The sequence below is a fragment of the Ruegeria sp. YKSD163 genome, assembly GCF_059612905.1.
The window spans coordinates 1-112921 of sequence record NZ_JBXWRM010000006.1; the positions used below are offsets into that span (position 1 = coordinate 1).

The window sequence follows — 112921 nt, forward strand, 5'->3', positions numbered from 1 at the left end:
GGCGACCATCTGACCGGTTCTGCCGACCGGAACCAGCTTTCGGGTCTCGATGGGGACGACTTCCTGTTCGGATACGGCAATATCGACTATCTCAAGGGGGGCGCCGGCAATGACACCATCGATGGTGGTGGGTCTTCGGACTATGCGCTGTTCGATGGCGATCTGGCCGACTACACCCTGACACGGACCGCCGATAACCGCGTGACGGTTGTTGGCCCGGATGGCAACGACAGCCTGATCGACGTGGAATACTTCCGGTTCGACGATCAGGATGTGCGGATCTGGGACCTGCCTTTGGTCTGAGGCTAGGGACCGCATATCAAGACTCGGGCAGGCATGCGCCTGCCCGAGCGCCCCGCAGAAATCGCTACTAGAACTTCCCTCGCGATTTACCGCGATATGTGTTCCTGCCAACCTTGCCCGCAGTCGAGCGGCCACGAGCGCTACAACCGGACGGTCCGGCACGAATGGTTGGACCTCTACATCTTTGAAACCATCGAGGAGGTGCAGCAGATCGCCACCGAATGGCTATGGACCTACAACAACGAACGCCCCAACATGGGCATCGGCGGGGTTACACCCGCCATGAAGCTGAAAATGGCCGCGTGAGTTCTACGGTCGCGCCCCGTTAAAACGGGGAGGATTATCCCTCAATCTACTTAACAAACACCTCGGAAGGTAGAAAATAGTTGATCGTCAATGCTCGATAGGGTGAACAACTGGCACGAAGTTGCAAGCGTATTCAAGTACTCAAGCTAGCCGTTACAAGCACACCCCGGCCCCTTGCCACAGGTATAGGATTTCGAGATGCAACTGTCGCCGCAAGCCTTGCCCTTACCCCGCATTCCCCAAGTAACCTGCAGATTGCACGAACGTCCGCTCCATCTAAAATCCATCTAAAAACAGGCCCGGGTCATGCTTCTTTGAGGGCGAGGCATCAGCGCTAGGTCTCTATTCCACCATTGCCGCGAAATCTTCGGGGGTAATAATTCGCAGTTCTTGTCCGCTCGCTATTTTCTTTTCGGCGTCCTGCAGCTTTTTTGATTTGTCCTGTCCTGCTGCGAATTTAGAAGGGTCGGCGTCACCGCTAACAAGAATTGTTACATTCTTTCCGACAGTTGATTTGTTTTCGAAACCAACAGAAGCAGCAAGCGCGATTGCTTCTGAACGGACAATGTTCATCGTTCCGGTAAAGCAAATGGCTTGCCCGAAGAACTCGCCGTCAGGGTTGATCTCAGGTTTTTCTAAACTTCGTTGATGGTAGGCTCTGCGCCGCATTGCGGCAGCATCCATCGAGATTTTTTCGAAAAGCTCGTCTTGGCTAATGGAGAGGCGTTCTGCGGCCTTCATCAGGACTTGCGCCGCTGCTTTTGCGTCTGCAAGCGCATTGTGATGCTCGAACTCGATTCCTAGAACTTTGGTTATTTTTCCTAGGCTGTAGCCCTTTTGGCGATATTCATCCCAAGCGAGTTTCACTGCACGGGCGCTGTCATGGAATTTGAGGGATGACCAGTCAATGCCGTGCGCTTCGGCTGCTTTCCGAGTAGCTGTTCGGTCAAAAGGCATATGGCAGACTACCCGACTCGCGTCCTCGCCTAGCCATTCTCGCAACATCGTCAACGCTTCCCCCGTTAGAGGGGAGTGTTTCACGTCTTGCGCGCTAATGCCGTGGATATAGGTATTCCAGAAATCACCTTGAGGATTTGCCAAGGTGTAAAATTCGTCCGTAGGAAGGCCGTTGCGATAGCGTATCGCTCCCACAGAGCAGATTGATGCATAGTCAGGGTTGGCGGTTTCAACATCTATTACGGCAAAATCCATCATGTCTGTATGCGTCCGGTGTGACTACGGTTGATTATTTTTGTTGGAAGTTCCATGGCATCATGTCTTCGATGCGTTTTGAGTTGTGGTCTTGCATGCGCTCAAAGACCCAAGTGAGCCATGCATTAGGATTGACGCCATTCATGCGGGCGGTCTCGATCAGAGTATAGGCCACGGCCGCGATGAAATCCACAAGGCGCGCAAGCTAAGGGGGGGGTCAAATCTCTGGGGCCTTCAAGGCGGCAACCCGCGCGATAGGCGCATGCGAAATATCATCCGCGAAAAAGGGGGTGGGGGGGTGAAGCGACCTTGGTGCAAAATACAAGCTACCCCGCTTCTGGAACCAGATGTCGCACAGAGTAGCATCCAAGCGAAAACTATTTGGCGGGCCTTTTGGCGGGTATAGTTCGCCAATCTTAAATTTAACCAATAATTTCAATGCTATATGGCGGACAGTGAGGGATTCGAACCCTCGAGACGGTTCCCCGCCTACACACTTTCCAGGCGTGCGCCTTCGACCACTCGGCCAACTGTCCGTGACGGCGTATTTCGACCATCGGGCCGAGATTTGCAAGGGGCTTTTTCCCTTTGTCGCTAACCGTCCAGATGCAGATAGACGCGGCGGTTTTGGCGGCCCTTCTTTTCGATCTTGCCCAGCCGGATCGTCCCGATCTCCCCGGTGCGGGCCACGTGGGTCCCGCCACAAGGTTGCAGATCGACCTGATCGTCCGCCTGCCCAATCCGCACCAGCCGCACCCGACCGCTGCCGCGCGGCGGCGAGACCGACATGGTCTTGACCAGCGCCGGGTTGGCATCGAGTTCTTCATCGGTGATCCAGTCCTCGGTCACCGGCAAGTTGCGGTCGATCAGCGCCTGCAACGCCTGTTCCAGCGCTTCCTTGTCCTCGGGCGCATCGGGCATGTTGAAGTCAAGCCGCCCTTTACCGGCCGCAATCGCGCCGCCTGAAACCTCAAGTGGGATGACCACCGACAGGAGGTGAAGCGCGGTATGGACTCGCATGTGGGCGTGGCGGCGGTCCCAGTCGAGATGCTGCGACACCTCGGTTCCCACGGCGGGCGGCATCGCACCCTCGGCCGGGATCAGCGCGATGGCGCCGTCGCCCGCTTTGATCGCCGTTTCGACCGCCATCTCACCCCCGCCCCAGCGGATCCACCCGCTGTCACCGGGTTGGCCGCCGCCGGTGGCATAGAACAACGAACGGTTAAGGATCACACCGCCCTCTTCGGTCAGGCCCGTTACCCGCGCCGGGGCCTCGCGCCGATAGGCGTCCTGCATGAACAGCGGTTCAGTAGTCATCTCCGGTGCCTCCATCCATGTCGGTCTCGGTCAGCATGGCAGGCGGGGTCTCGGTCGTCGGCTCGACCGCAGCCTGTTTTGCCGCAGCTTTCCCGGTCAGCGCCTCGGGATTGCGCAGCCAGATGTCACGCTGGGCAAAGGGTATCTCGATCCCCTCTTCCACGAATCGTCGGTTGATCTCGTGGTTCATGTCGGACTTGACCGACAATGCCCAGTTCACGTCGCGCAATATCGCCCGGATCTCGAAATCGAGCGAATCCGCGCCAAAGCGCTGGAACACCACGCTGGGGGCAGGATTGGCCAGCACCATCGGATGCGCCTCGGCGATCTCGCGCAGGACCGCTTCGACCTTCTGGGTGTCGGTCCCATATGCCACGCCCACCGGTACGATCACGCGGCCCACCGTATTGCCACGGGTATAGTTGGTCACGCTGCCACTGATCAGGTCCGAGTTGGGGATGATCACATCGGTGCGGTCAAAGGTTTCGATCCGGGTCGAGCGGACCGAAATGTCGCGCACATAGCCCATTTTCCCGTTCACATCGATCCAGTCACCCTTGGAGATCGGCCGTTCGATCAGCAGGATGATACCGGAGACGAAATTCGACACGATGGTCTGAAGACCAAAACCGATCCCGACCGACAGCGCACCGGCGACAATCGCCAGAGAGGAGAGATCGAAGCCCGCCGTGGTGATCGCCAAAAGCGCGGCCAGAAAGATGCCCAGATACCCGGTCCCGGCCACGATGGCGTTCTGGCCACCCGGATCAAGCCGCGTCTTTGGCAGCAACGAATTTCGCAAACCCCCCTGCAACAGCCGGGTGACGGTGTAACCGATGGCAAAGACCAGCGCGAAGGTCAGGAAATTCGACGGAGAAATGACCACTCCGCCGATATCGAACCCCATCATGATGCGCGACCAGATCTCGGTCAGCTCTGCCTCGCGCGCACCCCAATAAAGCGCCAGAAGCGGCAGCGCCAGGATTGCCAGCAGGAAACCGAGGATCACGGAGAAGAGCGAATCCCCCGCCTCGTCGCCCTTGCGGGTCAGCCAACCATAGACATTGGTCAGAAAGCGCTGGACGATCACCAGCACCGCAATCAGCGCCAGTGTCTTGACGGCCGGATAGACCAGCGCCTCGGCGGCACTGTTGTAGCCGAACATCGCCAGTACCGGCGAGGCGATGCCCAGCAGGTAGAGAGCACGCCGCAAGAACTCGACTATTCGGCTGAACCCCGAACCGCCGCGCGCGGCCTCGGTGCTGTCCACCGTGCCTTCATTGACCGGACGCTGCGCACGCACCCGCTGTAGTCGGAGCAGCAGAAGCGCGGTCATGACGATCACCGGAAAACCGGCCACCGCGCGCGTCGCCTCAGGGATATTCTCAAGCCGCTCGAACAGCACGATCAGGTCGTGCAGCACCAGCATCACGGCCAGAAGGTCGACACACAACCGCGTCACCCGCACCTGCGACTGGCTCAGATAACGAAAACCGGTATTGGCGTTGAACAGATAGACCTGTCGCCCAATCCAGTTGAAATACAAAATCGCGGCCGCCCAATAAGGCACCTGGTCAAGCATCAGTGCTCCGCGCAGGCCGGTAATGTCCATCATCTCAAGCGCCTGGACCAGGAACATGACACCGACCCAGGGGATCAGGATCCTGAGCAGCGACACCACGAAAGACCAGACACCGGTTCCGACGCCTCCCAGCGAGCGCAGGAAGTCGCCCGCCTGCTCCGACCATCTACGGCCTCGCGCAAGGAGAACCAGCCCCACGACACTCAAGAGCAGAATGCCCGGGCCGTTGCTTTTAAGCCGTTCGCGCACCACGTCCGAGCGCATGTTGAACGCGACCTCATTGGCCAGCGCCGTCATCGCCTGATTTAAGTCCTTCCACGCATCCGGCCAATATTCGGGATTGAGCGGTGACGGCCCGCGTTTGAGCAATTCCTTGGTGTCGCGCGCCCGCACGATGCGGTCGATCTCGTTGATCAGGCCATTTGCGCGGCTATAAGCCTCTTCCGAGATGATGCGCGGCACGGTCAGCTTGGCGAGTTGATCGTTCAGATGCGCGCGCAGCCGGGCGATGTCCTCGGCCTCGCTCTCGCCGTCAGAGGGCTTGGGCCCCAGCGCTGCGATCTGTGCCTCCAACGTCTTGATCCGGTCCGAATTCTCGCCCCGAACCCGGTTGAAGGTATCCCGGTAAGATCTTACCTCGGCTCGCAATTGCTCGAATGCGGCCTGCGAGGCACGGTTGAGTTTGATAACCTCCTCCGCGCGCTCGGCGGTGCGTACCCATCGGTCGTAATAGGCACGACCCTCGTCGGTCAACTGGGCCGAGAGCGCGGTCGCCGTCATCAGCAGCAACGCGGTGAGCAAAGACCGCAACACCTGGCCCATCTTCATGTCAGACGTCCTCGAACACGCCCGGGATCGAACTGGGCGCTCGGGTCATCCAGTCGGGCACGGGCAGGTTCTTCTCGCGCAGGAAATCCGGGTTGAACAGCTTGGACTGGTAACGGGTTCCATAGTCGCACAGCATGGTGACGATGGTATGACCCGGCCCCATCTCGCGCGCCATGCGCACCGCGCCAGCGATGTTGATCGCGGTCGACCCGCCCATCACCAGCCCCTCCTGCCGCAGCAGGTCAAAGATATAAGGCAGCGCCTCGGCATCAGGCACCTGATAGGCAAAATCGGGTTTGAACCCTTCGAGGTTCCGGGTGATCCGCACTTGGCCGATCCCCTCGGCGATCGAGCCGCCCTCCATCGCCAGTTCACCGGTGGTGTAATAGCTATAGAGCCCCGCCCCCATCGGGTCGGCCAGCGCGATCTTGACCCCCTTGGGTTGCAACGCCTCGGCCACGCCCGCCAGCGTACCGCCCGAGCCCACCGCCGCGACAAAGCCGTCAACCTTGCCGTCGGTCTGCTCCCAGATCTCGGGGCCGGTGGTTTCCACATGGGCCTGCCGGTTGGCGATATTGTCGAACTGGTTGGCCCAGATGGCGCCATTGGGTTCGGTTTTGGCCAGCTCGCGCGCCAGACGCTCGGAATAGCGCACGAAATTGTTGGGATTGCGATAGGGCGCGGCAGGCACCTGCACCAGCTCGGCCCCTGCGAGGCGGAGCATGTCCTTCTTTTCCTCGGACTGGGTCTCGGGGATCACGATGACGGTCTTGAACCCCATGGACGCGCCGACCAGCGCCAAGCCGATACCGGTGTTTCCGGCGGTGCCTTCGACAATCGTGCCGCCCGGCTGAAGCTCGCCACGCGCGATGGCGTCGCGGATGATGTAGAGCGCGGCGCGATCCTTGACCGACTGGCCCGGGTTCATGAACTCGGCCTTGCCGTAGATCTCGCACCCGGTCTCTTCGCTGACCCGGCGCAGCCGGATCAGCGGGGTATGTCCAACGGCCTCGGCCAGATCGCGTGCAATACGCATGTCGCCCTCACAAACTTGTCCTGTTGCGCCCGATGTAGCCCTGCGCGCCCCCGACCTCAAGCGAGGAACGGCGCGCGGGCGCGATCAGCCACGCAGACGGTCGCGATGCCGCGCCAGCCAATTGGCCACTGCCACCAGGCCCAGATCCTTGATTTGCTGGGTGTCGATCAGTTCCATCAGCGCATCAAAGGTCAGGATATGCGTGCGGATATCCTCGCCCTCACTCTCCAGCCCGCCACTGTCGGTTACCTCGGAAATATCGGCCAGGGCGACGAAGAGATGGGCGAATTGTGTCGACGACCCGCACGAGGAATAGGCCCTGCCCGCCGGTTCCAGACGATGCGCCGTCAGATGCGCTTCTTCCAGCAACTCGCGTTCCGCCGCCTGTTCCGGGGTTTCGCCCGGATCGATCATGCCGGCGACCGCCTCCAGCATCCACGGGGCGGGATCGCCGATCATGTAGACCGGCACGCGAAACTGTTCGACCAGCAGCACCCGGTCGCGCCGTGGATCATAGGGCAACACGATGGCCACCTGCCCGGTGACCAGCGCGCCACGGTTCAACAACTCGCTCATCGTGCCGTCATTGCGGCGAAAGCGCAGATCCAGCTCGTCCAGGCCAAAATAGTTCACATAAGCCCGTTCATGGCGCTCGACCACGACGTCGCGTGCAAGATCGCGGTCGGGATCGGCCGGCCGCGCCGCCGCCGCCAGCCGCGCCGCCGCGCGCAGCCGGATCGCCGGAAAACTGCGCGCAATCTGCTCCGGGGTCAGGCGGCCATGGAAATCCATCACCTCGGCCGCCGCATGCAGGCTGAGCGGCCCCCATTGCGCGACCCACTCTTCCAGCTGCCATGGCGCATCAGGCGTCCAGAGCCCCTCTTTCGGAAAGAAGACCTGCGCGGCGGCATGGGACCCGTCCGCCAGGGTGACGTCGACATGGCGCAGATCGTAGTCGAAGCCACCCTCGTAGAAATTCAGCCGGTCCAGTTGCAGCGGCGTCAGGCCCCGCACCAGCAGGCCTTCGGCCCGTACACCGGGCGCGGCCTCGATCATCGGAAAGGACTCATCGCGGACGCCGAACACCGCGTGATCGGCCAGGCTGGCCGGCATGATATCCGGCAGCGGATCGGCCTCTCCCAGAACGAGCTTCAGCAGCGGCGCGTGGCGCAGCGTGCCATAAAAGAACAAATCACTCACGGGATGTATCTATCCTTCGATGAAAATGAAGTCAGCGCCACCGTTTCCAGGCAATATCGGTGGCCAGGCCGGACAGGACCGCCCCAATCAACAGAGTTATCAAAATATGCGGCACCAGCAGGGCGGTTCCGAATTCGACCCCCTCTTCGAAAATTGCCAGTACCGCGTCGAACGGGCCGTCATAGCGATTGCGCATGGCCAACCGGAACATCTCGTAAGCGCCGTGTACGAACAGCCCCCAGAACAGCAACGCCCCCACCCCGGTAAGCCCGTTGTTGATGCCACCGACGAAACCGCGCCCCGCCCGCGGCCCCATCACGATCCAGCCGCAAAGCACGCCCAACCCGGAATTCACCCAGTTGAAATAGCCGAAATCGGTTCCCTCGGGCAGTTGCGGCTTGACCTGTTCGGACACGACAAATGCCAGCAGGGCCAGGCAAAGGGCGGCGACAAGGCGGGCGGCTGTAGGCATGGCGGATCGGTCTCAGCTTTGGTTCGGACGTGCCACCGTCATCTGTGTCACATCGCAGGTGCCGGTGTCAAAGGCCGCTCCACAGGACGTGAGGTAGAAATTCCACATCCGCCGGAACCGGTCGTCAAAGCCGAGTTCCGCCACCTGATCCCATTTGTCGTTGAAGGTCTCGTACCAGCGTCTAAGCGTCAGGTCATAACTTTTGCCGAACTCCTTGGAATGCACGAAATCCAACCCCGCCCGCGCCACCTGCTCGCGCAGAATACGCGGTGCTGGCAGCATGCCGCCGGGAAAGATGTATTTCTGGATGAAATCTACCCCGTTGCGATAGATCTCCCAGCGCCGATCCGCGACGGTGATGATCTGCAACGTCGCCCGCTTGCCCGGTTTCAGACGCGCGCGCAGCGTGTCGAAATAGACCGGCCAGTATTTCTCGCCCACCGCCTCGAACATCTCGATCGAGGCAATGCCGTCATAACTGCCACGCTCGTCGCGGTAATCCTGCAACTTGAACTCGACTTGCTCGGAAAGCCCCGCCTTTTCAATCCGCTCCCGCGCAAACTTGATCTGCTCCTGACTGATCGTCAGCCCGGTTACCCGCATCCCGCGCTCGCGCGCGGCATATTCGGCGAAGCCGCCCCAGCCACAGCCGATTTCAAGGATGTGATCACCCGGTAGTGCGCCCATCTCGTCAATCAGGCTGGCATATTTTGCCTCCTGCGCCTTTTCCAGACTCTCTTGCCCCGTCTCGAACAGGGCGCTGGAATAGGTCATCGTCTCGTCCAACCAGAGCCCGTAGAACTCATTACCCAGGTCGTAATGGTACGAAATGTTTTTCTTGGCCTGTTTGCGGTGGTTGCGTTGTAGCCAGAATCGCAGCCGTTCATAGGCACGGGCCAGGAACTGGCCGGTAAACCCGTCATAGACGGTCTCGTTGCCCTGATGTACCAGATCCATGAAGGCGCGTAGGTCCGGCGTGCTCCATTCCTGCTCGAGGTAGGCGTCGGAAAAGCCCAGTTCACCCTCGCGGATCAGGCGGGCAAACACATCGGTATCGTGGATATCGACACGGGCCACCGGGCCGGGTTCGGCCCCCTCGGACCGGAACACCCGCCCATCCGGCAAGGCAATGTCGAGCCGACCGGCCTCCATCCTGGCAAGCATCTGCATTACCTGAGGAAAATATCTGGGCAGGCCCTCCTGCCCCTCTGTTGACGTCAGGATCATCCGCCCCTCCCCGTTGCGGTTCGATCGACAGGTTAGGACGCGATGCCGACTCAGGCAAGTTTTCCGTCGGTGTCCCGCTGAAAGGCGCCGGAATAGGCCTCAAGTGCCCGTTTTCGCCCCAGATCTAGGGGCACCACCGGCGCCGGATAGGCCGCATCGGGCCGCAGGCCCCAATGGCGGGGCACTGCGTCGAAATAGGCAAGCGCCGTCTCGGAAGGCTCCCTCTCACCCTCGGCAATCCAGCGTCGGCGATAGCGGCCATCGGCATCGAACTTCTGTGCCTGTGTCTCCGGATTGAAGATGCGGAAATAGGGTGCGGCATCCGGCCCGCAGCCCGCCACCCATTGCCAGCCCATTGCATTGGCCGCCGGATCCCAGTCGGTCAGGCAATCGGCAAACCAGTCCATCCCCAGTTTCCAGTGTATCATCAGATGCTTGGTCAGGTAACTTGCGGCGATCATCCGAGCGCGGTTGTGCATACGCCCGGTCACATACATCTCGCGCATGGCGGCATCGACCAGCGATATGCCGGTACGCCCGCGCGTCCAGGCGACAAAGCCGGGATCGGTTCGCTCGGCACTCCACGGAAACGCCTCCCAGCCCGGACGCCAGTTGTCGCTGAGCAGGTGTGGCGTGTGATACATCAGGTGATAGGCAAAATCGCGCCAGACCAGTTGCTTCATCCAGGTCTCGGCACCAGCGGCGCCCTGCCGTGCTGCCTCGGTCGCGCGATGCCAGAGGGTGCGCGGCCCGATCTCTCCCAGGCTGAGCGCATCCGACAGGGTCGAGGTGCCCTCGCCAGCGGGAAGGTCGCGACATTTGGCATAGCCGCCGATCCCTGTTTCGACGAACCGGTCCAGACGCTCCAGCGCCGCCGCCTCTCCGGGCGCCTGATGGGGGGCAACAACTGCCGCGCCCCGGCGCATCGGCGCATCCAGCCGCCAGTCGGACAGCGCATCGGATCCCGGCCATGTCGAAGGCGCACGAAGGCGCGCGGGCGCGGGATCGGGCACGGCAACCTCGCGCTGGCTGACCGCCCGCCAGAAGGGCGTATAAACCTTGTAGAAACCACCTGCCCCGGTCTCGACCGTCCAGGGTTCGAACAGCAGCGCGCCGCGAAACGAGCGTGCCTCGATCCCCGCCTGTTTCATCGCAGCCTTGACCGCGCTGTCACGGGTGATGGCCTGGGGGGTATAGTCGCGGGTCCACCAGACAGACCCAGCGCCGGTCTCGGCAATCAGCGCCTGCAAGACCTCCAGCGCCGGGCCACGCCGCAGGATCAGCCGGCTGCCGATCTCGCCCAGCGTGGCGCCAAACCGCGCCAGCCCAAGGCCCAGCCGGAACGCGGGCGCCGCTCCCAGTTCCGACACCGTCTGGTCATGGATGAACACCGCTATCACGGGGCGCCCGCTGGCTGCGGCGGCGGTCAGGCCGGGATGATCGGCAAGGCGCAGATCGCGCCGCAGCCAGTACAGGATCGGTCGGGTTTCGGTCACGCAATTCTCCGTCTCATCAAAGGTTTTACGAGACGAAAGCGATCCCGGATCACAACACCCGGTCGAGCGCCTCGATCAGCTGCGCGATCTCGTTCTTGCTGGTGTAATGGGTGAAGCTGAGCCGCAGAACGCCCTGCGTCGGATCGACCCCCATCGCCCCCAATGGGCGCACCGCATAGAAATCGCCACCCCCTGCCATGATGCCGTATTGCGCCAGTTCCGCCGCCACCGGCTCCGCCGGGCGGTTCAGCGCCAGCGCCACCGTCGGTGCGCGTCCCTCGGCCCGGTCCGGGCCAAGCAGGCGCACCGAGTTGCGCGCCGACACCGCATCGAGCAGCGGTTGCAGCAACTCCACCTCATGCGTGCGCATCAGGTCGTGCACCGCCGCCCCGCGCGCCGCAGCATCGGTATCGGCAACCCCGTGATGGGTAGCCAATTGGTCAACATAATCGGCCATGCCCGCACAGGCCGCCACCTGCGCGTGATCGGGTCCTGCCGGGGTAAACCGTTTGTACAGAACTTCGGCGTTGAAATAATGCCCCTGATTGGGCAGCAACTCGCCAAGCGGGCGGCGGATCACCATCAGCCCCTGATGCGGACCATAGGTCTTATAGGCAGAGAACAGGTAGATGTCAGGACCCAGCTCGCCGACATTGGGAAAGCCGTGGGGTGCATATGACACCCCGTCGACACAGACAAAGGCACCAGCGGCATGAGCAATCGCGGTGATCTCGGTCACCGGGTTGATCTCGCCAACCACGTTGGAACAATGCGGAAAACAGACCAACCGCACCGTCTCGTCCAGCAGGTCCTCCAGATCCTCGGGGTTGAGATGCCCGGTTTCCGGGTCGATCTGCCATTCACGCACATCGACCCCCGCCTCGGCCAGCCGTCGCCAGGGACCGGAATTGGCCTCGTGATCCTGATTGGTGACGATGATCGCCTCGCCCGGCTGCATCCATTGGCGGAACGCCTGGGCCAGAACATAAGTGTTCTGCGTGGTCGAGGGGCCAAAGCTCAACTCGTCGGTCTCGACCCCCAGGATCGCAGCCATGCGCGCCCGCGCCTCGTCCATCTCGGCGCCTCCCAGCCGACTTGCGGCATAGGGCGCATAGGGCTGCACCTTGCGCTGGGTATAGAACCGGGTCAGCCGGTCGATCACCGGCTGACAGGTATAGGACCCGCCCGCATTTTCGAAAAACGCCTGACCGTTCAGCGACGGCTCGGCAAATGCGGGAAACTGCTTGCGGACAAAATCGATATCCAGCGCCATCTTGACCCTCTTTTCTGCTGGCAAATGGATGCCTTCTGACTGGGGCGGGGTCAAGTCACTCCGCTGATGACAGGATATGTCTACATGCCGGGCGATACAGCCCTCATCGCAAGCAATGAGGTAAGACGATGAGCTACAAACCCGCGCATTTCCTGGTCTGGGGCGAACTGCCCGTGACCGACATGGAGCGCAGCCTGGCGTTCTATCAGACCGTCACCGGTGCAGAACTGAGCATCGACACCAGCGGCCCGAACCCGATGGCGGTGTTCAAACCCGCCAATACCGAAACCGGCGTGGCCCTGCATCTTTATCCCGGCAAACCCGCGGGCGACGGGCGCGGCCCGACCCTGCACCTTGCGGCCAAGGGTGCGCTGGAACAGACCATGGCCCGCGTGACCGAAGCCGGTGGCGAGGTACTCTCGCCCGCCATCCCGCTCCCGGCCGGACGGTTCTTTTACGCCAAGGACCTCGACGGCAATTCGGTGGGCTTCTTCGAAACCGCCGCTGCCTGACAAGGAGAGGCCCCCGGAATTTCCCCCGGGGGTCTCTTACCATTCACACCGGATCAGGCGTTGACGTCGACGACCACGCGGCCCTGGACCTGACCCTTGAGGATATCGGCCCCCAGCTGCGGCAAATCCGACAGGGTGGCGGGCCGGATCATCGCCTCAAGCTTGTCCATCGGCAGATCGCGGGCGATCCGCTCCCAAGCCCGAACCCGATTGTCATAGGGCTGCATGACCGAGTCGATACCCAACAGGTTGACCCCGCGCAGCAGGAAGGGGATCACGGTAGCAGGCAGGCCCGCGCCCCCGGCCAGACCGACAGAGGCGACCGAGGCGCCGTATTTCATCTGGCCCAGCACCCGCGCCAGCATGGCGCCGCCCACCGCATCGACACAGCCCGTCCAGGTCTCGGATTCCAGCGGGCGTTTCACGGTCTCGTTGATCTCTTCACGCGCCACGATCTGGGTGGCACCCAGCGATTTCAGGTAATCGGCGGTCTCGGGCCGCCCGGTGACCCCGGCCACCTCATAGCCCAGATGAGCCAGGATCGCAGTCGCGACAGAGCCGACACCGCCCGCGGCGCCGGTCACCAGAACCGGCCCATGGCCCGGTGTCAGGCCGTGATCCTCCAGCGCCATCACCGCCAGCATGGCGGTGAAGCCAGCAGTGCCCACCGCCATCGCGCGACGGGTATCCAGCCCCTCGGGCAGCGGCACCAGCCAGTCGGCGCGCACATTGGCCTTCTGGCTGTAACCGCCCCAATGCGCCTCGCCAACGCGCCAGCCGGTCAGCACCACCTTGTCGCCGGGCTTGTAGCGCTCATCGGACGAGGCCTCGACCGTGCCGGCAAAATCAATCCCCGGCACATGCGGATATTTGCGCACCAGCCCGCCGCCCGGCCCGATGCACAGACCGTCCTTGTAGTTGACCGTGGAGTATTCGACCGCCACCGTTACCTCGCCTTCGGGCAAATCCGCCAGCGACAATTGCTTGACTGCGGCCTGCGTCTTGCCGCTCTCTTCGTCCTTGTCGACCACCAAAGCATTGAACATCTGATCACTTCCTTCCCAGAGGTGTTTTCCTCTTGCCAAAAAAATCCCGGGGGAGCCGCGGCCTGCCGCGGCGGGGGCAGCGCCCCCCTTCTAACGCCAGAACCCCTCGCGCACCGTAACCGGTCGCATGCCGTCGGGTGTCTCCACCTCCATCGTGCTGCCGGGCGCCCAGTGGCTGCGATCCACCATGCCGATCGCGACATTCACGCCGAATTCAGGGGAATGGATCGCAGACCCCACCTGCCCCATCCGGCGACCGTCGGCCAGCAGCGGCCAGGCATCCTGACAGGGCGGGATATCGCCACCGATCACCAGCGCCCGGATCTGACGCGCCGGTCCGTTCTTGGCTTGTTCGGCCAGAGCCGCCTTGCCGATATAGTCCTCGGGAGAGTTGCAGAACTTGCCCAAACCGCATTCATAAGGCGTGTTCTCACGGGTCATGTCGTTGCCATAGCTCAAAAGCCCGCTTTCGACACGTTCGATGTTGTTGGGGCAACCCGCCCGCACGTTCAGGTCCTCGCCCGCTGCAAACAGCGCGTTCCAGAGCGGCATGCCCAGTTCCGACCCCTCGACATAGATTTCAAAGCCGCCCTGTTTCGACCAGCCAGAGCGCGCCACCACCAGCTCGACCCCCTGAAAGGCCAGCCGCTTGTAGCGGAAAAAGCGGATATCGCGCACCGTATCGCCAAAGACCCGCGCCATCAGATCGTCCGCCTTGGGGCCCTGGACAGCCAGCGGCGACACATCGGGCTCCTCGATCTCGACATCAAAGCCCCGGGCGATGGCAATCCCCAGCGCAAATTGCAGCAGATCTCCGTCAGCCAGCGACAGCCAATAATGATCGGCGGCCAGTTTCACCGCCACCGGGTCGTTGAGCATGCCACCGCGATGATCGACCGTCGGCACGTAGTAGCACTGATCATCGGCCATCCGGTCCATGTCGCGCGGGCTGATCAGCTTCATCAGCCGCAGCGCGTCGGGTCCCTTGATGCTGACCTGCCGTTCGCAGGCCACATCCCAAACCTGCACATGCTGCTTCAGATGCGCGCAGTCCGCTTGCAGACTCTCGAAAACCGTGGGCAGCAGCATGTGATTGTAGACCGTGTAGCCTTTGACACCGGCGGCCTCGACACCGTCGGAGAAAGGAGTGCGCCGGACCCGGCGGGACGGGAAAATGCTTGCCATGCTCAGACCTCCAGATGAGCGTTCATGGATGTGGGCCAAACAAGTGCGCATACGGTGACACGGCGGTGATCCGCCGGCTTGCCCGCGCCGCGATACCCGGTCCCGGCTCTTGCCCTCGGCCGACTCACGTCCTAGGGTCTAAATGTCAGACTTTTAAATGTCAGACAAATGATTTCTCGCCGGTCGCGTGCCGGCTCCGATAACGTGCAGGGCCTTGAATATGCGGATCGACCCCAACAGCGCCACCGATCTTCCGGTTCAGATCGCGCAGGCAATCAAGGATGCAATCGTGTCGGGTGCACTGATCGTGGACGAGCGCCTGCCATCCGAGGCGGAACTGTCCGAACAGTTTCAGGTGTCGCGCCCCACGGTGCGCGAGGCCCTGAAGCGGCTGGCGGCACAATCGCTGATTCGCACCCAGCGCGGTGCATTTGGCGGCGCCTTCGTGAACCGGCTGAGTTTCGAGGATGCACAGGCGCAGCAGATCACCACCTCGACCCTGCTGCTGTCGATGAACGCAGTCAGTTTTGACACTGCCTGCGAGGCGCGGTTCGCGTTGGAACGCGCCTGCGCACCTCTGGCCGCGGAACGACGTAGCGCAGCACATCTGGCCACGATGCGAGACGAGATCCGGCGTCAAGGGGCGCCCGACCTCAGCGACGAGGCGTTCTGCGCATCGGACGTGGCCTTTCACCGGGCGCTGGTCGATGCGGCTGCCAATCCGGTGCTGTCCTATCATCTGGCGGGCGCGGTCGAGGCGATGCAGCCGCTCATGAACATGATCACCTTTACCGCGCGCTCGCGCAGCACCATCGTGTCGCTGCATGAACGGATCGCCGAGGCGATCGAAACAGGGAATGCGGCGCAGGCTGACACCGCGCTGGCAGAGCTGATGCACTATACGATGTCGCTCAAGGATGATGTCATGGCGGCCCGCGCGGCGGCGCGGTCTTAACCGCGCATTTACCCTTGCCGGGCAAATTCGGGGCATGTTCGCCTCAACCAACCCATTCTCCCCCGAAATCTGGCTCCGGGATGTCTTTGACTGCAAGGCCGTCACCCATGGTCAGGTGATCCGCCGCAAGACCCGCGATATCGAACGATATGTCGGAATGCAGCGTTTCCTGGACGAGGTCCGCCAGCGCGGTTTTGAGGCGGTGCAGAATCGCGAACAGGTCATCGTCTTCTGCAACAGCGCCCCGATCCGCCGCCTGGTCTGAGCCGTTTTCCGCCCCGGAAAACGGGCTGGCATCCTCGCAGGATGTCGGTTGCCGTTGCAACCGCTGCTGGAGCGACTATATTCAAGCCGTTCCCTCGGGAACTATGGACATAAACGCGCTCGTAATAAGCGGATCGGACCCGGGGGCGGTACCCGGCGGCTCCACCAGATACCCTCGTTGGGGGACCTTGGGGCCGAAACAGGATCGACGGACGTCTAAAGGGGTTAGCTTTGTCTCGGCGGGGTACCACCGTTATCGGTCCGTAAAGCATAATTGCCAACGACAATCGTGCTCCGGTCGCTCTGGCTGCGTAAGCAGTCCGAAACACCGAAATCTAAGCCCTTGCGCCTAGCAGCGTAAGGCGGGGTTCGCAGGTACCTGGCAACAGAAACCTGCACTTTCCCTAAATAAGTCTGTTTTTGATCGGCGTTTCATCGACGTCATTCAGCATTCGTTCACCAATCGGGCGCATTGTGAGGACAGCGACGATGGAGGCTCAGATGAACAAGTCCGAGTTGTTGAAGGAATGGTATGCCCGGGTTTGGGAGCAAGGCGATGTCGATGCGATTGATGATTTCTTTGCCGGCGACACGATGGCCGAGGGACTGATCCCCGAGATGCAGGTGGGCGCCGACGATTTCCGCGAATTCGTTTCGGCCTTTCGCTATCACCTGGGCGATATCCGGGTGGACATCCCCAAGACGATCGAAAACGGCGACTGGCTGTCGGCGATCCTGCATGTGCATACCTCGCGCGCCGACAATGGCGCCCCGATCGAGGTCACGGGTCAGGTGATGGCCCGGTACAAGGGCGGCAAGATCGTCGAGGCCTATAACCAGTTCGACCTGATCTCGCTGTTCGAGCAGCTGGGGCAAATGCCCGCAGACACCCTGCCCATCTGCATGACGGGCCAGCGGCTGGAATGGGCGTGACCGCGCCGCGGCATTGACGCCCTGCCCCCCGACGCGATAGCGAGATGCCGCAGCGCTGCAAATTCCCGATCCGGGTTGCTCAGCACTCTGCACTTGGCGGGATGGCGAGGGGGGCGCTGGCATGACGGCAACTGACGCGCAAGGCGGGGAGGCCGCGACAACCGGGGGGCACCCGCCGCCGTCGCTTGCCCAGTTGACCCGTGTCTTTGGCCGCATCGGCCTGCTCTCCTTTGGCGGGCCGGCGGCGCAGATCGCTCTGATGCATCGCGAACTGGTCGGGGCCCGCGCCTGGCTGGACGAGCAGACCTTTCTGCGCGCATTATCGCTTTGCATGCTGCTGCCCGGCCCCGAAGCCATGCAACTGGCCACCTATGCCGGCTGGCGCCTGCGCGGGGTGACGGGCGGCCTGCTGGCGGGAGCGTTGTTTGTGCTGCCCGGCGCGCTGGTGATCGCCGCGCTGGTGGCAGTCTATGTGCAGGTCGGCACCGTGCCTGTGGTGCAGGCCGGGTTTCTGGGCGTCAAGGCGGCGGTAATCGTCATCGTCATCGAGGCCTTGCGCAAACTGGCGGCACGGGCGCTGACCTCACCGGCAGCCTGGCTTCTCGCAGGGCTCGCCTTCTCGGCGATCTTCGCCTTGTCGCTGCCGTTTCCACTGATTGTCGCCGCGGCGGCGCTCTGGGGATTTCTTAGCACCAAGCCGGGCGTCGCCGGCAAATCCGCCCTGCCACCTCCACCCTTTCGCATCGCCGCAACGTTGCTGGCGCTCTGGCTTGTCCCGCTTGTACTGTTGGACGTCTCGGGTCCGCCCTTGCTGGCCGATATCGGCTGGTTCATGGCCCGGCTCGCCGTGGTCACCTTTGGCGGCGCCTATGCCGTACTGGCCTACATGACACAGACGGTGGTCGACCAATATCACTGGATCACCACGGCCCAGATGATCGACGCGCTTGGGCTGGCCGAAACCACCCCTGGCCCGCTGATCCTGGTCACCCAGTTCGTCGCGATGCTGAGCGCCCATCTGGCCGGCGGTCCGGCGCTGGCGGTCGCCGCGGGCCTGGTTGCACTCTGGGCGACCTTTGTTCCTTGTTTTCTCTGGATTTTCACCGCCGCGCCCTATCTTGACCATATCGCCGGACGTCCCCGCCCAGCGGCTGCGCTGGCCGCGATAACTGCGGCTGTAGTTGGCGTTATCCTGAACCTGTCGCTCTGGTTCGCCATGCATGTGCTGTTCTCCGAGATCTCGGTGCTGCGCGCAGGGCCGGTCGCACTGCCCCTGCCGGACTGGAACAGCCTGGATCCGCTGGCCCTGGCATTGGTCGCGCTGGCAGCGGTCTGGATGATCCCGCTGCGCCGGGGCATGGGCGAGACGGTACTGCTGCTGGCCCTGGCCGGCGCCGGCAGCCATTTCCTCTGACGCGCCCTAACTGCGAAATGCGGCCCGGGATCTCTTTTGTTTCCAGCCGAATCCCCTATGCTGGGCTTCAAGACGGAATGGGGACACTACATGTCGAGAGACATCGACTACGGCAACCTGATGCACACCGCGATGCGCGGCCTGATCAAGACGGTTCTGGCGGATGTGGCACAGCACGGCCTGCCGGGCGCGCATCACTTCTTCATCACATTCGATACCCGGTACGAGGGAGTGCAACTGGCAGACTGGCTGGCCGATCGCTATCCGGGCGAAATGACCATCGTGATGCAGCATTGGTACGAGAATCTCGACGTCGGCGAGGACGGGTTCGCCATCACGCTCAATTTCGGCGACTCGCCGGAACCCCTCTACATCCCCTATGACGCGATCCGCACCTTTGTCGATCCGTCGGTGGAATTCGGCCTGCGTTTCGAAAGCCCGGATTTCGACGAGGATGACGAGGACGATATCGAGGTCGAGGAAGAGCCCGAAGCCCCGAAATCGGATGCCGAGGTGGTGTCGCTGGACAGTTTCCGCAAACCCTGATCCGTGATCGCATCCAAAACGCCCGCCATCCTTGCAAGAATGCGGCAGGCGTTGCGAAACCGGGCTATTGTTTCTGCAAGAATGTCTCGACCGACTTGGCTGGCCGACCGTTCTTGACGCGCGAGAAATTCAGGATCAGCCCGCCCTCGGCAAGGGTCCGGTCGAATTGCTGCATCTCGTATCCGCCGTCATCGGCCACGAACAGCGAGAACACCGTCAGCGTATCGCCCGCAATGCGGCCCCAAACATAGGGCTCTCCCTTCATCGGGTCGAGTTGCACGGTATGGCCGAACACGTTGCGTCGCATCGCGGCGGCATAGACGCCGTCACGCGTGCTGGGCAGAAAATCGACTGAATAGTCGCTTTCCTTTATACGTCCGTCCGGCTTCTGGATGGTGGTTGACCAACTGACGGTGAACCCGTCCTTGGTTTCCTCGATCATCACGTCCATATCGCGCATTTCGGTCGTACCATCGGTGCGCTGAAGCTCGGCACTGCCTTGATAGGTGCCGACAAAGCGGGCCGCCTCTCCGGCAAAGGCATCGGGAACCAGAAGAAGCGAGATCAGCAATGCCAGCGCCAGAACCGGACGTGTCAGGGCGGAAAGAGAGATGGCAGGCATCGGGCGCTCCTTTGTACTGGGGTTTCACGAACATATTACAGGCCGCGCGCGGCGGAACAATGAACGAGTTCACCTCCCCCTCCGATTTGATCGCTGCCGCGCTATACCTTGCCTGCGTCAGACCCTATCTTTGACGGAACAAGGCCACCAGATGGAGATGCAGATGACCGCGACCCGCACCGAGACAGACAGTTTTGGCCCGCTGGAGGTTCCCGCAGACAGGTATTGGGGCGCGCAGACCCAACGCTCGATCCAGAATTTCCCCATCGGGTGGGAGCGTCAGCCCGTTGCCGTCATCCGCGCGCTGGGCGTGGTGAAACAGGCCTGCGCCCGGCGCAACAAGGAAACCGGCGCGCTGGCCCCGGACCTGACCGATGCGATCATCGCCGCCGCGGGCGAAGTTATCGCAGGTCAGTTGGACGACCATTTCCCGCTGGTGGTGTGGCAAACCGGGTCCGGAACGCAATCGAACATGAACGCCAACGAGGTGATCGCCAACCGCGCCATCGAACTGCTGGGCGGGACGCTGGGCAGCAAGGACCCGGTACACCCGAACGACCATGTGAACATGGGGCAATCCTCGAACGACACCTTTCCCACCGCGATGCATGTGGCGGTGGCAATGACCGCTCGCGACGTGCTGTTGCCGGGGCTGCGCGCCCTGCTGGCCGGGCTCGAACAGAAGGCCGAGGAATTCCACGACATCATCAAGATCGGCCGCACCCATACGCAGGACGCGACGCCGCTGACCCTGGGACAGGAGTTTTCGGGCTATGCCCAGCAGATCCGCATGGGGCTGGCCCGGATCGAGGCCGCCTTGCCCGGCATTCATGAGCTGGCCCAGGGCGGCACAGCCGTGGGCACCGGCCTGAATACAAGCGCGGGCTGGGCCGAGGCGGTGGCCGCCAATATGGCCGAGATCACCGGCCTGCCGCTGGTCACCGCGCCCAACAAGTTCGAGGCGCTTGCCGCCCATGACGCCATGGTCTTCCTGTCCGGCGCGCTCGCGACGGTGGCGGGCAGTTGTTACAAGATCGCCAACGATATCCGTTTTCTGGGTTCCGGCCCCCGGTCGGGGCTGGGAGAGTTGATCCTGCCCGAAAACGAACCCGGCAGCTCGATCATGCCGGGCAAGGTCAACCCGACCCAGGCCGAGGCACTGACCCAGGTCGCCGCCCATGTGATGGGCAACGATGCGGCGATCAAGTTCGCAGGCTCGCAGGGGCATTTCGAGCTGAATGTCTATAATCCAATGATGGCCTATAACCTGTTGCAATCCATGCAACTTCTGGGTGATGCGGCAGACAGTTTCACACAGCGGATGCTGCTGGGCATCCGCGCCAACACCGCACGGATCGACCAGTTGATGCGCGAAAGCCTGATGCTGGTCACCGCGCTGGCGCCGACCATAGGCTATGACAACGCCACCACGGTCGCCAAGACCGCGCACAAGAACGGCACCACCCTCCGTGAAGAGGCGGTGCGGCTGGGCTTTGTGGATGGAGAGACCTTTGACCGGGTGGTGCGCCCCGAACAGATGATCGGGCCGCGCGACTGATGGGCAAACCGGTCAACCTCAACCAGTTCCGCAAACAGAAGGCGCGCGCCGAGAAAAAGGCGCGTGCCGATGAAAACGCGGTGAAATTCGGCCGCAGCAAGGCCGACAAACAGCTGGAGCGCGCCCGCGCCGACAAGGCCCGGCGCGATCATGACGGCCACGAGGTCGAGGAATGAGCGGCCGCCCCGTCAAACGTTCGCTGACGCTGCGGGGGCACCGAACCTCGGTCTCGCTCGAGGATGCGTTCTGGCGGGCCTTTCGCGAGATCGCTCGTGAAAAAGACATACCGATCAATGTTCTGGCGGGCGATATCGATGCCGCGCGCGACCCCGAGACCGGCCTGGCCTCGGCCATCCGGGTCTATGTGCTGAACTGGTATCAAAGCAGGCGCTGAACGTGGGTTGACAGCATTAGGACGCTTGACCTAAAACTTCTAGGACATGCATCCTAGAGGTTGGATATGGCACAGGCTCAGACCCGTGAACAGATCGTCACTGCCGCCGATGACCTGTTCTACCGGCAGGGATTCGCGCAGACCTCATTCGCCGATATCGCAGCGGCGGTGGGTATCTCGCGCGGCAATTTCTATTATCATTTCAAGACCAAGGACGAGATCCTGGCCGAGGTGATCCGGCTGCGACTGGCCCGCACCGCGCAGATGCTGGAGAATTGGCAGGGCACCGGCGACAGCCCCCGCGCCCGCATCGCCAGTTTCATCGACCTGATGATCATGAACCGCGCCAAGATCACCCGTTACGGCTGTCCCGTCGGCTCGCTCTGTACCGAACTCAGCAAGCTGGATCACGCCGCGCAGGGGCAGGCCAACGGGCTGTTCACCCTGTTTCGCGACTGGTTGCAGCGTCAATTCACCGAGGCCGGACAGGGCACCGACGCATCCGCACTGGCGATGCATCTGCTGGCCCGCAGCCAGGGCGCGGCCACGCTGGCGCAAAGCTTTCACGACGAAGGGTTTCTGGGCACCGAAGTGGCCGACATGCACCGCTGGCTCGATGACACTCTCTCCAAGACAACTTGAGGAAATCGCCAAATGTTCCTGATATTGCTGAAATTCTCGAACAACAAAGCCCGCGCGCCCGAGTTCATGGCAGGCCATGTGGACTGGCTGAAACAGGGGTTTGAGGCAGGCGTCTTTGATGTTGCGGGCAGCCTTCAGCCGCAACTGGGCGGTGGCATCCTGGCCCGCGCCGCCACCCGCGCCGAGGTCGAGGCCCGCGTCGCCACCGATCCGTTTGTGGCCGAGGATGTGGTGACTGCCGAGATCCTCGAACTCACGCCATCGCGCACCAGCGCCGATTTCGCCTTTCTGCAGCCCGCGGTCGCGGCATGAGCACCACGATCCCCGGCCCCGACGGGCAGCCGCGCTGTCGCTGGTGCAATGCGGCGCCGGAATTCGTCGACTATCATGACCGCGAATGGGGTTATCCGGTGGATGACGACCGGCGCCTGTTCGAAAAGCTCTGCCTTGAAAGCTTTCAATCCGGCCTAAGCTGGCGCACCATCCTCGCCAAGCGCGAGAATTTCCGCGCCGCGTTCGACGGGTTCGACTGGACCCGCATCGCCATCTATGACGACACGGATATCTCCCGGCTGCTGGGCGATGCCGGCATCATCCGCCATCGCGGCAAGATCGAAGCGGTGATCAACAATGCCCGCCGGATGGGCGATCTGCTGGACGAACATGGCAGTCTGGCGGCCTATGTCTGGTCGTATGAACCCAGGCCCGAAGAGATGCCCGAGCCGCAGACGGCCAGCATCATCCCCGCCTCGACCGCGATGTCGAAGGATCTGAAGAAACGCGGCTGGAAATTCGTCGGCCCCACCACGGTGTTTGCCTTCATGCAGGCGATGGGGCTGGTTAATGATCACGCGCACGGCTGCGTCATGCGCGACAAGGCGGCGAGCCTGCGGGCAGACTTCACGCTCCCCGAATGAAAACGGGCCGCGATATCGCGGCCCGGTTCCCGTATTTTGCGGCTCTTACAGCGAGGCGCGATAGATCTTGTCGATATTGCCGCCCAGGGCCGTGTTGAACTCGGCATCCGACTGCTGTTTCGACAGGCCTTCGGTCAGCGCGCGCGAAAACGAGGCGATCATCTTGCCGTTCCGGCTGAGCAGGTCGCAGGCCTGATCGGTGGAATAGCCGCCCGACAGCGCCACCACCCGCACCACGCGGGGATGATCGGCCAGAGCGTCATACAGGTTGGCGGTGCTGGGAATGGTCAGTTTCAGCATCACGTCCTGCCCTTCGGCAAGTGTATCGAGGTTCTTCAGGATTTCCTCCTTCAGCATCTCCTCGGCCTGCGCCTTGGTGGTCGAGTGGATGTTCACCTCGGGCTCGACAATCGGCACCATGCCGGCGGCGATCACTTCGCGCGCCACGTCGAATTGCTGTGCCACCACGGCGGCGATGCCTTCGGCATTGGCCTCGTGGATGACCGAGCGTTCCTTGGTGCCGAAGACGCCTTCGGCCTTGGCCAGGGTCGCGGCCAGGCCCGGAATCGGCTTCATCATCTGCACGCCGTTGGCCTCGTCCTCGAGCCCCTTGTCGATCTTGAGGAAGGGCACCACACCTTTGACGTTCCACAGGTAATCGGCAACGCCACGGCCCTCGATGCTCTCGCCCAGGGTGCGTTCGAACAGGATCGCGCCGATCACCTTCTTGCTGGTGAAATCGTCGGCCAGGATGATCCGGGCGCGCATGCGCTGGATCTCGGCGAACATCTCTTCCTCGGAGCCGTATTGCGCCGCGTCCACACCATAAAGCGCCAGCGCCTTGGGGGTCGAGCCACCGCTCTGATCCAGGGCCGCAATGAAGCCCGCGCCATTTGCCATCTGTTCGCGCATTTGTGCCTTGGACATAAGTCTTTCCCGTCTAATGATTCCGTTTGGCACCGCATACAGTATGGCAAACGCGGATGGTAGGATGTTAGCGCTCAACCACCCGCAGCCAGATACCATCCGCCGCCCGCACGGTCAGATGCGCCACCGGAACCGGCTCGCGCCCCGCGATCCGCTCGAACCGGAACCGCCGCAGCAGCATCGACAGGATCAGCGGCCCCTCGACCATGGCGAACCCGGCCCCGGTGCAAACGCGCGACCCGGCCGAAAACGGCATATAGGCCGTGCGCTGGCAGGTCTTGCCATTCTCGGTCTGCCAGCGGGCCGGGTCGAAGTCGTCGGGTCGATCCCACAGGCGTTCGTGCCGGTGCAGGTGCCAGGGGCTGAGTACGATCTGCGCGCCCTTGGGCACATCGCGGTCGCGGAACCGCTCGGGGCAGGTCGTCTCGCGCACCATCATCGGCACAGGCGGATACAGGCGCAGCGCCTCGCGGAACACATCGCGGCTGAGGCGCAGTTTCGACATCACGCTGAAATCTGCGCCGCTGTCCAGCGTCCGCGCCTCCTCGGCCAGTTTCTCCTGCCAGTCGGGATAAAGCGCCATCAGATACAGCGTCCAGGCAAGCGCCGAGGCGCTGGTTTCGTGCCCGGCAAGGAAAAAGATCGCCACCTGATCGACCATCTCGTCAGTGTCGAACCGGTCGCCGGTCTGCGGGTCGGTGGTGGTCATGATCTTGGTGGCCAGATCGTCGGGCGCGGTGCCGGCGCGGATTTCGTCCATCCGGGTATCTGTCAGCTGCCGGATCAGCCCCCGGATCACCGCCGCGTTCCGTCGGGTCTCGCGCGAATGGAACCGGGGCACCCAGCGCGGCACCGGCACAAATGCCGCAAGGTTCAACAGCGGCTGCGCCCGCTGATAGGCCCGGAACCGGGTGAACACCTGCGCCGCCACCTCGTGCTCGATCGGGATCGAGAACAGGGTGCGGAAGATCACGTCCGCCGCCGCGTGGCTGGTGACCTCTTCGATCTCGGTCTCCTGCCCGGCCTGTGCCGCCAGCCGGTTCACCGCCGCCTCGGACGCCGCCCACATGGCGGGAAAGGTATCGCGCAGGCGCCCGCCCTCGAATGCCGGGTCGATGATGCGCCGCTGGCGTTTCCAGGTCTCGCCATTGGTCAGAAAGACGGAATTGCCCAACAGCGGCCGCAACCCCTCGCTGATGCGGTTGGATTTGGGAAAATCATCAGGCCGTCCCTTCAGCACCGTGTCCACCAGATCGGGTTGGTTCACCAGGTAAGACCGGAAGAAGGGCGTGCGGAACTCGGCCATCCAGGCGCGGTACAGCCGCGCGGGCTGCGCCGACAGCAGGTCCTGGCGGAATAGTTTCAGATACCGCCAGAGCGAGACCTTGTCCGGGCGCGCGGGGGGTTTGGGCGGGATCATGACGCGCCTATGTCGGTATATTTGCTCACCGCCCGCTCGATCCGCGATTTCGACGGCGCCCGGTCGCGATAGCGCGCGGCCAGCGTCTGCGGCCCGGCAGTGATGCGGAAATAGTCGTAATCTCCCACCTGATCGAAGGCGCAGAGATACTGGAAATGCAGCCGAAAGAAACGCCAGCGCAGCTCGGCCCAGCGGGCCGGACTCAGCGTCTGGGTAAAGGCGGCTGACAGCACCAGCGGCCAGCGCTTGCCCGTCGCCGGGGCAACCCCGCTGACCGCCACAGGATCGCACAGCGCGAATGCACAGCCATCGCCGGGGGCCGAGACATCGACCCAGGCCAACTCGTTGCGGGTGCAGAGGTAATGCAGATCGGCGCGCAGCCGCTGCGCCTCGGGCAGGAAGGACACCATCGGCACCACCTGCCCCAGGGTCAGAAACCCCAGCGCCGGACCATCGGCGGGCACCCTGCCCGCCCGGATCAGATCGGCGAGCACAGACACACCCACATGCGCGCCCGAGGAATGGCCCACCACCAACACCTCGTCCACATTCCTGGCCAGTGCTCCGGCGATACGGTCGGTGAAATCACCGATCCGCACCTCCAGCTCGGGCGGGTTGGCGCCGCGCCAGCGCGCCGAATAGGCATAGTCATGCATCAGGTAATAGGCAAAGAACGTGCCATCCTTGGATCGAAACCAGCGCAGCAGATAGACCCCCGCCGACAGCCCCAGCACAAGACCGATCAACGCGACCCATGGCAGGCCGGTCAGCCCGCCCAGCCGCCAACCCAGCCAGACCAGCAAGAGCGCGGCGAACAGCTGTGCCAGCAGCATCCCCACCGGGTAAAGCGCGGCGATCACCGGCCCTTTCCTCAGCCGCATCAGCCGCCACAGCACGCCCGAGGCGATATAGGTCCAGGCGGTGCGTGCCAGCTGCGCATAGGTGGCCGGGATCGTGTTCGACATGCTGCCGCGCACGATATCGGACCAGACCAGCACCTCCACATCCGCCTCGACCGCCACGCCCGCCTGTTCGGAGCTGACATGCCAGCCATAAGGGCCCTTGGTGGTCTTGGGCTTGAGCGTGACGGAATATCCCGAGATCCGCGCCTGCTCGGCGCTTTCCTTGCGATAAAGCTCGCGGTAGCGGCGGGGATGAATCGGGTCGTAACCGGGGATATAGAACACCCGGCGTTGGCGCACCTGACCTGCGGATGGAACACTGCTCATGGCTCGACCTCTTTGGGCCAAGCCTAGCCGATCACTGGGGCAAGATTAAGCCCACGCGGTGACAATCCTGCTGCTTCTTTCTGGTTGAAAATACTCTCGGGGGGCGGCGGGCCAAGGGCCCGGCGGCGGGGGGCAGACAGCCCCCCGGCCCCGCTCAGCCCAGCACCGCCAGCGCCGGAAAGGTTTCCAGCAGCCACCAGCTGAACTGAGTGAAGAGGCCCGTGACCAGCATGATGCCGACAAACAGCAACAGCCCGCCCATCAATTTTTCGATCAGCCCCATATGCGGCTTGATCCGGTTCATCACCGCCATCGAGCGGCTGAGGAACATGGCCGCCAACAGGAAGGGCACCCCCAGCCCCGCCGCATAGACCCCCAGCAACAGCGTGCCGCGCGCCACCGAGGCCTCGGACGCCGCCAGCGACAGGATCGCACCCAGCTGCGGCCCGATACAGGGCGTCCAGCCAAAGGCAAAGGCCAGCCCCAGCACATAGGCGCCAAACACCGAGCCACCGGCATCGCCGGTCTGCACCCGCGCCTCGCGATCCAGCAGCGGAATGCGAAAGACACTCAGGAAATGCAGGCCGAACACGATGACCACCACGCCCGAGACCTTGGCGAAGAGTTCCTGATTGGACAGCACAAAGGCGCCAAAGGCCGACGCCGTGAACCCCAACAGCAGAAAGACGGTCGACAGACCCAGCACAAAGAACAGTGCCGCCAGCGTCGCCTTGCGCCGCGCGGCGGCCTGATCCTGGATCTCGCCCAGGCTCACCCCGCTCATATAGGCCAGATAGGGCGGCACGATGGGCAGCACACAGGGGCTGAGAAAGCTGACGATCCCGCCAAGGAGCGCCACGAACATGGCGGGCAAAAGCCCCGCGTCGATGATCTCTATTCCAAACATGACCTGCACATAGGTGATCGCGGGGGCCACGTCACGGGGCCATGCGGTCACATCCTCGTGGCCGTGTTGTAGCAATGTCGCGCCGGGCGCTGGACAGGCGCGCGGCCCGGGCGTATCTGCGTGGCATGACCGACGATTTCGAGACCCTCGACGCGTTGGGGCTGCTTTGCCCCCTGCCCGTGCTCAAGGCCCGCAAGCGGCTGAAATCCATGGCGCCCGGCGCGGTGCTGCGGCTCTTGGCCGACGATCCGGCTGCGGTGGTGGACGTACCGCATTTCTGCGCCGAAGCCGGTCATGTGCTGATCGGTCAGGAGGACGCCGTCGATCACCAGATTTACCTGATCCGCCGCGCGGAATGAAAAAGGCGGGTCCCTGAGGGGCCCGCCTTTTCCGTTACTGTCCTAGCGACCACCAGCCGCGCCGCTTGGGCTTGGCTGGACTGTCGGGTTCCGGCTCAGCCTCGGCCACCGCCAGTTCAGGCGTGGGTTGTTCCTCTGCCTGCGCTAGTTCTGGCGCGAGCTCCGCGTCCGGCTCCGCCTGCGTCGCAGGCGCTTCCTCGGCGGGCTGAGCGATTTCCTCGGCAGTCACCTCGGCCTGACCTGCATTGGCCTCGACGGGCATCACCGGCTCTGCCTCTCCCTCGGGCTTGGCCGCCTCGGCGGGTGCTTCGACCTCGACCGGAGTGTCGACCTGTGCCGCTTCGACCGGAGCTGTCTCTGCCTCGGCACGAGTGTCGGTCATAGCAGTAGCGGCATCCGCCGCGACCGGGACGGCCTCGGCGCCGGGTTCTGCCACAGCCTCGGTTGCGACGGGCTCGGCAGGGGTTTCGGCCTTCTTGCTGCGGCTGCGCGGTTTGCGCGGCTTCGGCGTCTTCTTGACCGGTGCCGACTCAGCCTCAGCCTCGGACTCAGCCTCAGTTGCGGCAGAAACCTCATCGCTCACCACCTCGTCGGTGGCTGCTTCAGCAGCCGCTTCGGCCTTGACCGGTTTCTTGCGCGTGCGGGTCCGCTTGCGCGTGGTCTTGGCCGGAGCCGCCTCCTCGTCGCTTTCGGTCTCGGTTGCAGGTTCTGCCTCGGCAGGCGCCTCGGCCCCGCTCACGTCGTCTCCGTCATCCGAGGCGGAATCGTCACCCGCGTCATCATTGCCGTCGGTGTCGTTGGCGCCATCCTCGCCGCCATTGCCACCGCTCTTGCGCCGCCGCCGCCGCCGCCGCTTGCGCTTGGGCTTGCCGTCGCCATCGTTCTCGGCCGGTTTCTCGGTGCGTGGCTCGTCTACCTCGTCCTCGTCCTCGGCGGCCTCGTCGGCGTCGACCTGATCCATCAGCCGCGAGTCGACCGAGACCACGGGCGCCTGGGCCTGCGGCACCGCGCGGGTTGCGGTCTTGAACTTCTCAAGGCTGAAATCGGGGCTGACCAGGTGCGCGTCGCCCTCGATCCGCACGCTCAGACCATAGCGCGCCTCGATCTGCGCGATATGCTCGCGTTTCTGGTTCATCAGATAGTTGGCAATGCCCACCGGGCAGCGCACCAGCACCTCGCGCGAGCGGCGGCGAGTGCCTTCCTCCTCGATCTGGCGCAGGATGCTCAGCGCCATGTTGTCGTCGGAACGGATCAGGCCAGTGCCGTGGCACGAGGGACACGGCTGCGTGGTGGCCTCGATCATGCCGGGGCGCAGACGCTGGCGGCTCATCTCGAGCAGGCCAAAGCCCGAGATCCGGCCCACCTGGATGCGGGCACGGTCGGATTTCAGCTTGTCCTTCAGGCGCTTCTCGACGGCGGCGTTATTCTTGCGCTCATCCATGTCGATGAAGTCGATCACGATCAGACCGGCCAGGTCGCGCAGGCGCAGCTGGCGGGCCACCTCTTCGGCGGCCTCGAGGTTGGTCTTGAGCGCGGTTTCCTCGATCGAGCCTTCCTTGGTGGCGCGGCCAGAGTTGACGTCGATCGCCACCAGCGCCTCGGTCACGCCGATCACGATATAGCCGCCGGATTTCAGCTGCACCGTCGGGTTGAACATCGAGTTCAGGTAGCTTTCCACCTGGAAACGCGCGAACAGCGGCAACTGGTCCTCATACCGCTGCACGTTCTTGGCGTGGCTGGGCATGATCATCTTCATGAAGTCCTTGGCGATGCGGTAGCCGCCTTCGCCCTCGACCAGAACCTCGTCGATGTCGCGATTGTAAAGGTCGCGGATCGAGCGTTTGATCAGGTCGCCTTCTTCATAGATCTTGGCTGGCGCGATGGATTTCAGCGTCAACTCGCGGATCTGCTCCCACATGCGCTGGAGGTATTCATAGTCGCGCTTGATCTCGGCCTTGGTGCGCTTGGCACCGGCGGTGCGCACGATCAGGCCCGCGCCCTGGGGCACGTCCATTTCGGCGGCGATCTCTTTCAGCTTCTTGCGGTCGACGGCGTTGGTGATCTTGCGGCTGATGCCACCGCCACGCGCGGTGTTCGGCATCAGGACGCAATAGCGGCCCGCAAGGCTCAGATAGGTGGTAAGCGCCGCGCCCTTGTTGCCGCGCTCTTCCTTGACGACCTGCACCAGCATGACCTGGCGCACCTTGACCACTTCCTGGATCTTGTACTTGCGCGCGCGCGGCTTGCGGACCGGGCGCAGATCCTCGGCATCGTCCTCTTCGGCGATGGATTCGATGCTGTCATCCTTTGAGGCGGCATCAGCCTTGCCGCGACGGGGGCGCGGCGTATCCTCGCCATCATCCGCGTCCTCATCCTCGTCATCGGCGTCGTCGGCGCGATCCTCGGCACTGTCCTGCGTGGTGTCACCGTCGGCCTTGGCCGTAGCGGTGTAATCGGTCGTATCAGCAGCCTCGTCCTCGGCCTGTTCCGTGGCCTCATCGGCCCCGTCCTCGGGTTCTTCTACCGGGGTGTCGGCCACACGCTCCATCGGCGAGCTGCCCTCGGGAACGTCCAGCACATCACGATCCTCGTCATCGTCGAGGTCGATGGTCTCCATGCCGCTGATCTCGGTCTCGGTCACGTCCATGGTTTGGACCGGGTCCGAGGAACGCAGGCTTTCGGCCTTGCTGCGCGAGCGGCTGCGGCTGCGCTTGGGCTTCGGGCGCGACTTGCCGCCCTCTTCATCCTCGTCTCGCGCCTTCTGCGCCTCGGCATAAGCGCGCTCCTCCTCCATCAACGCCTGCCGGTCGGCGACGGGGATCTGGTAGTAATCGGGATGGATTTCCGAAAAGGCGAGGAACCCGTGCCGGTTTCCGCCATAGTCGACAAAAGCCGCCTGGAGCGAGGGTTCGACCCGCGTGACCTTTGCCAGATAGATATTGCCAGCTAGCTGGCGTTTGTTTTCGGACTCAAAATCGAATTCCTCGACCTTGTTGCCGTCGACCACCACGACGCGGGTTTCCTCCGCGTGGGTGGCATCAATGAGCATCTTCTTTGCCATGTTTCCTTGGTGCACCGCGCAATGCGCAACCTCCCAGGCGGTAGAACCGTCCTAAGGGGGGTACGATTTGGCGGGTGTCTTGTCAGGGCGATTGGAGACGCCGCGCGGCAGAGATCGGCGTTTTGCCCCTCTGCTCGTCCACTCGAAAGTTGCGCGCGCGTCATCGCGGTTCTTCTCCGACAGGTCGGGCGTTTCCCGGGCCTGCCCATTTATTCCTGTCACCCGGCAAGCGGGCGAAGGCATTGTATTGCCCCGGTCAGGGGCCAATCGGTCTGCTTTGTCTCCGGGATCTGTGCCAGCGGGGGCAGAGCAGCGAAACTCTATTGGGTGCGGGAGCAAGGAACCCTTGGGGCCGCCCCGTTCTGTCACAATAAAAGCAGTGCTGTGGAAAAGACAATGGGCAAAGTGCATGTTCACGAGGGTCAAGGGGCCCATAGGCCCCCGAACACGGCCAAAAGCCGCCCGGAAGGCGACGCCGCCGACGCCTTCCGGTCGCTGTAGGTGGCCCAGGATCGGCCAGCCATACCTCGGCGGCGCTGGCCGCGCCCGTGAGAGCCGTCGCCGCCGGGTTGGATCAGAGGTAATCCGAGCGCTGAAGCCCGTACTTCGCCATCTTCTCGTTCAGGGTCCGGCGCGGCAGGCACAGCTCGTCCATCACCGCCGCAATCGAGCCCTTGTGCCGCCGCATGGTGTTGTCGATCAGCATCCGCTCGAACGCCTCGACATATTCCTTGAGCGGCTTGCCCTCGGTGGTCATCACCGGCTGCATGTCCTCGTGATCGGACATCAGGAGCGAAGCGATAGTGCCCGAGCCGCGCCGCGCCTGCAGCACCGCGCGTTCGGCGATGTTGATCAGCTGACGCACGTTACCCGGCCAGGGCGCCTGCAACAGCTGCGCGGCCTCCTGCGCGCTGACCTGCGGCGCGTCACAGCCGTATTCCTCGGCGAACTGCTCGCTGAGCCGGGTGAACAGCGTCAGGATATCCTCGCCCCGCTGGCGCAGCGGCGGCATGGTCAGGCGCAGCGCGGCCAGGCGATAGAACAGGTCCGGGCGCAGCACGTCCTCGCTGGTCTTGCCCGCCTCTTGCAGGTTCGAGATGGCCACGATCCGGGTTTCGGCCGGCGTGCCCTGCTGGTTCATCACCGACAACAGCTTGGCCTGAAGCGCATCGCTGAGCGACTCGATATCTTCCAGCACCAGCGTGCCACCGCGCGCCTCCTCGATGGCGGGCAATTGCGCATCCTCGGGGATCATCGGGCCAAAGAGCCGCTTTGACAGCGCCTCTTCCTCCAGCGCCGAACACGAGACCAGCACGAATTTCTTGCCCGCGCGGCTGCCCACCGCATGCAGCGCATGCGCCACCAGGGTCTTGCCGGTGCCGGTCTCACCGTCGATAAGCACATGGCCGTCGGCCTGACCCAGGTCCAGAATGTCCTCGCGCAGCCGCTCCATCACCGGGCTGGTGCCGATTAGCTTTTTCATGATCTGGCTGCCATCGCTCAGCTCGCGCCTGAGCGCCCGGTTGTCCAGCGTCAGCCGGCGCGCATTGCTGGCGCGCTTGGCCAGGTCGGACATCCGGTCGGGGTTGAACGGCTTTTCCAGAAAGTCGAAGGCGCCGACCCGCATCGCCTCGACCGCCATTGGCACGTCGCCATGGCCAGTGATCATGATCACCGGCAGCGAGCTGTCCGCCCCCATCAGCTTTTTCAGAAACTGCATGCCGTCCATGCCCGGCATCTTGATATCCGAGATGACGATGCCGGGATAATCCGATCCCAGAACCTTCAGCGCCTCCTCGGCGCTGGCAAAGGTTTCGGTGTCATAGCCCGACAGGGCCAGCCACTGGCTGATCGACTGGCGCATGTCCTGTTCGTCGTCGACAATCGCAATCTTCATCGCCTGTGCCATAGGGTTTTCCCTCTTCATTCCGCGGCTTCCAGACCGTCTTCGAGGATCGGCAATTGCATCTCGAAAACGGCACCGCCATGTTGCCCGTTCCGCGCCGTCAGGCGCCCGCCAAGGTCGTTGACGATCCCCGAGGAGATTGCAAGGCCCAGGCCCACCCCGTCGCCGGGCTGTTTGGTGGTGTAGAACGGCTCAAAGATATTCTCGAAATCACGGATCCCGTGACCATTGTCGCGCACCGTCAGGGTGGCGGTCTCGCCCGCGGCCAGGATGATCTCGACCTCGGGGTCGCGCACCGATTTGGTGGCGTCGAGCGCATTGCGCAAGAGGTTGACCATGACCTGTTCGATCCGCATCCGGTCGCCCATCACGAATACCGGTCGATCCGGCAGGATCTGGGTGATCTGCACCTGCCGCTGGCGCAGCTGCGGTTCCATCATCGCCAGCGAGGCCGCCAGCGCATCGCCCATGTTTATTGGCGAAAGCGCCTCTTGCCCCTTGCGGGCATAGGATTTCAGCTGCCGCGTGATCGCCCCCATCCGCTCGATCAGGTCGTCGATGCGGCCAAAGCTCGACAGCGCCTCTTCGGGGCGGTTGCGGCGCAGCAGCAGGCGGGCGCCGGCCAGATAGGTCTTCATCGCCGCCAGCGGCTGGTTCAACTCGTGGCTGACCGCGGCCGACATCTCGCCCAGGGCGGCCAGTTTCGAGCTTTGCGCCAGCGTCTGTTCGGCCACTTCGAGGGTCTTTTGCACCCGCTCACGTTCGGCGATTTCCCGCTGTAGCCGGGCATTGAGCGCGCGAAGCTCCGCCGACTCGCGCTGGAACAGCGCCATGCGGAACGCGGTGCGCCGGCTCAACGCATAGAAGCTGAGCGCCAGAAGAATCGCGAATCCCATGATCTCCAGCGCCAGTACCCCGTTCACCCGCTCGCGGATCGAGGCATATGTGGTGAACGAGGTCATCTGCCAGCCCCGGAACGGGATGCGGCTGTCCATCCGCATCACCGCCTCGCCGCGCAGATAGGCGTCAGCGGGCAGCGCGGTCCAGTCGGCGGTCACCCGGATCGCCCGTTCGATGGCGTTCTCTGGCGTCTGCTGGCTCAGCGCCTGGGCCGGGGCCAGACCGCGCCAGCGCGGCTCGGTGGCCAGGATGATGGTGCCCGCGGAATTGGTGACGAACACCGCGTCCGAAATCCCCGACCATGCGCGTTCGAACTTTTGCAGATCGACCTCGACCACGATCACGCCCAGCACGCCGGAACTGTCCTCCAGCCTGCGGGAATAGGTAAAGCTGTAGCCGCCCGCCTCTCGCTGGATGGTCGAGAACACGGTGGAATTGGATCGCACCGGATCAACGAAATAGGCCGCCGAGCGGTGCTGTTCGCCCAACCGGTTGCGGTCGGTCGCGGCGACGGTGCGCCCGTCGCGGTCGAGCAGCATCAGCGAGGCGGCGCCGATTTCCTCGACAAAGGAGATCAGCCGCTGGGTCGATTGCGAGAAATCGCTCGATTGCAGCGCCGCGATCAGCGTCGGGTCGCGCGCCAGCAGCTGTGGCACGATCGCGTTGCGTCTGAGTTCGCTGAGCAGGTTGCCGGAATAAAGCGCCAGCCGCAGCTCGGCCCGGTTGCGGGTGCTTTCGGTAAAGCGGTCGGTCAGCAGCCTGTTGGTGACCCAGACCGTCGCGGTCGCGCTCAGCAGCAGCAGCACCAGCGCCGCCCGCACCCGCCAGCTGAGCTGGCCGGTGCGGATCCAGTTCTGTCCCTTGGGGTCTTTGCGCGCGGTACTCATGGGATCAGGCTACGCGCGCGGGGCGCGTTGCTCAAGTCACGCCGGGGTCAGCGCCCCCGCCAATGCGCGGAAGAGCGCCACCCCGTCGGTGCCACCATGGCCCGCATCGGCGGCCCGTTCGGGATGCGGCATCATCCCCAGCACCCGGCGGTTGGCGCTGAGAATGCCGGCGATATCGTCGCGCGCGCCATTGGGGTTGTCGGTATAGGTGAAGGCGATCCGGTCCTCGGCCCTGAGCGCGGCCAGCGTCTCGTCATCGGCATAATAGTTGCCGTCGTGATGGGCGATCGGGATACCGATCACGTCGCCTGCATTGTAGCCCTCGGTAAAGACGCTGTTCGAGGTCTCGACCTTCAGCTCAACGGTCTTGCAGATGTATTTCAGACCGGCATTGCGCAGCAGGGCGCCGGGCAGGATGCCGGTTTCGGTCAGCACCTGGAACCCGTTGCACACGCCCAGGGCATAGCCGCCACGCTCGGTATGCTCGACCACCGCCTTGCAGATCGGCGATTGCGCGGCAATGGCACCACAGCGCAGATAGTCGCCATAGCTGAAGCCGCCGGGAATGCCGACAATGTCGATCCCCTGCGGCAGGCTGGCATCCTTGTGCCAGACCATCGAGACATCGAAACCGGCCTGTTCAAAGGCCACGGCCAGGTCCCGGTCGCAATTCGATCCGGGAAAGACGACAACGGCTGCGCGCATGGGCGAGACCTCCTAGCTAGCAAAATCGGTGATCACCGCCACGCCCGGCGGGGCGGGACGGTCAAAGGCGGCAAGCTCGGCGCTTGCCTGGGACAGGGTGATGGTGCGGGTCACCAAGGGCGACAGGTCCACATGGCCGCCGTCGATGAGAGAGAGAAGCGAGGGATAGCGCCAGGCGGGCATGCCGCGGGTGCCTTGCAGGGTCAGTTGCCCGGAATAGAGCACATCCATCGGCAGGGTCATGGCCGTATGCTCGCCGGCCGGCATGCCGATCATCACCAGCCGGCCCAGCTTGCGCAGGGCCCGCATGGCGCCGGTCATGGTGGCGGCGATCCCCAGCGCCTCGATGGCGACATGGGCGCCGCCGCCGGTCAGCTCGCGCACTGCCTCGGCCGCGTCGGTTTCGGCGGCGTTGACCACCGCGTCGGCCCCAAGGCTTTTGGCATGGGTCAGTTTGTCTTCGACCACATCGACCACGACGACGCGTGCGCCAAGCGCGCGGCCCAGAAGCAGCGCCGACAATCCGACGCCGCCGCCGCCAAACACCGCCAGCCATTCGCCCGGACGCAGCTCGGCGCGGCCCACCAGCGCCTGCCAGGCGGTGGTGACCCGGCAGCCAAGGCCGGCGGCCACATGCGGTGGCAGGCTCTCGGGCAAGGCGGTCAGGTTGGTATCGGCAAAGGGCACCGCGATCAGCTCGGCAAAGGCGCCATCGCGGGTAAAGCCCGGCACCTGCTGGTTGGCGCAGATGGTCTGATGTCCGGCCGCGCAATCGCCGCAGCGCCCGCAGGCCAGGATAAAGGGCGCGATCACCCGGTCGCCCGGCCGCCAGCGGCTGACACCGGTCCCCAGCGCCACCACCTCGCCGCAGAATTCGTGGCCCGGCACCATGGGCAGAACCACATCCGGGTCGGCCCCGGTCCAGGCATGCCAGTCAGACCGGCACACCCCGCAGGCCAGCACGCGCAGCACCACCTCTCCCGGTCCCGGTGTCGGGTCCGGCAGGGTCGCCAGCGTCAGGGGCTGGCGCCAGGCGGTCAGCTGCGCGGCGCGCATGGCTCAGACCAGCTCGATCTCGTAGCGTTCGATGACCGTGTTGGCGAGCAGCTTTTCGCACATCTCGGCCACGTCGGCCTCGGTGGCGCCTTCGACCAGATCGAGGTCGATCACCTTGCCCTGGCGGACACCGGTCACCTTGTCAAAGCCCATGGCGCCAAGCGCGTGGCGCACCGCCTCACCCTGCGGATCGAGTACCCCGTTCTTGAGCATCACATGCACGCGTGCCTTCATCTTTCCTTGTCCTTCATCCTGCTCCTGCCGGACCGCGCAGCGCCACCCCTCACAGGGCCGGTCGCGCGCCCGCATAGCTGTTTCGATCTGTTGCGCGCGGCGGTCGCCATCCGCCGACGCAATGTCCCGATTTCCTGCGCCGTCCCGACCTCAGTTGATCAGCGTCGGTTTCGTCACCTGGCTTTTCGGGATCACGCCCAGGCGGCGGGCCACCTCGGAATAGGCATCGGTCAGGCTGCCCAGGTCGCGGCGGAACACGTCCTTGTCCAGCTTCTGCCCGGTGGCGATATCCCACAGACGACAGCTGTCGGGGCTGATCTCGTCGGCGATGATCAGGCGCGGATAGTCGTTCTCGTAGACCCGGCCGATCTCGATCTTGAAGTCGATCAGCTTGATGCCGACGCCATACATCAGCCCCGAGAGGTAATCGTTCACCCGCAGCGCCAGGCTCAGGATATCGTCCATGTCCTGCTGGCTGGCCCAGCCGAAGGCGGCGATATGCTCCTCGGTCACCAGCGGGTCGCCCAGCTCGTCATTCTTGAGGCAATATTCCACGATCGGGCGCGGCAGTTGCGTGCCCTCTTCGATGCCCAGCCGTTTCGACATGGTGCCGGCGGCAAAGTTGCGCACGATCACTTCCAGCGGCACGATCTCGCAGGCGCGCACCAGTTGTTCGCGCATGTTGAGACGGCGGATGAAATGGGTCGGCACGCCGATCTGGGCCAGACCGGTCATGAAATATTCGCTCAGGCGGTTGTTCAGAACGCCCTTGCCTTCGATCACGTCCTTTTTCTGGGCGTTGAAGGCGGTGGCGTCATCCTTGAAGTACTGCACGATGGTGCCCGGTTCCGGGCCTTCGTACAGGATCTTGGCCTTGCCTTCGTAAATCTTGGTGCGACGCGCCATCTGCGACCTTTCCGACTGGGGCGGGGAAATGAGTCCCCCGTCATGGCGCTCTCATACGGCAAGCGCCGCAGTGTCGCAAGGTTACCGCTGCCTCTTGCGGTCTGCCCCCGCGAACGGCATATCAGAAGCAGAGCACAATTCACTGAGGGGACGCAACCCATGACCACCTTCGACGATCGCGAACACGCGTTTGAAGCCAAGTTCGCCCATGACGAGGAAATGCAGTTCAAGGCTCAGGCCCGCTGCAACAAGATGCTGGGCCTGTGGGCTGCTGGCCTGATGGGCAAGACCGGCGACGAGGCCGCCGCCTATGCCAAGACCGTCGTGATCGCCGATTTCGAAGAGGCCGGCCACGAGGACGTGGTGCGCAAGGTCACCGCCGATCTGGACGGGCTGGCCGATGCCGATACGGTGCGCGCCAAGATGGCAGAACTGCTGCCCGAGGCCAAGGCGCAGATCATGGGCGAAGCGGGCTGAACCGCGCAATTTCTGATGCGGTTTCAATCGCATGGAGAACCCGCAAGCACCTGCTTGCGGGTTTACTTTTGGGAAAGGGATGCGCGGCTAGTCTTTGGCCAATTGCCAAAGGACCCCGCATGCATCGACCCGTCCCTTCGTTCCCCCGCCTGACCGGTCTGCTGCTGCGTCTTGGCGGCACGATTGCGCTCACCCTTTGGCTGTTGTGGATGCTGGTCGAGCGTCTGGCGGCGATGGAGCCGGGCGCGGTGACCGAGGCCCTGTCCGGCCTGCCCGTCTGGCGGCTGGCGGTGGCGTTGCTGGCGACGGTGGTCAGTTTCTGGTCGGTGGGCCGCTATGACGGCGTGGCGCACCGGCATTTCCGGACCGGTCTGGCGCAGCGGCAGGCCCGGCTCTGCGGTATGGCCGCCATCGGCTTTTCTCAGTTCTGTGGCTGCGGCGTGCTGAGCGGCGCATTCGCCCGCTGGCGCTTGATCGGCGATTTGACCCCGGCGCTGGCGTTGCGCCTGACCGCCTTCGTCGCGGTCACCTTTCTGCTGGCGCTGGCCTTATGGGCCTCGGTCCTGTGCCTGACCGCCTTCGTCGCGGTCACCTTTCTGCTGGCGCTGGCCTTATGGGCCTCGGTCCTGTGCCTGATCGCGCCACCACTGCCGGGGTTGCGGCAAACGGGGCTGGCGGGGATGGCGCTGCTGCTGCCGATCGGGGTGGTCCTGTTCCTGCTGCCACGGCTGCGGCTGGGGCGCATCACGTTGGGCCTGCCCAGCCTGCGGGCGCTGGGGGCGATCCTGGGCTGGGCGGCGCTGGACCTGGCGGCGGCAGCGCTGGTGCTGGCGGTGCTGCTGCCTGGCCTGTCCTGGGTCGATCTGCCCTTGCTGCTCACGGCCTATGTGCTGGCACTGGCGGCGGGGCTTCTATCCGGGGCACCGGGCGGGCTGGGGGCGTTCGAACTGACGCTGCTGTCACTGCTGATCACGCAACCCGAGGCCGAGCTGATGGCGGCGGTGCTGGCCTATCGGCTGATCTATGTGGCCCTGCCGGCGCTGGTGGCGGTGCCGCTGCTGCTGTCGCCGCCCGACCTGCGGCTGAGGCGGCAGAGCCGTCTGTCAAGGTTGGGGCATTACCACCCGCCCGCACGCCCCCGCGCCGAAACCGCCGTAGTGACGCAATCGCACGGCTATGTGCTGAGCGGCGGGTTTGCCGACATGGCCGTGGTCGAGACCGATCAGAGCCTGATCATGCTGTTCGATCCGGTCTGTGGCGGCCGTCACCCCGATCTGTCCCTGCTGTCGTACCGGGCGGCGCAGCGCAATCTCTGCGCACTGGTCTACAAGTGCTCGGCCCGGGTCGCAGTCTCGGCCCGGCGCGCAGGCTGGCGCGTGCGACATGTCTCGAACGAAGCGACGCTGGTGCCCGCCACGTTTACCACCGAGGGCGCGGGGCGGCGCCAGATCCGGCGCAAGCTGCGCCATGCGGTGCGCGCGGGCTTGCGGACCTGCCGGGCCAGTGCCCTCCCGCTGGCCCAGATGGCCGAGGTCGACAGACTGTGGCAAAGCGTGAACGGACGGGCATGGGGGCTTACCATGGGCCGCTTTGCGCCCAGTTACCTCGCCCGACAGGCGGTATTCCTGGCCTGGCGCGGCCCACGGCTCGAAGGGTTCGTCAGCTTTCACCGCAGCCGGGACGAATGGTGCCTTGACTTGATGCGGGTTCGCCCGGACGCACCCGAGGGCACCATGCATGCGCTGGTGGTCGAGGCACTGACCGTTGCCGCTGCGGCACGGGTGCCCCGGCTGTCACTGGCAGCGGTGCCATGCGGGCTATTGGGTCGCGGCTTTGAAGGTCTGCGCCGGTTCAAGGACAGTTTCGCCCCCCGCTGGCAACCGCTTTACATGGCCGCACCCGGCTGGACCGTGATGGCGGTGGCCGCGCTCGACCTGACCCGCCACGTACAGGCGCCACCACCGCTGGCCCGGCACCATCCACAGTCGGCTCATGATCATGATGAAGAGTTTGAATTTGCCTCTCTCACGGGAACGTGACACATCTGCCCATCAAGGCGGGCCCTGCGGGCGCCGCGCAATCGGGGAGTCGCAAGACCATGACCAACGCATTTGCAGACATGCTGGCCAGCCATGACGTGCTGCTGGCCGATGGCGCCACCGGCACCAACCTGTTCGCCATGGGCCTGCAATCGGGCGACGCGCCCGAGCTGTGGAACACCGATGAGCCCGACAAGATCCGCGCGCTGTATCAGGGCTCGGTCGATGCGGGCAGCGATCTGTTCCTGACCAACACTTTTGGCGGCACCGCCGCGCGGCTGAAACTGCACGACGCCCAAGGCCGCGTGCGCGAGCTGAACCGGATCGGCGCCGAGCTGGGCCGCGAGGTCGCGGACCGCGCCGGGCGCAAGGTGATCGTGGCCGGATCGGTCGGACCCACCGGCGAGATCATGGAACCGGTGGGCGCTCTCAGCCATGCCGCCGCGGTCGAGATGTTCCACGAACAGGCAGAGGGCCTGAAAGAGGGCGGCGTCGACGTGCTGTGGCTGGAAACGATCAGCGCCCCCGAGGAGTTTCGCGCCGCCGCCGAGGCCTTTGCGCTGGCTGGCATGCCCTGGTGCGGCACCATGAGTTTCGACACTGCCGGGCGCACGATGATGGGCGTCACCTCGGCCGATATGGCGCAACTGGTCGAAACCCTGCCCAACCCGCCGCTGGCCTTTGGCGCCAATTGCGGCACAGGCGCCTCGGACATCCTGCGCACGGTGCTGGGCTTTGTTGCCCAGGGCACCGAACGCCCGATCATCTCCAAGGGCAATGCCGGCATTCCGAAATATGTCGATGGTCACATCCATTACGACGGCACGCCCGAGCTGATGGGCGTCTATGCCACCATGGCCCGAGATGCCGGCGCCAAGATCATCGGCGGCTGCTGCGGCACCATGCCCGCGCACCTGACCGCGATGCGGGCGGCGCTGGACACTACCCCGCGTGGCGACCGTCCGACGCTGGAGGAGATCGTGGACAAGATCGGCCCCTTCACCTCGGCCTCGGACGGCACCGGTGACGATGCGGGCCCCGAGCGCCGCGCGCGCAGTGGCCGCCGCCGCCGCGCCTGAGCCTGGCGCTTAGTCTGCGGGCGCGTTCAGCAGCGCCCGCAGCCGCGCCACCGGCACGCCCAGGTTCGAGCCGCCGAAATCCGGCAGGATCGCGGTATTGACCGCCACCACCTGACCGCGCAGGTTCAGCACCGGCCCGCCGCTGCCGCCATGGGTGGTTTCGGCATCATAGGTCACCAGTGCAGGGGTCACCTGCCCAACGATGCCCCGGCTGGCCAGCGGCCAGATCAGCCCCTCGCCCGCAAGCCGCGCCGCCACCTCCCAGAACCCGGTGACACCGGCACCGCGCAACTCCTCGACGAAACCGGTGCCCGAGCGCGCCAGCATCGACATCAGCCCGGTCGGATAGCCCATCACCAGCACCTCGAGCCCCGGCGGCGGCGCAGCCTCGGCCAGCGGCAGGCCCGGCGGCAAATCGACCGGCGCGACGGGTGCCACAAGCGCCAGATCGGCACTGTCGCTCAGGCCCCGCACCTCCAGGTCGACCGGATCGGGCCGGGCCGGAAAATAGGCGATGAAGCGGGTAAAGACCGGCTCCATCGCGTCCCCGCCAAAGCCCATGGCGGCGGATTTTTCCCATGGGACGGCAACATGACGGTTGGTGGCGATAAGCCCGGTATCCGCCAGCACGAAACCGGTGCCGGTATACTGTACCTCGGCCACCGGCCCGGTGCCGTCGAGCGAGAGCATCGGCTGCCCGTTCGGCAGCATCAGCCGGTTGCCTGCCGCATCCAGCACGTGGCGCAACATCCGGCCACTGTCGCGGTGACGCAACCCATAGCCGCCCTGGATGAAGGCCACCGACCCCGCAGCGGTCGAAATCACGCGGGTCCCGGCGCCTGAGCGCTCCTCGAGCGTGTCGAGCCGCTCGGCATTCAGTTGCAGGCGGATGCCGATCTCGTCCTGGAGCGCGTCCAGATCGCCGGGCCGGATCGCCTCGCGCCGCGCCTCTGCCAGGGCCGAGGCCAGCGCCTCGACCTGAAAACGGCCGCTTTCATATTGAGCGCGTAGGGCGCGGTCGGCGCGAATCTGCCAGACCGCCAGAGCCGCCAGCGCCACGAGGCCAAGCAAGACCAGCCCACGAAACAGCAAGGCCCCGTTGCCCAGGAGCCGGGCCAGGAACATCCCCGCCGCGCGCGGCAGGCGGGCCAGCATCGGGCGGCGGCTGGTGCGCAGATAGCTGAGCGCGTCCCCCAACATCTCGGCCAGGGTGGGATGCGGGCGGCGACGTTCGTCATAGATACGCAGACGCGACAGCGGCCCCTGCTCGCCGAACTCGATCACATCGCCATGGGACAGGACAGCGGCCTCGACCGGCTGACGATTGACCCAGACCCGCGCGCCCGGCGCGGTGATAAGATGATAGACCCCCTCTTGACGTCGCACCCGCGCAATCAACTCTCCGGGGATACCGACGTCTCCCGGTGCCAGCACCCGCAGCCACCCATCGCGGTCAATCAGCAGCTCGACCCGATCCGAAGTGATCCAGGAATAGAGTCCCCGGTTTCGCCCGGTCAGATGTTCCAGGACGGCCGCATCGGGGCTATGGCTGGGCACGCTCATGTCGCCATGATGCCCAGCCTACATGGTCGGTTGTCAATCCGGCCTTCGTTCACCGACCTTCAAACTTGGCGGCGCGCTTTTCCATGAAGGCAACGACGCCTTCCTGAAAATCGCGGCTGCGGCCGCATTCGCCCTGCAAATGCGCCTCGGTCGCCAGCTGGTCGGACAGCGCGGTGCCATAAGTGCCCCGGATCGCTTTCTTGATATTGGCGAATGCAGCGGTGGGGCCATTGGCCAGATAGGCAGCGCGCTTGCGCCAATGGGCGTCGAAGTCGGCATCCGGCACAGCCTCCCAGATCATGCCCCAAGCCTCGGCCTGGCGGGCGTCGATCTTGTCGGCGAACAGTGCCGCACCCATCGCCTTGGCCAGCCCCATCTGGCGCGGCAGGAACCAGGTACCGCCGGCATCGGGCATCAGGCCGATGCGGGCAAAGGCCTGCAGGAAATAGGCGCTTTCGGTTGCGATCACCACATCGGCACAGAGCGCCAGATTGGCCCCTGCCCCCGCCGCGGGCCCGTTCACCGCAGCGATGGTCGGTACCGGGCAATCATAAATCGCCTCGAGCATGGGGTTGTATTCGTCGCGCAGGGTGCGTTCGAGGTCGATCTTGCCGGAACTGCCCGCATCACCCAGATCCTGACCGGTGCAAAACGCACGGCCAGCCCCCGTCAGCACGATGGCGCGCGCTTCGCGCCCGGCGGCCTTCATCGCATGGGTGATCTCGGCCCGCATCCGGCTGGTCAGCGCGTTCATCTTGTCAGGGCGGTTCAGGGTCAGAACCGCCAGACCATCGGCGATGTCCAGAGAGATGGTGTCGTATTGCATGCGTAGAGACCCCCGGTTGGATGCTGATGCGCCGCAAACTGGCGCAAGTTGACGTGTTGGGAAAGCGAAACCGCGCGTCACTCTTCCAGAATACGGCGCAGGCGCTCCTGCTCTTCGGGGTTGAGAGCCGTTTCGGTCGCGGGTGCCGCCATGGCCCGCCCGCGCACAAAACCCCAGCCCATGCCCGCCGCCGCCAGCAGCATCAGGGGACCGGCCAGCCAAAGCAGCCAGTTGGCCCCCGTGGTTGTGGGTTTCAGCAGCACGTATTCGCCGTAGCGGTCTACGATATAGGCCACCGCCTGTTCGTCGGTATCCCCCGCCACCAGCCGTTCGCGCAACAACAGACGCAGGTCGCGGGCCAGCTCGGCATTGGATTCGTCGATGCTCTCGTTGCGACAGACAAGGCAGCGCAGCCCCTCACTCAGGTCCCGCGCGCGGGATTCGAGCGCGGGATCGTCCAGCACCTCGTCAGGCTGCACCGCCCAGAGCGGCGCCGCGATCAGCGACAGGATCAAAATCAGGCGTTTCATTCCGCGGGCACCCCGCTGGCCGGTGCCTTGTGCGCACCCGCCGCCACCCGGAAGCGCCGATCGCTGAGGCTGAGCGCACCGCCAAGTGCCATCAGGATGCAGCCGCCCCAGATCCAGTTGGCAAAGGGCTTGATATAGGTCCGTATGGTCCAGCCGCCGTCATCCTGCTGGTCGCCGATCACAACATAGACATCGCGCAGAATACGATAGTCGATCGCCGCCTCGGTGGTGGGCATGCGCGCGACCGGATAGTCGCGCTTTTCGGGGTGCAGCGTGTCGATTGCGCGGCCCGCCTTTTCCAGCCGGACACTGCCCATGGTCGATATATAGTTGGGCCCCTGCACCCGCTCGACCCCGTCGAGCGTCAGGGTGAACCCGCCCACCTCGAAAGGTTCGCCGAGACGGGCGACGCGAATATCCTCGACCTCCCAGGCCATCAGCCCGGCAATGGCGAACATGGTGACACCCAGACCGGAATGGGCCACCGCCTTGCCCCAGTCAGCGCGCGGCAGACGGAACAGCCGCGCCACACTGCCACGGCGCCCGGTGCGCGACCACAGATCGACAATGGCGCCGAAGGTGATCCACGCCCCCAGGAACAGGCCCACCGGCCCCAGCGCGCTGCGCCCGGTCTGCAGCACCCAGACCAGGATCGCCAGCGCCAGCGCCAGCACAAAGGCATAGCGCAGGCTGTGCGCCGCCCGGCCCAGCTTGCCGCGTTTCCACGGCAGCATGGCGCCCAACGGCAACACCACACCCAACGCCACCATGAACGGGGTAAAGGCCGCGTTGAAGAACGGCGCCCCGACCGAGAGTTTGCGGTCAAAGAACATCTCGGCCAGGATCGGCCAGAGCGTGCCGAAGAACACCACAAAGGCCGACACCGCCAACAGGATATTGTTGAGTACCAGCGCGCTTTCCCGGCTCACCATTGAAAAGACGCCCTTGGCCTCCATCGCCTGCGCGCGCGCGGCAAAGAGCGTCAGCGCGCCACCGGTAAAGAGGCCCAGAATGATCAGGATGAACACCCCCCGCTCGGGGTCGTTGGCAAAGGCATGCACACTGGTCAGCAAGCCCGAGCGCACGATGAAGGTGCCGATGAGCGAGAAGCCGAAGGCAAGGATCGCCAGCAGGATGGTCCAGCTTTTCAACGCCTCGCGCTTTTCCACCACGATGGCCGAATGCAGCAAGGCAGCGGCCAGCAGCCAGGGCATGAAGCTGGCGTTTTCAACCGGGTCCCAGAACCAGAAGCCGCCCCAGCCCAGCTCGTAATAGGCCCACCACGATCCCAGCGCGATCCCGATGGTCAGGAAAATCCAGGCCGCCAGCGTCCAGGGCCGCACCCAGCGGCCCCAGGCGGCATCGACGCGCCCCTCGATCAGAGCAGCCACGGCAAAGGAAAACGCCATGCTCAGGCCCACATAGCCGAGATAGAGGAACGGCGGATGGAACGCGAGGCCCGGATCCTGCAACAGCGGGTTCAGGTCCTGCCCGTCAAAGGGTGGCACCGCCAGCCGCAGGAACGGGTTCGAGGTAAAAAGGATAAAGGCAAAGAACGCCACCGCAATCGCCGATTGCACCGCCAGCACGCGGGCCTTGAGCGTCGGCGGCAGACCGCCGCCAAACCAGGCCGCCATGGCGCCGAACAGGGTGACGATCAGCACCCAGAGCAGCATGGAGCCCTCGTGATTGCCCCATGTGCCGCTGATCTTGTACAGCATCGGCTTGGCCGAATGGCTGTTCAACACCACCAGCCGCAGCGAGAAATCCGAGGTCACAAAGGCCCAGACCAGCGCGGCAAAGGCAAAGGCGGTCAGCAGGAACTGCGCCCCCGCCGCCGGTTCGGCCAGCGCCATCCAGCCGGGCCAGCGTTTATGGGCTCCGATCATGGGAACGACCATCTGCACGATGGCGACCATGAAGGCGAGGATGAGGGCGAAGTGACCGAGTTCCGTAATCATGACCCGAGATATAGACCCCGGCCCCGGCACCGCCAATCCCTTTCGCCGGGATCGGCGGCGCATAGTGTCGCGCCGTCAGGCCCGTTTCAGGCGGCGCCACTCCTCCAGCGCAAGGTTTGCTTCGGGTGTGGACGCCGCCAGCGCCGTTTTCACATCGGTGCCGGTGTCGGCCACGCCGGGGCTGTCATGGCGCAGGGCGCGCAGGGTTTGGATATTCTCGACCGCCTGCGGTACGCGGGCCATCGTGGCGGCCAGATCGCGCTGGAAATCCTGTGTCTTGGCTTGATGCCGGGCGCCGAAGTAGAACGACACGATGACGCCCAGCAGCCACCAGAGCGGTTCGGGCACCAACGCCAAGCCCTGCATTCGTTCGCCGAACCAGATCGGATCGGCCATCGCCGCGATGAACAGGCCCAGCGTCCCCAGTGCCAGCGCGGGGCGCGGCAATCGGTTGAGCCCGTCCATGAACCGGTCGAACCCGCCGCGCCGGCGCTGCGCGAATTCGGCCGCGAACTGGTCCAGCGCGCCCATCTGTACCTGGGTCGCGCGCGCCGCCCCTGCCTCGGCATTCTCGCGAAACACCTCGACCGTTTCGCGCACCGCGCTGCGACCACCGCCAAACAGCATCCCCAACAGATCGCCGATCAGTCCCATCCCGAAACCCTCCGCTGAAACTCTGCATCGCTCAGGCGGTACTCAGGCGCCATGAATTCCTCGGCCCGCTTGATCCAGCCGCCCTTGTCGCCCGCGCGGGTGCGGGCGTATTTGCGGCTGGCCGGGCGCCGGTCGGCGAGGCGAAAGTAATAGTTGCGCCGCGCCACCCCATAGGCATCGCGCAGCGCATCGGGGCGCGGCACCGCCGCATCCTGCGCCGCGCGCAGGGTCTGCGGCCCGATTGCGCCGTCCACCGCCACCTCATAACCCATGTCACGCAGCAGCCGTTGCAGAATCTTGACCGCATTGCCGCCCGCGTTGACATACATGTCGAACAGCGAGGCTTGCACCGCCTCGGGCATCTCGCCGATCCTCGGGCGGGCAAAATAGTGGGTCAGGAATAACTCGACCGCCTGCTCCCGGCTCAGCGCCCGCACATCGGCCACATCCACCACGCCGTCACCGGTCACATCCAGCCCCAGCCGCCGCATCGTGTGGATGGTCACCCCGAAATTGGTCGCCCCGCCCGGATCGTCGGGATCGTTCACGAATCCGCCCTCTCGTGCCACGATCTCCTGGGCGATCTGCCTTACCGTCTGCATTGGTCTCGACCTCCATCAGAACCGCCCTGATGAGGCCGAAAAAGAGTTAATCCCGCGAAACAGCAAAGGGCGCCGCTTGCGCAACGCCCCTGTCTTCATTTCGCCTGAAATACTCCCGCCGGAGGCGCCTCGTCAGCTGTCTGGCGCCTGATAGACGCCCTGCTCCTTGAGCGCGTCCATGACCTCTTTCGGCATATAGGTCTCGTCATGTTTGGCAAGGATTTCCGAGGCTTCAAAGACGCCATTCACGTAACGCCCGGTTCCGATCATGCCCTGGTTCTCGGCAAAGAGATCGGGCAGCACACCGGTAAAGACAACCGGCACGCTGGCGCCGCCATCGGTCACCGAAAAGCGCACAGTCTCGCCCTGTCCCCGCACGAGGGTGCCATCCTCGACCAGCCCGCCGATGCGAAAGGTCTCGCTGGGCTGCGGCGGTTCGGCGATGATGTCGCTCGGCGCCCGGAAGAAGTTAATGCCGTCGCGCATGGCATAGCCGATCAACCCCGTCGCCAGAACCAGAGCGACAGTCGCCAGTATGATCACCTGGATACGTCGTTGTTTCTTCAGCGATTTCATCTCGTCCTCACGGGAATAGCGGGGCCATGGTCAGCCCGGTGGTCTCTGTTTCACCTAACATCAGGTTGGCGTTCTGCAAGGCCTGGCCACTGCTACCTTTTGTCAGGTTATCCAGCGCCGCGATCACGATAGCCCGGCCCGCGATGCGGTCGCCCGTCACCCCGATATGGCAATGGTTCGAGCCGCGTACATGATGGGTCGAGGGTGTCTCGCCAAAGGGCAGCACATGCAGGAACGGTTCGTCCGCATAGGCAGCCGCCAGCGTCTGATGCACGGTTTGCGCATCGCCGCGCACATAGGCGGTGGCCAGGATGCCCCGGTTGGCGGGGATCAGATGCGGGGTAAACTGCACCTGCACCGGACGCCCCGCCAGCGCCGAGAATTCCTGATCGAACTCACCCAGATGCCGGTGGGTGCCACCCACCGCATAGGCGTTATAGCCCTCACTCAACTCGGCATGCAGCAGGTTCTCTTTCAGGCTGCGCCCCGCGCCGGACACCGCGCATTTCAGGTCGAGGATGATCTCGTCCAGGTCAATGACACCGGCGGCGATCAGCGGCCGCAGCACATATTGACCGGTGGCCGCGTTGCAGCCTGTTCCCGCCACCAGCCGCGCGGTGCGGATCTGCTCGCGGTAGAACTCGGTCAGGCCATAAACCGCCTCGGCCTGCTGTTCCAGCGCAACGTGTTCGTTGCCATACCATTTGCGATAGGCCTCGGGGTCGCGCAGCCGGAAATCGGCGCTCAGATCGACGATCTTGAGCGTTGAAGGCAGCGCGCGGATCACCTCCTGGCTGGTCTTATGCGGCAGCGCGCAGAAACAAAGGTCGATCCCGGCAAAGTCGATCTCGTCGATCTTGCACAGCACCGGCAGGTCCAGATGGCGCAGATGCGGGAACACCTCAGCCATGCTCTGCCCGGCCTTGCGCTCGCCCGACAGGGCGACGATCTCCATGTTCGGATGTTCGGCGATCAGCCGGATCAGTTCGGCCCCGGTGTAACCGCTGGCGCCCAGAATTGCGATCTTGTGGGTCATGTCAGACCTCTTCTCAACTGTGGTTTCGTCGCATCGCGACTGCCCCGCATGGGGCATAAGACGGTGAGGCAGCGCGCGCCTTGACCGAAGTCAGGCGGCGGCAAAGGTGATCTGTCGTCGCAGGAACTGGGTCGCGCGATTGCTGACCGTTGCAGGTTTACCGGTGGTCAGATACCCCGCCGCGCCGCTGCCGCGCATGTTCGGATGACGCTCCAGGTAATCGGCCAGGCTGTCGGCCACCAGATTGCCCTGGCTGAACACCCGCACATCGGGGCCCAGTGCGTCCTGAAAGATCGGCTCCATCAGCGGATAATGGGTACAGCCCAGGATCGCCGCCTGTGGATAAGGCATTTTGCGTTTCAGCGCGTCCACATGGCTGCGCACCAGCGCCTCTGCCAGGATCAGGTCGCCCTCTTCGATGGCATCGACCACCCCGCCACAGGCCTGCGCCTCGACATCCACACCGATGGCACGAAAGGCCAGTTCGCGTTGGAACGCGCGGCTGGCCACGGTGGCGGGCGTGGCGAACAGGGCGACGTTCTTGACCTCGACCTCGCGCGGGGGGCTGTTGTCGCCCCATTGCCGCTCGGTCAGCGCCTCGATCAGCGGCACGAACACGCCCAGCACCCGCTTGCCCGGCGGCACGCCCTCTTCCTGCATCCGGCGCAGCGCGGCGGCGCTGGCGGTGTTGCAGGCCAGGATCACAAGGTCACAGCCCCGGTTCCACAGATCATGTACCGCCGCGCGGGTCAGTTGAAAGATATCCTCGGGCGTGCGCACCCCATAAGGCGCATGCGCGCTGTCGGCATAGTAGAGGAACTCTACATCCGGCAACCGTTTCTGCGCCGCTTCCAGCACGGTCAGACCACCCAGGCCCGAATCGAATATCCCTACTGCCATCTGTTCCTTCAGGCGCGATGCCGTTCCTCGAATTCATAGCCGTAGTCATAGGACTTGAGCGGCGTCGGAGACAGCTCATACGTCGCCTTGCGCAGAAAATCCATCATCTTGCGCGTGTCGCGGGCCAAAGGGTCCAGAATGTCGCGCCCGATGGGCTGGCCCACCACCACCCGCACGGGCGTATCCACCCGTTTGCGGAATTCCTTGATCAACAGGCCCATGCGCAGGGTTGCATGAAGGTGGCTCGCGATCTGGAACAGGCGGCTGGTATGGCCGTCGAAGAACACCGGAACGACCACCGCGTTGGATTTCGCCACCATCCGCGCGGTAAAGCCGCGCCAGCCCGGATCCATCGGATGCGAGAACGGATGCAGCCCGGTCGAGACGGTGCCGCCTGGAAAAATGCCGATCGCACCACCCTGCCCCAGATAGTTCAACGCCTGTCGGCGGGTGTCGATGTTCAATTGCATGGCCTCGCGGGTGTCGTCGAACGATATCGGCAGGATGATCCGGTTGATATCCTCGGCCTTGCGGAACACGCGGTTTGCAATGATGCGGAAATCTCCCCGTGACTGAGACAGTATATGCCCCATCATCAGCCCGTCGAGGATACCATAAGGGTGATTGGCGATCAGGATCAGCGGGCCATCTTGCGGAATATTCGCCAGCGCGCCGCCCACCACATCCAGTGTCAGGCCATAGCGCTCGGCCATCACCGCCCAGAAGTCACGGCCCCGGGCCACCTCGCGTTCGTATCCCTGCGCCCGTCGGATCAGGCCCAGGCGGCCGGTGGTGTTCTCCATCAGGCGGATCACCGCCCGTCCTCCCCTGGTGGCGGCGGAATGGGCATAGCTGATATCGCGGGCGATATGGCGCTGTGCGGTCATGAATAGCTCCGAAAAAAAACTGCCCCTGAAATAGGGGCAGTCCTGGATTTTGCATAGAGCTTGTAACAGCGAAATGACGCGTTATTCTGCCGCTTTTGCCAGTTCCGGCCCGCCATCACGGATCACCGACAAGAGTTCCTCGCGCCGCTTGGCGGCCTTGGCCTCGTTTGCCAGTTTCACCGGGCCAAAGCCGCGGATGTCCAGCGGCAACCGTGCCAGCGCCACGATGGCATCGCGGGTACGTGTGTCGAGTTTCGGCAGCACCTCGCGCATGTCCTTTTCATATTGCCGGATCAGCGCCCGCTCCATCTTGCGCTCGGCGGTATAGCCGAACAGGTCGAGTGGCGTGCCGCGCAGCCCCTTCATCCGCGCCAAAAGCTTGAACAACCCCAGCCATCGCTCGGAAAACTCGCGCTTTTTCGGGCGCCCATCCGCATCCTTGCCGCCCAGGATCGGCGGTGCCAGATGCAGGGTCAGCTTCAGATCACCATCAAACTCGGCCGCGGCCTTGTCGCGGCTGTCGAGCAGCAGGCGCGCCACCTCGTATTCATCCTTGTAGGACAAGAGCTTGTGATAGCCCTCGGCCACCGCCGCGCGCAGATCACCGTCCTCGATCCCGTCGACCAGCTTGCGATAGCGCTTGGCCAGACGCGCGCCCTGATAGGCGGTCAGGTGTTCGGCGCGATAGGCGATCTTGTCCTCGGGCGATTTCGGCAGTTCGACCACGCCGGGCCGGATCAGATGCGCGGCCTCGTCCGGGTGCAGCACTGCCCAGCGGCCGATGTCGAACGCGCGCTTGTTGCGTTCGACCGCGGCGCCGTTCAGTTCGATCGCCTGCATGATGGCCTCGTGGCTGACCGGCAGCAGCCCGCGCTGCCAGGCGGCGCCGAACACCATCATGTTGGAATAGATCGAATCGCCCATCACCGCGCGCGCCAGCTCTGATGCATCGAACAGGTCGAGCCGCTCTTTCAGCCGCGCCTCCAGCGCCAGGCTCAGCCGGTCGGCGGGGATGGTGAATTCGGTGTTGCGGGTGAAATCACCGGTGATGATTTCGTGGCTGTTAACCACCGCGCCGGTGGTGCCGGTGCGGGTCAGGCCCAGTGTCTTGGCACCGGCACTGACCACAAGGTCACCACCGATCAGCGCATGCGCCTCGCCGGTGGCGACGCGGATGGCGCTGATATCCTCGGGTCGGTTGGCAATGCGGCAGTGGATATGTACGGCGCCGCCCTTTTGCGCCAGTCCCGCCATTTCCATCATGCCCGCGCCCTTGCCGTCGATCTGGGCGGCCTGCGCCAGTACCGCACCGATAGTCACCACGCCAGTGCCGCCAACGCCGGTGATCACCACGTTATGGGTGCCGGTGATGGCGGGCAGGTTCGGCATCGGCAGATGCGGCAGGTCGATCTCGGCGGTGGCCTCCTTGCGGATCTTGGCCCCCTGCACCGTCACGAAGGACGGGCAGAACCCTTTGACGCAAGAGAAATCCTTGTTGCACGAGGATTGGTCGATCGCGCGTTTGCGGCCCAGTTCGGTTTCCTTGGGCACGATCGAGACACAGTTCGACTGAACTCCGCAATCGCCGCAGCCCTCGCAGATATCAGTGTTGATGAACACCCGCTTGTCCGGGTCAGGGAAGGTGCCGCGCTTGCGGCGGCGGCGTTTCTCGGCGGCGCAGGTCTGGATATAGACGATGGCACTGACGCCCTCGATCTCGCGGAACCGCTTTTGCACCTGCATCAGTTCGGCGCGCTCGTGGAACGGCACGCCCGAGGGGAACTGCGACCGGTCCACGTCTTCCTTGTCGTCATAGACAACGGCAAGTTCCTTGACGCCCATCGCTTTCAGCTCGGCCACGATGCGGGGCGCGGTCAAATCGCCTTCGTTCTCCTGTCCGCCGGTCATTGCGACCGCGTCGTTGAACAGGATCTTGTAGGTGATGTTGGTGCCAGCCGCCAAGGCAGCGCGGATCGCCTGCACGCCGGAATGGTTATAGGTGCCATCGCCCAGGTTCTGGAACACGTGGTTGGTCTTGGAAAACGGCGCCTCGCCGATCCAGTTCGCCCCTTCACCGCCCATATGGGTGAACCCCTGGGTGTTCCGGTCCATCCACTGCACCATGTAGTGACAGCCGATCCCGGCATAGGCGCGGCTGCCATCGGGCACCTTTGTCGAGCTGTTATGCGGGCAACCCGAGCAGAAATACGGCAGGCGCGACGCGATTTCCTGCGCGTTGTCGTTGCGCCGCGCATCGGCCAGCGCGTTCAGTCCGGCACGGATCCCATCGGTCTCGCGCCCCTCTTCGATAAAGATCGCGCCCAGCTTCTCGGCGATCAGGATCGGGTCCAGCGCACCACGGGTCGGGAACAGTTCCTCGCGGTGCATCGCCCCGGCGCCGCCCTTGTACCAGCCATAGACGCGGCGGCCCTGACGGTCGTCAAAGATGGCTTCCTTGACCTGCACCTCGATCAGCTTGCGCTTTTCCTCGACGATCACAACCAGATCGAGAACTTCGGCCCAGTCGTGGAAGCTCTGCATGTCCAGCGGAAAGGTCTGGCCGATCTTGTAGGTGGTGATGCCCAGCCGCTCCGCCTCATTCTCGTCGATGTTCAAGAGCGACATCGCATGCACCAGGTCGAGCCAGTTCTTGCCCGCCGCCGCGATGCCGATCTTGGCGCCCGGCTTGCCCCAGACCCTCTTGTCCATCCGGTTGGCGCGGCTGAACGCCTCGGCGGCAAAGCGTTTATAGTCGATGATCCGCCCCTCTTGCAGGTGCGGCGTGTCACCCAGTCGAATGTTCAGCCCGCCTTCGGGCATGTCGAACGCGGGGGTCACCAGTTGCACCCGATCAGGTCGACCATCCACGACCGAGGTCACCTCGATCGTGTCCTTCATGGTCTTGAGACCCACCCACAGGCCCGAGAACCGGCTGAGCGCATAGCCGTAGATGCCGTAATCGAGGATCTCCTGCACACCCGCGGGGCTGACCACCGGCATATAGGCATCGACCAGCGCCCATTCCGACTGGTGCAGCACGGTCGAGCTTTCGCCGGTGTGGTCGTCACCCATCGCCATCAGAACGCCGCCATGTTTGGCGGTACCGGCCATGTTGGCGTGGCGCATCACGTCGCCCGAACGGTCCACTCCCGGACCCTTCCCGTACCAAAGGCCAAAGACACCGTCATATTTGCCGTCACCGCGCAGCCCCGCCTGCTGGCTGCCCCACAACGCGGTAGCCGCCAAATCCTCGTTCAGGCCGAACTGAAAGGTGACATCGGCCGCGTTCAGCTGCTTTTGCGCCCGGCTCATCTGCAGATCGACCGCGCCCAGCGGCGAACCACGATAGCCGGTGACCAGACCCGCCGTGTTCAATCCGGCGGCAGTATCACGCGCCTTCTGCATCAACATCAGGCGAACCAGGGCCTGGGTGCCGTTCAGCAGCACCGGGCTCTTCTCCAGATCGAACTTGTCGTTTAGCGTGAGTTTGGGTTGGCTCATCAGACGTCTCCCCTGCGCCGGATCGGCTTGTCAGTGATGCCCGAATATAGGTCATAATTGCTGACCTGCATAGGTGGTTTTTTCGCCTTCACGCGCAGTTATACACCGTTCCTTGTGGAAATTGTCATGTGTTTCATATAGGTCGTCGGGCGCATAAAGAAAGTTGCGGATATGGACTGGGACAAGCTTCGGATATTTCACGCGGTTGCCGATGCGGGCAGCCTGACCCATGCGGGCGACCGTCTGAACCTGTCGCAATCGGCGGTCAGCCGTCAGATCCGGGCGCTTGAGGAATCGTTGAACGCGACGCTCTTTCACCGCCATGCGCGCGGCCTGATTCTCACCGAACAGGGCGAGCTGCTGTTTGACGCCACGAAATCCATGGCCAAGCGTCTGGATGCCGCCGCCGCCCGCATCCGCGACAGCGAGGAAGAAGTGTTCGGCGAATTGCGCGTCACCACCACCTTTGGCTTTGGCACCTTGTGGCTGGCGCCGCGCCTGACCGCGCTCTATCAGAAATACCCCGATCTCAAGGTCGATCTGATGCTCGAGGAACGAGTGCTGGACCTGCCCATGCGCGAGGCCGACGTGGCCATCCGCATGAAAGAGCCCAGCCAGGCCGATCTGATCCGCAAACGGCTGATGACCGTCGAGATGAAGCTTTATGCCACGCGCGCCTATCTCGACTCTGCGGGCACCCCGCAGGATATCAGCGACATCAGCGAACATCGGCTGATCTGCCAGAACACCAACGCCGCCCAGGTTGGTGCCAGCGTGGTGCTGGCCCAGCATCTGCTGGCCTACAACCCCTCGTCGCTGCTGACGGTGAACAACTATTTCGGCGTGCTTCAGGGCGTACTGCACAATCTGGGCATCGGCGTCCTGCCCGACTATGTGACACAGGATTTCCCCGACCTCATCCATGTCCTGCCCGATATCAAATCAGCCCAGGTACCGGTTTATCTGGCCTATCCCGAGGAACTGCGTCACTCCCAACGGGTGGCGGCGTTCCGCGATTTTGTGCAGGAAGAGATCATCGCCCATCGCAAACAGCTGAAGGAGCTGGGGATTCTCTGATTTTGGCGAGCCATGCAACAATTGCATAGCGGAAATGCTGCACCTGCGACATCAAAGTTCTTGAAGAAACGCCCCATGCCTCCTAAATCAGCACTCGAAGGCGATGATGCTTAGACGCTCGTCACTTTCATACCTCCCTGTTGGACTATGGCCGAGCTTAGTGCTCGGCCTTTTTTTGTCTTTCGCCCGGAATAGCTCTCCGTTCCGATGATGCTCTCTCTATTCGGATGATACTGTTTGTAATCACGCCAACGCAGGGTAGAAACGAAACATACAAAGAATACACGAGGGCAATTAATGAAACCGCTATTCAAGGTGCTGGCCCTGCTGGCCGCCCTGTTCTGTATATCCGTCCCGTTGGCGGCCCAGGTTCCGGTGCCCTCGGGCAGCGCGGCGGCAACCACGCCCACAGTTCCCGACGACTTGACCCCCGACCAGGTCGACGATCTGGTCGCGCGCCTGTCCGACGATCAGGTCCGCGCCCTGCTGCTGGAACGGCTGGATGCCGTAGCGCAGGCCAGCCAGGAAAAGCCCGAACCGCGCAAGGGGCCCATCGCCCAGGTCGGTGATGCGGCCAAGGCGCTGGTCGCCTCGTGGCTGGATGCCCTGCGCAAGGTGCCGCTGCTGGTGACGAAACAGGGTGAGGCGCTGTCGAATTTCGCAAACTCGCTGGGCAGCGCCGGCATCGCCACCCTGTTCGGTTACACCCTGTTGGCCCTTGCAATCGGCTTCGCCGCCGAAAAGCTGGCGGTCTATGTAACCCGCTCGTGGATCAAGGCTGACCCCGCTGCTGCTTCAGACGACCTGCGCGGCGCGGTCAGCTATCTGTTCCGCCGGTTCTGCCGCGAGGTTCTGGGGCTGGTCGTGTTCTACTACACCCTGGTCTTTGTCGGACGCCGCCTGCTGGAGCCCGAACAAATTGCCTATGCGGCTCCCTTCGTGCTCTACCTGATCTGGCTGCCGCGTCTGGGGGCCGCGATCTCGCGCTTTATCCTGGCACCGAACCGGCCCGATCTGCGGCTTGTCAATGCAAATGACTACTGGGCGCGCTATCTGCATCGCAACCAGATCGGCCTGTTCCTGCTGATCGGATTTACACTTTTCATCGTCACCTTCAATAATCTGAACGGCGTTGCGATGGGCGATATGAGGCTTGGGTTCTGGCTGAACAGCTCGATCCACATCTATATCGCGCTGATCGCCTGGACTGCGCGCAGCGGCCTGATCGAAATGATGCGCGGTAATGATCCCGACCGCACCGAGTTCGACGAGAAGGTCGCCAACTACTACCCCTATTTCGCCATCGCCGTCTCGGCCGTTGTCTGGCTGATCGTCGAATATTTCGTGGCGATCCGCGACATGGCGGTCCTGGCCAATGTGGGCGCGGGCGCTCATTACGTGACCATGTTCTGGCTGCTGATGGCCCCGGCCATTGACACCCTGATCCGGGGGCTGGTGCGGCATCTGCAACCGCCGATCATTGGCACCGGCGCCATCGCCGAACAGGCCTATCGCGCCACCAAGCGCAGCTATATCCGCATTGGCCGGGTTCTGGCCGGGGTCTTTGTCGTTCTGATGATCGCCAATGCCTGGCAGATCGACCTGCGCAACGTGGCGGGTGCCGGTTCTGATGTTGGGGGTGCGGTCATCCAGTTCCTGATCATCGTTGCCGTAGGCTACATTCTGGACGAGCTCATCTCGCTCTGGATCAACCGTCGCCTGGCAAAGGAACAGACCGCGATAGACCAAAGCCCCGACGAGGAAGCGGGCGAAGGCGGTGGCGCCGGAGGCTCGCGCCTGGTGACTGTCCTGCCCTTGCTGCGCGTCACGGCACAGGTCGCCATCGCGGTGATCTTTGGCCTCTTGGCGCTGGGGGCGCTCGGGCTGGACATCACGCCGCTGCTGGCCGGTGCCGGGATCCTCGGCCTGGCCATCGGTTTCGGTGCCCAGAAGCTGGTCGCCGATATCGTGGGCGGGGTGTTCTTCCTGATCGACGACGCGTTCCGCGTGGGCGAGTATGTCGACGTGGGCGGCACCACCGGTACGGTCGAAAAGATCTCGATCCGTTCCATGCAGCTGCGTCACCATCGCGGCCCGGTGCACACGATCCCCTATGGTGAAATCGCCAAGCTGACCAATTTCAGCCGCGACTGGGTGATCATGAAGCTGAAGTTCACCGTGCCCTTCGACACCGATCCCAACAAGGTCAAGAAGATCTTCAAGAAGATCGGCGCCGAGATGATGGCCGACCCGACCCATGCCGAAGGCTTCCTGCAACCGTTCAAATCGCAGGGCGTGTTCGATTTCGACGATGTCGGCATGATCATCCGGGGCAAGTTCATGGCCAAGCCCGGCAAGCAGTTCACCCTGCGCAAGGAGATCTTCAACAAGGTCAAGGCCGAGTTCAAGGCCAACGGCATCGACTTTGCCCGCCGCGAGGTGCGCGTGGCCATTCCCGGCCTTGACGACGCCGAACATATGACGCCCGAGCAGAAATCGGCGGTTGCCGCCGCTGCTAGCCAGGCCGTCAACGAACAGACCCAGGGTGAATAGGCCCATGAAAAGGCCCGGCGACAGGCGCGGCATTGTGGGGCTTTGGCACCCGCTTTGCGCGCTTGCCGCCGGGCTGTTGCTGTGTCTCTGGTCGGCGCCGCAAGCGGCCGCGCAGGCCGGCAAGTCCACGCTGGAAACCGAGGTCGGCCGTTTCACCTCGGTCGAGGACAAAGAGCTGCCCGGATTTCGTCGGGGCTCCTTTGTGGTCGCGCCGATCCCCTTTTCCAACCCTACGATTGGTTCGGGGTTGGTATTGGGGGCCGGCTATCTCTTTACTCTCGACCCTGACTCGAAACCCTCGATGATCGGCATCGGGGCGCTGAGATCGGACAATGGCAGCGAAGGCGTGGGGCTTGCCGGCAATTTTGCCTTTGACGGCAATCGCTGGCAGATTGAAAGCCTCTATGCCCGCGCCAATCTGAACTATGACCTTTATACAGGGATCGGCCAGCTACCGATCCGCCAGAAAGGAGAGCTGGCACGGGTGAGCCTGTCCTATGGCTTTACCCGGCAGTTCTCGGCGGGCCTGTCGCTGCGCTATCTGGATACCACGATCGACCTGGCCCGCCCCGGCACGCCACCGCTGCCGCCGCCGTTCAACCGGTTCACCTCGATGCGCATAATCAGTCCCGGCCTCGTCGCCAGCCTCGATACGCGCGACGACACCATCTATCCGACCCAAGGCGCGCTGATCGACTTCGAAGCCACGCGCGGGCTCACGCTCGAGGGCGTGACGGGCGATTATTCCCGCGCCTATCTCAACCTCGCGGTCTATCACAAGCCCTGGAAAGGGGCGGTGCTTGCCGCCGCCGCCTCGGTCTGCGGGGCCAGCTCTGACACGCCTTTTTTCGATCTCTGCTCGCTGGGCGGCACGGACGGGTTCCGGGGCTATTCGGTTACTGAGTTTCTTGACCAGCGCTCTGCCTCGCTCCAGGTCGAGTTGCGCCAGCGCTTGGGAAACAGGCTGGGCGTCGTGGCCTTTGGCGGGGTCGGCACCACGGGGCGCCGCTTTGCGGATTTTTCACTCGGCACCGTGCGCTCGGCCTGGGGGCTCGGGGCGCGCTATCGCCTGTCGCGCAAGTTCCCGCTGGATTTCTCGGTCGATCTCAGCAGCAACCAGACGGGCGAGGACTTGCTCTATATCTACGTCGGTCAAAGGTTCTGAACGCTGCGCCCTCTTGCCCCTTCCCCCCGCCGCGACCTTGCCCTAAAAGGCGCGCAACATCGGCCAGCTTGGGGACACCACAAATGCAAGAGCCCACAATCACTCCGGACCTGATCGCCGCGCACGGGCTGAAGCCCGAGGAATACGACATGATCCTCGAGATCATCGGGCGCGAACCGACCTTTACCGAGCTTGGCATCTTCTCGGCCATGTGGAACGAGCATTGTTCCTACAAATCCTCCAAGAAATGGCTGCGCACCCTGCCCACCAGCGGTCCGCAGGTGATCTGTGGCCCGGGCGAGAATGCGGGCGTGGTCGATATCGGCGACGGTCAGGCAGTGGTTTTCAAGATGGAGAGCCACAACCACCCGTCCTATATCGAACCCTATCAGGGCGCGGCCACCGGCGTGGGCGGCATCTTGCGCGATGTGTTTACAATGGGCGCGCGCCCCATCGCCTCGATGAACGCGCTATCCTTTGGCGAGCCTTCCCATCCCAAGACCCGGCAGCTGGTCAATGGCGTGGTCGAAGGCATCGGCGGCTATGGCAACTGTTTCGGGGTTCCTTGTGTGGGCGGCGAGGTGCGCTTTCACCCCGCCTATAACGGCAACTGCCTTGTGAACGCCTTTGCCGCCGGTCTGGCCGACAGCGACAAGATCTTCTACTCCGCTGCCTCGGGTGTCGGCATGCCGGTGGTCTATCTGGGTGCCAAGACCGGGCGCGACGGTGTAGGCGGCGCCACCATGGCCAGCGCCGAGTTCGACGACACGATCGAGGAAAAGCGCCCCACCGTGCAGGTGGGCGACCCGTTCACCGAGAAACGCCTGATGGAGGCGACGCTGGAGCTGATGCAGACCGGCGCCGTGATCTCGATCCAAGACATGGGCGCCGCGGGCCTGACCTGCTCGGCCGTGGAAATGGGCGACAAAGGCGGTCTGGGCGTGCGTCTGGACCTGGAAAACGTGCCCCAGCGCGAAGAGAACATGACCGCCTACGAGATGATGCTGTCGGAATCCCAGGAACGGATGCTGATGGTATTGAAGCCCGAGCTTGAGGCCGAGGCGCGCGCCGTATTCGAGAAATGGGATCTGGATTTCGCCATCGTGGGTGAAACCATCGCCGAAGACCGCTTTCTCATCATGCATCATGGCGAGGTGAAGGCCGATCTGGTGCTGTCGAAACTGTCGTCGACCGCCCCCGAATACGACCGCCCCTGGGTGCCGACCCCGGCGGCCGAGCCGCTGGCCGAGGTGCTCCAGATCGACCCGGTCGACGGGTTGCGCGCGCTGCTGGCCTCGCCCAATTATGGCGGCAAGCAGTGGGTCTATGAACAATATGACACCATGGTCATGGCCGACAGCGCCCGCACGCCGGGTCTGGGCGCCGGGATCGTGCGCGTGCACGGCACCGACAAGGCACTTGCCTTTACCAGCGATGTGACGCCCCGCTATGTGCGCGCCAACCCCGAGGAAGGCGGCAAGCAGGCGGTGGCCGAAGCCTATCGCAACCTGACCGCCGTTGGCGCCCGACCGCTGGCCACCACCGACAACCTGAATTTCGGCAACCCCGAAAAGCCTGAGATCATGGGCCAGTTCGTCGGTGCCATCAAGGGGATCGGCGCCGCCTGTGCCGCGCTGGACATGCCGATCGTCTCGGGCAACGTCTCGCTTTATAACGAGACCGACGGCGCCGCGATCCTGCCCACCCCCACCATCGGCGCCGTGGGCCTCTTGGCCTCGACCGACGAGATCATCGGCAAGGAAGTCCGCGAGGGCCATGTGGCGCTGGTCGTGGGCGAAACCGCGGGACACCTGGGACAATCGGCGCTGCTGGCAGAGGTGTTCAACCGCGAGGACGGCGACGCGCCCCACGTGGATCTGGAGGCCGAACGCCGCAACGGAGAGTTCATCCGTGCCAACCGTGCATTGATCAAGGCCTGCACCGATCTGGGCGATGGCGGGCTTGCGCTGGCGGCGTTTGAACTTGCCGAAGCCGCCGGTGTCGGCCTGCATCTGGACGACGCCCCGACCGAGATCCTGTTCGGCGAGGATCAGGCCCGCTATCTGGTCGCCTGCAATTTTGATCAGGCCGAGGCGCTGATGTCGGCAGCGGCGCAGGCGGGCGTGACGGTCACTTCGGTCGGCCGCTTCACCGGCGACACCGTGCGCATCGGCGGATCCGAGGCACCGCTGGCGGATTTGGCCGCCACGTTTCGGTCGAGCTTTGCCGCCGCCGTGGCCTGAGCCGGGCGGACAGACCCAAGCGCGCCCAAGGGTGCGCTTTCATCGCAGTGTCTTCGGGGTGACTTGCGCGCCCCGGTCCGGCGCTCTACATCTGGTCCAAGACATCTGGAGTATATCGCATGGCCATGGAAGCCCATGAAATCGAGGCGCTGATCCGCGCCAGTTTTCCCAAGGCAAGGATCACCATCACCGACCTCGCTGGCGACGGCAATCACTGGGCCGCCGAAGTGGTGGACGAGAGCTTTCGCGGCCAGAGCCGGATACAGCAGCAGCGCGCCGTCAACGCGGCAGTGAAGCCCGAAATCGACAGCGGCAAACTGCACGCGCTGGCCCTGACCACCAAGGCGCCCGAATAGGCCTTCGGGCGCCGGAATCAGACAGTTCTGCCACACCATGTGGCACAGAAGGAAACGCATCAATGACCGACGCAAAGACCCGTATCGACGAAACCGTCAAAGCCAACGATGTGGTGCTCTACATGAAGGGCACCAAGGAAATGCCGCAATGCGGGTTTTCCAGCCGCGTGGCCGGCGTGCTCAACTACATGGGCGTTGCCTATCAGGATGTGAACGTGCTGGCCGATGACGAGATCCGTCAGGGCATCAAGGACTATTCGGACTGGCCAACCATCCCGCAGCTTTATGTCAAGGGCGAATTCGTAGGTGGCTGCGACATCATCACCGAAATGACCCTGTCAGGCGAGTTGGATACGCTGTTCGAAGAGAACGGTGTCGCTTATGACAAGGACGCCGCCGACAAGATCCGCGCCGCCAACGCCTGAGCGCCCTTCCGGCAGGCGGTGACAAAGTCTTGAAAAGACTTTGTGAACAGGATTTCTGGGGAAATCCTGTTTGAAAAGCGCCCTTTGGGGCGCTTTTTCCAAGATATCCCAGATATCTTATCCCGGCCTCAGCCTGCCGTCTTTTCCTCTACCCGGTCAGCCAGCGCCTCGGCGCGGGCGGCCAGTTCGGCCAGCGTATCGGTGACCGAGGGTGGGATCACTGCCACTTCGACCCGCTCAGGTTCTGGAGCGGGGGCTGCTTTCAGCGCTTCCAATTCGGCCTCACACTCGGCCAGTCGGGCCTCGACCACCCCGATCTTGTCCTCTACTGCGGCGGTCTTGTCGGCCAGCATCAGCCCAGCCATCAACAGCATCCGTGCCTCGGGCATCCGCCCGATCTGATCGGACAAAACCTGCGCCTCGTCATCCAGCATCTTGGCCGCCGAATGCAGAAAACTCTCCTCGCCCTCCTGGCAGGAAACCTCGAAGGCGCGGCCGCCGATATGAATGGTCACTTCGGGCATTACTCGTCCTCTCCTTCCGCCAGATTAGCCGATGACAGCAATGGCCCCAGCTTGCTCAGCACCGCTTGCACCTCGGCCGCGTCAGTTGCCCTCTGGGCCCGCAGCGCCTCCAGTTCGGCCAGCATCGCCGCGTTGATCAGATGCGGCTCGCCCACCCCGGCCTCGTTGGCGGCGCGCAGGTCAGACAGCGCCTTTCGCAACTGATCGTTGGCCTTGCGCAGCCTTTGCAGATCGCCATCCAGTCGCGACATCGCCGCACCATGGCTGACGCGTTCCGCCCGCAGCATCTCCAGTTCGGCACTCAGCTCCGAAACCCGCTCGGTCTGGCCCAGCTCGGCCTTCAGCGCCGCGCTCTCGGCGCGCAGTTCCTCGATCTCTTGCTTCAGCGGCGCCACGTCTTCGGCCGCGTCCATTTCGGCCTTGAGCGCGTCGATCTCGGCGCGCAACAACGTGCTCTGATCGTCCGCCTCCAGCGCCGCCTCGGCCGCCATCAGCTTGGCGGTGGCCTCCGCCAGATCCGCCTTCAACCTGTCCAGCTCGTCGTCATCAGCGACGGCAGTCGCTTCCGCGGCCTCGGATTTCAATGCCTCGATCTCGGCGGCATGTTTGGCCTTGATCGATTTCAGCCGTTCCTGCAACTGCGCATTGGCCAGCCGTTCGTCTTCCAATGCGGCAACCAGATCGTTGTCGGTCTCGGCCGGTTCGGACGGGGGCGCTGCCTCCTGCGGCATCGCCAAGGCCTCGACCCCGGCTCCGATCCGCTCCATCGCGGCCGAAATGCGACTGTGCAGTTCCTCGATCTGGCTCATGCCCTCACCTTTGTGATGCGCGTGTTGTTTACGGCTTCTCTCTGCCCGGTCCCGACCGGCCCCTATGGGACCGACCGAATCGGATACCGGGATGAATAGCAGTAGTCTAACCAAATGACGGGGAAAATACCCCCCATCATTGCTTTCAACGACTTGTCGGCGGCTTCTGATGTAGATGCCCCCACGAAAACCCTGTTTGGCTTGAACTTTGAGGGGTGAGTGGTATTGAGCGCGCAATCCGCCCGAAACCCAAAGGATAAAGCCTCGTGGACCTGACTGCGCTGCGCACTGCGAACCCCGACCACTGGACCAAGGCCACCGCCATCCGCGCCCTGACGCTGGATGCCATCGCGGCGGCGAATTCCGGCCATTCCGGCATGCCGATGGGCATGGCCGATGTCGCCACCGTGCTGTTCGAAAAATACCTGAAATTCGACGCCGCGAACCCAACCTGGCCCGACCGAGACCGGTTCATCCTGTCGGCGGGACATGGCTCGATGCTGCTCTATTCGTTGCTCTATCTCACCGGCAACCCCGAGATCACGCTGGACGAGATCAGGAACTTCCGCCAGATGGGCGCCAAGACCGCCGGCCACCCGGAAAACTTCCTTGCCAAGGGAATCGAGACCACCACCGGCCCGCTGGGCCAGGGCATCTCGAACGCCGTGGGCTTTGCCATCGCCGAGGAAATCCAGCGCGCGCAATACGGCAAGAAGGTCGTCGACCATTACACCTATGTGATCGCCGGTGACGGCTGCCTGATGGAAGGCGTCAGCCAGGAGGCGATCGGCCTTGCTGGCCGGCTGGAGCTGAGCAAGCTCGTCGTGCTGTGGGACAACAACAACATCACCATCGACGGCACCGTCGATATCGCTGACCGCACCGACCAGGTCCGTCGCTTTGCCGCCTCGGGCTGGCATGTGATCGAGATCGACGGCCATGACCCGGCCGCCATCGACACCGCCCTGACCCAGGCCAAGGGTTCGAAAAAGCCCACGATGATCGCCTGCAAGACCCATATCGCCCTGGGCCATGCGGCACAGGACACCTCCAAGGGCCATGGCGCGCTCACCGATCAGGGCCAGCTTCTGGCCGCGAAAGAGGCCTATGGCTGGGCACATGGACCCTTCGAGGTGCCTTCGGACGTGAAATCCGCCTGGGAGGCCATCGGCAGCCGGGGTGCCGCTGAGCGCGCCGCCTGGGAGGCCCGCTTTGCCGAGCTGAGCGAGCGCAAGCAGGCCGAATTCACCCGCGCCTATGCGTTCGAGGCGCCCAAGAAGTTGGCCGGTGCCATCCGCGCGCTGAAAAAGCAGGTCTCGGAAGAGCAACCCAAATGGGCGACCCGTAAAAGCTCGGAAGAGGTGCTGAAGGTCGTCAACCCGATCATGACCGAAACCGTCGGCGGCTCGGCCGACCTGACCGGTTCGAACAACACCAAGACTGCCGATCTGGGTATCTTCCTGCCGGAAAACCGCAAGGGCCGCTATATCCACTGGGGTATCCGCGAACATGGCATGGCGGCGGCGATGAACGGCATGGCGCTGCATGGCGGTATCCGCCCCTATGGCGGCACCTTCATGTGCTTCACCGACTATGCCCGCCCGGCGATGCGCCTGGCCGCGCTGATGAAGATCCCGTCGGTCTTCGTGATGACCCATGACTCGATCGGCCTGGGCGAGGATGGTCCGACCCACCAACCGGTGGAACATCTGGCGATCAGCCGCGCCACGCCCAACACCTATGTGTTCCGCCCCGCCGACACGGTGGAAACCGCCGAGGCCTGGGAACTGGCGCTGACCTTCCAGCAGAGCCCATCGGTGCTGTCGCTGACGCGCCAGAACCTGCCCACCCTGCGCACCGAGCACAAGGTCAAGAACCTCAGCGCGCAGGGCGCCTATGTGCTGGCCGACGCGAGCACGGGCAAACGTCAGGTGATCCTGATCGCCACCGGCTCCGAGGTCGAGATCGCCATGCAGGCCCGTGCGGCGCTGGAGGCCGAAGGGATCGGCACCCGCGTGGTGTCGATGCCCTGCATGGAACTGTTTGCCGAACAGGACGAAGCCTATCGCAAGCGCGTCCTGCCCGCGGGCCCCGTGCGCGTGGGCATCGAGGCCGCGGTTCGTGCCGGTGGCTGGGACCGCTGGTTGCTGGGCGAACGCGGGCGCGAGGCAAAGGCGGGTTTTGTCGGCATGACCGGCTTTGGCGCCTCGGCCCCCGCCGAAGAACTCTACGAGAAGTTCGGCATCACTGCTGCTGCAACTGTCGCGAAGGTCAAGGACCTGCTGGGCTGAGAGTGATCCGGAACTGAGACAGGGGCGCGGGTGACCGCGCCCCTTTTCCGTAGCGCAACGCCGCCGGAATTTCACAGAAATTCCGGCCCGGAAAACACCTGTTTTCCGTCCCGTTTTCTTTGCAAGAAAACGGCGCCGCTCAGATCGGCAGGCTGAGCGTCACCTTGGTCCGATCCATCGCCACCGAGGTACGAAAGCGCCGCACATTGGAGTCCTCGAAGAACAGGCGGTGGGTCAGTGCCTCGAAATCCTGCATGTCGCGGGCGGTGCAGATCAGGATGAAATCCGCCTCGCCGGTGACATAGTAACATTGCTGCACCTGCGGCTCGGCCTTGGCCCGCTTGCGAAACAGATCGAGCTGCTGGAGCGATTCCCGCTCCAGTTCGACCATCACCACAAAGGTCATCTTCCAATCGAACCCCGCCGGATCGAGAACGGCGATTTCCTTCTCGATCAAGCCTGCCTCACGCAGCCGTTTCAACCGACGCTGAACCGAAGGCACCGACAGCGCGCAGCGATGCGCCAGCTCTTCCAACCCCAGCCGGCAATCCTCTTGCAGGCTGCGCAGAATGGTCAGGTCGGCGGCGTCCAGGGGATGAGACATGGCAGTCCGGCTTTCTGATCGAATTGCGGCATTGGCCTTCCGGCTACCATGAAACCCGCCGAGATCCCATCATCGTATCGCGTCATAACATCGTGGTCATGCGATAGCCCGAATGGAACAGCAGCCGGGCATAGGTCACCGGCCGCTCGCCCAGCCAGGTCACGCGCTCCACCGTGAAATGGGCGTCGGTCTCGTTGCCACCCAGAAACTCGGCCGTTTCGCGGTTGCCCCGGCAGGCCGAGAAACTGAGCCGGATATCGGTGAACGGCACCTCGCTGACCAGCCATTCATTGGGTCCGGTCTGCGAGAAATCCTTGTGCCCCGCCTGTGGCACCGTACTCAGGTTGATCCAACGCTGTTCCAGCTGAAAGGGCCGCTCGTCGGCGTAATGCATGCAGACCAGATGCAAGACCCGGTCCTGCGCGGAAAGCCCCAGCTGAGCGCAGAGCCAGTTCGGCGCGGCCTCTTCGGAGCGGCTGACCAGCGCATAGCGATAGGTGGCACCTGTGCTCTCGATCTCTTCGCGCACCACCGGGATCGCGAAACGCGCCTGCCGGACCGGAGCCAGCTTGACCCGCGTGCCTGCCTTGCGCTTGCGCTCGACGATCCCCTCTTCGGCCAGTTCGCGCATGGCCCGGTTGACGGTTGCACGCGCGCAGCCATATTCCTCGGCCAGCGCCACCTCGCCCGGGAGCATCGCGCCCGGCGGCCAGGTATTGTCGCGGATCGCCGCCAGGACGCGGGCCTTGATCTGCTGATAGCTGACCCGCGTCTCCTCACCCATCTCCCCGCCCTTATATATCTGCGCAATTAGGAATTAACGTATACAAATCGGCGCGCGTGCTGAACAGCGCAAAAAGGGTGAGAAAGCACGCTGGCGCCCCGCATTATGACTGGACATAAAAATCTATTACTCATACATGTGAGGGGGCAACATCAGCCAGGTTTCCCCCATGACACTTGCCCTGTTTCACAACTGCACCCTTGCCACCATGGAGAACGGGATCACCCCATATGGGCTGATCCACGATGCTGCGCTGGTGGTCGAGGCCGGAAACACCCTGTGGGTCGGGCCGCGTGCCGACCTGCCCGCGCGGTTCGCCACCCTGCCCGGCCACGATTTGGGCGGGCGCCTGGTGACACCCGCGTTGATCGACTGTCACACACATATCGTACATGGCGGCAACCGGGCCTCGGAATTCGAGATGCGGTTGCAAGGTGCCACCTATGAAGAGGTCGCGCGCGCGGGCGGCGGCATCGTCTCGACCGTGACAGCCACGCGGAATGCCAGCGAGGCGGAACTGGTCGCCAGCGCCCTGCCCCGTGTCGATGCGATGATCGCCGAGGGCGTGTCGGTGATCGAGGTGAAATCCGGTTATGGGCTGGACACCGAAACCGAGCTGCGCATGCTGCGCGCAGCCCGCGCCATTGGCCAGCACCGTGACGTGACCATCCGCACCAGTTTTCTCGGCGCCCATGCGGTGCCGGCGGAATATGCCGGACGCGCGGATGCCTATATCGACACCGTGGCAATCCCCGCGCTGCGCGCCGCCCATGCCGAGGGGCTGGTGGATGCGGTCGACGGGTTCTGCGAGGGCATCGCCTTTCAGCCCAAACAGATCGCCCGCGTCTTTGACGTCGCGCGCGCGCTGGACCTGCCGGTAAAGCTGCATGCCGAACAGCTGTCAAATCTGGGGGGCGCAAAACTCGCCGCCTCTTACGGCGCGCTCTCGGCCGATCACATCGAATATCTTGACGAGGACGGCGTCGCCGCCATGGCCCGGGCCGGGATGACGGCGGTGATCCTGCCGGGCGCGTTCTATACCCTGAACGAGACCCGGAAGCCGCCCATTGCGCTGTTGCGCAAACATGGCGTGCCGATGGCAGTCTCGACCGATGCCAATCCCGGTTCCTCGCCGATGACCTCGCTGCTCTTGGCGATGAACATGGCCTGCACCTTGTTCCGCCTGACACCCGAAGAGGCGCTGGCCGGCACCACCCGCAATGCCGCACGCGCCCTGGGAATGACCGACCGGGGCACACTGGCCCCGGGTCAGCGCGCCGATCTGGCGGTCTGGGACGTGTCGCACCCGGCGGAACTCGCCTATCGCATCGGATTCAACCCGCTTTACCAACGCATCATCGGAGGCACCCTGTGACCGCCCTGACCCTCACCCCCGGCTCTGCCACGCTAGAGCAACTGGCGCGAATCTATTTCGACGAAAGCGCGGTGCGGCTTGACCCGGCCTGCCGCGCGGCGGTCGAGGCGGCGTCGGCGCGCATTCAGGCGGCGGCGGCTGGCGATGTGCCGGTCTATGGCGTCAACACGGGCTTTGGCAAACTGGCCAGCCTCAAGGTCGCGCCGCAGGACACCGCCACCCTGCAACGCAACCTGATCCTGTCCCATTGCTGCGGCGTCGGCGCCCCGATCCCGCGCCGCATGGCCCGGCTGATGATGGTGTTGAAACTGCTGTCGCTGGGGCGCGGCGCCTCGGGCGTGCGCTGGGAGCTGATCACGCTGCTCGAAGAGATGCTGGCGCACGATGTCACCCCGGTGATCCCGGTGCAGGGCTCGGTCGGGGCATCAGGGGATCTGGCGCCGCTGGCCCATATGACGGCGGTGATCATCGGCGCAGGCGAGGCCGAGTATCAGGGCCAGCGCCTGCCTGGCGCCGAGGCGCTGGCGCGCGCCGGCCTGACCCCGATTGCGCTGGGCCCCAAGGAGGGGCTGGCCTTTATCAACGGTACCCAGTTCTCGACCGCCTTTGCGCTGGCGGGCCTGTTCGGTGCCTGGCGGGCGGCGACTTCCTCGCTGGTGACGGCGGCACTGTCGACCGATGCGATCATGGGGTCGACCGCGCCCCTGCAACCCGAGATCCACGCCTTGCGCGGCCATCGCGGCCAGATCGACGCCGCCGCGCGGATGCGGGCGCTGCTGGACGGGTCAGAGATCCGCGAAAGCCATCGCGAAGGCGACACGCGGGTACAGGACCCCTATTGCATCCGCTGCCAACCTCAGGTGACCGGTGCTGCCATGGACGTGCTGCGTCAGGCCGCACAGACGCTGGAGATCGAGGCCAATGCCGCCACGGACAACCCGCTTGTGCTGGCCGAGGCGGACATGATCGTCTCGGGCGGCAATTTCCACGCCGAACCTGTGGGCTTTGCCGCCGATCTGATCGCGCTGGCGGTGTCCGAGATCGGCGCCATCGCGCAACGCCGGGTGGCGCTGATGGTGGATCCGACGCTGAGTTTCGATCTGCCGCCCTTCCTGACCCCGAAACCGGGGCTGAACTCGGGCCTGATGATCGCCGAGGTCACTACCGCCGCGCTGATGAGCGAGAACAAGCATCTGGCCAATCCCTGCGTCACCGACAGCACCCCCACCAGCGCCAATCAGGAGGATCACGTATCCATGGCCGCGCATGGGGCGGTGCGGCTGGGCAGGATGGTCGAGAACCTGCATTACATTCTGGGCGTCGAGCTGCTTTGCGCCGCGCAGGGGATCGAGTTTCGCGCGCCCTTGCAGACCAGCACCGCGCTGCAAGCGGCAGTGACGCGGCTGCGCGCCGACGTGCCCCGGCTGGCGGAGGACCGTTACATGGCGCCCGATATCGAAACGGCGGCGCGGCTGGTCGGCGCCGGTGCGCTGCTCGATGTGGTGGGGATCGACATGGGCGGGCTGCGGCCATGACGCCGGTCGAGGTGATCCGGGGCGATGGCCCGGTGGTGCTGGGCATGCCGCATGGCGGTACCTTTGTGCCCGATGCGATCCACGCCCGGCTGAACCCGCGCGGCCAGGGGTTGAGCGATACCGACTGGCATATCGACCGGCTCTATGCCGATCTGCTGCCCGGCGCGACCATCGTTAAATCCAGCGTGCATCGCTATGTGATCGACGCCAATCGCGACCCTGCAGGCGTCTCGCTCTATCCGGGGCAGAACACCACCACGCTCTGCCCCACCACCGATTTTGACGGCCATGATATCTGGCTGCCGGGGCAAGCCCCCGATGCCGACGAGATCGCAGAACGCCGCGCCACCTATCACGCCCCCTATCACGCCGCACTGGCCGAGGCGTTGGAGCGCGCCCGCGACCGGCACGGGGTGGCGGTGCTCTATGATTGCCACTCGATCCGGTCCGACATTCCGTTCCTCTTCCCGGGCACCCTGCCGGTATTCAATATCGGCACCAACAACGGCATCACCTGCGCCCCCGAGATCGAGGCTGCGACCTATGACACCTGCCGCGTAGCGGACCCGGATCAGACCGTTCTGAATGGCCGCTTCAAGGGCGGCTGGACCACCCGCCATTATGGGCGGCCCGAAGTCGGCCAGCATGCCATCCAGATGGAGACCGCGCAGCGCGCCTATATGGACGAGGCCGCGCCCTGGACCTATCGACCCAAGCGCGCCGACCGCCTGCGCCCCGTGCTGGCCGAAATCCTGACCCAACTCGAAACACTGGCGCTGTCCGGGCGCCTGAACAGCCCATAGGAGCCTGATCATGCTTGACCGCAAGAACACCCGCGACGTCTATCCGCCCACCGGGCCTGAGCGGACCGCAAAGAGCTGGCAGACCGAGGCCGCGATGCGGATGCTGATGAACAACCTGCACCCGGATGTGGCCGAGAACCCGCATGAGCTGGTGGTTTATGGCGGCATCGGCCGCGCCGCCCGCACGTGGAGCGATTTCGACACTATCGTTGCCACGCTGAAAGACCTCGAATCCGACGAGACGCTAGTGGTGCAGTCGGGCAAGCCGGTCGCGGTGGTGCGCACCCATGCCGACGCGCCCCGCGTGCTGATCGCCAACTCCAACCTGGTGCCGCATTGGGCCAACTGGGATCATTTCAACGCGCTCGATAAGAAGGGCCTGATGATGTACGGCCAGATGACCGCCGGGTCCTGGATCTATATCGGCACGCAGGGCATCGTTCAGGGCACGTACGAGACCTTTGCCGAGGCCGGGCGCCAGCATTACGGCGGCGACCTGACCGGGAAGTGGATCCTGACCGGGGGTCTGGGGGGCATGGGCGGCGCCCAGCCGCTGGCCGCCGTCTTTGCAGGCGCGTGCTGTCTGGCGGTCGAATGCAACCCCGACAGCATCGACTTCCGCCTGCGCACCAGGTACCTGGATGAAAAGGCCGAAACGCTGGACGAGGCGCTGGCCATGATCGACCGCTGGACCAAGGCGGGCGAGGCGAAATCGGTGGGCCTGCTGGGCAATGCCGCTGAGATTTTCCCCGAGATCTACGCCCGCATGCAGGCGGGCGGCCTGCGCCCCGATATCGTCACCGACCAGACCAGCGCCCATGACCCGATCAACGGCTATCTGCCGCTGGGCTGGACCATGGCCCAGTGGAAGGACAAGCGCGAGAGCGACCCCAAGGCGGTGGAAAAGGCCGCCCGCGCCTCGATGAAACAGCACGTGGCCGCGATGGTCGATTTCTGGAACGCAGGCGTGCCGACGCTGGATTACGGCAACAACATCCGCCAGGTGGCACAGGATGAGGGGCTGGAAAACGCCTTTGCCTTTCCCGGTTTTGTGCCCGCCTATATCCGCCCCTTGTTCTGCAAGGGCATCGGCCCGTTCCGCTGGTGCGCCCTGTCGGGCGACCCCGAGGATATCCTGAAGACCGACGCCAAGATGAAAGAGTTGTTTCCCGACAATACCCATCTGCACAACTGGCTGGACATGGCGCAGGAACGCATCGCCTTTCAGGGCCTGCCCGCGCGCATTTGCTGGATCGGCCTTGGCGACCGGCACAGGGCTGGCCTTGCCTTTAACGAGATGGTGGCCAGCGGCGAGTTGAAGGCCCCGGTGGTGATCGGGCGCGATCACCTCGACAGTGGCTCGGTCGCCTCGCCCAACCGCGAGACCGAGGCGATGCGCGACGGCTCGGACGCGGTCAGCGACTGGCCGCTGCTGAACGCGCTGGTCAACACCGCCTCAGGCGCCACATGGGTCAGCCTGCATCACGGCGGCGGCGTCGGCATGGGCTTTTCCCAACATGCGGGCATGGTGGTTGTCGCCGATGGCACCCCCGAGGCAGCCCGCCGGCTGGAACGGGTGCTGTGGAACGATCCGGCCAGCGGCGTCTGGCGCCATGCCGATGCGGGCTATGAGACCGCGCTCGACTGCGCCCGCCAACACGGGCTGCGCCTGCCGGGTATCCTGGGCAACTAGGGCGCGCACGGATGACTGTTTTCGCCAACCGCCTGCTTGGCCCCAAGGGCTGGCTGTCGAATGCCCGCGTCACCCTTGACGGGCTGCATATCGCCTCGGTGGAACCGGACAGCGCGCCGCTGCCGGGCGATGTGCGGGTCGACACGCTGTTGCCCGCGCTAGGCAACCTTCACAGCCACAGCTTTCAGCGGGCAATGGCGGGAATGACCGAGTATCGCAGCCGGGGGCGCGAAAGCTTCTGGACCTGGCGCGAGCTGATGTACCGCTTTCTCGACCGGCTCACGCCCGAGCATGTGGCCGCGATTGCCGCCCAGACCTTTGTCGAGATGCAAAAGGCGGGTTATGCGGCGGTGGGCGAGTTCCACTACCTGCACCACCGCCCCGGCGGCGGGCCCTATGACGACAGGGCCGAAATGTCGGCCCGGATCGTGCAGGCGGCGGCGGAAACCGGCATTGGGCTGACCTTGCTCCCGGTCCTCTATACCCATGGCGGCGCCGATGGGCGGGCGCTGGCGGGCGGGCAATTGCGCTTTGGCAACGACCTTGACGCCTATTGCACCCTGGTCGATGGCGCCCGCGCCCATGCAGGCACCCTGCCCGCCGACGCCCGTGTCGGCATTGCGCCGCATTCGCTGCGCGCGGTGTCCGCCGCCGATCTGGCCGAGGTCGCGGTACGCCACCCGGACGGGCCGGTGCATATCCACATCGCCGAACAGACCCGCGAGGTCGAAGAGATCGAGGCCGCCTATGGCGCCCGCCCGGTCGACTGGCTGCTGAACAATGCGGCGGTCGGGCCGCGCTGGTGCCTGATCCACGCCACCCATATGAGCGATGCCGAAACCCGCGCCATGGCGTCCACCGGCGCCGTTGCGGGCCTGTGCCCGATCACCGAGGCCAATCTGGGCGACGGCATCTTCAACGGGGTGCCCTATCTCGAGGCGGGCGGCGCATTTGGTGTAGGATCGGATTCCAACGTGTTGATATCCTTGACCGAAGAATTGCGGCTGCTGGAATATTCCCAGCGCCTGCGTGACCGCGAGCGCAATGTGCTGGCCGGTGCTGAGGGATCGACCGGCGCAGCGCTTTTTCTGGGGGCCTTGCGCGGCGGCGCCCGTGCGCTGGATCGCCGGGCCGGAGAGATCGCCCCCGGCGCACTGGCCGATCTGGTCGCCGTCGACAGCGACGCGCCCGCGCTTTGCGGGCTGGAACCGGAGCAATTGCTGGACGGTCTGATCTTTGCCGCCGGTGACCGGGTGGTGACCGACCTTTGGTCGGCGGGGCGCCATCAGGTGCGCGCGGGCCGGCATGTGGCAGAGGACGCAATCGCCCGCCGCTATGGCGCGGTCCTGCGTGACCTGCTCTCGCGGATCTGAAAACGCAAAATCCAGATCACCATCGGCCAAGACGCGCAAAAAATTTAGCAGCATCCTGCGAAGCACGATGTAACACACGCACAGATTCCGCCTATCCTGCGTCAGAACCCCAACCGGAGTCGACAGGATGGATTTCGCCGCGCGGCTGACGCACCTCAGGCACGACCTGCACCGCCACCCCGAGCTTGGCCTGGCCGAGACCCGGACCAAGTCAGTGGTAGCGGCACATCTGCGCGATCTCGGGATCGAGGTGCACGAGGGCGCCGGCGTGGTCGGCGTGCTGCGTGCGGGCAGCGGCAATCGCGCCATCGGGCTGCGCGCCGACATGGACGCGCTGCCGATCACCGAAACCGCCAGCCATGACCATGTCTCGACCATCCCCGGCGTGATGCATGCCTGCGGCCATGACGGGCATATGACCATGTTGCTGGGCGCCGCCGAGGAGCTGGCGCGCGCCGCCGATTTCGACGGCACCGTGGTGTTCCTGTTCCAGCCCGCCGAAGAGCACGGGCTGGGCGCGCGCGCCATGATCGACGAGGGCGTGCTGGAGCGTTTCCCTATCGACGAGGTCTATGCCATCCACAACCTGCCCGGCGCCCCCCTTGGCCATGTCTCGACCCGGCCCGGCCTGATCTGCAACAGCGAGACGCTGTTCCAGATCGACATCACCGGACAGGGCGGCCATGCCTCGATGCCGCAGGCCGGGGTCGATGCGATCACCGTGGGGGCCGAAATGGTGACCGCGCTGCAAACCGTAGTCGCGCGCAAGCTGGCACCGGCATCGGGCGCCGTGATCTCGGTGACCGAGTTCCTGACCGATGGCCAGCGCAACGTGCTGCCGGGTCATGCCACGCTCAAGGGCGATTTTCGCGCCCGCGCGCCCCAGGACCGCGCCGATATCCAGCGTTTCATGGAGCAGATCGCGCGCGGCGTAACGGCGGCGCATGGGGTTCGCGTCGCGGTCGACTTCGACACCCAGTTCGTCGAGACGATCAACGCGCCAGAACCGGCACAGGCGGTTTGCCGCGCCGCCCGCGCGGCTGGGCTGGAGGCCGAGGGCAACCGCGAACCGATGAGTTTCTCCGAGGATTTCGCCCATTTCAACGCCGCTGTGCCCGGCTGTTTCCTGCTGATGGGCAACGGGACCGAGGGTGCCCATGCCCAGCCTCTGCATGCCTCGGATTACGATTTCAACGACGCGCTGCTGCCGATCGGCGCCGCCTTCTGGGCGGCACTGGTGCGGGACCGGCTGCCGCAAAGAAAGGACTGAAAATGAAAGACCTTCTGCCCGCCGCCCATCTGGGCCACGTCTCGTGTTCTCCCACCGGGGGGGATGCCGCCCACCGGGTGCTGTCGCCACAGGATTTCGACGCCGCCGAGGGTGAGATTACCCAATGGGACGGTTACGCCCCTACTCCGCTGGTGGCGCTGTCGGCGCTGGCCCAGGCGATCGGCGTCGATGAGATCCGCTACAAGCACGAAGGCCCGCGGTTCGGCCTGGGCAGTTTCAAGGCGCTTGGCGGTGCCTATGCAGCCCTGGGCGTGCTGCAACGCGAGATCGCCCGCCGCACCGGCGCTCAGGTCGAATTGGCCGATATCCGCGCGGGCAAGCATCGCGACGCGGTGGCCGGGATCACGCTGGTCTCGGCGACCGATGGCAACCACGGCCGCTCGCTGGCCTGGGGCTGTCAGCGATTTGGCGCACCCTGCCGCATCTATATCCATGCCGAGGTCAGCGAAGGCCGCGCGCAAGCGATGCGCGATCTGGGCGCCGAGGTGATCCGCATCGACGGCGATTACGACGCCTCGGTCCGCATGGCCAAGGACGAGGCCGAGGCGCATGGCTGGTTCGTGGTCTCCGACACCTCGTGGCCGGGTTATACCGATCCGCCGCGCGACGTGATGGCGGGCTATGGCGTGATGGTGCGCGAGATCTGCCGCGAGATGGACCGGGCGCCGACCCATGTCTTTCTTCAGGGCGGTGTCGGCGGGCTGGCCGCCGGGGTGACCGCCGCGCTGGTGCAGCATTGGGGCGATGCGGCGCCGCGTGTCGTTGTTGTCGAACCCGACCGCGCCGCCTGTCTCTATGAAAGCGCGTGCGCCGGGGCGGTCACCGCGGTCGAAATCGCCGAAGAGACCATCATGGCGGGCCTGTCCTGCGGCGAACCCTCGCCGCTGGCGTGGGAGATCCTGGCAGAGGAGGCCCGTGATTACCTGACCATCCCCGATACGCTGGTGGCGCCTACCGTTCGGCTGCTGGCGCATCCGCTGGGCGGCGACCCGGTCGTCGAAGCCGGCGAAAGCGCGGTGGCCGGGCTGGCCGCGCTCATCGCTGCCCGCAGCGATGCGGCGCTGAGCGACAGTCTGGGGCTGGATGACAGCGCCCGGGTGCTGCTGATCGGCTCCGAAGGGATCACCGACCCCGAGATCTATGCCCGGATCATGGCGGGCGAGGATATGGTCTGACCCCTGTCCAAGGGGCACTCAGTGCCCCTTGGCATCCAATCCCTTGCCGGTGAGCATCCGCCAGAGCGGCGCGATCAGGCGGGTGGCCAGCGGGATCAGCACAAACCCCAGCGCCAGACCCAAGACCCCGTCCAACGCCGCCTTGGTGATCCATTCCACCGCGCCGGTCCAGCTTTCAGGCACCGCATGTCCGGCAGCATAGGCCAGGTCGTGGATATGGTGGCCGAGCCAGCCAAAGCCCAGCTCCTCCATCCCGTGGATGACGATCGAACCGCCCACCCACAGCATCGCCGCCGTGCCCACCACGGTCAGCAGATGCATGAAGCCCGGCATCCCGCGCACCAGCCCCCGACCAAAGGCGCGGGTGGGGCCAAGCCGCCCGTTTTCAGCCAGATATAGCCCGACATCATCCGCCTTGACGATCAGCGCAACCGAACCATAGACCGCCACGGTGATGCCGATCCCGGCCACCGCAAGCGTCGCCGCCTCCATCCAGAAACCGCTTTCGGGAATGGCGGCCAGGATGATCGTCATGATCTCGGCCGAGAGGATGAAATCGGTCTTGATGGCCCCGGCGGCCTTTTCCTCCTCCAGATGCAGGGGGTCGCCCGGCTCGTCCTCCTTGAACACATGACTGGTGTCATGCGGCACAAGCGCGTGATAGACCTTCTCCGCGCCTTCGAAACACAGATAGGCCCCGCCCAGCATCAACAGCGGCGCGATCAGCCAGGGGGCGAAATTCGCCAACAGCAGCGCGGCAGGCAACAGGATCAGCAGCTTGTTGCGGATCGAGCCACGCGCGATCTTCCAGATGATCGGCAATTCGCGCGCGGGGGCAAAGCCGTGTACGTATTTCGGCGTCACCGCCGCATCGTCGATCACCGCGCCCGCCGCCTTGGCGCCCGCCTTGGCCGCCTGCGCCGCCACATCGTCGACCGAGGCCGCCGCGACCTTGGCAATTCCCGCCACATCATCGAGAAGGGCCAGCAATCCGCTCATGCCCGCTTCCTTTCATCCTGCCCGCGTTCTGGTCAACCTACCCTAACAGCCGCGTGGCGCAAGCGTTAGCGCAACCGGGGCAAGTTTGCGCTAACACCTTCAAAATAAATCGGTTTTGCCCTTTCTGAGCGCGACAGTGCCGTCTATATGGCGGGACAAATTCACGTCTGCCGGAGTTTCACAATGACGATCAAGGTTGGTATCAACGGTTTTGGCCGCATCGGTCGTTGCACCCTGTCCCATATCGCAGCCTCGGGCCGCGACGATATCGAGGTGATCAAGGTCAACGCCACCGGCCCGCTGGAGACCGCCGCCCATCTGATCAAATATGACAGCGTGCATGGCCGTTTCCCGGGCGAGGTCAGCATCGGCGAAGGCACCATGAACCTGGGCCGGGGCGACATGCAGATGTTCTCGACCTATGACCTGAACGAGCTGGACTGGTCGGGCTGCGACGTGGTGCTGGAATGCACCGGCAAGTTCAACGATGGCGAAAAGGCCAAGGTGCATCTGGAGCGCGGCGCCAAGAAGGTACTGCTGTCCGCCCCAGGCAAGAACGTGGACAAGACCATCGTGTTCGGCGTCAATGACGACCAGCTGACCGCCGACGACACCATGATCTCGAACGGGTCCTGCACCACCAACTGCCTGGCGCCGCTGGCCAAGGTGCTGGACGAGGCCTTCGGCATCGAGCACGGCATCATGACCACGATCCACGCCTATACCGGCGACCAGCCGACGCTGGACCGCCGCCACAAGGACCTCTATCGCGCCCGTGCCGCCGCCATGTCGATGATCCCCACCTCGACCGGAGCTGCAAAGGCGCTGGGTGAGGTGCTGCCGAACCTCAAGGGCCGGCTGGACGGATCGGCGATCCGGGTGCCGACGCCGAATGTCTCGGCTGTCGACCTGACCTTCCGTGCGGGGCGCGACGTGACCGCCGACGAGGTGAACGCCGCTGTTGAGGCCGCAGCCAGCGGCCCGATGAAAGGCGTGTTGGGTTACGAGCCCGCGCCGCTGGTCTCGACCGATTTCAACCACACGCCCGAAAGCTCGATCTTTGCCCCCGACCAGACCCGCGTGGTGGAAAACCGCATGGTGCGCGTGCTGGCCTGGTATGACAACGAATGGGGCTTCTCGGTGCGTATGGCCGATGTGGCAGTGGCGATGGGCCGTCTGGGCTGATTTCCGCTGACCCTCTTGAGACAAGGCGCCCGCTCAGGTTATCTGGGCGGGCGTTTCTGTCGGAGCCGGGACATCATGACAAATCAGATCTCCATTTGGCTGGGTGTCATCCTGCTGGGCACGGTCATGCTGGATTTTGCGATGTTCGGCACCGAGCATATGCTGTTTCTGGGCAAGAAACTGTTCGAGTTGCTCGAATGGCTGGCCTTCTGGCGATAGGGCGCTCGCCGGACCGCCATGCGATCCGGATACCCGTTTGGCCCGGTTGCGGCCATTTCGTATCAAGTCATCAGGAAAAAACCGCAGCAGGCGGAACGCTTACGCCCTTCCCAACCGCTCCTTGAGGGCATCGTTGACCCTAGGTGGCACGAATTTCGACACGTCGCCCCCCAGCCGCGCGATTTCCTTCACCAGTTTCGAGGCAATCGCTTGACGGCGGGCATCGGCCATCAGGAACACGGTCTCGACACTGTCGTCCAGCGCGCGGTTCATGCCGACCATCTGGAACTCATATTCGAAATCGGCCACCGCGCGCAGGCCGCGCACGATGATCTGGGCGCCCACGTCGCGTGCACAGTCGATCAACAGATTCTCGAACGGATGTGCGACGATCTCGGTGCCGGTCTCGGCGCTGAGCGCGGCACATTCCGCCTCGATCATCGCGACCCGTTCTTCAAGCGTGAACAGCGGCCCCTTGTCGCGATTGATCGCCACACCGATCACCAGCTTGTCCACCAGCGCAGCGGCGCGACGGATGATATCGACGTGACCCAGAGTGATCGGGTCAAAGGTTCCGGGATACAAACCCACTCGCATCGGGGCCTCCTGCGCAATAATCTTGCTGCGCAAGCAAACATATCTCTGCCGCAGGTGCAAGCATTCCAACCTGCGGCAAAGCGCTGTTTGCGATTAGTGGCCCATGATCATGCCTTCGAGGGCGTTCTTCTCCATCGCCAGTTCAGCCAGTTGCGCCTTGACCACGTCGCCAAGAGTGACCAGGCCGACCAGCTTGCCCTCTTCGACCACGGGCATGTGGCGGAAGCGGCGCTCGGTCATCTGGGTCAGCACATCCTGTACCTTGGAATCACGGCCACATGTCACCAGATCCTTGGTCATGTAGGCGCTGACCGTTTCGCTCAAACAACCGCTGCCACTGGCGGCCAGTTCGCGCACGATATCACGCTCGGAGAGGATCCCCAGCGCCGTTTCGCCATCGTCCGAGACGACCACGGTGCCGATACGCTTCTCTGCCAGAATCGCGGCGGCCTCTGCCACGGTGGCCGCGGCGCTGACGGTCACGACCCCGTCACTGGCCTTGGACTTGAGAATGGCCTGAACGAGCATATGCAACACCTCCGAAATATCTCTTCATATTCAAAAGCGTTGCGCCATTGCGCCGCCCTGTCAAGATGTGGCGTCAGCCTCAAGCCGTGCTACCTCGTCGCGGATCCCACGCGTCAGCGCCTCGGCAAAGCGGTTTAGCCGCTCGCTGCGCTGGTCGCCCTGATGCCGGACCAGATAGAAAGAGCGCGTCAGACTGACCTGATCGGTCAGGATGCGCCGCAGATTGCCATGGAACGGCAGGGTGAAATCATGCGCCACGCAGATGCCCGACCCGTGCCCCGCCTGGCGCAGTTGCACCGAAACCGAATTCGAGGCCAGTGCCACCCGCTCGATCCCGATATCGTTGAGGTAATCCAGTTCGCGATCAAAGATCATGTCGGGGATATAGCCGATCATCCGGTGACCGCGCAGGTCGGCCAGCGTCTCGATGGGGGGATGCGTGCGCAGGTAGCGACGCGAGGCCACCATATGCAGCCGGTAATCGGTGATCCTCTGCACCAGCAGATGCCCCGCCGTGGGCGCGCTGACGGTGACGGCCATGTCCGCTTCGCGCCGCGACAGGTTGATGACACGCGGCAGGGCGAGGATCTGGATATCCAGTTCCGGATTCTCGTCGCTGATCTGGGCGCAGACCTGCGGCAAAAGGTAGTTGGCGCTGCCATCGGGCGCACCGATGCGGATCTGACCGGTCAGCCCCTCGGTGGTGCCGGCCAGCGCCTCCGAGGCGCTGCGCATCGCCGCCTCGGCCTGTTCGCCATGCGACAGCAGCCGCTCACCCGCCGCGGTCAGCGTGTAACCCTGCGGCGATTTGGCAAACAGCGGTGTATCATAGGCGGCTTCCAGCCGGGCGATGCGGCGCCCGACGGTGGCCGGATCAAGCTTCAGCTGGCGTCCCGCGCCCGACAGGCTCTCCTCGCGCGCAACCGCCAGAAACACCTTCATATCGTCCCAATGTGGATCCATCCCGCCCTCGTCGTTGCATTCTTGCAAAACGCTTTTGAAATCTTGCCTCTTTTCTCGGGATTTTCGCAAGCCTAAAGTGCCGCCAACCAACCCGGAGGAGATCCCATGCAGGAACTGACCCACTATATCAACGGCGAACATGTCAAAGGCACCTCGGGCCGCTTTGCCGATGTCTTCAACCCCGCCACCGGCGAAGTGCAAGCCAAGTGCCCGCTCGCCTCGACCGAGGAAATGGCCCGCGCGGTTGAAATCGCCGCTGCCGCCCAGCCCGCCTGGGCCGCCGTCAACCCGCAGCGCCGGGCGCGGGTGATGATGAAATTCGTCGACCTTCTGAACCGCGACATGGACAAGCTGGCCGAGGCGCTGAGCCGCGAGCACGGCAAGACCCTGCCCGACGCCGCAGGCGACGTGCAGCGCGGGCTGGAAGTGGTGGAATACTGCATCGGTGCCCCCCACATGCTGAAGGGCGAGTTCACCGACAGCGCCGGCCCCGGCATCGATATGTATTCCATGCGCCAGCCGCTGGGCGTCACCGCTGGTATCACTCCGTTCAACTTCCCCGCCATGATCCCGATGTGGATGTTCGCGCCCGCCATCGCCTGCGGCAACGCCTTCATCCTGAAACCGTCCGAGCGTGACCCGTCGGTGCCGCTGATGCTGGCCGAACTGATGGAAGAGGCCGGACTGCCCAAGGGCATCCTTCAGGTCGTCAACGGCGACAAGGAAGCGGTGGACGCGATCCTGTACAACCCTGTGATCCAGTCGGTGGGCTTTGTCGGCTCGACCCCGATCGCCGAATACATCTATGGCACCGGCTGCGCCCAGGGCAAGCGCGTGCAATGCTTCGGCGGCGCCAAGAACCACATGATCATCATGCCCGACGCCGATATGGACCAGGCCGCCGACGCGCTGGTGGGCGCCGGTTACGGCGCCGCGGGCGAACGCTGCATGGCCATTTCGGTTGCCGTGCCGGTGGGCGATGAGACCGCCGACCGCCTGATCGAGAAACTGGTGCCCCGCATCGAAAAACTGAAAGTCGGCCCCTATACCGCCGGTAAGGATGTCGACTACGGCCCCGTTGTCACCGCCGCCGCCAAGGAGAACATCCTGCGCCTGGTGAACTCGGGCGTGGAACAGGGCGCCAAGCTGGTGGTCGATGGCCGCGATTTCAGCCTGCAGGGCTACGAGGACGGCTTCTTTGTCGGCCCGCATCTCTTTGACCATGTCACCCCCGACATGGACATCTACAAGAAAGAGATCTTTGGCCCGGTCCTCAGCACCGTGCGCGCCAAGAGCTATGAAGAGGCGCTTGGCCTTGCCATGGACCACGAATACGGCAACGGCACAGCGATCTTTACCCGCGACGGCGACGCCGCGCGCGATTTCGCCAACCGGATCAATATCGGCATGGTCGGCGTCAACGTGCCGATCCCGGTGCCGCTGGCCTATCACACCTTCGGCGGCTGGAAGAAATCCGCCTTTGGCGACCTGAACCAGCACGGCCCCGACGCGTTCAAGTTCTATACCCGGACCAAGACCGTCACCGCCCGCTGGCCCTCGGGCATCAAGGAAGGCGGCGAATTCTCCATCCCCGTGATGGAATAAGCCCGGACAAGGAACGCCCCGGCCCCTGCGGACCGGGGCGTTTCCACCTCTGGACGGTCGCGTTCGGCGCGTCACGGCCCCGCTCAGGCGGCCTCGGCCAACCTTCCAGCGCAGGACCCCCTTCCTGTCGCTCTCGACTTATGACAAACGCGTGAGCAGCCGCGTTTCGACACAATCGGATACAGGTTTCCCCCTTTTCCATTGCACCGATTGCAGCAATATATCCTATGGCTAATCAGGCAGGAAAACCGGAGTTTCACATGTCCACCACCCGCATGACCCGCCGTGCAACCCTTCTCGGTGCCGCGGCAGCCCTTGCCGCGCCCGCACTCGCCCGCGCGCAGTCGACCGACGCTTTCCCGACAACCGAGACCGCAATTCGCGATCAGGTGCCCGTCCGGCGCAACATCTCCTCTTTCGCGCAGCAGAACTGGCAGGACCATTTCGAAAAACTCGGCGTCGGCTGCCTGCTGGCCGATATCACCAGCCGGGCAGTACATTACTGGGGCGCCGATGGCAGTTACAAGCTCTATCCATCCTCGGTCCCGATGACCGAGGAGCTGACCCGCCGCGGCTATACCGAGGTGGTGCGCAAGACGGTCAATCCCAGTTGGACGCCCACCGCATCGATGCGCGAGCGTGACCCGACCCTGCCGATCCGGATCGAGGGCGGCGAGGTCGGCAACCCGCTGGGCACCCGCGCCATGTATCTGACCTGGCCCGCCTATCTGGTGCATGGCACCCATGATACCCGCAAGATCGGACGGCAAAGCTCCTCGGGCTGCATCGGCCTCTACAACCAGCATGTCGAGGAACTTTACGAGTTGGTCCAGGTCGGCACCCAGGTCCGCCTGCTCTGACCCTTTCCTCTTGCCGCAAATATCCCGGGGTCCGGGGCAGCGCCCCGGGGCCTGCGCGGCCCGAGCGCAATACAAAAGCGTGCGCGCACCGCGCGCGCCTTTTGCTAACAGCCGGGCGCCAAATCCTAGAGCTTGCGGATCCACAGCGACTGCGCCCGGCCCTGGGCCAGAAACGGCAGCGCCTCGACCGCATCGGGACGCGCCCGTTGTAGATAGTAGCCGGGCCAGAGCAACTCGTAGCCGCCTGACTGCAACAGCGCATGCAACACATATTGCTCGCCCCAGGACGGGCAGTCGTAAAAGAAGCGCTTGGGATATTCATAGGGCAGGAACACATCGTGCACATGAATGACCACGCCCGGCGCCAGCGCCGGGATGATGCGACAGAACAGATGTGCCACATCATTGCTCATCCGTACCTGATGGCTTGAATCGATGAACAGCACATCGTCGGCCTCGAGCCCGGCGAATAGCGCCGGGTCCACCTCTTCCAGACGGGCCTGTTCGAAGTGGTCGACCACGCCCGCGATTTCGGCGCGCGGCCAGGGGTCGATCGCGGTGATCTCGGTCTCCAGCCCGCCATCCAGCACCGCCTGCCGCGTGATCCGGGTCGAGTTGCCGCAGCCCACCTCGATCACCCGGCGCGGCTGATAGCGGCGGATCATCAGGTACAGCGCTTCGGCATCGGGGGTGTCGTAATAGCCGTTGCCGCTGCGATATCCGGTCTGGTTGCGCGTCGGGTCGTGCAGGGCCGCCAGCGCGTCGGCATGCTGCGCGTAATCCTCGATCAGCGGTGCCAGATCGAAGGTCCGCATCCCGGGGCTCAGCGCATAGGCCGCCGTCTCCAGCCCGCCGCGCGCCTCGAAATCGGCCAGCCGGACCTGTTCCGCCTGCGCCTCGCGCGCATCGCTCAGCGCCACGCCCCAGCGTGACAACCATGCATTTGTCCGTGGAAATCTGCGTTTCTTCATCCCGTTGCCCCGCTCTGTCAGCCTGTCCCGGCCCGTTCCTTACCCGTCCCGGCGCGTCAGGCCAACGCCATTCCTGCTTGGCAAAGCCACCTGTTGCCTGTTCACTGGTCTGAAACCGGCAGTGGAGGGGTCATGCAAAAAGAATTCACACTCGGCATCGAAGAGGAATATCTGCTGGTCGACCGCGACAGCCTGCATCTGGCCGAGGCGCCCGAGGCGCTGATGGAAGCCTGTCAGGCCGATTGCGAAGGCCAGGTCAGCCCGGAATTCCTGCAATGCCAGATCGAGGTCGGCACCCGCCCCCATGCCACCATTGCCGCCGCGCGCGACGATCTGAAACGTCTGCGCGCCTGCGTCTCAAAACGGGCGGCCGAGCATAACCTGACCCCGATCGCGGTCTCCTGCCACCCGTTCGCCAGTTGGAAGGACCAGCACCACACTCGCAAGGAACGCTACGACGCGCTGCAACATGCGTTGGGCGGGGTGGCGCGGCGGATGCTGATCTGTGGCATGCATGTGCATATCGGGGTCGAGGACAAATCACTACGCGCCGATCTGATGCCACAGCTCAGCTATTTCCTGCCGCATCTGCTGGCGCTGTCGGCCTCGTCCCCCTTCTGGAACGGAGAGGATACCGGTCTGTCCTCTTACCGGCTGACCATCTTCGACAACCTGCCGCGCACGGGCCTGCCGCCCACATTTGCAAGTTGGGCGGAGTATGAACGCACCACGGGCATTCTGGTCGAACTGGGGGTAATCGAGGACACTACCAAGATCTGGTGGGACCTGCGCCCCTCACACCGGTTCCCGACGCTGGAGACGCGGATCATGGATGTTCAGCCCCGGCTGGAACATGCGCTGTCGCTGGCGGCGATGAACCAGGCGCTGATGCGGATGCTGTGCCGGTTGAAGGCGCGCAACCTGCGCTGGCGCCATTACGACCGGTTTCTGGTGGGCGAGAACCGCTGGCGCGCGCAGCGCTATGGCGTGGGCGAAGGGCTGATCGATTTCGGCGACCGCTCGCTCAAGCCGATGACGGTGCTGATGGACGAGCTGATGGGCATGCTGTCGGAAGATGCCGAGGCTCTCGGCACCCTGCCCGAGATCGCCCGGCTGCGCCAGATCGCCGAACATGGCAATTCGGCCACCCGACAACGCCGGGTCCATGCCGAGGCGCTGGCCCGGGGCGAGGATGCGGGGCGTGCCGTTGTGCGCCACCTGATCGAGGAGTTCCACGCGGATTTATAGTCGGAGGGGCGCTGCCCCTCTTGGCTTGCGGCCAATTCACCCCGGAGTATTTAAGGCAAAGTGAAAGTGCTTAGGGCGGCGCGCTTTGCATTTCTGCATAGGGTATTTGCGGCATTGACGCTTGATCGGATACCGGCGCGGCGGTAAGAAATAAACAACTGTTCAATTCTGCTGTCCTGCCGATGGAGGAAACGTCATGGATTTTGCACTGACCGAGGAACAGACCGCGATCTTCGACATGGCCCACGCATTCGGCCAGGACAATATCGCGCCTTATGCCCGGCAATGGGAGGCCGAGGGCACCATTCCCAAGGACCTGTGGCCGCAGGTGGGCGAGCTGGGTTTTGGCGGGCTTTACGTCTCCGAGGAGGCCGGCGGCGCCGGGTTGAGCCGGCTGGATGCCACCCTGGTGTTCGAGGCGCTGAGCATGGCCTGCCCTTCGGTCGCGGCCTTTCTGTCGATCCACAACATGTGCGCCAAGATGCTGGACAATTTCGCCAGCGACGAGTTGAAGGCGCGGGTGATGCCCGATGTTCTGTCGCTCAACACGGTGCTGAGCTATTGCCTGACCGAACCGGGGTCCGGCTCGGACGCGGCGGCGCTGAAGACGCGGGCGGAGAAGACCAACGAGGGCTATGTGCTCAACGGCACCAAGGCCTTCATCTCGGGCGGCGGCTATTCAGATGCTTATGTCTGCATGGTACGCACCGGCGAGGACGGGCCCAAGGGCATCTCGACCGTCTATGTCGAGGATGGCACGCCCGGCCTGAGCTTTGGCGCGCTGGAGCAGAAGATGGGGTGGAAGAGCCAGCCCACCGCCCAGGTGCAGTTCGATGATTGCAAGGTGCCCGCGGGCAACCTGGTCGGCGTCGAGGGCGACGGGTTCAAATACGCGATGATGGGGCTGGATGGCGGGCGGCTCAATATCGCCTCGTGCAGCCTGGGCGCGGCGCAGACGGCGTTGAACATGACGCTGCAATACATGGGCGAGCGCAAGGCCTTTGGCAAATCCATCGACCAGTTCCAGGCGCTGCAATTCCGGCTGGCGGATATGGAGATCGAATTGCAGGCCGCGCGCACCTTCCTGCGCCAGGCGGCGTGGAAGCTGGACAACAAGGCGCCCGATGCCACCAAGTTCTGCGCCATGGCCAAGAAATTCGTCACCGAGACCGGTTCCAAAGTGGTGGATCAGTGCCTGCAACTACATGGCGGTTACGGCTATCTTGCCGATTACGGCATCGAGAAGCTGGTGCGTGACCTGCGGGTGCACCAGATCCTGGAAGGCACCAACGAGATCATGCGGGTGATTGTCGCCCGCCACATGCTGGCCAACCGCTGAGGATCAGATGGCAGATATCGACATCCGGGTCACGGGACGCGCCGGGCGGATCACCCTGACCCGCCCGCAGGCGCTGAACGCGATGAGCTATGACATGTGCATGGCGATCGACGCGGCGCTCAGGAACTGGCGCGAGGACGATGATGTCGCGCTGGTGATCATCGACGCCGAGGGCGACAAGGCGTTCTGCGCCGGGGGTGACATTGCCGAGCTGTATGACACCGGCACCAAGGGCGATTACGGCTATGGTCGCACCTTCTGGCGCGACGAGTATCGCATGAATGCGATGATTTTCGAGTATCCAAAGCCGGTGGTGAGCTTCATGCAGGGCTTCACCATGGGTGGTGGAGTCGGCATCGGCTGTCACGGCTCGCACCGGGTGGTGGGCGAAAGCAGCAAGATCGCGATGCCCGAATGCGGCATCGGGCTGGTTCCGGATGTGGGCGGCACGCTGATGCTGGCGCTGGCGCCGGGGCGGCTGGGCGAATACCTGGGCACCACCGCCGGGCGGATGGGGCCGGATGACGCGATCCATGCCGGGTTTGCCGATCTTTTCATTCCGATGGGTGACTGGGGGGGGCTGATCGAGATGCTCGAGGCCTCGGGCGATCCGGCTGTGCTGGCCTCGCATACGCAGACACCGCCCCCGGGCGAGTTGCGCGCCATGCAGGCGGAGATCGACCGCCATTTCGGCGGCGAGACGTTGGGGGATATCCTGACCTCGCTCAAAGGCGATGGCGGAGAATTTTCGTCGAAAATTCTCGCCGGCCTCGAGCGGAATTCGCCGCTGTCCATGGCCTGCACGGTGGAGATGCTGCACCGGCTTCGCGGCGCGACGCTGAGCATCCGCAAGGCGCTGGAGCTGGAATACCGCTTCACCTATCGTGCGATGGACAAGGGCGATTTCCTGGAAGGGATCCGCGCTCAGATCATCGACAAGGATCGCAATCCGCGCTGGCAATATGCCGATCTGACGGTGCCCGCGGTGGCGGTTTCGGCCATGTTGCAGCCGCTGGGCGCCGAGGCGCTGACATTCGAGGAGGAATAGGCATGAAAATCGGTTTCATCGGTCTGGGCAATATGGGGGCGCCGATGGCGGCCAATCTGGCCAAGGCCGGTCACGAAGTGACCGGCTTTGACATGGCGCCGGTCGAGGTGGCGGGCGTGACCCGCGCGGCCAGCGCGGCCGAGGCCGCGCGCGGTGCCGATGTGGTGGTAACCATGCTGCCCAACGGCCAGATCCTGCGCGCGGTCGCGGCCGAAGTGATCCCGGCGATGACGGCTGGCGCGGCGCTGGTCGATTGTTCGACCGTCGATGTGGACAGCGCCCGCGCGGTGGCGGCTGATGCCGAGGCGGCTGGGCTCCTGGCGGTCGACGCGCCGGTCTCGGGCGGGATCGGTGGTGCGGCGGCGGGCACGCTGACCTTCATGGCGGGCGGCTCGGAGGCGGCCTTTGAAAAGGCCAAGCCTCTGTTTGACATCATGGGGCAGAAGGCCGTTCATTGCGGCGATGCAGGCGCCGGACAGGCCGCCAAGATCTGCAACAACATGATCCTGGGCGTGACCATGATCGCCACTTGCGAGGCCTTTGCGCTGGCCGACAAGCTGGGGCTGGACCGGCAGAAAATGTTCGACGTGGTTTCGACCTCGTCGGGCTATAGCTGGACGATGAACGCCTATTGCCCGGCACCGGGAGTGGGGCCGCAATCGCCCGCCGACAACGATTACAAGCCCGGTTTCGCCGCCGAACTGATGCTCAAGGATCTGCGGCTGAGCCAGCAGGCCGCCGGCAGCGCCGATGCGGATACGCCGATGGGTCAGCTGGCCGAGGCGCTATACGCCCGGTTCGTCGAGGAAGAGGATGGCAAGGGCATGGATTTCAGCGCCATGCTGCCCCGGTTCGAGAAACGCACACGGGGATAAGGGGCGCCGCCCCTCTTGGCCTGCGGCCAATTCACCCCGGGAGTATTTCTCACCAGAAAGAAGCCAGACCCCTCGGCACCCCTGCCGGCGGGTTTTCGCGTATCGATTTGCACAAAACCCGTTTTGACCTCATCTATTTCCCAGATCCGGCCAGTCGCCGGACGCAATCGGAAGGTAAACGCATGAAACGGATACTCCCGGGATTGCTTGTCCTGAGCCTGGCCCTGTCAGCCGCACCGGTGCTGGCCGGAAATGGCAATGGGAATGGCAAGGGCGCCCAGAAGGGCGAGAACAAGGTCAAGGTGACCCGCTCGGCCAACCCGGCCAACGCGGTGCACTGTCCGCCGGGCCTGGCGAAGAAGGCGGTGCCCTGTGTGCCGCCCGGACAGTTGAAGGCGCGCTATGGCATCGGCGACCGTATCGACGGGGATTATGTCTGGATCGACAACCCGTATCGCTATGGTCTGAAGCAGAATGGCTATTACGTTCGGGCGGGCGACTATGTGTATCAGGTCGATCGCGACACCCACAAGGTGCTGAACCTGATCGGTGCTGTGGCCGACATCCTGAACTGAGCGTCACGAGCGCACATAGTTCCGGCCCGTATCCGGGTCGGGACGATAATCCCAGGCGGTGCCGTTGCGCTGCATGGCGGCGTTGACCACCTGTTTGAGCGGCAGCCGCTCCCAGACCTCGCGCGCGATCCGCTCCAGATCGAAACTGCCGCCGGTGATCACCCGGTCAAGCCGCGCCTCGGTTTCGGCAAGGTCCGGCTCTCCGGCCCGGTTGTGCCATTCGCCCGGGTCCTCGGCCAGATTGTAGAGCTGCCGCGCCGAACCATGGCAATAATGATATTTCCAGTCGCCCAGCCGCACCATGAAACTGGGCCGCATGATGCCCTCGCCATGGTACTCCGAAACTATGGGTACGGTATCCAGCCCCTGCCCCCGCACCGCGCCCAGCAGGGATCGTCCCTCGAGCGGCGCGACCGGTGTCTGACCGGCCAACTCGATCAGCGTGGCGGGCAGGTCCAGCAGCGACACCGGCGTGTCGATCCGGCTGGGTGCCGCGCCGGGCAGGTCGATGATCAGCGGGATGCGTGCCGACCATTCATAGAGGCTGCGTTTCTGGATCAGCCCCTTTTCGCCCAGCATCTCGCCATGATCCGAAGTGACGATGATCACCGTCTCGTCGCGCTGGCCGGTCTCGTCCAGCACCTCGAGCAACGCACCGATCTTGTCGTCGACATAATGAGCCAGCGCCGCAAAGCCGCGCCGCATGGCGATCAGGTTCCGGGGGTCGCGAATCTCGTGGCCGCGCTGATGCAGGCCGTGCCAGCGCCGCAGCGCGTGATCGAAATCGGAATACCGCGCGTCCATGTCACCCGGATAGTCCGGCAGCGGGATGTCGGCGTCCTTGTACATCTCCCAATAGGGGCGCGGCACCACATAGGGCGGATGCGGGTTGGTAAAGGAGACGGTCAGCATCCAGGGCCTGTCCGGGGCGTGGCGCAGGTATTCCAGCGCCCGGAACTGGGTCTCCTCGTCAATTTGCAGCTCTTTCGACCAGCCGGGTCCGATATTCTCAGCCAGGTATTGCGGCGTGAAATCAAAGGCCTGGAAAGAGGCGTCCCCTTCGGGCGGCAGCGGATAGGACCACAGGAACCCCGAAGGGTAGATATCGGGGTTCAGGCGCCGCTGGAATCCGTGCAACTGGTCGGCGCCGATGAAATGCATCTTGCCCGACAGCACCGTTTCATAGCCCGCATTGGTCAGGTAATGGGCAAAGGTGGGAAGGAAACTGTGATAGGGATCGCCGTTGTCGTAGCAACCGGTGGTCGAGGTATACAGCCCAGTCATGAAACAGGATCGGGCCGGCACACAGATCGGGCTGGGCGTATAGGCATTGGTGAACTGCACCGCGCGGTCGGCCAGTCGGCTCAGATGCCGGGTGCGGGCACCGGTGCCACCGCAGGCCTCGAGCATGAAGGGCGTCATCTGATCGGCCATAACCAGCAGGATGTTGGGCCGTTTCCGCGTTGCCATCAGGCGTCCTTTCAACTCGGGAAGGGTCGCAAGCATCATGGACCGCCAAATGTGGCGGTGTCAGCAAGGAAGTTGACTTCCCACCCCCGTACTTACCAGGGGTTTTTCGGCCCCCGATCCTTGGACAGGCTATCCTGCCGGTCGCTCACCAGCGCCTCGATTGCATCGGCCAGATGGATGCGGTCGATATTGTAGTCACCGCGCGCCACCCGGATCCGGTGCGCGCGGATCAGCACATCGGCATGGGTGCAACCCACCGGCGGGTCGAACCGATAGCTGGCCAGTTCGATCAACAGACCCAGCGGATCCTTGAAATAGATCGAATCCATAAACCCCCGGTCGCGCGGGCCGGAATGCTCGATGCCGCGCTCGTCCAGACGTTCAACCGCCTGCCAGAACGTGGCCTGTGACACGTTGAAGGCGATGTGATGCACGCAGCCCGGATCGGTAGGCGTGCGGTCGGGCGTTCCCTTGCGCGTCTCGTTGGTGAAGACGGTGATCAGGCGCCCGTCGCCGGGGTCGAAATAGACATGGCCCTCGTCCGGATTGTCGAGATTGGGTTGGTCGAACACGAAGGGCATGCCCAGTACCCCCTCCCAGAAGTCGATGGTGCTCTGCCGGTCGGCGCCGGTCAGGGTGATGTGATGTACGCCCTGGGTCTGCAACTTGCGCATTGTCGTCCTCCTCTGATCCCCGGTCAAAGCATAGCGCAATGGCTCGGTGTCTCAATCTCCGGGCGTTGCATTCCCCCAGAGCACCTGTACCGCGTGCCGGGTGGCGTCATCGGCGGGAAAGAACATCTCGATCCTGAGTTCGGACATGGCGATGTCGCCAGTGGCGCCGAACTGGGTGATCGTGGTGAAGAAGGAAAGCGCCGCCGCCCCCAGCCTGTAACGCGCCGGGATCACGGCGGGCATCGGAGCATCGACGGCGCCCGGCTGTTGCGCGACCCGTTCCGCCAACCGGGCCACCGCCTGTTCCAGCACCGGGTCCTGCCCAAAATGCGCAAGCTCGGTGCGCAGGCGCGTCAGGCTCAGCCGTTCGATCTCGGCCCGGTTCTCCAGCGCTGCCGCCAGCGCGGGATTGTCCAGAAGCGCGTCGATCAGACTGTCCCCCGCCCCCAGCCCGGTGGCGGCAAACATCGCCTGGGCAGGGTGGTTCATCGCCTTGAGGCACCAGTGCCGGTCTACCGCCATCGCTGGATAGGGCGCGTGGCGGGACAGCATCCAGTCCACCGCCTGCGTCAGCGGCGCCATTTCGGGCGCATCACCTGCCCGGTTGTGATAGGCAGGCGCCAGCCCCGCCGATGTGAGCCAGCGGTTGCGGGCGCTGCCGGGCACCTCCAGCTCGTCACAGAGCCGCAGCACCATGCCCCGGCTGGGTCGGGCACGCCCGGTTTCCAGAAACGAGATGTGGCGGGGCGAGACCCCGGCGGAGAGGCCCAGATCCATCTGGCTCATCCGGCGCAACTGGCGCCATTCCCGTAGTACAACTCCGAATGTATCCGTCATCCCTGCCCTCCGCTTGTCCCAGCATAGGGGATCGGGTGCGGATTTCACTTACCCCTCAGGTAATTGTTTTGCCGCGATGTGTGGTGGCAGGCTGACCCCAGCATCAGAAATGGAGAGTTGAGATGACCCATGATCGCGCCACCCGCCTGTTGTCGCTCGCCGCTGTTGTCAGCGCGCTGTTCGGGCTGGCGATGTTCGCCACCATCGCGCTGGACCAGCGCGCGCCCTTCGAAATGTTCCTGGACCTTGCCATATTGCCGCTGGACGGGGCAGACCGGCTGGACAGCGCCGCCGTGCGGTTGATGACCTCGATCAGCGGCGGTTTGCTGGTCGGGCTGGGCGTGATGATCTGGCAGGTGGTGCGCGACGTCTATGCCCGCGACGCCGAGACTGGCGGGCGGATCATCCTGCGCGGGGTGCTGGCCTGGTTCGTGATCGACAGCGCCGGATCGGTGCTGGCCGGGGCCGCGTTCAACGTGGTGATGAACAGCGGGTTTCTGGCCCTGTTCCTGGTGCCGCTGCTGCTGGCACGGCAGGCGCGGGCGCATCCTGCCTGAGCGCACCCGGGGTAGCGGCGGTTATTCCGCCGCCACTCTTTCGGGGTTGAGCATCGGTTTCAGGTAGCGCCCGGTGTGGCTGCGCTCGCTTGCGGCCACATCCTCGGGCGTGCCCTCGGCCACGATCATGCCGCCGCCATCGCCGCCTTCGGGGCCGATGTCGATGATCCAGTCGGCGGTTTTTACCACGTCCAGATTGTGTTCGATCACCACCACCGTGTTGCCCTGTTCGACCAGCTCATGCAGCACTTCGAGCAGTTTGCGCACATCCTCGAAATGCAGGCCGGTGGTGGGTTCATCGAGAATATAGAGCGTGCGCCCGGTCGAGCGGCGGCTGAGTTCCTTGCTGAGCTTCACCCGCTGCGCCTCGCCGCCCGAAAGCGTCGTGGCCTGCTGGCCGACCTTGATATAGCCGAGACCGACGCGCGACAGCGCGTCCATCTTTTCGCGGATCGACGGCACCGCCTTGAAGAACTCCTGCGCGTCTTCCACAGTCATATCAAGCACATCGGCGATGCTCTTCCCTTTGAACTTCACCTCCAGCGTCTCGCGGTTATAGCGCGCGCCCTTGCAGGTTTCGCAGGTGACATAGACGTCGGGTAGGAAGTGCATCTCGATCTTGATGACGCCGTCGCCCTGGCAGGCCTCACACCGGCCACCCTTGACGTTGAAGCTGAACCGCCCCGGCTTATAGCCGCGCGCCTTGGCCTCGGGCAAGCCCGCGAACCAGTCGCGGATGGGCGTGAAGGCGCCGGTATAGGTGGCGGGGTTTGACCGCGGGGTGCGCCCGATGGGGCGCTGGTCGATGTCGATCACCTTGTCGAGGAACTCGAGCCCCTTGATGGTTTCGCAGGGCGCGGGCGTCTGACGGGCGCCGTTGAGGCGCATGCTGGCGGTCTTGAACAGGGTCTCAATGGTCAGCGTCGATTTACCTCCGCCGGAAACACCGGTGACACAGACGAATTTGCCCAGCGGGAAATCTGCGGTGACCTCGCGCAGGTTGTTGCCCGTCGCCTTGACCACCGTCAGCTTTTTGCCGTTGCCCGGGCGGCGCTCGGCCGGGACCGATATCTCGCGGCTGCCCGACAGGTATTGCCCGGTGACCGAGGCCGCATCGGCGGCGATCTGGGCGGGCGTGCCGTGGCTGACCACCTGCCCGCCATGCACGCCCGCACCGGGGCCGATATCAAAGACGTAATCGGCCTCGCGGATCGCTTCCTCATCATGTTCGACCACGATCACCGTATTGCCCTGATCCCGCAGGTTCTTGAGCGTCGTCAGCAGGCGGTCATTGTCACGCTGGTGCAAACCGATGGACGGCTCGTCAAGCACATAGAGCACACCGGTGAGGCCGGAACCGATCTGGCTGGCCAATCGGATGCGCTGGCTTTCGCCGCCCGACAACGTGCCACTTGAACGTGACAGCGTAAGATATTCCAATCCAACGTTATTCAAGAAACCAAGCCGCTCGCGGATTTCCTTGAGGATGGCCCGGGCGATCTCGTTTTTCTGGGCGCTCAGCGCAGCGGGCGCGGTGTCGATCCAGGCATAAGCCTCCTTGATCGACATCTGCACCACCTGACCCACATGCAGACCCGCGATCTTGACCGCCAGCGCCTCGGGTTTCAGCCGGAAGCCACCGCAGGCACCGCAGGGCCGGTTGTTCTGGTATTGCTCGAACTCTTCGCGGATCCAGTTGCTGTCGGTCTCGCGATAGCGGCGCTCCATGTTGGGAATGACGCCTTCGAAACTGCGGGTGACCTGATAGACGCGGCCGCCCTCGTCATAGCGGAACTGGATTTCCTCGTCGCCGGAGCCGCGCAGGAACACCTGCTGCACCTTCTCGGGCAGATCCTTCCACGGGGTGTTCTTGTCGAACTGGTAATGGCGGGCGATGGCCTCGATGGTTTGCAGGAAATAGGGCGACTTGCCCTTACGCCAGGGCGCCAGCGCGCCGTCATAGACTTTGAGGCTCTGGTCTGGCACCACGAGGCGTTCGTCAAAGAACAGCTCGACCCCCAGGCCGTCGCATTTGGGACAGGCGCCATAAGGCGCGTTGAACGAGAACAGGCGGGGTTCGATCTCGGGGATGGTGAAGCCCGAGACCGGACAAGCAAAGTTTTCCGAAAAGGTGATGCGCTCGGGCTCGCCCTCGCTGGGCGCGGTCTCTAGAATCGCGATGCCCGAGGCGAGATCGAGCGCGGTGCGCAGGCTGTCGGCCAGCCGGGTCTCCAGCCCCTCGCGCACCACGATGCGGTCGACCACCACGTCGATATCGTGGCGGAACTTCTTGTCGAGCGTCGGCGGTTCGTCCAGCTCATAGAACTGGCCGTCGACCTTGACCCGCTGAAAGCCCTGCTTGCGCAGTTCCAGGAATTCCTTGCGGTATTCGCCCTTGCGGTCGCGCACGATGGGGGCCAGCAGATAGCCGCGCGTGCCCTCCTCCATCGCCATGATCCGGTCGACCATGTCCTGCACCTGCTGCGCCTCGATGGGCTGACCGGTGGCCGGGCTATAGGGCGTGCCCGCGCGCGCGAACAACAGCCGCATATAGTCATAGATCTCGGTCACCGTACCCACGGTCGAGCGGGGGTTTTTCGAGGTGGTCTTCTGCTCGATGGAAATCGCCGGGGAAAGACCGCTGATATGGTCCACATCCGGCTTTTCCATCATGTCCAGAAACTGGCGCGCATAGGCCGACAGGCTTTCGACATAGCGTCGCTGCCCTTCGGCATAGATCGTGTCAAAGGCCAGGCTCGACTTGCCCGAGCCGGAAAGGCCGGTGATCACCACCAACTGATCGCGCGGAATATCCACGTCGATCCCTTTGAGATTATGCTCGCGCGCGCCGCGTACCTCGATGAACTTCTGCTCAGCCATGAACTGCCCTCGGACCCAATGCCACAGAGATAGGCGAAGCGCCGTGAGTCTCCAACCCGATTAACGGAACGTAAAGGGAACAAATGTCAGATGCAAAGGTTTTGGCGTTGCATTCAATGTATTGAATGTTAAATTGGCGAAACCCGCAACCACTCGGACAGGTTCCAGATGTTCTTTTTCCGCAAACACGCCCCGTCGGGACTCAGCGTCAGCGAGGCGGTCGACGCGGCCAACCGCGGTGACCTGCTGCTGATCGACGTGCGCGAGGCGGGGGAACTGGCCGCCACCGGCAAGGCCGCCGGCGCCCTGCACATCCCGCTGATGCGCCTGTCGGACAGAGCCGACCGCCGCCATCCGGAGTTCGAGCCGCGCCTGAAGGATGCGGCGCGGATCGCGGTCTATTGCGCCTCGGGCGGACGTTCGGCCCGGGCGCGTAAGCTGTTGCTGGGCCTGGGTTATCCCGAAGTCCATAATCTGGGCGGTCTCGGACATTGGGCCCGCGCGGGCGGCCGGATCGAGCGCGCCTGACAGGCGTCAGGTCTTGCGGGCAATCGCCCAGGCGCAGATCGGAAAATTCGGATCGTTGTCCAGCGGATCGGTCTCGGGACGGTATTCCGGGGGCCAGGGCGTTTCGAGATTGCGCAAGGCCGCATGGCGATTGCCCCATTGCTCGGCCCTAATCTCACCCTCGGCAAAGCCGCATTCAATCAGGAAATTCCGCAAGCCCCGCGCCGACCAGCGCGAATTGTCCATGGGCGCCGCGTGAAACGGAACAAAGAACGGCACCGCCAGCCAGAAATGCCCGCCCGGTCGCAGCATTTCCAGCACGTTCAGCGTCGCCTCATAAGGCCGGTCCAGATGTTCCCAGACCTGATTGGCCAGAATCAGGTCGAATTGCTCGATCTCCCCGGCCTCGTCGCAATAGGGCCCGGCACATATGTCGTATTCGGGATAGATGAAGCGGCGATAGCTGCGGAACGGGAACTGCTGCCCCCATTTTCCCGAAATCTCGGCAACCTCCAACCCCTCGGGGCCTAGGTCACGGATCATCCGGCGGCTCGACCGTGCCATTGCGATACGGTTCAGACTGGCCACGCGTTCCTCCTGTTGTCCGGGACAGGTAAGCAGCCCCTACGCGGCCCGTCCAGACGCTATTGCTCCACGCATCGCACAAAAGCGCCGGAGGGCTGCGTTTTTCCCCTTTCGACCCGCCCGACAGATCGTAATCTGCCGCAGTGCGACGGAATTTCGCGTGGAAAATTCGCTTTGTAGACGAGGTTTTGAATGAAAAGAATTGGACTGACCGCGTTGACGCTGTGCCTTTCCGCCCCCCTTGCCGCCCAGGAGCACCCTTCGGCCATTCTGGTTCTCGACGGGTCCGGCTCGATGTGGGGGCAGATCGAGGGCAAGGCCAAGATCGACATAGCCCGCGACGTGGTAAATGACCTGCTTGGCAATCTTCCCGCCGAACAGCCACTGGGGCTGACCGTTTACGGTCACCGGCGCAAGGGCGACTGTGCGGATATCGAAACGCTGGTGCCCCCCGCACCCGGCAACCGGGCGGCCATCACCGGCGCTGTGCAGGGGCTGAAGCCCAAGGGCAAGACGCCGATGCTCGAGGCGGTGCGGCAGGCTGCCGAAGCGCTGCGCTATACCGAGGAGAAGGCCACCGTGATCCTGGTCTCGGACGGGGTCGAGACCTGTGACGCCGATCCCTGCGCCACCGCTGCCGCGCTGGAGGCGGCGGGCGTCGATTTCACCGCCCATGTCGTGGGGTTCGATATCGACGATCCGCAGGCGCTGGCGCAGATGCAATGCCTGGCGGACCAGACCGGCGGCACCTTTTACAGCGCCTCGAACGCTGACGAGTTGGGTGCCGCCCTGACCGCCGCCGCCACGGTAAAGCCTGACCCCGCGCCCGGCCCCGCCCGGCTGATCTATTCCGCGACCGAGTCCTATGGCAGCACCTTTCGCGAGGTGGAAGTGGTATGGGAAGTGTTCACCGAAGATGGCGCACAGGCCATGGATGCGACCCAGGGGATGAGCGGCGAGGCCGAGCTGCCCCCCGGCACTTACCTGGTCCGCGCCCTGCGCCTGTCGGATGAGACAGTCGAGGAACGCCGGGTCACCCTGAAACCCGGCGGGCGCGAGGGGGTCGAGATCGTCTTTGCCGAAACGCTGCCCGCCGCCACCCTCTCGGCGCCTGCCAGTGGGATGGCGGGCGGCATGGTCGAGGTGACCTGGACCGGCCCGGATGGCGAGGGCGATTATCTGACCGCCGGTCCGGTGGGGGCGAACGACGCCAGCTATCTGACCTTTGAATATACCGCCAAGGGCAACCCGCTGCCGCTGCGCCTGCCAGTGGAACCGGGCGAATATGAGATCCGCTATGTGCTGGCGGACGGGATCCAGACGCTGGCCCGCCTGCCGATCACGGTGAGCGAGCGCAGTTTCTCTCTGGATGCACCAGGCACTGCCCCGGCGGGCAGTCTGGTGCAGGTGGAATGGTCGGGCGGCGGCTTTGACGAGGATTTCCTGACCGTGGCCAAGCTGGACGCCAGCAGCGATGGCAACGATTACCTGACCTATGCCTATGTGCGCGACGGCAACCCCGTGGGGCTGCGGATGCCGCTGGAACCCGGCGCATATCAGCTGCGCTATGTGGTGGGTCAGGACAGTTCGGTGGCCGTGAGCCAGCCCATCACGGTGACTGACCTGAGCGTGACGCTGGAAGCGCCTGACCGGGTGGCGGCGGGCAGCTTGGTGGCGATGAGTCATACCGGCCCGGCCTATGACGGGGACTATGTTACCTTTGTCACCCCGGAGGCGGGCGTGCTGGACTATCTCGGTTATGCCTATGCCAGCGATGGTGCGACGGTGCAGGTGCAGGCCCCGGACACGCCCGGCACCTACGAGCTGCGCTATGTCTCGACCGTCGCGGACGCGCGTATCCTGGCCCGCCGCACGGTGGTGGTCGAGTAAGAAAAACCCTCGCCCGGCAACGCTGGGCAAGGGTTATATCTTCCACAGAAACGACTGATCTTACATATGAATGACGCGACCGTAAGCGTCCAGAACGCTTTCGTGCATCATCTCGCTCAGCGTCGGGTGCGGGAAGACCGTGTGCATCAGGTCCTCTTCGGTGGTCTCCAGCTGGCGTCCCACCACATAGCCCTGGATCATCTCGGTCACCTCGGCCCCGACCATATGAGCGCCCAGCAGTTCGCCGGTCTTGGCGTCGAAGATGGTCTTGACCATGCCTTCGGCCTCACCCAGTGCAATCGCCTTGCCGTTGCCGATAAAGGGGAAGCGGCCGACCTTGATGTCGTATCCCAGCTCCTTGGCCTTGGCCTCGGTATAGCCGACCGATGCCACCTGCGGGTGGCAATAGGTGCAGCCTGCGATGCTTTCGGGTTTGACCGGGTGGGCATGTTTGCCCGCGATCAGCTCGGCCACCATCACGCCCTCGTGGCTGGCCTTGTGCGCCAGCCAGGGCGCGCCGGCGATATCGCCGATGGCATACAGCCCCTCGACCCCGGTCCGGCAATAGGCGTCGGTCACCACATGGCTGCGGTCGATCTTGACCCCCAGCGCTTCGAGCCCGAGATTTTCCACATTGCCGACGATACCCACGGCAGAGATCACGGTGTCGAATTCCAGTTTCTCGACCTTGCCGCCGGTCTCGATATGGGCAGTGACCTTTCCCTTGGCGCGGTCCAGCTGCTTGACCATGGATTTCTCCATGATCTTCATGCCTTGCTTGACAAAGCTCTTCTTGGCAAAGGCGCTGATTTCGGCGTCTTCGACCGGCAGCACGCGGTCCATCACCTCGACCACGGTCGTGTCGGCGCCCAACGTGTTGTAGAAGCTGGCGAATTCGATGCCGATGGCGCCCGAGCCGATCACCAGCAGTTTCTTGGGCATCCGCACCGGTTGCAGCGCGTGCTTGTAGGTCCAGACCAGATCGCCATCCGCCTCGAGCCCCGGCAGTTCGCGCGCACGGGCTCCGGTGGCCAAGACGATATTCCTGGCGGTCAGGTCCTGGGTGCCCTTGTCGGTCTTGACCGAGACCTTACCCTTGGCCGGGATCGTCGCCTCTCCCATCACCACATCAATCTTGTTCTTCTTCATCAGATGGCCGATGCCACCCGAAAGCTGCTTGGCCACCCCGCGCGAGCGTTTCACCACCGCGTCGAGGTCATAGCCGATATTGTCGGCCTTCAGCCCGAATTCCTTGGCGCGCTCCATCAGGTGGAACACTTCGGACGAGCGCAACAGCGCCTTGGTCGGGATGCAGCCCCAGTTGAGGCAGATGCCGCCGAGATGCTCGCGCTCGACCACACAGGTCTTGAGCCCCAGCTGCGCCGCGCGGATGGCAGCCACATAGCCCCCCGGTCCGGCACCGATTACAATCACGTCATAGGATTTTTCAGCCATGTTCTTCCCTCGGCCAGACCCGCTCTGAAAACTAGTTTACCATTAAACTAATTTTTTGCACACATCAACAGTCCTCCTCCGCGACAAATGTGACGCAGGGACAGCGGCGATACACCCGCCATGCCAGCCTATACCGGCACCTGTCTTTGCGCTAGAACCGAGGGCAGGACCGGCGATGTGGAGAGCGGACGTGAAGAAAACCCTCAAGGACCTGTTTCTGGCATTTCTGAATGCAACGCTGATCCTGGTGGCGCTTTGCCTGTTCCTGGGCTGGCGGATGATGGCGACCGTGGACACGGTAAGTGAGCGCGTTTCCGCCGGGATCGCCGAGCTGGCACCGTTGCGGGATGAGGTCGCCGGGGTTCGGGCCGAGCTTTCCGGCCTCCGCGCCGATCTGGGCGCCGCACAGGGCACAGAGGCGGCAGAGCGGCTTAATAACCGCCTCGATGCGCTGGAAACGCGCCTTGACGGGATGCAGGCGCGGATGGCCAATCTGGCCACCCTGCCCGATCAATTGCTGGATCGCGCCTTCGAGACCGCTGCCGACCGTCTGGTACGCGGACTTTCGGACCTTCGCGGCTGCAAGCCGGCGTCGGACGGCGCCTGAACCTAGCTCGCCTTGCGCTGCAATTGCTGCACTGTGGCGCCATAACCGCCATGCGAGACATAGTCGGCCTCGCTCTGGGTGCTGGCCCGGTCAAGCGCCTGATTGCGATAGGGGAACCGACCGAACTTGCGGATCACCTCGCGATGGGCGCGCGCATGCAACAGGTTCGATGCACCTGATTCGGGCATCCGCTGGCACATCAGCCGCACACAGCGTTCCTGATCGCACAGGTTTTCGGAATGCATCATCGGCAGATAGAAGAATTGCCGCGCCGGTTCGTCGATCTTCAGATCCCAGCCCTTGTCCACCGCGCATTTGGCGGCAATCAGCGCCGCCCGGTCGGTGGCAAAGGCCTGACCCGAGCCGCGGAACATGTTGCGGGGGAACTGATCGGTGAGGATGATATAGGCCAGAACCCCGCTGGGATAGGTGAGCCACAGCGAGAACCTGCCCTCTGCGGCTGCTTCCCATGTGGGCTGGAACTTGTCCCTGATCCGGGCGTCCAACGCCTCGTCCTGGGCATACCATCCGGCGGGACCCACTTCGTCCAGCCAGAACTTCAATACGTCTTCGGGGCCGACCATCGGTCTGTCTCCACTCTCCTTTTGTCCCCAGGTTACTGGGGATTAAACGCCTTTTTACAATTCTGTAACAGTAACGATTTGCAACAATGCGTCATGAAGCAAGGGGAAAAATCGCCTATTTCTGCTCTTCTGCCTCCTGATCGGCCTCGAATGCCACTTCTTGCGCCATCTCGATCGCCACCGGCGAGGCGGTTGGATACATGTAGGCCATGGAACTGGTCTCCTCGACCGGGGTCGAGGGGCGCTGAGTCGCGCGATACGCGGCATAGGCGGCGGTCGCGAACATCAGCGATGCGATGAAGAAGAAGAAGCCCGGCGGGCCGAACACCCCGTCCGACATCAGCCAACCGGTGGTGACCGGACCGGCAATCGCCCCCAGCCCGTTGATGAACACCAACCCGCCCGAGGCCGCCGGCATGTCGTCATAGTCGAGATAGTCGTTGGTATAGGCGATCAGCAGCGAATAGAGCGGGTTGGACAGCCCACCGATGATCAGCGCCGCCAGCAGCAGGAATTCGAACTGGCCACCCATCACCGCGCCCAGCATCGCACCGCCGCCGCCGACCAGCGCGACAAACAGGATCAGCACCCGCCGGTCCATCCGGTCCGACAGCCAGCCCAGCGGATACTGCACCACCAGCGCGCCCACATAGAAGGTGGCGACAAAGATCGACAGTTGCGACAGCGTCAGACCGACATTGGCGGCATAGACCGCGCTCATCCCGAACTGGGCCGAGAACACGCCGCCCAGCAGGAACATGCCGACACAGCCCAGCGGAGATGTCTGCATCAGTGCCTTCAGGCTCATCGGTTTGGTGCTGTCAAAGGCCGGCGTCGGCGAGATCGACAGCAGAATCGGACCAAACGAGATCGAAACCACGATCGAGGCGATGATGAACGCCTCGTAACCGCCCGGGTCGCCCACCTGGATCAGCCCCTGGGCCACGATGATACCGGTCATCTGCACGATCATGTAAAGCGACAACGCCTTGCCCCGGTTGGTGTTGTCGGCGGCGTTGTTCAGCCAGCTTTCAGCAGTGACATAAACGCCCGAAAAACAGAAGCCGATGATCACCCGCCCCAGCATCCAGACATAGGTATTTGCAAAAGCAGGATAGAGGATCATCACAGCCGAGATGAACGAGGCCAGCGCCGCGAACACCCGCACATGCCCGACCCGGCGGATCATCTCGGGCGCCATGCGCGAGCCGCCCAGGAAACCGACGAAATAGGCCGACATCACCAACGACATCTCGAAGGTGGAAAACCCCTCGATCTCGCCCCGCACACCCAAGAGGGTGCCTTGCAGACCGTTGCCCACCATCAACAGGCCAATGCCCAAAAGCAGCGCCCATGCGCTGGAAAGAACCTGAAGCATCGTGATTGCCTTTGTGCGGTTGCGGGCGCTCAGCCCAAAGTATCAAGGGTCGAACCTCTGCTTGTCCATGACAAACGGGTCCGGGTCTCATCCGTTATCGCCTAGCCCGGCAGCAAAAGCGACGCATCCCCATAAGAGAAGAACCGATAGCGATTTGCCACCGCATGGGCATAGATTTCGCGAATGCGATCCTGCCCCATCAGGGCCGAGACCAGCATCAGCAGCGTCGACTTGGGCAGGTGAAAATTGGTCATCAACCCGTCGGCAACGCGGAATTCGAAGCCGGGATAGATGAAAATATCGGTCTCACCCTCCCAGGGCGCGATCTGCCCGCCACGCGCGGCGCTTTCGATCAGGCGCAGCGCGGTGGTGCCAACCGGAATCACCCGGCCGCCTGCCGCCTTGGTGGCGGCGATCTCGGCCGCGGCCTCGGCACTGACCCGCCCCCATTCGGCATGCATCTTGTGGGTGGTCACGTCCTCGACCTTGACCGGCAGGAAGGTACCCGCACCCACATGCAGGGTAACATGGGTAAAGGTAACACCGTGTGCGGCCAGCGCCGCCAGCAGCGCCTCGTCGAAATGCAGCGAGGCGGTGGGCGCTGCCACCGCGCCGGAATGGCGGGCCCAGACGGTCTGGTAATCGGTCTTGTCCTGCTCGTCGGCGGCGCGTTTGGCGGCGATATAGGGCGGCAACGGCATCGCACCCGCCTGGGCCAGCGCGGCATCGAAATCAGGGCCGGTCAGGTTGAAACGCAGTTGCGTCTGCCCGTCCTTGATCACTTCGACATCCGCCGACAGCTCACTGGAAAAGCTGACGGTTTCTCCTTCGCGCAACTTGCGCAGAGGTTTTGCCAGGGCGCTCCAGCCGCCATCGGCGCGCGGCTCCAGCAAGGTGACCTCGATCCGGGCCGTGACCGGCCCTTGCGCGCTCTGGCGCTGGCGGGTGCCGCTCAGCCGTGCGGGGATCACCCGCGTGTCATTGAGCACCAGCCGGTCACCCGGACGCAGCCAGTCGGGCAGATCGCGCACCACCGCATCGGTGATCGCGTCGCCCCGCGCCACCAGCAGGCGCGCAGAGGATCGCGGCTGGGCGGGCCGCGTGGCAATCAGGTCGTCGGGCAGGTCGAAATCGAAATCGCTGAGCTTCATGGCCCGCGCCTATAGAGCGCGCCACGTGCTTTGACCACAGGCAATTCGCCGATCAAGCGGACGACCGCTCTAGCGATCCCCGCCGTGCGACGGCTCAGGTCGCGGCGCGGGCGCAGGTTGCGGCGCGGGGGCGGGCGTGGTCGCCGGTGCGGCTGGCGCGGGGGCGGCGTTTTCCTCGGGCACCGCCGGTAGGCTGGGCGCGGGCGCCCGGATCATGTCGCGCAGAAAGCCGGGCGTCAGCCCGGACAGGGGATTAACAAGCACCTGTGGACGTTGCATCGGCCCGGTCAGGGTATAGTTGAACCCGATCAGCCCCTCTCCCTTGCGGGTCAGCACGCTGCCGATGGAGTTGAGCAGATAGATAGGCGAGACCACGCCACGCAGGTCAAGCACCCGGTTTTCCGTATCCACGGTACCGTTGATCGACACCCCGATCGACGGGCCGACGGCGCTGCCTTCGAGAATCGTCAGCGTCCTGGGCGTCAGCCGCATCCTGCCGTCAATTTCGCCGAACAGGATGCCCTGTCCCGACATTTCGTCAAGCAGCCCCACCAGCGACACCGCGTTCAAGAGCGCCGCCATCGCAGGCGCGTCACGTACCCGCGTGTTGCGCACCCGCAATTGGGCGTCGTAATTGCCTTCGGCGCCGACCGGCTCAAGCGCCAGTTGAAAGCTTCCACCATGCGCCTGGTCGAGGATCCCGGCAGCGCGAAAAACCGCGCCGGCATCTTCGGCCTGAAGGAACACCGCACTGCGGGCACCGCGCCCGATCATCTGCCCCGTGATCGGCACCTGCCCGTTCAGCGCCCCGGTGAACCGACCGTTCAGCCCGCCGCCGGTAGAGAAACTGCCACGCATACCGGTCAGCGTCATGCTGTCGGAGACCTGCAACCGGTCGAGAACCAGGTTCACCGCCGGAGCCACGCCACCGCCGTCCCCGACCGAAGAACCGCTCCCGAACCGGGCGCGGCGCAGGTCCAGCGTGCCGCCCTGCACCGCGATATCGGGCGCCGCCCCGGCGCCACGCCCAATCAGTTCGACCGGCACCGCCAACCAGTCTCCAAGCTCGAACGAGGTAAAACGGGCGCGCTCGAAACTGCGGTCGGGCTTGAACTCGACACTGCCCCGCATGCGCAAACCGGCGGCATCTACCTCGATTGCCTCGACCTGCCCGCCCTGCCCAAGTGTCGCGACCAGCGCCATCCGGCCCGTGCTGCCGGGAGGTTTCGACCAGCCCAGCTCCGGCAGCGACAGGCGCACCCCCGCCAGATCCGATTGCGCTTCAAGCCGAAGCGGCTCGCCCCCGCCGATGCCAAGGCTGAACTGCGCCTCGCCAGCCCCAGTCACCATGCCATCGGGCAGGCCCAGACGTTGCTCGCGCACCAGATCTGGGGTCAAGGCGATACGTCCGGTCAAGTTGCTGCGCTGTCCCTGTCCCAGCGGCTGCTGCCAGCGCATCGACACCGGGACCGTACCGAAAAGACCCGCACCCTGCAGCGCGATCCTGGTCTGGTCCCCTGTCAGTTCCAGTCGGGGCGCCGAAACGGGCGTGCCGGGCACCAGCACCTCGCTCGCCACGCCTTCGAGCACACCGGCAAGGTGGAACTCCATATCGGCGATCGTGACCTTGTCCTTGAGCGGCAAGGCCAACGTCCCCGACAGGCGCGTGTGCCCCTGCGCCAGATCGACGGGCAGGTTGGCCTTGTCGAGGATGCTGAGCGGCGGCTCGTTCAACAGCGAAAGTGCGGCCGTGACCGGCCCGCTCGCCGAGATCCGGGCGATGCCCGGCGCCGATTTGCGAATGCCGATATCAGGAATGATGAACGAGGTGCCGGTGGCGTCGATCTCGCCCCCCTCGGCGGTCACCACCACGCCCGCATCGGCAGTCACCGCGAAACGGCCCCCCAGCAGGCTGGCCTGGCCCCGCGCCTGGGTCAACGGCGGCAGCGTCTTGGCATAGCGGATTTGCGCTTCGGCAAAGTCGAAATCGGCATAGAGGTCAGGCGGCGCCCCGGGCCGGAGCCTGAGCGCGAGGTCAAGATCGCTCAGCTGCGCCTCGACCAAGTTCTCGGTCACCCATTCGCGCGGTTTCGACGCGACGGTTTCCGGCCAATAGGACAGGACCTGCGCCGGGGTGATCGCGTCCAGCTGCGCGTCGAGGGCCAGTTGCCAGCCCTCGGGCGCGGCCCCCAGATCCCCGTCCAGCCGCAGCGTCCGGCCATCGTCGATCACATCCATCCGCCCGATCCGCAGGCGGAACGGGTTGAGGGTCATCTGGAAATCGACCTCGGCCCGGTCGACGGTCAGCGGTTCAGGATAGACCCCGGCGGGATTGACTCGCAGACCATGCAGGCCGAACTGTCCCACCAGCCGGTCGAGCCGCCCATGCTCGACCCCATCGAGATAAGCGACCCCCTCTGCCTGGGCCGCGCCCCAGGCGCTGTCCACCGCCACCTCGGCAAAGCTCAGCCGCTGCTCGGCCGGGTCATAGGTAAAATAGGTGCGTGCCGAGGCGAAGGGAATCGGCCTCGTGTTCGGGTTGGGTTGCAGCGCCCCGCGCCCGAACTGGAGCGTGGCCGAAATCGGGGTCAGCGTACCCGCCGCGTCGAACCCACCGCGAAGCGCGCCCGAGATCGGCGCGTCCAGCACCTGCAACCAGGCCAGCGCGGGCGCCTGGGCCGCGATATCGGCGGCGGCCAGATCCTCGATCGAAATACCGAAACTGGCCGAGGGTTCACCAAGCGTGCTGGTATAATTGGCCTCGAACCGGCTGGCATAGTCGCGCCCGCTGAGCAGCGAGAACTCGGTGGCGATGCGCAGGTCACCGCCACCTCGGGTAACCAGAACCTGGCCGCCATCCAGCGTCCAGCCGCGCCCCTGACGCAAATCTTCGTAGTCGAGCGACACTGCCGTCAGCTCAACCGAGCTGAGCGCGCCAAGCTGAGGATGCAGGAACACGGCATCGAAGGATTCCAGCAATTCTCCGAATGTCGGCGCCTGTCCCACCGAACCGCCACCCTGCCCGCCCAGCGACAGCGAGAACTGTCCCTGGGCATCGCGCCGCAGCGTGGCCGAGGCGCCATTCAGCACGATCCGCTTGGGCTGGACCTGACCGCGCAACAAGGGCCGCATCGCCAGACTGGCCTCGGCATCCGCAAGACGGGCGATCACCCGGCCACCCGCATCGGAAAGTTCGAGATCGCGCAGGCGCAGACGCGGGCGCCAGCCTTTGTTGATCACGAAGTAGACGCCGCCAAACCGGATGCTGACCCCGTCCAGCGCCTGGGTCAGCCGCGTCTCGACCCGCGATTGCAGCCAGGGTGGCGCCTGAAGGGTCTGGCCCAACAGCATCAACCCGGAAAAGACCGCCAGAAACACCAGCAGCACGGTGCCGCGCATCGCCCACAGCAACGTCACCCGACGCCGGCTGCGGCGTGGTTTTCCGGGTTTGTCCCCGCCCGAGGTCTTGTCGATGTCTTCCAACTTCTCCGCCGCGACCTATTATGCGCGTAACCTAGTCATGAAACCCAGCCGGAGTGCCCAGATGCCCGACGTCACAGATATTGCCCCCGAATTCACGCTTCCCCGCGATGGCGGCGGCGAGATCAGCCTGTCCGACCTGCGCGGTCGCGCGGTTGTTCTGTTCTTCTATCCCCGCGATGATACTCCGGGCTGCACCAAGGAATCCATCGGCTTTTCCGATAATTTGCAGGCCTTTGCCGATGCCGGCGCCCAGGTCCTGGGGATCTCGCGCGATACTGTTGCCAAACATGACAAATTCGTCGCCAAGCACGGGCTGACCACGCCGCTGCTTTCCGATGCCGAAAGCGATGTTTGCGAACGCTATGGCGTGTGGGTGGAAAAGAACATGTATGGCAAGAAATCCATGGGGATCGAACGGTCGACCTTTCTGATCGACGCCGAGGGCCGGATCGCGCGCATCTGGCGCAAGGTCAAGGTCGCGGGTCATGTGGACGAGGTGCTGGACGCGGTGCGCGCCCTGTGAGCCTGACCCTGACCGAAATGGCCGTCGAGGTGCTGACCACCGCCGACGGCCGCGCCAAGACCGCCCTGTCGCGCCGCCACGCCGCCGCCTGGTTTGCCGCCCGCAAGGGTGAGGCCGAACCGATCGCGGTGGGCACTGCGCACCCGCCGCTGCATCCCGCCCGGCCCGAGCGGCCCGAACTGCTCAGCCCCCGCGACGTGCCCCGCAGGCGTCCGGGGTCCGAGGCCGGGCGCATCGCACTGTTGCATGCGGTCGCGCATATCGAGCTGAACGCGGTCGACCTTCATTGGGACATCATCGCGCGGTTCGGCCATGTGTCGATGCCGGTTGGCTTCTACGACGACTGGGTGAAATGTGCCGACGAGGAATCCAGCCATTTCAACATGGTCTGCGATGTTCTTGAGAATATCGGCAGTTTTTATGGCGCCCTTCCGGCCCATGCCGGCATGTGGCGCGCCGCTGAGGATACGGCAGAGGACCTGATGGGCCGGCTGGCGGTGGTGCCCATGGTGCTCGAAGCGCGCGGGCTGGATGTGACACCGGGGATGATCGACATTTTCCGCAAGGCCGGGCTGGTACAGGCGGTCGCCGCGCTCGAGGTGATCTATGCCGAGGAAGTGGGTCACGTCGCCTATGGCTCGAAATGGTTCCATTTCCTGTGCGGGCGCGAGAATACCGATCCCAAGGACGCGTTCCACGCGCTTGTCCGGCGCTATTTCCACGGGGCGCTGAAGCCCCCCTTCAACGAGGAAAAACGCGCCGAGGCGGGGCTCCCGCCCGATTTCTACTGGCCGCTGGCCGAGGAAACACCCCAGCGCGATCGCGGCATCTAGCCAGAATACCCCATGCAAACGCATGGTTTCGGCGGTTTTTCGCCGAAACCGGACCGCGATGGGCACGCTTCCCCTTCATCTGGTAAAGAAACTTGCCCGATCGGCACCACGCCGGTATTCACACGGGCCAAGGCCCCGGTACCACTCACATCCCGGGGACTTGCGAGGGGACAACACAGGGATGGGCGCGTGCGAACACGTCTGGCAATCAAAATCCACGCGTTTCTGGAAAGCAGGTTTCCCGAACGCCGTGTCTTTCTGAAATCCGACAGCGATACCCGGTTCATCCGGCTCAAGTCCGAGACTCAGCTGATCGCCTTTGGGGGTGCGACATTGCTGGTTGCCTGGACCATCGTCGCCACCGCCATCCTGTTGATGGACAGCATCGGTGCCAGCAATTTCCGCGAACAGGCCAAGCGCGATCAGGCCACCTATCAGGAACGTCTGAACGCGCTTTCGCAAGAGCGCGACGCCCGCGCCGACGAGGCGGTCGCGGCACAGCAACGGTTCAACGCCGCCCTTACCCAGATTTCAGCGATGCAAACGGAACTGCTCGCCTCGGAAAACCGCCGGCGCGAGCTGGAAACCGGGGTCGAAGTGATCCAGACAACCCTGCGCGCCACGATGCGCCAGCGCGAAGTGGCACGCGCCGAGCTGGAACGGCTGCTGGACGAGAAAGGCGATACCGCCGCTGTCGAGCAGGTCGCCGCCGAAGTGCCCGCCCAGATGGATTTCATGGCCGCAGCACTGGAACGCACTGCCGAACAGCGCGACCAGATCCGCGCCGATGCGCAATCGGCGCTGGCAGCCCGCGCCGAGCTGGAGCTGGAAATCAAGCTGATGGAAGAGCGCAATGACCAGATCTTCCGCCAACTCGAAGAGGCAATGACCATTTCGCTGGAACCGCTGGACAAGATGTTCCGCAGCGCCGGCATGCCCACCGACCGCATCATCGAGGAGGTTCGGCGCGGCTATAGCGGCCAGGGCGGGCCGCTGACCCCTTTATCCTTCAGCACGCGCGGTGAAGAACCCTCGGCCGACGAGCTGCGCGCGAACCAGTTGCTGCAACAGATGGATCAGCTGAACCTCTACCGGATCGCCGCCGAACAGGCGCCCTTTGCCTCGCCGGTGCGTGCCGCGGTGCGTTTTACCAGCGGCTACGGCTATCGCCGCGATCCCAAGACCGGCGGCAAGCGCATGCATAACGGGTCGGATTTCGCCGGCAAGCATGGAACCGACATCCATGCCACCGCCGATGGTGTCGTTACCCACGCGGGCTGGCAGTCGGGGTTTGGCAAGCTGATCAAGATCCGCCACGCCTTTGGGATCGAGACCTATTACGCCCATAACTCGCAACTCCGTGTAAAGGTCGGCCAAAGGGTCTCGCGCGGGGATCATATTGCTGATATGGGTAGCACCGGTCGGTCCACCGGGACGCATCTGCACTATGAGGTGCATGTCAACGGCAGACCCGTTAACCCCATGACTTACATCAAGGCTTCACGCAATGTTTTCTAAGAGCAAAATCAACGAGCCCGCCCCCAAGGCCCCCGAGGCGGCCAAACCCGCCGCGCCCGCGGCTCCTGCCGCGCCCGCTCCGAGCGATTACAAGGCAGCTGCGCCCAAGCCCAAGCCGCCGGCGTCGATCCTGTCCTCGGATCTGCATATCACCGGCAATATCAAGACCACCGGTGACATCCAGGTCGAAGGCTCGGTCGAGGGCGATATCCGCGCGCATCTGCTCACCATCGGCGAGACCGCCACCATCAAGGGCGAAGTGACCGCCGATGACGTGGTGATCAATGGCCGGATCGTGGGCCGGGTGCGGGGCCTCAAGGTGCGCCTGACCTCGACCGCGCGGGTCGAGGGCGATATCATCCACAAGACCATCGCGATCGAGAGCGGTGCCCATTTCGAAGGCTCGGTGCAGCGTCAGGACGACCCGCTGAACCCGGGCCGCGCCGCCAAGCCCGCCGCCAACCCGGCCGCGGCCGCACCCGCGCCCAAGCCTGAAAGCGCCTGAGGCCTCTCTCTTTCAGAGCAAACAAAGCGCCGCGGGCCTCCCGCGGCGCTTTTGATTTGGCGCAATGTCCGACCCGGGCGGCGCCAGATTTTTCGTCGAAAAATCTCGGCCCGCCCGGCCGCGCCGGATCGCGTCAATCCGCCCCCAGCATCCATTCGCCCCGTGGCCAGAACGCGTGAAACGCAAAGGCGAACATCACGTCATGGGGCAGATCGCGCCCCTGCATGTCGCGGACCCGGATCGACCCCACATCGCGCCCCTTGCCGATCTGCGCCGTATCAAGGGCCGAGGCCTGGCCGGCGCGCCATTCGAACCGCAAACCAGCCTCCTCCAGCACCCCGGCTTTGGCCAGCCGTGTCAGCGGCCAGGCCCGTTCACCCACCCGAACCACCCGCGCCAGTGCCGGGACGCCATGCGGTGGTGCCTCACCATCATAGAGAAAGGGGCGCAGGGCGCTGTCATAGCTCACATAGGGGTTGCGGCCATAGGCGCGGCGAAACGCCGGCTCGGCCATCACCAGCCCGTCCGGATAACGGGCGCGGAACTGGTCCCAGCTTTCCATCCAGCTGGGTAGCGGCGTCAGTTCGGTCCCCGTCAGCCTGCCCACGATCGCCAGCCCCTGCGCCTGCTGCCACCAGCTCTGTGTCTGGCGGTCATACATCACCATGTCCGAGTTGCGCAGCTTGCCGGTCACCCCGAACTCCAGCTCTCCCGCCGGGCTGCGCCGGTCGAAGGTCAGGCCCGAATTGCACAGCGGGCAGAAGGTCACCGCCACCGGCACCGTGCCGATGCGGTCATTGACGATCTCATGCCACATCAGATAGCGCAGCGGATAGGCCCGCGCGACCTCTCCGGGGAGCGCAACGGTGATCACCGGCTCGCGCCCTTCCAGGCCCTTCGCTGCAGCGGAGCTCAGAAAGGCGGGATCGCTCAGCGCCGGGATACCGTCCTTGGGCGGCCCGCCCGACAGGATCTCGCCCCAATGCGCAACGCTTGTCTTGCCAAAATCGGTATCTGGCCATTCATGGCGCCAGACCTCAGGACCGGCCAGAGCTGGCAAAGCCAGCCAGATCGCAAGAAAGAGGGGAAGAAGGCGCATGCCGGGGCCTCTCGGGTTCGCAAATCGACCCAAGGATCGCCGTAAAAACGGGATCGCGCCACCCCACACACGCAAACGTGAAACCGCCGGCGCCCCGACACCGGGCGCCGGCGGCATTGGATCAGTCGGTCACGGTGACCGACTTCATCTGATCGGGCTGGCCGATCACCGAGCCGTTGGGACCGGTGCCGCGCTTGATCGCGTCGACAACATCCATACCGCCGGTCACCTTGCCCACCACGGTATATTGACCATCGAGGAACGGGCCCGGGGCGAACATGATGAAGAACTGGCTGTTGGCGCTGTTGGGGTCCTGCGCGCGCGCCATGCCCACCACACCACGTTCATAGGTGATATCCGAGAACTCGGCCGGCAGGTCAGGCCGGTCGGACCCGCCCCGCCCAGCAAGGCGCATGTCGCCTCCCATGCGGCCATATTGCACATCGCCAGTCTGGGCCATGAACCCGTCGATCACCCGGTGAAACACCACCCCGTCATAGGCGCCCGAAGCCGCCAGCGCGGTGATCTGTTCCACATGTTGGGGGGCCACATCCTCGAGCAGGTCGATGGTGACGGTGCCATTGGCCTCGCCCGCCACCTCGATCTTGAGGCCGGTCGCGCTCGCCGGAACGGCGAACAGCGCCAGAAGGGCCGCAAGCTTATACATCTGCGGCCACCTTGACGCTGATCATGCGATCGGGATTCGCGGGCGGCTCGCCGCGGGTGATGGCATCCACATGTTCCATGCCGGAAATCACCCGGCCATAAACGGTATACTGGCCGTTCAGGAAATGGTTGTCCTTGAAGTTGATGAAGAACTGGCTGTTGGCCGAGTTCGGATTGGCCGAGCGCGCGGCGCCCAGGGTGCCCCGGTCATGCGGCAGTTTCGAGAATTCGGCCGGCAGGTCAGGCAGCGAGGAACCACCGGT

The 112921-nt window shown here is 64.2% G+C and carries 104 protein-coding genes, 1 tRNA gene, 1 other RNA gene and 2 pseudogenes (1 of these 108 cut by a window edge); 50 read left to right on the plus strand and 58 right to left on the minus strand.

The genetic code is table 11. From position 1 onward, the window contains the following. Both AC2FNA_RS09625 and AC2FNA_RS09630 read left to right on the plus strand, forming a co-directional pair. Positions 1-303: pseudogene (locus AC2FNA_RS09625) on the plus strand (hypothetical protein); the annotation flags it as partial. A 135-nt stretch (positions 304-438) separates the two neighbouring features. Then, positions 439-609 (plus strand): annotated as a pseudogene (locus tag AC2FNA_RS09630) (integrase core domain-containing protein); the annotation flags it as partial. 342 nt (positions 610-951) lie between these two features. Here the strand turns inward: AC2FNA_RS09630 and AC2FNA_RS09635 are convergent. The 11 genes from AC2FNA_RS09635 to AC2FNA_RS09685 all read right to left on the minus strand — a co-directional run bounded on the left by AC2FNA_RS09635 (position 952) and on the right by AC2FNA_RS09685 (position 12252). Beyond that, complete coding sequence (locus AC2FNA_RS09635) at positions 952-1824, minus strand: exonuclease domain-containing protein (RefSeq protein ID WP_496826007.1); 873 nt, start codon at positions 1822-1824, stop codon at positions 952-954. Positions 1825-1855: 31 nt separating this feature from the next. Continuing rightward, complete coding sequence (locus AC2FNA_RS09640; protein WP_496826009.1) at positions 1856-2014, minus strand: transposase domain-containing protein; 159 nt, start codon at positions 2012-2014, stop codon at positions 1856-1858. Positions 2015-2267: 253 nt separating this feature from the next. After that, positions 2268-2357: transfer RNA gene (locus AC2FNA_RS09645), tRNA-Ser, on the minus strand. A 58-nt stretch (positions 2358-2415) separates the two neighbouring features. Continuing rightward, positions 2416-3138 carry an alanyl-tRNA editing protein gene (locus tag AC2FNA_RS09650; protein ID WP_496826011.1) on the minus strand — a complete coding sequence of 241 codons (723 nt, stop codon included), beginning with the start codon at positions 3136-3138 and terminating at the stop codon, positions 2416-2418. Then, complete coding sequence (locus tag AC2FNA_RS09655; RefSeq protein WP_496826376.1) at positions 3128-5542, minus strand: DUF3772 domain-containing protein; 2415 nt, start codon at positions 5540-5542, stop codon at positions 3128-3130. The genes AC2FNA_RS09650 and AC2FNA_RS09655 overlap by 11 nt, the downstream gene beginning before the upstream one ends. Positions 5543-5549: 7 nt before the next feature. Further along, complete coding sequence (locus AC2FNA_RS09660) at positions 5550-6584, minus strand: cysteine synthase A (protein WP_234136613.1); 1035 nt, start codon at positions 6582-6584, stop codon at positions 5550-5552. An 84-nt stretch (positions 6585-6668) separates the two neighbouring features. Then, positions 6669-7784 carry an NUDIX domain-containing protein gene (locus AC2FNA_RS09665; protein ID WP_496826013.1) on the minus strand — a complete coding sequence of 372 codons (1116 nt, stop codon included), beginning with the start codon at positions 7782-7784 and terminating at the stop codon, positions 6669-6671. Between the two features lie 31 nt (positions 7785-7815). Continuing rightward, the gene (locus tag AC2FNA_RS09670; RefSeq protein ID WP_234144088.1) at positions 7816-8256 is read right to left on the minus strand and encodes a TrgA family protein; all 441 of its coding nucleotides are present in this window, start codon (positions 8254-8256) and stop codon (positions 7816-7818) included. 12 nt (positions 8257-8268) lie between these two features. Then, positions 8269-9483 carry a class I SAM-dependent methyltransferase gene (locus tag AC2FNA_RS09675; protein ID WP_496826016.1) on the minus strand — a complete coding sequence of 405 codons (1215 nt, stop codon included), beginning with the start codon at positions 9481-9483 and terminating at the stop codon, positions 8269-8271. A 50-nt stretch (positions 9484-9533) separates the two neighbouring features. Beyond that, a complete protein-coding gene (locus AC2FNA_RS09680) occupies positions 9534-10979 on the minus strand; it encodes a cryptochrome/photolyase family protein (protein WP_496826018.1) in 1446 nt (481 codons plus the stop codon). Between the two features lie 49 nt (positions 10980-11028). Next, on the minus strand, positions 11029-12252 hold the full coding sequence (locus AC2FNA_RS09685) for an aminotransferase class V-fold PLP-dependent enzyme (RefSeq protein ID WP_496826020.1): 1224 nt from the start codon (positions 12250-12252) through the stop codon (positions 11029-11031). A 128-nt stretch (positions 12253-12380) separates the two neighbouring features. On the opposite strand from AC2FNA_RS09685, the gene AC2FNA_RS09690 reads away from it, so the two are divergent. After that, positions 12381-12764: a VOC family protein gene (locus tag AC2FNA_RS09690; protein ID WP_496826022.1), complete on the plus strand. Its 384-nt coding sequence runs from the start codon at positions 12381-12383 to the stop codon at positions 12762-12764. 53 nt (positions 12765-12817) lie between these two features. Here the strand turns inward: AC2FNA_RS09690 and acuI are convergent, their stop codons facing one another. Continuing rightward, positions 12818-13810 carry an acryloyl-CoA reductase gene (gene acuI / locus AC2FNA_RS09695; RefSeq protein ID WP_496826024.1) on the minus strand — a complete coding sequence of 331 codons (993 nt, stop codon included), beginning with the start codon at positions 13808-13810 and terminating at the stop codon, positions 12818-12820. A gap of 90 nt (positions 13811-13900) precedes the next feature. After that, positions 13901-14995, minus strand: coding sequence for a dimethylsulfoniopropionate demethylase (locus AC2FNA_RS09700; protein ID WP_496826026.1), 1095 nt, complete (start codon positions 14993-14995; stop codon positions 13901-13903). 220 nt (positions 14996-15215) lie between these two features. Here AC2FNA_RS09700 and AC2FNA_RS09705 point away from each other — a divergent pair, with 220 nt between their 5' ends. From AC2FNA_RS09705 to AC2FNA_RS09730, 6 genes are all read left to right on the plus strand, one after another. Continuing rightward, on the plus strand, positions 15216-15950 hold the full coding sequence (locus AC2FNA_RS09705) for a FadR/GntR family transcriptional regulator (RefSeq protein ID WP_496826028.1): 735 nt from the start codon (positions 15216-15218) through the stop codon (positions 15948-15950). A 34-nt stretch (positions 15951-15984) separates the two neighbouring features. Next, on the plus strand, positions 15985-16215 hold the full coding sequence (locus AC2FNA_RS09710; RefSeq protein WP_496826029.1) for an aspartate aminotransferase: 231 nt from the start codon (positions 15985-15987) through the stop codon (positions 16213-16215). A gap of 50 nt (positions 16216-16265) precedes the next feature. After that, positions 16266-16614: a transfer-messenger RNA gene (gene ssrA / locus AC2FNA_RS09715) on the plus strand. A gap of 101 nt (positions 16615-16715) precedes the next feature. Then, complete coding sequence (locus AC2FNA_RS09720) at positions 16716-17147, plus strand: ester cyclase (RefSeq protein ID WP_496826031.1); 432 nt, start codon at positions 16716-16718, stop codon at positions 17145-17147. A gap of 121 nt (positions 17148-17268) precedes the next feature. Continuing rightward, complete coding sequence (gene chrA / locus AC2FNA_RS09725; protein ID WP_496826033.1) at positions 17269-18561, plus strand: chromate efflux transporter; 1293 nt, start codon at positions 17269-17271, stop codon at positions 18559-18561. A 90-nt stretch (positions 18562-18651) separates the two neighbouring features. Further along, positions 18652-19107 carry an SspB family protein gene (locus AC2FNA_RS09730; RefSeq protein WP_496826035.1) on the plus strand — a complete coding sequence of 152 codons (456 nt, stop codon included), beginning with the start codon at positions 18652-18654 and terminating at the stop codon, positions 19105-19107. A gap of 64 nt (positions 19108-19171) precedes the next feature. Here the strand turns inward: AC2FNA_RS09730 and AC2FNA_RS09735 are convergent, their stop codons facing one another. Continuing rightward, positions 19172-19729 carry a hypothetical protein gene (locus tag AC2FNA_RS09735; protein WP_496826037.1) on the minus strand — a complete coding sequence of 186 codons (558 nt, stop codon included), beginning with the start codon at positions 19727-19729 and terminating at the stop codon, positions 19172-19174. Between the two features lie 163 nt (positions 19730-19892). On the opposite strand from AC2FNA_RS09735, the gene fumC reads away from it, so the two are divergent. The 6 genes from fumC to AC2FNA_RS09765 all read left to right on the plus strand — a co-directional run bounded on the left by fumC (position 19893) and on the right by AC2FNA_RS09765 (position 23240). After that, positions 19893-21287 carry a class II fumarate hydratase gene (fumC, locus tag AC2FNA_RS09740; protein ID WP_496826039.1) on the plus strand — a complete coding sequence of 465 codons (1395 nt, stop codon included), beginning with the start codon at positions 19893-19895 and terminating at the stop codon, positions 21285-21287. Further along, entirely contained in the window at positions 21287-21463 is a 177-nt protein-coding gene (locus AC2FNA_RS09745) for a DUF4169 family protein (RefSeq protein WP_496826040.1), read from the plus strand. The genes fumC and AC2FNA_RS09745 overlap by 1 nt, the downstream gene beginning before the upstream one ends. After that, the gene (locus AC2FNA_RS09750) at positions 21460-21681 is read left to right on the plus strand and encodes a ribbon-helix-helix domain-containing protein (RefSeq protein ID WP_496826042.1); all 222 of its coding nucleotides are present in this window, start codon (positions 21460-21462) and stop codon (positions 21679-21681) included. The genes AC2FNA_RS09745 and AC2FNA_RS09750 overlap by 4 nt, the downstream gene beginning before the upstream one ends. Positions 21682-21747: 66 nt before the next feature. Then, entirely contained in the window at positions 21748-22323 is a 576-nt protein-coding gene (locus tag AC2FNA_RS09755) for a TetR/AcrR family transcriptional regulator (RefSeq protein ID WP_496826378.1), read from the plus strand. A gap of 12 nt (positions 22324-22335) precedes the next feature. Continuing rightward, positions 22336-22635, plus strand: a complete 300-nt coding sequence (locus tag AC2FNA_RS09760; protein WP_496826044.1) for a YciI family protein — start codon at positions 22336-22338, stop codon at positions 22633-22635. Beyond that, entirely contained in the window at positions 22632-23240 is a 609-nt protein-coding gene (locus AC2FNA_RS09765; protein WP_496826046.1) for a DNA-3-methyladenine glycosylase I, read from the plus strand. The genes AC2FNA_RS09760 and AC2FNA_RS09765 overlap by 4 nt, the downstream gene beginning before the upstream one ends. Positions 23241-23285: 45 nt before the next feature. Here the strand turns inward: AC2FNA_RS09765 and AC2FNA_RS09770 are convergent, their stop codons facing one another. The 4 genes from AC2FNA_RS09770 to AC2FNA_RS09785 form a co-directional block, all read right to left on the minus strand. Continuing rightward, complete coding sequence (locus AC2FNA_RS09770) at positions 23286-24167, minus strand: fructose bisphosphate aldolase (protein WP_496826048.1); 882 nt, start codon at positions 24165-24167, stop codon at positions 23286-23288. A 67-nt stretch (positions 24168-24234) separates the two neighbouring features. Next, positions 24235-25587 (minus strand): cytochrome P450, encoded by a 1353-nt coding sequence (locus AC2FNA_RS09775; protein ID WP_496826050.1) that lies wholly within the window; start codon positions 25585-25587, stop codon positions 24235-24237. Beyond that, a complete protein-coding gene (locus AC2FNA_RS09780; protein WP_496826052.1) occupies positions 25584-26816 on the minus strand; it encodes a hypothetical protein in 1233 nt (410 codons plus the stop codon). Before AC2FNA_RS09780 ends, AC2FNA_RS09775 begins: the two co-directional genes overlap by 4 nt. 154 nt (positions 26817-26970) lie before the next feature. Next, the gene (locus tag AC2FNA_RS09785; RefSeq protein ID WP_496826380.1) at positions 26971-27723 is read right to left on the minus strand and encodes a cytochrome c biogenesis CcdA family protein; all 753 of its coding nucleotides are present in this window, start codon (positions 27721-27723) and stop codon (positions 26971-26973) included. A 125-nt stretch (positions 27724-27848) separates the two neighbouring features. Here AC2FNA_RS09785 and AC2FNA_RS09790 point away from each other — a divergent pair, with 125 nt between their 5' ends. Continuing rightward, positions 27849-28082 carry a sulfurtransferase TusA family protein gene (locus tag AC2FNA_RS09790; RefSeq protein WP_496826054.1) on the plus strand — a complete coding sequence of 78 codons (234 nt, stop codon included), beginning with the start codon at positions 27849-27851 and terminating at the stop codon, positions 28080-28082. 34 nt (positions 28083-28116) lie between these two features. On the opposite strand, the gene AC2FNA_RS09795 is transcribed toward AC2FNA_RS09790, so the two are convergent. The 7 genes from AC2FNA_RS09795 to purC form a co-directional block, all read right to left on the minus strand. Beyond that, positions 28117-31143, minus strand: a complete 3027-nt coding sequence (locus AC2FNA_RS09795) for an Rne/Rng family ribonuclease (protein ID WP_496826056.1) — start codon at positions 31141-31143, stop codon at positions 28117-28119. Positions 31144-31717: 574 nt separating this feature from the next. After that, entirely contained in the window at positions 31718-33052 is a 1335-nt protein-coding gene (locus AC2FNA_RS09800) for a sigma-54-dependent transcriptional regulator (RefSeq protein WP_496826382.1), read from the minus strand. Between the two features lie 14 nt (positions 33053-33066). Beyond that, positions 33067-34836, minus strand: coding sequence for a sensor histidine kinase (locus AC2FNA_RS09805; protein WP_234144050.1), 1770 nt, complete (start codon positions 34834-34836; stop codon positions 33067-33069). Between the two features lie 36 nt (positions 34837-34872). Continuing rightward, positions 34873-35541 (minus strand): phosphoribosylformylglycinamidine synthase subunit PurQ, encoded by a 669-nt coding sequence (purQ, locus tag AC2FNA_RS09810; protein WP_234169001.1) that lies wholly within the window; start codon positions 35539-35541, stop codon positions 34873-34875. A 12-nt stretch (positions 35542-35553) separates the two neighbouring features. Beyond that, positions 35554-36597: a zinc-dependent alcohol dehydrogenase family protein gene (locus AC2FNA_RS09815; RefSeq protein ID WP_496826059.1), complete on the minus strand. Its 1044-nt coding sequence runs from the start codon at positions 36595-36597 to the stop codon at positions 35554-35556. Between the two features lie 3 nt (positions 36598-36600). Then, positions 36601-36831: a phosphoribosylformylglycinamidine synthase subunit PurS gene (gene purS, locus AC2FNA_RS09820; RefSeq protein ID WP_011047621.1), complete on the minus strand. Its 231-nt coding sequence runs from the start codon at positions 36829-36831 to the stop codon at positions 36601-36603. A 150-nt stretch (positions 36832-36981) separates the two neighbouring features. Then, complete coding sequence (gene purC / locus AC2FNA_RS09825; RefSeq protein WP_234136584.1) at positions 36982-37737, minus strand: phosphoribosylaminoimidazolesuccinocarboxamide synthase; 756 nt, start codon at positions 37735-37737, stop codon at positions 36982-36984. A 159-nt stretch (positions 37738-37896) separates the two neighbouring features. On the opposite strand from purC, the gene AC2FNA_RS09830 reads away from it, so the two are divergent. From AC2FNA_RS09830 to bmt, 3 genes are all read left to right on the plus strand, one after another. Beyond that, on the plus strand, positions 37897-38214 hold the full coding sequence (locus AC2FNA_RS09830; protein ID WP_234144042.1) for a DUF1476 domain-containing protein: 318 nt from the start codon (positions 37897-37899) through the stop codon (positions 38212-38214). A gap of 119 nt (positions 38215-38333) precedes the next feature. Next, complete coding sequence (locus AC2FNA_RS09835; RefSeq protein WP_496826062.1) at positions 38334-40253, plus strand: phosphatidylglycerol lysyltransferase domain-containing protein; 1920 nt, start codon at positions 38334-38336, stop codon at positions 40251-40253. Positions 40254-40312: 59 nt separating this feature from the next. Then, positions 40313-41332 (plus strand): betaine--homocysteine S-methyltransferase, encoded by a 1020-nt coding sequence (gene bmt / locus AC2FNA_RS09840; protein ID WP_496826064.1) that lies wholly within the window; start codon positions 40313-40315, stop codon positions 41330-41332. 9 nt (positions 41333-41341) lie between these two features. Here bmt and AC2FNA_RS09845 read toward each other — a convergent pair whose 3' ends face one another. From AC2FNA_RS09845 to AC2FNA_RS09895, 11 genes are all read right to left on the minus strand, one after another. Then, the gene (locus AC2FNA_RS09845; RefSeq protein WP_496826066.1) at positions 41342-42895 is read right to left on the minus strand and encodes a trypsin-like peptidase domain-containing protein; all 1554 of its coding nucleotides are present in this window, start codon (positions 42893-42895) and stop codon (positions 41342-41344) included. A 49-nt stretch (positions 42896-42944) separates the two neighbouring features. Further along, complete coding sequence (locus AC2FNA_RS09850; protein WP_496826068.1) at positions 42945-43721, minus strand: enoyl-CoA hydratase-related protein; 777 nt, start codon at positions 43719-43721, stop codon at positions 42945-42947. Positions 43722-43798: 77 nt separating this feature from the next. Further along, positions 43799-44251, minus strand: coding sequence for a cytochrome c-type biogenesis protein (locus tag AC2FNA_RS09855; protein WP_496826070.1), 453 nt, complete (start codon positions 44249-44251; stop codon positions 43799-43801). Next, positions 44248-46212, minus strand: coding sequence for a heme lyase CcmF/NrfE family subunit (locus tag AC2FNA_RS09860; protein WP_496826072.1), 1965 nt, complete (start codon positions 46210-46212; stop codon positions 44248-44250). The genes AC2FNA_RS09855 and AC2FNA_RS09860 overlap by 4 nt, the downstream gene beginning before the upstream one ends. A 75-nt stretch (positions 46213-46287) precedes the next feature. After that, on the minus strand, positions 46288-46866 hold the full coding sequence (locus tag AC2FNA_RS09865; RefSeq protein WP_496826074.1) for a holin family protein: 579 nt from the start codon (positions 46864-46866) through the stop codon (positions 46288-46290). After that, positions 46857-47468, minus strand: a complete 612-nt coding sequence (locus AC2FNA_RS09870) for a holin-associated N-acetylmuramidase (RefSeq protein WP_496826076.1) — start codon at positions 47466-47468, stop codon at positions 46857-46859. The genes AC2FNA_RS09865 and AC2FNA_RS09870 overlap by 10 nt, the downstream gene beginning before the upstream one ends. Positions 47469-47600: 132 nt before the next feature. Then, entirely contained in the window at positions 47601-48044 is a 444-nt protein-coding gene (gene ccmE / locus AC2FNA_RS09875; protein WP_496826078.1) for a cytochrome c maturation protein CcmE, read from the minus strand. Between the two features lie 7 nt (positions 48045-48051). Continuing rightward, positions 48052-49080 (minus strand): N-acetyl-gamma-glutamyl-phosphate reductase, encoded by a 1029-nt coding sequence (gene argC, locus AC2FNA_RS09880; RefSeq protein WP_496826080.1) that lies wholly within the window; start codon positions 49078-49080, stop codon positions 48052-48054. 90 nt (positions 49081-49170) lie between these two features. Then, positions 49171-49980 carry a glutamate racemase gene (gene murI / locus AC2FNA_RS09885; protein ID WP_496826081.1) on the minus strand — a complete coding sequence of 270 codons (810 nt, stop codon included), beginning with the start codon at positions 49978-49980 and terminating at the stop codon, positions 49171-49173. Positions 49981-49988: 8 nt separating this feature from the next. Further along, positions 49989-50867 carry a lysophospholipid acyltransferase family protein gene (locus AC2FNA_RS09890; protein ID WP_496826083.1) on the minus strand — a complete coding sequence of 293 codons (879 nt, stop codon included), beginning with the start codon at positions 50865-50867 and terminating at the stop codon, positions 49989-49991. An 81-nt stretch (positions 50868-50948) separates the two neighbouring features. Continuing rightward, entirely contained in the window at positions 50949-54368 is a 3420-nt protein-coding gene (locus tag AC2FNA_RS09895; protein WP_496826085.1) for an indolepyruvate ferredoxin oxidoreductase family protein, read from the minus strand. 171 nt (positions 54369-54539) lie between these two features. Here AC2FNA_RS09895 and AC2FNA_RS09900 point away from each other — a divergent pair, with 171 nt between their 5' ends. The 6 genes from AC2FNA_RS09900 to grxD all read left to right on the plus strand — a co-directional run bounded on the left by AC2FNA_RS09900 (position 54540) and on the right by grxD (position 62187). Beyond that, positions 54540-55445, plus strand: coding sequence for a LysR family transcriptional regulator (locus AC2FNA_RS09900; RefSeq protein WP_234136570.1), 906 nt, complete (start codon positions 54540-54542; stop codon positions 55443-55445). A gap of 297 nt (positions 55446-55742) precedes the next feature. Continuing rightward, positions 55743-57998, plus strand: coding sequence for a mechanosensitive ion channel domain-containing protein (locus AC2FNA_RS09905; protein ID WP_496826087.1), 2256 nt, complete (start codon positions 55743-55745; stop codon positions 57996-57998). Positions 57999-58002: 4 nt separating this feature from the next. Continuing rightward, the gene (locus AC2FNA_RS09910; protein ID WP_496826089.1) at positions 58003-59163 is read left to right on the plus strand and encodes a BamA/TamA family outer membrane protein; all 1161 of its coding nucleotides are present in this window, start codon (positions 58003-58005) and stop codon (positions 59161-59163) included. A gap of 83 nt (positions 59164-59246) precedes the next feature. Further along, entirely contained in the window at positions 59247-61406 is a 2160-nt protein-coding gene (purL, locus tag AC2FNA_RS09915; RefSeq protein WP_496826091.1) for a phosphoribosylformylglycinamidine synthase subunit PurL, read from the plus strand. Between the two features lie 119 nt (positions 61407-61525). Then, entirely contained in the window at positions 61526-61762 is a 237-nt protein-coding gene (locus AC2FNA_RS09920) for a BolA/IbaG family iron-sulfur metabolism protein (protein WP_234144012.1), read from the plus strand. A gap of 62 nt (positions 61763-61824) precedes the next feature. Next, the gene (grxD, locus tag AC2FNA_RS09925; protein WP_234144010.1) at positions 61825-62187 is read left to right on the plus strand and encodes a Grx4 family monothiol glutaredoxin; all 363 of its coding nucleotides are present in this window, start codon (positions 61825-61827) and stop codon (positions 62185-62187) included. Positions 62188-62315: 128 nt separating this feature from the next. Here the strand turns inward: grxD and AC2FNA_RS09930 are convergent, their stop codons facing one another. After that, positions 62316-62711 (minus strand): cell division protein ZapA, encoded by a 396-nt coding sequence (locus AC2FNA_RS09930; RefSeq protein WP_234183386.1) that lies wholly within the window; start codon positions 62709-62711, stop codon positions 62316-62318. Next, positions 62711-63520, minus strand: coding sequence for a hypothetical protein (locus tag AC2FNA_RS09935; RefSeq protein WP_496826094.1), 810 nt, complete (start codon positions 63518-63520; stop codon positions 62711-62713). Before AC2FNA_RS09935 ends, AC2FNA_RS09930 begins: the two co-directional genes overlap by 1 nt. A gap of 266 nt (positions 63521-63786) precedes the next feature. Between AC2FNA_RS09935 and tkt the strand changes: the two genes are divergently transcribed. Then, a complete protein-coding gene (gene tkt, locus AC2FNA_RS09940; protein ID WP_496826096.1) occupies positions 63787-65811 on the plus strand; it encodes a transketolase in 2025 nt (674 codons plus the stop codon). Between the two features lie 139 nt (positions 65812-65950). Here the strand turns inward: tkt and AC2FNA_RS09945 are convergent, their stop codons facing one another. Together AC2FNA_RS09945 and hutC are read right to left on the minus strand one after the other, a co-directional pair. Further along, positions 65951-66415, minus strand: a complete 465-nt coding sequence (locus AC2FNA_RS09945; RefSeq protein ID WP_496826098.1) for an Lrp/AsnC family transcriptional regulator — start codon at positions 66413-66415, stop codon at positions 65951-65953. Between the two features lie 82 nt (positions 66416-66497). Further along, complete coding sequence (gene hutC / locus AC2FNA_RS09950; RefSeq protein WP_496826100.1) at positions 66498-67199, minus strand: histidine utilization transcriptional repressor HutC; 702 nt, start codon at positions 67197-67199, stop codon at positions 66498-66500. A gap of 169 nt (positions 67200-67368) precedes the next feature. On the opposite strand from hutC, the gene hutI reads away from it, so the two are divergent. The 7 genes from hutI (at position 67369) to AC2FNA_RS09985 (ending at position 76444) form a co-directional block, all read left to right on the plus strand. Then, positions 67369-68574 carry an imidazolonepropionase gene (gene hutI / locus AC2FNA_RS09955; protein WP_496826102.1) on the plus strand — a complete coding sequence of 402 codons (1206 nt, stop codon included), beginning with the start codon at positions 67369-67371 and terminating at the stop codon, positions 68572-68574. After that, positions 68571-70109 carry a histidine ammonia-lyase gene (hutH, locus tag AC2FNA_RS09960; protein WP_496826104.1) on the plus strand — a complete coding sequence of 513 codons (1539 nt, stop codon included), beginning with the start codon at positions 68571-68573 and terminating at the stop codon, positions 70107-70109. Before hutI ends, hutH begins: the two co-directional genes overlap by 4 nt. Further along, the gene (hutG, locus tag AC2FNA_RS09965; RefSeq protein WP_496826106.1) at positions 70106-70912 is read left to right on the plus strand and encodes an N-formylglutamate deformylase; all 807 of its coding nucleotides are present in this window, start codon (positions 70106-70108) and stop codon (positions 70910-70912) included. Before hutH ends, hutG begins: the two co-directional genes overlap by 4 nt. 10 nt (positions 70913-70922) lie before the next feature. Further along, positions 70923-72605, plus strand: coding sequence for a urocanate hydratase (gene hutU, locus AC2FNA_RS09970; protein ID WP_496826108.1), 1683 nt, complete (start codon positions 70923-70925; stop codon positions 72603-72605). An 11-nt stretch (positions 72606-72616) separates the two neighbouring features. Then, on the plus strand, positions 72617-73978 hold the full coding sequence (locus AC2FNA_RS09975; protein WP_496826110.1) for a formimidoylglutamate deiminase: 1362 nt from the start codon (positions 72617-72619) through the stop codon (positions 73976-73978). A gap of 127 nt (positions 73979-74105) precedes the next feature. Beyond that, the gene (locus AC2FNA_RS09980; RefSeq protein ID WP_496826112.1) at positions 74106-75248 is read left to right on the plus strand and encodes an amidohydrolase; all 1143 of its coding nucleotides are present in this window, start codon (positions 74106-74108) and stop codon (positions 75246-75248) included. A 2-nt stretch (positions 75249-75250) separates the two neighbouring features. Next, positions 75251-76444, plus strand: a complete 1194-nt coding sequence (locus AC2FNA_RS09985; protein ID WP_496826114.1) for a diaminopropionate ammonia-lyase — start codon at positions 75251-75253, stop codon at positions 76442-76444. 18 nt (positions 76445-76462) lie between these two features. Here AC2FNA_RS09985 and AC2FNA_RS09990 read toward each other — a convergent pair whose 3' ends face one another. Then, the gene (locus AC2FNA_RS09990; RefSeq protein WP_496826116.1) at positions 76463-77443 is read right to left on the minus strand and encodes a DUF808 domain-containing protein; all 981 of its coding nucleotides are present in this window, start codon (positions 77441-77443) and stop codon (positions 76463-76465) included. 183 nt (positions 77444-77626) lie between these two features. Between AC2FNA_RS09990 and gap the strand changes: the two genes are divergently transcribed. Together gap and AC2FNA_RS10000 are read left to right on the plus strand one after the other, a co-directional pair. Continuing rightward, the gene (gap, locus tag AC2FNA_RS09995) at positions 77627-78628 is read left to right on the plus strand and encodes a type I glyceraldehyde-3-phosphate dehydrogenase (RefSeq protein ID WP_496826118.1); all 1002 of its coding nucleotides are present in this window, start codon (positions 77627-77629) and stop codon (positions 78626-78628) included. Between the two features lie 75 nt (positions 78629-78703). Further along, positions 78704-78847, plus strand: a complete 144-nt coding sequence (locus tag AC2FNA_RS10000; protein WP_044028316.1) for a hypothetical protein — start codon at positions 78704-78706, stop codon at positions 78845-78847. Between the two features lie 99 nt (positions 78848-78946). Here the strand turns inward: AC2FNA_RS10000 and coaD are convergent, their stop codons facing one another. The 3 genes from coaD to AC2FNA_RS10015 all read right to left on the minus strand — a co-directional run bounded on the left by coaD (position 78947) and on the right by AC2FNA_RS10015 (position 80935). After that, a complete protein-coding gene (gene coaD, locus AC2FNA_RS10005; RefSeq protein WP_234143985.1) occupies positions 78947-79444 on the minus strand; it encodes a pantetheine-phosphate adenylyltransferase in 498 nt (165 codons plus the stop codon). A gap of 93 nt (positions 79445-79537) precedes the next feature. Continuing rightward, positions 79538-79972 carry a CBS domain-containing protein gene (locus tag AC2FNA_RS10010; RefSeq protein WP_234136924.1) on the minus strand — a complete coding sequence of 145 codons (435 nt, stop codon included), beginning with the start codon at positions 79970-79972 and terminating at the stop codon, positions 79538-79540. A 60-nt stretch (positions 79973-80032) separates the two neighbouring features. Next, entirely contained in the window at positions 80033-80935 is a 903-nt protein-coding gene (locus AC2FNA_RS10015; protein ID WP_496826121.1) for a LysR family transcriptional regulator, read from the minus strand. A 105-nt stretch (positions 80936-81040) separates the two neighbouring features. Here AC2FNA_RS10015 and AC2FNA_RS10020 point away from each other — a divergent pair, with 105 nt between their 5' ends. Together AC2FNA_RS10020 and AC2FNA_RS10025 are read left to right on the plus strand one after the other, a co-directional pair. After that, entirely contained in the window at positions 81041-82540 is a 1500-nt protein-coding gene (locus AC2FNA_RS10020) for a CoA-acylating methylmalonate-semialdehyde dehydrogenase (protein ID WP_234136926.1), read from the plus strand. A 260-nt stretch (positions 82541-82800) separates the two neighbouring features. Further along, on the plus strand, positions 82801-83400 hold the full coding sequence (locus AC2FNA_RS10025) for a L,D-transpeptidase (RefSeq protein ID WP_496826123.1): 600 nt from the start codon (positions 82801-82803) through the stop codon (positions 83398-83400). 125 nt (positions 83401-83525) lie between these two features. Here AC2FNA_RS10025 and AC2FNA_RS10030 read toward each other — a convergent pair whose 3' ends face one another. Continuing rightward, positions 83526-84335, minus strand: a complete 810-nt coding sequence (locus AC2FNA_RS10030; RefSeq protein ID WP_496826125.1) for a class I SAM-dependent methyltransferase — start codon at positions 84333-84335, stop codon at positions 83526-83528. A 168-nt stretch (positions 84336-84503) separates the two neighbouring features. Here AC2FNA_RS10030 and AC2FNA_RS10035 point away from each other — a divergent pair, with 168 nt between their 5' ends. The 5 genes from AC2FNA_RS10035 to AC2FNA_RS10055 all read left to right on the plus strand — a co-directional run bounded on the left by AC2FNA_RS10035 (position 84504) and on the right by AC2FNA_RS10055 (position 89456). Then, positions 84504-85619, plus strand: a complete 1116-nt coding sequence (locus AC2FNA_RS10035; protein ID WP_496826127.1) for a carboxylate-amine ligase — start codon at positions 84504-84506, stop codon at positions 85617-85619. Between the two features lie 196 nt (positions 85620-85815). Further along, complete coding sequence (locus tag AC2FNA_RS10040; RefSeq protein ID WP_496826128.1) at positions 85816-86958, plus strand: acyl-CoA dehydrogenase family protein; 1143 nt, start codon at positions 85816-85818, stop codon at positions 86956-86958. 7 nt (positions 86959-86965) lie between these two features. Beyond that, positions 86966-88006, plus strand: a complete 1041-nt coding sequence (locus tag AC2FNA_RS10045) for an enoyl-CoA hydratase/isomerase family protein (protein WP_496826130.1) — start codon at positions 86966-86968, stop codon at positions 88004-88006. 2 nt (positions 88007-88008) lie between these two features. Next, positions 88009-88881: a 3-hydroxyisobutyrate dehydrogenase gene (gene mmsB, locus AC2FNA_RS10050; RefSeq protein WP_496826132.1), complete on the plus strand. Its 873-nt coding sequence runs from the start codon at positions 88009-88011 to the stop codon at positions 88879-88881. A 182-nt stretch (positions 88882-89063) separates the two neighbouring features. Beyond that, positions 89064-89456, plus strand: coding sequence for a hypothetical protein (locus AC2FNA_RS10055; protein ID WP_496826134.1), 393 nt, complete (start codon positions 89064-89066; stop codon positions 89454-89456). A 3-nt stretch (positions 89457-89459) separates the two neighbouring features. Here the strand turns inward: AC2FNA_RS10055 and AC2FNA_RS10060 are convergent, their stop codons facing one another. From AC2FNA_RS10060 to AC2FNA_RS10070, 3 genes are all read right to left on the minus strand, one after another. Beyond that, positions 89460-90926 carry a sulfatase-like hydrolase/transferase gene (locus AC2FNA_RS10060; protein ID WP_496826135.1) on the minus strand — a complete coding sequence of 489 codons (1467 nt, stop codon included), beginning with the start codon at positions 90924-90926 and terminating at the stop codon, positions 89460-89462. 92 nt (positions 90927-91018) lie between these two features. Further along, positions 91019-91600 carry a VOC family protein gene (locus AC2FNA_RS10065; protein ID WP_496826137.1) on the minus strand — a complete coding sequence of 194 codons (582 nt, stop codon included), beginning with the start codon at positions 91598-91600 and terminating at the stop codon, positions 91019-91021. A gap of 51 nt (positions 91601-91651) precedes the next feature. Next, a complete protein-coding gene (locus AC2FNA_RS10070; RefSeq protein ID WP_496826139.1) occupies positions 91652-92437 on the minus strand; it encodes an MmyB family transcriptional regulator in 786 nt (261 codons plus the stop codon). Positions 92438-92559: 122 nt separating this feature from the next. On the opposite strand from AC2FNA_RS10070, the gene AC2FNA_RS10075 reads away from it, so the two are divergent. Then, entirely contained in the window at positions 92560-92994 is a 435-nt protein-coding gene (locus tag AC2FNA_RS10075) for an excinuclease ABC subunit A (RefSeq protein WP_496826141.1), read from the plus strand. Between the two features lie 21 nt (positions 92995-93015). Here the strand turns inward: AC2FNA_RS10075 and uvrA are convergent, their stop codons facing one another. Next, positions 93016-95874, minus strand: coding sequence for an excinuclease ABC subunit UvrA (gene uvrA, locus AC2FNA_RS10080; protein ID WP_496826143.1), 2859 nt, complete (start codon positions 95872-95874; stop codon positions 93016-93018). Positions 95875-96042: 168 nt separating this feature from the next. On the opposite strand from uvrA, the gene AC2FNA_RS10085 reads away from it, so the two are divergent. Beyond that, a complete protein-coding gene (locus tag AC2FNA_RS10085; protein ID WP_496826145.1) occupies positions 96043-96402 on the plus strand; it encodes a rhodanese-like domain-containing protein in 360 nt (119 codons plus the stop codon). 6 nt (positions 96403-96408) lie between these two features. Here AC2FNA_RS10085 and AC2FNA_RS10090 read toward each other — a convergent pair whose 3' ends face one another. Beyond that, positions 96409-96969 (minus strand): methyltransferase domain-containing protein, encoded by a 561-nt coding sequence (locus AC2FNA_RS10090; protein WP_496826147.1) that lies wholly within the window; start codon positions 96967-96969, stop codon positions 96409-96411. Positions 96970-97158: 189 nt separating this feature from the next. Between AC2FNA_RS10090 and AC2FNA_RS10095 the strand changes: the two genes are divergently transcribed. Further along, complete coding sequence (locus AC2FNA_RS10095) at positions 97159-98856, plus strand: vWA domain-containing protein (RefSeq protein ID WP_496826149.1); 1698 nt, start codon at positions 97159-97161, stop codon at positions 98854-98856. Between the two features lie 60 nt (positions 98857-98916). On the opposite strand, the gene lpdA is transcribed toward AC2FNA_RS10095, so the two are convergent. Beyond that, a complete protein-coding gene (lpdA, locus tag AC2FNA_RS10100; protein WP_496826151.1) occupies positions 98917-100311 on the minus strand; it encodes a dihydrolipoyl dehydrogenase in 1395 nt (464 codons plus the stop codon). A 190-nt stretch (positions 100312-100501) separates the two neighbouring features. On the opposite strand from lpdA, the gene AC2FNA_RS10105 reads away from it, so the two are divergent. Beyond that, entirely contained in the window at positions 100502-100918 is a 417-nt protein-coding gene (locus AC2FNA_RS10105) for a hypothetical protein (protein WP_496826153.1), read from the plus strand. Between the two features lie 2 nt (positions 100919-100920). Here AC2FNA_RS10105 and AC2FNA_RS10110 read toward each other — a convergent pair whose 3' ends face one another. The 4 genes from AC2FNA_RS10110 to AC2FNA_RS10125 form a co-directional block, all read right to left on the minus strand. Then, positions 100921-101502, minus strand: coding sequence for a DUF924 family protein (locus AC2FNA_RS10110; protein ID WP_496826154.1), 582 nt, complete (start codon positions 101500-101502; stop codon positions 100921-100923). 115 nt (positions 101503-101617) lie between these two features. After that, the gene (locus AC2FNA_RS10115) at positions 101618-102880 is read right to left on the minus strand and encodes an MFS transporter (protein ID WP_496826156.1); all 1263 of its coding nucleotides are present in this window, start codon (positions 102878-102880) and stop codon (positions 101618-101620) included. 101 nt (positions 102881-102981) lie between these two features. Beyond that, positions 102982-104031, minus strand: a complete 1050-nt coding sequence (queA, locus tag AC2FNA_RS10120; protein WP_496826158.1) for a tRNA preQ1(34) S-adenosylmethionine ribosyltransferase-isomerase QueA — start codon at positions 104029-104031, stop codon at positions 102982-102984. A 69-nt stretch (positions 104032-104100) separates the two neighbouring features. Then, positions 104101-107514, minus strand: a complete 3414-nt coding sequence (locus tag AC2FNA_RS10125; protein WP_496826160.1) for a YhdP family protein — start codon at positions 107512-107514, stop codon at positions 104101-104103. 61 nt (positions 107515-107575) lie between these two features. Here AC2FNA_RS10125 and bcp point away from each other — a divergent pair, with 61 nt between their 5' ends. The 4 genes from bcp (at position 107576) to AC2FNA_RS10145 (ending at position 110893) form a co-directional block, all read left to right on the plus strand. Next, positions 107576-108037: a thioredoxin-dependent thiol peroxidase gene (gene bcp, locus AC2FNA_RS10130; protein ID WP_496826162.1), complete on the plus strand. Its 462-nt coding sequence runs from the start codon at positions 107576-107578 to the stop codon at positions 108035-108037. 17 nt (positions 108038-108054) lie between these two features. Next, positions 108055-108870, plus strand: a complete 816-nt coding sequence (locus tag AC2FNA_RS10135; protein ID WP_496826384.1) for a ferritin-like domain-containing protein — start codon at positions 108055-108057, stop codon at positions 108868-108870. A 189-nt stretch (positions 108871-109059) separates the two neighbouring features. After that, complete coding sequence (locus AC2FNA_RS10140; protein WP_234143951.1) at positions 109060-110388, plus strand: DUF5930 domain-containing protein; 1329 nt, start codon at positions 109060-109062, stop codon at positions 110386-110388. After that, positions 110378-110893 (plus strand): bactofilin family protein, encoded by a 516-nt coding sequence (locus AC2FNA_RS10145; protein WP_234143949.1) that lies wholly within the window; start codon positions 110378-110380, stop codon positions 110891-110893. The genes AC2FNA_RS10140 and AC2FNA_RS10145 overlap by 11 nt, the downstream gene beginning before the upstream one ends. Positions 110894-111026: 133 nt before the next feature. On the opposite strand, the gene AC2FNA_RS10150 is transcribed toward AC2FNA_RS10145, so the two are convergent. The 3 genes from AC2FNA_RS10150 to AC2FNA_RS10160 form a co-directional block, all read right to left on the minus strand. Continuing rightward, positions 111027-111992: a DUF3179 domain-containing protein gene (locus AC2FNA_RS10150; protein WP_496826165.1), complete on the minus strand. Its 966-nt coding sequence runs from the start codon at positions 111990-111992 to the stop codon at positions 111027-111029. A 121-nt stretch (positions 111993-112113) separates the two neighbouring features. Beyond that, positions 112114-112659: a peptidylprolyl isomerase gene (locus AC2FNA_RS10155; protein WP_496826167.1), complete on the minus strand. Its 546-nt coding sequence runs from the start codon at positions 112657-112659 to the stop codon at positions 112114-112116. Beyond that, positions 112652-112921, minus strand: partial view of a peptidylprolyl isomerase gene (locus tag AC2FNA_RS10160; protein ID WP_234136959.1) — the 3' portion only. It continues 237 nt past the right edge of the window; the window shows 270 of its 507 coding nt (coding positions 238-507); the start codon falls outside the window, past its right edge; it ends in the stop codon at positions 112652-112654. The genes AC2FNA_RS10155 and AC2FNA_RS10160 overlap by 8 nt, the downstream gene beginning before the upstream one ends.

Excerpts from the sequence above, each read along its gene's own strand:
- AC2FNA_RS09635 (WP_496826007.1), bottom strand. The coding sequence starts at position 1,824 with ATGATGGATTTTGCCGTAATAGATGTTGAAACCGCCAACCCTGACTAT.
- AC2FNA_RS09650 (WP_496826011.1), bottom strand. The coding sequence starts at position 3,138 with ATGACTACTGAACCGCTGTTCATGCAGGACGCCTATCGGCGCGAGGCC.
- AC2FNA_RS09655 (WP_496826376.1), bottom strand. The coding sequence starts at position 5,542 with ATGGGCCAGGTGTTGCGGTCTTTGCTCACCGCGTTGCTGCTGATGACG.
- AC2FNA_RS09660 (WP_234136613.1), bottom strand. The coding sequence starts at position 6,584 with ATGCGTATTGCACGCGATCTGGCCGAGGCCGTTGGACATACCCCGCTG.
- AC2FNA_RS09670 (WP_234144088.1), bottom strand. The coding sequence starts at position 8,256 with ATGCCTACAGCCGCCCGCCTTGTCGCCGCCCTTTGCCTGGCCCTGCTG.
- AC2FNA_RS09675 (WP_496826016.1), bottom strand. The coding sequence starts at position 9,483 with ATGATCCTGACGTCAACAGAGGGGCAGGAGGGCCTGCCCAGATATTTT.
- AC2FNA_RS09685 (WP_496826020.1), bottom strand. The coding sequence starts at position 12,252 with ATGGCGCTGGATATCGATTTTGTCCGCAAGCAGTTTCCCGCATTTGCC.
- AC2FNA_RS09690 (WP_496826022.1), top strand. The coding sequence starts at position 12,381 with ATGAGCTACAAACCCGCGCATTTCCTGGTCTGGGGCGAACTGCCCGTG.
- acuI (WP_496826024.1), bottom strand. The coding sequence starts at position 13,810 with ATGTTCAATGCTTTGGTGGTCGACAAGGACGAAGAGAGCGGCAAGACG.
- AC2FNA_RS09700 (WP_496826026.1), bottom strand. The coding sequence starts at position 14,995 with ATGGCAAGCATTTTCCCGTCCCGCCGGGTCCGGCGCACTCCTTTCTCC.
- AC2FNA_RS09705 (WP_496826028.1), top strand. The coding sequence starts at position 15,216 with ATGCGGATCGACCCCAACAGCGCCACCGATCTTCCGGTTCAGATCGCG.
- AC2FNA_RS09710 (WP_496826029.1), top strand. The coding sequence starts at position 15,985 with ATGTTCGCCTCAACCAACCCATTCTCCCCCGAAATCTGGCTCCGGGAT.
- AC2FNA_RS09720 (WP_496826031.1), top strand. The coding sequence starts at position 16,716 with ATGAACAAGTCCGAGTTGTTGAAGGAATGGTATGCCCGGGTTTGGGAG.
- chrA (WP_496826033.1), top strand. The coding sequence starts at position 17,269 with ATGACGGCAACTGACGCGCAAGGCGGGGAGGCCGCGACAACCGGGGGG.
- AC2FNA_RS09730 (WP_496826035.1), top strand. The coding sequence starts at position 18,652 with ATGTCGAGAGACATCGACTACGGCAACCTGATGCACACCGCGATGCGC.
- AC2FNA_RS09735 (WP_496826037.1), bottom strand. The coding sequence starts at position 19,729 with ATGCCTGCCATCTCTCTTTCCGCCCTGACACGTCCGGTTCTGGCGCTG.
- fumC (WP_496826039.1), top strand. The coding sequence starts at position 19,893 with ATGACCGCGACCCGCACCGAGACAGACAGTTTTGGCCCGCTGGAGGTT.
- AC2FNA_RS09745 (WP_496826040.1), top strand. The coding sequence starts at position 21,287 with ATGGGCAAACCGGTCAACCTCAACCAGTTCCGCAAACAGAAGGCGCGC.
- AC2FNA_RS09750 (WP_496826042.1), top strand. The coding sequence starts at position 21,460 with ATGAGCGGCCGCCCCGTCAAACGTTCGCTGACGCTGCGGGGGCACCGA.
- AC2FNA_RS09755 (WP_496826378.1), top strand. The coding sequence starts at position 21,748 with ATGGCACAGGCTCAGACCCGTGAACAGATCGTCACTGCCGCCGATGAC.
- AC2FNA_RS09760 (WP_496826044.1), top strand. The coding sequence starts at position 22,336 with ATGTTCCTGATATTGCTGAAATTCTCGAACAACAAAGCCCGCGCGCCC.
- AC2FNA_RS09765 (WP_496826046.1), top strand. The coding sequence starts at position 22,632 with ATGAGCACCACGATCCCCGGCCCCGACGGGCAGCCGCGCTGTCGCTGG.
- AC2FNA_RS09770 (WP_496826048.1), bottom strand. The coding sequence starts at position 24,167 with ATGTCCAAGGCACAAATGCGCGAACAGATGGCAAATGGCGCGGGCTTC.
- AC2FNA_RS09775 (WP_496826050.1), bottom strand. The coding sequence starts at position 25,587 with ATGATCCCGCCCAAACCCCCCGCGCGCCCGGACAAGGTCTCGCTCTGG.
- AC2FNA_RS09780 (WP_496826052.1), bottom strand. The coding sequence starts at position 26,816 with ATGAGCAGTGTTCCATCCGCAGGTCAGGTGCGCCAACGCCGGGTGTTC.
- AC2FNA_RS09785 (WP_496826380.1), bottom strand. The coding sequence starts at position 27,723 with ATGTTTGGAATAGAGATCATCGACGCGGGGCTTTTGCCCGCCATGTTC.
- AC2FNA_RS09790 (WP_496826054.1), top strand. The coding sequence starts at position 27,849 with ATGACCGACGATTTCGAGACCCTCGACGCGTTGGGGCTGCTTTGCCCC.
- AC2FNA_RS09795 (WP_496826056.1), bottom strand. The coding sequence starts at position 31,143 with ATGGCAAAGAAGATGCTCATTGATGCCACCCACGCGGAGGAAACCCGC.
- AC2FNA_RS09800 (WP_496826382.1), bottom strand. The coding sequence starts at position 33,052 with ATGGCACAGGCGATGAAGATTGCGATTGTCGACGACGAACAGGACATG.
- AC2FNA_RS09805 (WP_234144050.1), bottom strand. The coding sequence starts at position 34,836 with ATGAGTACCGCGCGCAAAGACCCCAAGGGACAGAACTGGATCCGCACC.
- purQ (WP_234169001.1), bottom strand. The coding sequence starts at position 35,541 with ATGCGCGCAGCCGTTGTCGTCTTTCCCGGATCGAATTGCGACCGGGAC.
- AC2FNA_RS09815 (WP_496826059.1), bottom strand. The coding sequence starts at position 36,597 with ATGCGCGCCGCGCAGCTGACCGCCTGGCGCCAGCCCCTGACGCTGGCG.
- purS (WP_011047621.1), bottom strand. The coding sequence starts at position 36,831 with ATGAAGGCACGCGTGCATGTGATGCTCAAGAACGGGGTACTCGATCCG.
- purC (WP_234136584.1), bottom strand. The coding sequence starts at position 37,737 with ATGGCGCGTCGCACCAAGATTTACGAAGGCAAGGCCAAGATCCTGTAC.
- AC2FNA_RS09830 (WP_234144042.1), top strand. The coding sequence starts at position 37,897 with ATGACCACCTTCGACGATCGCGAACACGCGTTTGAAGCCAAGTTCGCC.
- AC2FNA_RS09835 (WP_496826062.1), top strand. The coding sequence starts at position 38,334 with ATGCATCGACCCGTCCCTTCGTTCCCCCGCCTGACCGGTCTGCTGCTG.
- bmt (WP_496826064.1), top strand. The coding sequence starts at position 40,313 with ATGACCAACGCATTTGCAGACATGCTGGCCAGCCATGACGTGCTGCTG.
- AC2FNA_RS09845 (WP_496826066.1), bottom strand. The coding sequence starts at position 42,895 with ATGAGCGTGCCCAGCCATAGCCCCGATGCGGCCGTCCTGGAACATCTG.
- AC2FNA_RS09850 (WP_496826068.1), bottom strand. The coding sequence starts at position 43,721 with ATGCAATACGACACCATCTCTCTGGACATCGCCGATGGTCTGGCGGTT.
- AC2FNA_RS09855 (WP_496826070.1), bottom strand. The coding sequence starts at position 44,251 with ATGAAACGCCTGATTTTGATCCTGTCGCTGATCGCGGCGCCGCTCTGG.
- AC2FNA_RS09860 (WP_496826072.1), bottom strand. The coding sequence starts at position 46,212 with ATGATTACGGAACTCGGTCACTTCGCCCTCATCCTCGCCTTCATGGTC.
- AC2FNA_RS09865 (WP_496826074.1), bottom strand. The coding sequence starts at position 46,866 with ATGGGACTGATCGGCGATCTGTTGGGGATGCTGTTTGGCGGTGGTCGC.
- AC2FNA_RS09870 (WP_496826076.1), bottom strand. The coding sequence starts at position 47,468 with ATGCAGACGGTAAGGCAGATCGCCCAGGAGATCGTGGCACGAGAGGGC.
- ccmE (WP_496826078.1), bottom strand. The coding sequence starts at position 48,044 with ATGAAATCGCTGAAGAAACAACGACGTATCCAGGTGATCATACTGGCG.
- argC (WP_496826080.1), bottom strand. The coding sequence starts at position 49,080 with ATGACCCACAAGATCGCAATTCTGGGCGCCAGCGGTTACACCGGGGCC.
- murI (WP_496826081.1), bottom strand. The coding sequence starts at position 49,980 with ATGGCAGTAGGGATATTCGATTCGGGCCTGGGTGGTCTGACCGTGCTG.
- AC2FNA_RS09890 (WP_496826083.1), bottom strand. The coding sequence starts at position 50,867 with ATGACCGCACAGCGCCATATCGCCCGCGATATCAGCTATGCCCATTCC.
- AC2FNA_RS09895 (WP_496826085.1), bottom strand. The coding sequence starts at position 54,368 with ATGAGCCAACCCAAACTCACGCTAAACGACAAGTTCGATCTGGAGAAG.
- AC2FNA_RS09900 (WP_234136570.1), top strand. The coding sequence starts at position 54,540 with ATGGACTGGGACAAGCTTCGGATATTTCACGCGGTTGCCGATGCGGGC.
- AC2FNA_RS09905 (WP_496826087.1), top strand. The coding sequence starts at position 55,743 with ATGAAACCGCTATTCAAGGTGCTGGCCCTGCTGGCCGCCCTGTTCTGT.
- AC2FNA_RS09910 (WP_496826089.1), top strand. The coding sequence starts at position 58,003 with ATGAAAAGGCCCGGCGACAGGCGCGGCATTGTGGGGCTTTGGCACCCG.
- purL (WP_496826091.1), top strand. The coding sequence starts at position 59,247 with ATGCAAGAGCCCACAATCACTCCGGACCTGATCGCCGCGCACGGGCTG.
- AC2FNA_RS09920 (WP_234144012.1), top strand. The coding sequence starts at position 61,526 with ATGGCCATGGAAGCCCATGAAATCGAGGCGCTGATCCGCGCCAGTTTT.
- grxD (WP_234144010.1), top strand. The coding sequence starts at position 61,825 with ATGACCGACGCAAAGACCCGTATCGACGAAACCGTCAAAGCCAACGAT.
- AC2FNA_RS09930 (WP_234183386.1), bottom strand. The coding sequence starts at position 62,711 with ATGCCCGAAGTGACCATTCATATCGGCGGCCGCGCCTTCGAGGTTTCC.
- AC2FNA_RS09935 (WP_496826094.1), bottom strand. The coding sequence starts at position 63,520 with ATGAGCCAGATCGAGGAACTGCACAGTCGCATTTCGGCCGCGATGGAG.
- AC2FNA_RS09945 (WP_496826098.1), bottom strand. The coding sequence starts at position 66,415 with ATGTCTCATCCCCTGGACGCCGCCGACCTGACCATTCTGCGCAGCCTG.
- hutC (WP_496826100.1), bottom strand. The coding sequence starts at position 67,199 with ATGGGTGAGGAGACGCGGGTCAGCTATCAGCAGATCAAGGCCCGCGTC.
- hutI (WP_496826102.1), top strand. The coding sequence starts at position 67,369 with ATGACACTTGCCCTGTTTCACAACTGCACCCTTGCCACCATGGAGAAC.
- hutG (WP_496826106.1), top strand. The coding sequence starts at position 70,106 with ATGACGCCGGTCGAGGTGATCCGGGGCGATGGCCCGGTGGTGCTGGGC.
- hutU (WP_496826108.1), top strand. The coding sequence starts at position 70,923 with ATGCTTGACCGCAAGAACACCCGCGACGTCTATCCGCCCACCGGGCCT.
- AC2FNA_RS09975 (WP_496826110.1), top strand. The coding sequence starts at position 72,617 with ATGACTGTTTTCGCCAACCGCCTGCTTGGCCCCAAGGGCTGGCTGTCG.
- AC2FNA_RS09980 (WP_496826112.1), top strand. The coding sequence starts at position 74,106 with ATGGATTTCGCCGCGCGGCTGACGCACCTCAGGCACGACCTGCACCGC.
- AC2FNA_RS09985 (WP_496826114.1), top strand. The coding sequence starts at position 75,251 with ATGAAAGACCTTCTGCCCGCCGCCCATCTGGGCCACGTCTCGTGTTCT.
- AC2FNA_RS09990 (WP_496826116.1), bottom strand. The coding sequence starts at position 77,443 with ATGAGCGGATTGCTGGCCCTTCTCGATGATGTGGCGGGAATTGCCAAG.
- gap (WP_496826118.1), top strand. The coding sequence starts at position 77,627 with ATGACGATCAAGGTTGGTATCAACGGTTTTGGCCGCATCGGTCGTTGC.
- AC2FNA_RS10000 (WP_044028316.1), top strand. The coding sequence starts at position 78,704 with ATGACAAATCAGATCTCCATTTGGCTGGGTGTCATCCTGCTGGGCACG.
- coaD (WP_234143985.1), bottom strand. The coding sequence starts at position 79,444 with ATGCGAGTGGGTTTGTATCCCGGAACCTTTGACCCGATCACTCTGGGT.
- AC2FNA_RS10010 (WP_234136924.1), bottom strand. The coding sequence starts at position 79,972 with ATGCTCGTTCAGGCCATTCTCAAGTCCAAGGCCAGTGACGGGGTCGTG.
- AC2FNA_RS10015 (WP_496826121.1), bottom strand. The coding sequence starts at position 80,935 with ATGGATCCACATTGGGACGATATGAAGGTGTTTCTGGCGGTTGCGCGC.
- AC2FNA_RS10020 (WP_234136926.1), top strand. The coding sequence starts at position 81,041 with ATGCAGGAACTGACCCACTATATCAACGGCGAACATGTCAAAGGCACC.
- AC2FNA_RS10025 (WP_496826123.1), top strand. The coding sequence starts at position 82,801 with ATGTCCACCACCCGCATGACCCGCCGTGCAACCCTTCTCGGTGCCGCG.
- AC2FNA_RS10035 (WP_496826127.1), top strand. The coding sequence starts at position 84,504 with ATGCAAAAAGAATTCACACTCGGCATCGAAGAGGAATATCTGCTGGTC.
- AC2FNA_RS10040 (WP_496826128.1), top strand. The coding sequence starts at position 85,816 with ATGGATTTTGCACTGACCGAGGAACAGACCGCGATCTTCGACATGGCC.
- AC2FNA_RS10045 (WP_496826130.1), top strand. The coding sequence starts at position 86,966 with ATGGCAGATATCGACATCCGGGTCACGGGACGCGCCGGGCGGATCACC.
- mmsB (WP_496826132.1), top strand. The coding sequence starts at position 88,009 with ATGAAAATCGGTTTCATCGGTCTGGGCAATATGGGGGCGCCGATGGCG.
- AC2FNA_RS10055 (WP_496826134.1), top strand. The coding sequence starts at position 89,064 with ATGAAACGGATACTCCCGGGATTGCTTGTCCTGAGCCTGGCCCTGTCA.
- AC2FNA_RS10060 (WP_496826135.1), bottom strand. The coding sequence starts at position 90,926 with ATGGCAACGCGGAAACGGCCCAACATCCTGCTGGTTATGGCCGATCAG.
- AC2FNA_RS10065 (WP_496826137.1), bottom strand. The coding sequence starts at position 91,600 with ATGCGCAAGTTGCAGACCCAGGGCGTACATCACATCACCCTGACCGGC.
- AC2FNA_RS10070 (WP_496826139.1), bottom strand. The coding sequence starts at position 92,437 with ATGACGGATACATTCGGAGTTGTACTACGGGAATGGCGCCAGTTGCGC.
- AC2FNA_RS10075 (WP_496826141.1), top strand. The coding sequence starts at position 92,560 with ATGACCCATGATCGCGCCACCCGCCTGTTGTCGCTCGCCGCTGTTGTC.
- uvrA (WP_496826143.1), bottom strand. The coding sequence starts at position 95,874 with ATGGCTGAGCAGAAGTTCATCGAGGTACGCGGCGCGCGCGAGCATAAT.
- AC2FNA_RS10085 (WP_496826145.1), top strand. The coding sequence starts at position 96,043 with ATGTTCTTTTTCCGCAAACACGCCCCGTCGGGACTCAGCGTCAGCGAG.
- AC2FNA_RS10095 (WP_496826149.1), top strand. The coding sequence starts at position 97,159 with ATGAAAAGAATTGGACTGACCGCGTTGACGCTGTGCCTTTCCGCCCCC.
- lpdA (WP_496826151.1), bottom strand. The coding sequence starts at position 100,311 with ATGGCTGAAAAATCCTATGACGTGATTGTAATCGGTGCCGGACCGGGG.
- AC2FNA_RS10110 (WP_496826154.1), bottom strand. The coding sequence starts at position 101,502 with ATGGTCGGCCCCGAAGACGTATTGAAGTTCTGGCTGGACGAAGTGGGT.
- AC2FNA_RS10115 (WP_496826156.1), bottom strand. The coding sequence starts at position 102,880 with ATGCTTCAGGTTCTTTCCAGCGCATGGGCGCTGCTTTTGGGCATTGGC.
- queA (WP_496826158.1), bottom strand. The coding sequence starts at position 104,031 with ATGAAGCTCAGCGATTTCGATTTCGACCTGCCCGACGACCTGATTGCC.
- bcp (WP_496826162.1), top strand. The coding sequence starts at position 107,576 with ATGCCCGACGTCACAGATATTGCCCCCGAATTCACGCTTCCCCGCGAT.
- AC2FNA_RS10135 (WP_496826384.1), top strand. The coding sequence starts at position 108,055 with ATGGCCGTCGAGGTGCTGACCACCGCCGACGGCCGCGCCAAGACCGCC.
- AC2FNA_RS10145 (WP_234143949.1), top strand. The coding sequence starts at position 110,378 with ATGTTTTCTAAGAGCAAAATCAACGAGCCCGCCCCCAAGGCCCCCGAG.
- AC2FNA_RS10150 (WP_496826165.1), bottom strand. The coding sequence starts at position 111,992 with ATGCGCCTTCTTCCCCTCTTTCTTGCGATCTGGCTGGCTTTGCCAGCT.
- AC2FNA_RS10155 (WP_496826167.1), bottom strand. The coding sequence starts at position 112,659 with ATGTATAAGCTTGCGGCCCTTCTGGCGCTGTTCGCCGTTCCGGCGAGC.